Raw genomic sequence first — 115343 nt, forward strand, 5'->3', positions numbered from 1 at the left:
TCGCCATATCCACGAGGTAAGGCCCAGATGGCTCTCCACCGATACCGGCTGCTGCTGGCGGGGCCGCACCACGGTCTGGGTACCGGCGATGGTCACGTCGCCATCGAGGCTGCCGCCATCGACGACCGCATCTCCGGTGACGCGCGTATGGCCAGTTGCCATCCAGCTGCCACCGATATCGGTGGCATAGAGTCGTGCCCAGGTATCGCCGAAGAAGACCTTGAAGCCGCGGTCGCGCGCAATCGCGACATAACCCGTCACCCCACCGGCATACGTTTGCGGCGCATCCACCGTCAGGTTTCCGATTGCCAGCACGCGACCACCGATATTGCTGGCGACGCTGCCGGCGCGGATATCGATATCGCCACCGGCCGACAGCAGGCCACCGCTTACGCCGGTAGTGGACGACGCGGAGGTGCGGCATACGATCATGCAGGTGCGCGAGTAATGCGCGGCGCCCGTGGCCACACCCGTCGTGCTGAACGTATCCTCGGCGCGAATCGTGATGGCGCCATGGTTGGCGTAGATCTCGCCGCCCGTGTTGATCACGTTGCGACCTCGCAGCGTGGTGCCTCGGTCCGACAGCAGGTAGGCCACCTGGTCGGGGCGATCGGCCACACCGTAGTCGATGTCGAAGGTCGCGCTGCGCCTGGAGAACACCAGCCAGCGGCGACCCGATGCCGAGCCCAGCACCGGCAACTCGCCGTTGGCGCCGGGTTGCTTGGTGATTGCATTGACGAGGTCACCGCCAGCGTCGACGTCGAGAAGCGCGTTCGACAACATGCGCGCGTGTCGATTCACGATATCGCCGCGGGCACGCACCGACACATCGTCGTTGGCGCCAAACAGGATGCCCAGGTACTGCAGCGTGGAGTCATTGAGAATCGCGCCACCGGCGTCGAGGGTGACCGCTCCCCGCGCCAATGGCTGGGCGGCGCGCCGTGACTGCCCCTGGATCAGTCCCCCCGTGTTGACGATGTCCCCCGCGCTCCGCAGCAGCACACCTCCCTGGCTGGCAATGACCGACGACTGGCGGGTGCCGGAACGGATACCGATGGCTCCGGCCTGCACCGATGCGTCGGTAGCCGCCAGCACATTGCTGTCCAACTGCGTATAAGAACCGGTGGCGGTCATCGACACGGCAGCCCCGGACGAGCGCACCTCGGCGTCCTGCAAGGCGATATCGGCCGCGGCGATGGTGGTGCCGCCCACACCGTCGATCTGGGTGCCACGCAAGGCCGCGTTTCCGGACTTGATCGACACCACGCCCTGCTGCGATGTCAGCGTGGCTGCCGCTGCCGTGAGCGACGTCGTGTCGACCACGATATTGCCGTCCGCTGACAGCCGCGTACCCGCGAGCGCCAGACCGCCGCCGCCGTCGAATACCCCGATACCACCACGCGACACCAGCGTGCTGTCCGTCAGCCGGATCGGCCCGCCATGCACCTGCCCCGGCGTGCCGATCATCACATCGCCCACGTCGGCAGTACCGGCGGACAGCCGGCTGCCGTTCAGGTCGATACGCGCCGATGCCAGCTGCAGGTGCCGGCCCGCGTCGATGCTGCCAGACCCTTGCGGCCCGCCACTGCCGATCAGCACATCGCCCAGAGCCTTGACGCTCCCTGCGGCCAGTTGGACGTCTCCGGTGCCGCTCAACACGAAGTCGCCAGCCGTAGCAAACGCGGCCCCTGCGTGTCGGACACCGGCCCCCTGGTCGGTCACCATCAGTTCGACGCGTCCCGCGCTCAGGCTTCCGGCCGCCGTAATATCGAGCGCAACGGCGGAGGAGGCGTTGGTCACCGGCGTGGAATAGGCAATCCAGCGCGACAGGTTGTCCGTCGGCGAAATGCTTGCGTCGATTTCGGCGTGGCTGCTGCCAACCACCGCGCGAATGCGCGAACCGGGATCTTCGAACAGATTCTCGACCTTGCCACCCACACGGATTCGGCTGGCGATCAACTCGAGATTGAGCAGCGTGCCGGACAAGCCGCCCGGACCGATATCGATAGTGCCCTGCTGCGTGTTCAGTACGAGATTGCGCTGCAGCTGGCCATTGGCGGTAGTGAAGTCGTTGAACGAGACCTGGCCCGTCGTCAACGCGAGGTTGCCGACGTTCTGCACCACCATGCCGTTGACGTTAATGCCATTGGGATTGGCGATCACCACGTTGGCGCGCGGGCCGAGCACGCCAAGCTGCCCCTCCAGCAAGGACGGATTGGTACCGGTGACCTGGTTAAGAATGACGCGCGCGCGCGCTGCCGTGTTGTCGAGATCGACACCACCGCGCGGCACATTGAATTCGCGATACGTGTTGGTGGAGACGCCACCCAACGCGTTGGCGACACCCACCGTGATGCGACCACTCGCGCCGTTGGCAACGGTGGTGGCGGTGCCGCCATCCGGCACCACGCCAGCGGCGGCACAAGGCACGGCATGGGCGACACAAGCCAGCATGACCGCGAAACCACGCACGACGACCGGGCGCACAGCCTGGCGCGCCCATACCCGGACTTCCCAAAATCGATACAACGACCTGCTCCCTTCTTTCTTCTCGCATGCGGCATCACCGCATGTGATTGGGGCGGGACGATGGCAAACGCGTTTTCCATGGAAAAGCGCACCACCGTCAAACCCCGGTTGCCCGTTGAAGCAACACAACGCGGCTTGGCTGCCGCTCTTTATTTTTTTGGAGAATTTAAATTAAATAGATTTAATACTGACTCACCAAAGCATACTTATCCGAATCCCGCACCGGCAATAGCAGTTCAGCTAGTTCCCCTAAAGGTTGATACGCCGCCCGCCGTTATTAGCGGTTCTGGGGGAATAGAGCCATTTTTCAGAAAGTGGATTGGATCGCGGCCAATGTGGACCGCGACGGGGGCCGCTCCCCGACTGGCGTGGGGTTGCCCCTATGCTGCGCCCGAACGGGCTTCTGTCGGCGCTTGGCTGCGCGACGGTGGCATCTGCCTTTGCGCGCAGGCGCGAGGGCGGCGAGCGCGCTGCCGCCCTTGCGGAATCGCGGTACGAACGCGTCGAGCGATCCCGGGCGAGACTCAGTCCTGCTGCGGTAGCAGCACGACCTTTCCGGCCGCGACGCGCCCGGCAGCCAGGTCGGCGAAAGCGCTCGGGGCGTCCGTCAGGGCGCGTGTTTCCACCCACTCGAGCGAGCCGAAGCTGCCGCTTGCCAGCGCACGGACGGTGGCATGCATATCCGCCATCGTATAGGTGTAGGTACCGAGCAGCGTGATTTCGGCGAGCGTAAGCTTGCGCATGTCTATCTCACTGGACCACGCTTGCAGGCCGATATGCATGATCACGCCGCCCGGCCGCGTGGCTGCCAGCGCAAGATGGCGTGTGGGTGCCGCGCCAACCGCGTCGATAACCACATCGAAGCTCGACTCCGCCGGCGCATTCGCGGTCGGATCCAGGACCTCGCACGCCAGATGGCGCCTGACCGATGCGCGCCGCAAAGCGTTGGTTTCCGCCACGGCCAGGCTCCGGCAGCCATACGCGCCGACCAACGCGCCCGTCAACATCCCGATGGCGCCTCCGCCGATGATCAGCACCCGCGCTTCAGGCAAGGGCCGGCTCATGGCCCGCATGGTCAGGTTGACGGCATGCAGCGCCGTGGCCGCGGGTTCTGTCAATGCGGCGCTCACACTGGGCAGCTCCCCCGGGATGGCAATCGCGCAACGCATGGGGATCGCGAGATATTCCGACAGTGCGCCGGGCCGACTCATGCCCACCATGCCCCTGTTTGCGCAGAGATTGTCGCGACCTTGCAGGCAGTAGTCACAATGCCCGCAGGTGACCAGCGGGTTCGCCGTGACGCGGCGACCCACCGGCAGGCGAGATTCGTCCGACGAAGCGACGACGGTGCCGGCGAACTCGTGACCCAGCACCAGGCCCGGCTTGCGGCGCGGATCGTGGCCATGGTACGCATGCAGATCGGAGCCGCATATGCCGCTGGCGTCGATGCGCAACAGAACCTCACCGGGCACCAGGGCGGGCATCTCGCGTTCCAGTACCGCGACGGCATCGGGCTGTGTATAGACGACGGCTTTCATCGATTTCTTTCCGTTGGTGTGCGTGCGCGATTGGCGCTGGTGGTAGTGGGCAGCCGCATGGAGAGAGGCGCCTTCAGGTCTTCGATGGCGCCAGTCCGACGGCATCCTGGCTGGTGGCGCGGTTCGCGATCCACATCGTGCACCCGGCGCTCATGAGGCCGATCGCCAGTACATAGGCGCACAGATACCAGGGCTGTCCGCCGGCCTTGGCATTCAACCAGGTGGCGATCATGGGCGTCAGGCCGCTGGCGAAGACGCCGGCAAACTGGTACACGAAGGAGATGCCTGTGTACCGCACGCTGGGATCGAATACCTCCGAGAACATCGAGGACATGGTCCCGAACACGGCCGCATGGAAAATCCCGAACGGGATGATGATCGCGGCCCAGACCAGCCAGACATTGCCGCCGGAGTTCTGCATCAGCCAGAAGGCCGGGAATGCGGAGAGCCCGGCCAGCAGTGCGCCGGTGCCATACACCATGGGCCGTCCCAGGCGGTCGGAGACAGCGCCCCAGAGCGGAATGAAGAACGTCATCAGAAAGGCGCCGATCAGTACGCCCAGCAATGCATCGTCACGCGACAGCTTCAGCGTCTGGGTCAGATACGAGAGCGAGAACACGCCGAACACATTGAAGAAGACACCGTCGATGAAACGCGCGCCCATACAGGCAAGGACAACACCCGGGTAGCGACGCAACATGGCCAGGAACGGCAGACCGGAGGGCTTTTCGCGACTATGCTTGACGGTCTCGAACTCCGGGGACTCTTCCACGTGGGTACGCATGTAAGAGCCGATCAGGACCATCGCGGCGCTCAGCAGGAAGGCAATGCGCCATCCCCAGGCCAGGAAATCCGCGTCCGACAGCAGCAGCGACAATACGACGATCACCCCGCTGGCCATGACGAGGCCCAGCGACATACCCGTCTGTGGCAGGCTGGCGAAGAACCCGCGGCGTCCGCTTGGCGCGCTCTCGAAGGTCATCAGGACCGCCCCGCCCCACTCGCCTCCCAGGCCGATGCCTTGCGCGACGCGACACAGCAGCAGCAGGATCGGCGCCCATATGCCGATCTGGCTGTAGGTCGGAATCAGGCCGATGGCCGTGGTGGCCACGCCCATGATCATCAGCGTCAGCACGAGCATCTTCTTGCGTCCGAGCGTATCGCCGAAATGCCCGAAGATGATGCCGCCCAATGGCCGCGCAACGAAGCCGGCCGCAAACGTCGCGTAGGCCAGCAGCGTGCCGACCACGGGATCATCCGACGGAAAGTAGAGCTTGTTGAAGACCAGGCCCGCCACCACGCCATACAGAAAGAAGTCGTACCACTCCACCATCGCGCCGATCGTGCTCGACGTGACGACTTGCCGCAGCTTGCGTCGCGCATTCCTGGCGGACTGCGGCGTCGTTGTCTGGCTGGTCATGTTTGTCTCCTGTGAAGTCTCGCCCGGTGGCGCACTGGCTGCGCTCTATTTCCGGTGTGGGACGGCGGCCACAGTTACGTCGCGCGCCATCATCGGTTTTACTGGATGCGTTTATCGGGCGGTATAGCCTCCGTCCACCATGAAGGTCTGCCCGGTAATGTATGCGGCCATGTCACTGGCAAGGAACGCCGCCAGCCCATGCAGATCCGCCAGCGCGCCGTTGCGCCCCACACAGGTGCGGCTCGCGTGATGCTGTGCCAGCGTCTCGTCCGCAAAGACAGGGCCCGTGAGCGCCGTCGGAAAGAACCCGGGCCCAATCGCGTTGCACGTGATGCCATACGGCGACCACGCCTCGGCAATGGCGCGCGTAAGTTGCACGATGCCGCCCTTGGCGGCGCCGTAGGGCGCGCTGTTGGCAAAGGCGCGATAGGACTGCAGTGAGGCGATGTTCAAGATGCGCCCCCACCCGCGCGCCTTCATGGCAGGCGTCAGCGCCTGCGTCAGAAAGAACGGCGCGCCAAGATGCGTATCGAGCTGCAGCCGCCATGACGCGGGCGTGACCGCGCCGAACGGTTCGCGCAGGTTCATGCCGGCGGCATTGACCAGGATGTCGATGGGCCCGTGCGTGCGCTGCAATGCATCGGCCCATACGGGAATGGCGTCCAGATCCGAAAGATCGCATGGATGCGTTTCGACTGAGATGTCGTGCGCCTGCAGTCCGGCCGCCGCGGCGCGGAGCCGCGACTCTTCCCGGGACGCCAGGATCAGGCGTGCGCCGCACGCTCCCAGCGCCATCGCGATCGCTTCACCGATGCCGGAGCTGCCCCCGGTTACCAGCGCCTGGCGCCCGGACAGATCGGGTACTGGCCGCGCGACGCCGTGTGTGGATCCGCTCATGACTACACCTCGACCGGCGCGCCCATCTCGAGGCGCGCGTCGGGAAAATACTTCGCCATGCGATCGTCCGCGGTACGGGCATGGGCTTCCATTCCTTCCAGCCGCGAAATGCGGGCGGTCACCTGGCCGATCTGGCGCGTGGCTTCGCGCGTCATCTTCTGCCAGGTGAGCGTCTTCATGAACTTGTGCACGGACAGACCGCCCGAGTACCGCGCCGCCCCCTTGGTCGGCAGCACATGATTAGGTCCACTGGTCTTGTCACCGAATGCCACGGTCGTTTCTTCGCCCAGGAACAGCGAGCCATAGCACGTGAGGTTGGCCAGCCACCAGTCAAGATCCTCCGCGTGGACTTCGAGGTGTTCCGAGGCGTAGCGATCGGACAGCTCGACGACCTCCTCACGGCGGTCGCACAGAATCACTTCGCCGTAGTCGCGCCAGGCCGCGCCGGCAGCATCACGCGCAGTGGGCGGCAGCTTGTCGATCAGCACCGGCACGAGTTCCATCACACGCTCTGCCAGCGCACGCGAGGTGGTGAAGAGCCATGCGGGCGACTCATGCCCGTGCTCGGCTTGCCCGACCAGGTCGCTCGCCACGATGGCGGCATCGGCGCTATCGTCGGCAATCACGGCGACTTCCGAGGGGCCCGCAAACACGTCGATGCCGACTTGACCATAAAGCGTGCGCTTGGCCTCTGCCACGAACTTGTTGCCCGGCCCCACCACCACATCGGCGGGCTTGCCGGTGAACAGGCCATAGGCCATCGATGCGATCGCCTGCACGCCGCCCAGGGTCATGATGACATCCGCACCGGCGGCCTGAAACGCGTACAGGACGTGCGGATGAATTCCCTGGCGGCGAAACGGGCTGGAACACGCCACCACCGTCTTGACGCCGGCTGCCTTGGCCGTGGCCACCCCCATGTAAGCGGATGCAATATGGGCATAGCGACCCGCCGGCGCATAGCACCCCACGACGTTCACCGGCAACACGCGCTGGCCGGCGAGCACACCCGGGTGCAGTTCGACGGAGAACTCCTGCAACGAGGCGCGTTGGGCCAGTGCAAAATCCGTGACCTGCCGGATCGCAAAGTCGATATCCGCGCGGACCGAAGCGGGGACGTCCCGCGTTTGCTGGCGGATTTGTTCGGGCGTCAGCACGATCCCGCCCTCCCAGCCATCCAGTTGCCGGGCATAGTCGCGCACGGCATCCTCACCGCGGGCCTGGATCTGGCTGAGCATTTCAGTCACGACTTTCCGGGCTGCGGCCGTTTCCGTCTCGGGCGTCTTCTCCGCTTTCTTCAGGTACGCAATCATCTCGCTTGGTCCTCGTGTTGATCCATATGTAAGCGCTTTCATTTTTATGCAGAGGCTGAAATATTTCGACGAACGGTTGCACTGCAAGCGCTTACATTTAAGGATAGTTGCGGGGCTCGGAATGGCAAGAAAGGGTTTTCCCGCAGGCCGCGTGCCACGCGCCATGGGGATGGGCAGGGGCGGCGCGCCCGTGCAGATATCGGTCACAATTAGACATTCGAGGGCGGAGCCATACAGTGCCGAAATCAAGACTTGAGGACGTAGCCAGACTTGCCGGGGTGTCTACCGCGACGGTATCGCGCGCGCTGTCTGCGCCCTCGCTGGTGCGCGAAGAAACGCTGAGCCGGGTGCGGGATGCCATCGAGACCCTGGGCTACGTGCCCGATGCCTCCGCCCGCACCCTGGCTTCCGGACGCTCGCACACGGTTGCAGCGGTGGTCCCTACCCTCGATAACGCGATCTTCTCCCACGCCATCCAGGAAATGCAGGAAGTGCTGGCGGCCTCCGGCTACCAGCTTCTGCTGGGCTCTCACAACTACGATCCGAAGACAGAGACCGATGTCGTCAAGGCGCTCTCCGAACGCGCGGTCGATGCCATGGTGCTGGTCGGCGCCGACCATGCAACCGAGACCCTGTCGTTACTCAAGCAATCGCGAACGCGCACCATCATCACCTGGGCACTCTCGAACCAGCATCCCTGCATCGGATTCGACAACTTCGAGATCGGGGCGATGGCGGCGAGGTACCTCTACGACCTCGGGCATCGTCGCTTTGGCATGATTTCCGGCATCGCGCGGCATAACGACAGGGCACGCCTGCGCACCGAGGGATTCGTCAGCACCCTGCGCGCACTGCGCGCGGAAGTGCCGTCGCATGCAGCATGCGAGCAGCCTTACTCGTATGCCGGCGGGCGCGCCGGGCTGCGCCAGATCCTGCACCATTCCGGGGCCGTGCCAACCGCCGTATTCTGCGGCAACGACGTGCTCGCGCTTGGCTGCCTGTTCGAGGCGACCACGCTGAACCTCCGCGTACCCGAACAGATTTCCATCGTGGGATGCGACGACCTGCCTATCTCCGCCGAAATCTCGCCCGGCCTCACCACCGTTGCGCTGGAAAGCGGACTACTGGGAAAGAAGACCGCCATCGCGTTGTTGCGCTGGCTTCAGGATGGCACCGATCCCGGCCAGACGAAGATGCCGGTCTCGCTGATCGAGCGTGGCACTACGGCGCCACCCTCGTGAAGTTCCATGAGGTGAAAGGGCTCAGTTGCAGGAATGCCGCGAAGAGCCATTCTTTACCCTACTGAAGTCGGGTTGAGGACATCGCCCGCACAGCCGTTCTGGTGGCGATATACACCAAATGGGAAACGGGGGAAAGATGGCGTTCATCGCTAACATGAGGATTGGCAAGCGACTGGCGCTTGGCTTCTCTTTGATTCTGGTACTTGCGATGGCGATTACCGCTATCGCCATCTACCGGCTCGACAACGTTGCAGCCGCGACGCGCGAGATGATGAAGGTGCCGCTGCTGAAGGAGCGGTTGATCGGCGACTGGTATGCCAATCTGGCATCGGGCATCCGACGCACCAGTGCCATCGCCAAAAGCAGCGATCCCGCGCTGGGTCCCTATTTTGCCGAAGAGGCCGCGGCGTCCTCCAAGAGCTCGGGCGAATTGCAGAAGCAGGTAGAGACCCTGCTTTCCACCGCGGAAGAGAAGGCGCTGTTCAGCAAGCTCGGCGAATCGCGCAAGGCCTACCTGATTTCTCGCGATGACATCAACAAAGCCAAGGCGGCCGGCAATGTCGACGAGGCCATGCGCATTCTGGACAAGGTCTTCACGCCCGCGGCCAATGCCTATCAGGGCGCCATGCGCGAGCTGGTCGAAATGCAGCGCCGGTCCATTGACGATACCGCCAGGAAGATCGACGGCGTCGCCGCCCAGAGCCGCATGCTGCTGTTCGTGCTCGCCTCGCTCGTGCTGACCCTCGGCATCATCTGTGCGTACTTCCTGACGCGCAGCATCAGCCGCCCGCTGGCGGTGGCTGTCGGCGTCTCGCGGCGCGTGGCCGACGGGGACTTGTCCAGCGAGATCGTGGTGACGTCCAGCGACGAAACCGGCGAGTTGTTGCAGGCGCTGAAGGACATGAACGACAAGCTCGGGGGCACGGTCGGCAATATCCGCGCCGCCAGCGTGGCAGTCGCCAGCGCCGCCGGTCAGATTGCCTCCGGCAATCTGGATTTGTCTTCCCGCACCGAGGAGCAGGCTGCCTCGATCGAACAGACCGCGGCCAGCATGGTCCAGCTCACGGAAACGGTGAATCAGAATGCCGACCATGCGCGTCAGGCCACGTCGCTTGCCGGCAGTGCCCGAGAGATGACGGAGTCCGGTCGCTCCGATGTGGCCGCGATGGTGCAGACCGTCAGCGAAGTCAGTGCCGGGTCGACGAAGATTGCCGAGATCACCGGCATGATCGAAGGCATTGCATTCCAGACCAATATCCTCGCGCTCAATGCCGCGGTCGAGGCGGCGCGTGCGGGAGAGCAAGGCCGAGGCTTCGCGGTTGTCGCCGGCGAAGTGCGCTCGCTCGCGCAACGCGCATCCAGCGCAGCCAAGGAAATCAAGGAGCTGATCGAGGCCTCCACCACCAAGGTGCAAGTCGGTGCGCAGCAGGCCCAGGGTGTCAGCGCCGCCATGGAACGGATCAGCACGGCGATCGCCCACGTCTCGAATATCATCCGCGAGATTTCCGCGGCATCCGACGAGCAAAGCAAGAACCTCGAGCAGGTGAGTCTTGCCATTGCCCAGATCGACCAGGTGACTCAGCAGAACGCGGCGCTGGTCGAGGAATCGTCCGCAGCCGCACAGGCGCTGCGCGAGCAGGCCGTCGGCATGAAGGACGATGTGATGTACTTCAAGACTGCGGGCCAGTTCGCACTCGCGCACATCGGCTGATGGAGCGCTCCAGACCCGCCGGCACTACCTGGGCGCCGGCTGGTCCACGGCGGCATCCCAGATCCCCATCGCGTCGGCCACGGCCTTTTCGATCACGGCCTGCCGTACGCGATCCCGGGCGAGTGCGGACAAGCCCTGAAAAAAGCAGTCGAGCGCGATGGACAGCGATGTCGGATCCGTGCTGCTGCGCAGTTCCCCACTTTTGATGCCCCGTACGACGCAGGCGCGGAAGCCGGCGCGCGTGCGACTCCGCACATCGCGGAGCAGCTGGGCACTGGCTTCGCTGCTGGTGGAACTGGCCCCGACGATGCCCATCGCGACCATACAGCCTTTCGGGTGACCACTCTCGGTCTGCATCCTTGCCGACCGGTGCAGCGCCAGAAACACGCCTTCTCGCGGCGGCAGCGACGTGTCATGGAGACTGCGGGTCACCTTGCCATACATCTCCATGTATCGCTCCAGCGCCTCCTTGTACAGCGCTTCCTTCGACTCGAAGGCCGCATAGAAGCTGGGCGCGGAGATGCCTCCGCCGATGGCCGCCTTCAGCTGCGACAAGGACGTGGATTCATAGCCATGCTCCCAGAACAGGTACATCGCCGAAATGATCGCCGCATCGCGGTCGAACGTGCGTGGTCGCCCCCGCTGAACCATGCCCCTCTCCGTCACACAAAGATAAATATACTAGTCGATACATAATTTCTGATCAATTGATCAGGATTTGGTTGACACGGACTTCTCCCTCCACCTATATTTGTACCACTCGATACGTAAATCGTGAGCTGCGCGCGGGGATCGCCACACGAGCCCCGCTCTTTTTTTCTCCATTTATATACCACTCAGTACGTAAATACCTCATGTCCCGAGAACTTGAAGCACGCCTTGACGCCATCGAAAGCCGTTTCGCCATCGATGCGCTGATCGCCAACTACGCCGAAGCGTTCGACACCATGAACATGGAGCTGCTGGCCACGCTCTGGCACCCCGATTCGAAACTGCTGCTTGGTGCGAACGGCAACTCCCACGGCCTGGAGGCCATCCTGGCGCAGGCCCGTATCAACATGAAGCGCATGCCCCACATGCATCATTGGATGGCGAATGCCCTGATCACCGTGGACGGCGACAACGGCCACGGCCTGGTGGCGGCGGACTGTCTGTTTTACGACGTCGATCAGGGCCCGCTCCAGGTGAGCGGCCAGTACCGCGACGTCTATCAGCGACGCGAAGGCCGCTGGGCATTCGTGGAGCGCACCTTCACCATGCACTACGCCATGCCGCTCCAGAACTGGCACCCCATCATGGGAACGGAACGCTTCGACCGTCCGGCCTGACGCGATCCCCAGCCGCCGAGACGCATGCATATGACAACCCCGACAACCTTGACAACCACCTCCACGCGTCGATGGTCGGCGTTCGCGGTGTTGCTGGTGGGAGCATTTCTGCCTCCGCTGGACTTCTTCATCGTGAACGTCGCCCTGCCGTCGATCCAGAGCAACCTCCAGACGAGCGCCGCAGAACTGCAACTCGTCATCTCCGGATACGCCGCGGCGTACGCGGTCTTCCTCATCACCGGAGGGCGTCTGGGCGACCTCTTCGGCCGACGGAAGATCTTCCTGCTCGGCGTCACGGGCTTCGGACTGACATCGGTGATGTGCGGCCTTGCCTCGTCCCCCATCATGCTGATCCTGGGACGTGTGTTGCAGGGCCTGAGCGCCGCGGCCATGGCGCCGCAAGGACTGGCCTCCATTCACGCCCTGTTTCCGGAGAAGGAGCGCGCGCGCGCTTTGGGCCTCTACGGCGCCGCGGTGGGATTGGCCGCCGTCGCGGCGCAGGCGCTCGGAGGGGCGTTGATCTCCGCGGACATCTTTCACCTGGAGTGGCGCATCATCTTTCTGATCAACTTGCCCGTCGTCATTGCCGTCCTGATCTTCGGGCTCCCGTTGCTACCGGACGTCCGCGGTGACAGCCCGGCGCCTGTAGACCGGATCGGGGTGCTGCTCTGCGCCCTGACGCTGGGCTTGCTCATCGTGCCCCTGATCGAGGGGCGAGAGTCGGGTTGGCCGTGGTGGGCCTGCGCCATGCTGATCGCGTGCCCCGTGGCCGGGGTAGCCTTCTGCCGATATGAGGTAGCCTATGCCCGCCGCGGCGGCGTGCCTCTGATCAGCGTGGACCTGATCCGGAGGCCGGGTCTGATGAGCGGGCTTACCGGCGTCCTCTTTTTCTACGTCGTCTCTGCCTTCTTTCTGACGTTCTCCGTCTACCTCCAGGGAGCACTTGGCATGAGCGCGCTGGAAACAGGGCTGGTCTTCCTGCCGTTCGGGGTCGGCGCCTTTATCGGGCCGCTGACCACGCCGCTGGCCATCCGCCTCTTCGGCGACCGCGTCCCTGCCATTGGCATGATGCTCGAGGTCGCCGGCTGCGCCCTCCTCGCCTACCTCGTCGCTGGCGCGCCCGGACAGATGCCGGCGCATCTTCCGTTGATCGTGGCCGTAGGACTTTTGGGATTCGGTCAGGGCTGGGCACTGCCGACGCTGGTGCGCTCGATCATCAACCGTGCGCCGGTGAGCGGTTCCGGGATGATCGCGGGCATCACCAACTCCGCGCTGCAAATCAGCGCGGCACTGGGTGTCGCCATCATCGGCGGCGTGTTCTTCAGTGTCGCAGGGACTTCACCCGATCCGGTAGCCCTGGCCAGGGCACTGGTCGTCGCCATGCTGTGCATCGGCGGCAGTCTGATCGTCGCCGCCGTCCTGTCGATCGTCGCGGCAAGATCGAGCATTCACGCCACGGCAAAGATCGCGCCTGGTTGAGACATCCCGCAGCCACCTTCCCCGGCCCCCGGGAGCGCGCCCTTGCCTGGATGCCATCTACCGCATCAACGCGCCAACGATCCCGACCGTTGGCGCGCGTTCCTGACGGCTTGCCATACCGCGGAAATCAGGAAGTATGCGGCGCCGAACGCCGCGTAAGGCGCTACTGTCGCCACGCTCAGCGGGGCACCCGAACTTGCCTGCTTGAAGAAGAACGCACCGGCCAACGCAGACTGTGCGCCGCTCAGCACCATTAGCCACTGGCCCCCGGCGGTCCTCCAGCGACGGACCGCCGCGGCCAGCTGCAGCACGCCGGCGAAGATTGCCCAGGCGCCAAACACCTTGATCGCCGCAGCCATGCCAGCGGTCAAGGCCACCCCGATAGCGATGGCCACGATCACGCTCACGACGACATTGAATCGCTGCGGAGGATTGGCGCGCAGCCCGCCGCACTTGCTAGCGTCGAGGTAATTCGCGAGCGCATCCCAGGCGGGATACACGACCAGCAAGACCGCACCGAACGCCGGCTGCTGCGTGCCTGCCAGAACGGCAAGCGCGATCCAGACGAGCGAAACGGCCGTCCGAAGAAAATAGTATGTCTGTAGCCATTGATTTGGCGATGGATTGAGCATCATGTTTGAGCCTCGCTGTTGGTCTTACCGAAGGTTACCGTCCGCAGAGCTCGCGTTGAATCGGCTAACTGACCGATGTCTGGAATGTGGCGGGTATCCGCGCCAAACGCATCGCGAGAACAAAAGGAACTGGCATTGTCTGGTTGATCCGTAACCTAGCACAAAATCTTGACTGATCGAACAGTCAGCTACTACACTCGTCTCATCCACCGATCAGCACCTTCAACGTAAAGGAAACTTGCATGGAAAATCAGTCACCGAGGCGCGCACAGGATCCGGTCATCCGGCGTATCGTCACCGGCCATGACGCCAATGGCCGTGCGATCGTTCTCGAAGACCGTACCGCGCCCTCCATTCGGCACAATCCCGCCCATCATGGACATGTCTCCGTGGAGCTGTGGAAAACGGAAGGGGCGCCGGTAGCCGTGACGGCCGCGGAAGCGGATCCCACCACCGGACCCAAGCAGATTCACCCGCCCAGGCACGGCACGGTGTTTCGCATTTCGGAGATTCCTCCCGAAACCGAGGAAATGCGCAACATGGGCCCCGAACAGGTTGCGGAAGTGTTCAAGGCGTTCGGCAACGACAACATTTCCACGTTCGGCAAGGCGCAGCGGCATCCGTTCATGCATCGCACCGAGTCGGTCGATTACGCGGTGGTGCTGGAGGGCGAGGTGTATCTGGTGCTCGATGACAGCGAAGTGCTGGTTTCCGCTGGCGATGTGGTGATCCAGCGCGGTACGAACCATGCATGGAGCAACCGCTCCGGCCAGCCCGCGCGCATGCTCTACGTACTGATCGACGGCAAGTTCGACGACGCGCTCAAGGAGAAGTTCTAACGCGCGGCACGACGCGGCGACACAGCGCTCGATGCGAGAACTGTGTCGCCTGCATGGGGAACGCCCCTACCCGCGCCCTTCGGCACGCCCTTCGGCACGCCCTTCGGTACGTTCTTCGGTACGTTCTTCGGTACGTTCTTCGGTACGTTCTTCAGCGCGCACTTCCGCATTGTCCGGGACCGTTCAAGGTGTAGTCGGCCATGATCGACCAGTCCCGATCGCCATGCCCCGCGTCAACGGCGCCGGCCATCTGGCCATGCACCGCATCCAGCATCGGCAGTTGCCTGCCTGACGGCTCCGCGGCCTCGCGTGCCAGACGCAGGTCCTTCAGCCCCAGTGATGCCTTGAAGCCTGGCTCATAGCGCTCCTGGGCGAGATTGGCCGCGTACACCTGATACGAGCGACTGCCAAACAGCGTATTGAGGATCAGGTCGAAGAACCGCGTCCTTGTCACGCCGTTGGACTCGGTGAGAACCACCGCTTCCGCCATGGCCTCGATCGCCATCGTGATCATCATGTTGCAGGCGATCTTGGCGGCATGCGCCATCGGCGGCGCCTCGCCCATGTCCCAGATACGCTTGCCGATCGCCTCCAGGATCGGCCGTACCGTCTTCAGTGCCGCCGGCGCGCCGGCCGCCAGCACATTGAGCTCGCCCAGCGCTGCCACGTCCGGGCGCCCCAACACCGGCGCGGCGACATACGCGACCCCTGCGTCCCGATGTCGCGCGACCAGTTCGCGCGAGAATGCCACCGAAATCGTCGATGCCACGATGTGCACCGTACCGGCCCGACCCTGCTCCAGCACGCGCGGCTCCACTAGCACGCTGCGGATCGCCGCGTCGTCGGACAGCATGGTCAGCACCACGTCGGCCTCAAACGCCTCCGCCGCGGTGGCGACATGCCGCACGCCCCCGAGATCGGAACCCGAGCGGTTCCATACGTTCACGTCATGGCCCGATGCCACAAGATTGCGCGCCATGGCGCGTCCCATGGCCCCCAGGCCGATTACCCCGACTTTCATGGCTTGACTCCCTCATTGTGCGCGGCACTGTGGATGGCTTCGACGATCGGCTCGTACGCAGTACAGCGGCAGAGATTGCCGCTGATCGCATGACAAATCTCGTCGCGTGTGGGCGATGGATTCCGTGCCAGCAGGTCCGCCGCCACGACGAGCATGCCGCTGGTACAGAACCCGCACTGGAACGCGTTGTGCGAAACGAAAGCCCGCTGCAAGGCGCCGATGTGCTCAAGGCCCTCGATCGTCCGCACATCGTTGCCGTCGATGGACGCCGCGAGCACCAGACACGCTTTTCTGACCTCACCGTCCAGCAGCACGCTGCACGCGCCGCAGTCCCCGGTCAGGCAGCCCACCCGGGCGCCCTTCGCGTCCAGCTGGTCGCGGATCAACTCGATCAGCAGCAGGCGGGGATCCGCCGCCACCGAGCGCGACTCGCCATTCAGCACCAGATTGATTGTCCTTGTAACGATATGGGTCGCGCTCACGCGTTCACCTCTTCGATGACAGCACGCAGATTGCGCCTGACTGCCGCGGGTACCACCGCGCGACGATAGGCAGCGTCTGCAAGTTCGTCGGTCCAGCCCTCGCCCACCAGCGCCACCATCTCCGCGACGATGGCGTCGACCCACTCATCGCCGCCATCGTGGCGCGGCGCCGGGAGGGCACGCGACACCACCACCGGGTGCGGCGTAGCGGCACCCACGGCGACACGGACCTGCGCCTGCTCGCCTAGCTGCGCCGCACACGCCACGGTCACGATGGGCCAGGAACTCGCACACGCCTTGTACTTCTGATAACGCCATACGCCCGAGCCGCGCGAGAGCGGAATCTCGATGTGCGTCAGCAGTTCGTCGGGCCGGCGTGCGGTGTGGAACGCGCCGAGAAAGTAGTCGCCCGCCGCCACGCTTCGCGTGCCGTCCGTGGAATGCAGCACCAACGAGGCTTGCAGGGCCGATACGCAAGCCGGCACATCGGACGCGGGATTGGCGAACGCCGCAGACCCGCCCAACGTGCCCTGGTTCCAGATCGACGGCCCACCCGTGACCTGTTCCGCCATCATGCGCAGCAGCGGCAGGTGTTCGGCCACGATGGGCGATGCCAGCAGCTGCGCGTAAGTCGTCATCGCGCCGATCCGCACATGCGTGCCGGTCAGCGTGATGGCATCCAGATGCAATCGCGACAGGCCGACGACATGCTTCCAGCGCACATGATTCGCCGACATGCTCGGCACCAGCATCGTGCCGCCGCCAAGCACGGTCACGTCCCCGGCGAACTGCCGCAGCAGCGCGGCGGCCTCGGTCAGGGAGGCCGGCTGATGAAACTCGAAGATCTCGCCGATCATGCATGGCTCCCGTTCAGCGCCCTATTCAGCGCCCTATTCAGCGCCGCGATGACGCGCGCGGGGGTCGCCGGAACGCATTCCAGCAACCCCTCGCTACCCAACGCATCCGCCACGGCATTGGACACCGCCGCGAGCGCGCCTCCCACGCCCGACTCGCCCGCGCCCTTCATGCCAAGGGGGTGAAACGGATTGGGCGTGGTGAGATGACCCACACGTATCGGCGGCAGGTCGTTGGCGCGCGGCAGCAGGTAGCTCTTGAAGCGGTCCGTGATCATGCGATGCGCATCGTCATACTTGAGCTCCTCCCACAGCGCCGTACCGATGCCCATGGCCACCGCGCCGCGCAGCTGTCCCTCCACCAGCAAGGGATTGATCATGACGCCGCAGTCATGGACCACCGCATAGTCGAGCAGGCGGGATTGGCCCAGTTCGGTATCGAGCTCGAGCGCCACCGCGTGCACCGAATAGGAAAACGTCGGATAGGTCGCGATGCGCCCCTGCGCGTCGGGCTCCACGCGAACATTGGCCGGCGCAAAGCTGCGCGTCACCTCGAGCGGCAGCACCACGTTGGCAGCCACCGTGAACGGCCGCAGATGTACCCCCAGCGCGATGTCGGCGATCGAGACCTTGTGCGCCGTATCGCCCAACCATGCAAAGCCGTCGCGCAGCCGCACGTCTTCCTTGCTGCCGCCCAGCATGTTGGCGGCACACTGCGCCACCTTGTCGCGCAGATCGCGCGCGGCAAGCAGCGCGGCCGTGCCGCCGTACATCAATGCCCGGCTGCTCGCGTTGCCCGTGCCCACCGGCGTGACATCGGTATCCCCCTGCGTGACCATCACCTGATCCACCCGCAGGCCCAGTTCACCCGCCACCATCTGCGCGATACCGGTGTCGCTGCCGCTGCCGGGCGACGTTACGCCCGTCAACACCTGAATATCGCCCGACGGCGTCAGACGCACCGTCGAGGTCTCGTAACCATTTGGGAAGTTGCCCGGGCGCGCTCCGCCCTCCGGCGTCAATTCAAACGCGACGCCGATCCCGATCCGGATCGGGTCGCCGCGTGTCTCCCGTGCCCGCGCGCGCCAGGCGTCGTAGCCGAACAGCGGCAACAGTTGTTCCAGCGCAGCCGGATAGTCGCCGCTATCGACGTTGAGCCCCGACGGCAGCAACCGTGGCAGCGCATCGCGCGGAACCAGATTGCGCCGGCGCAGCGCGACGGGATCGATCCCCATCTGCCGCGCCATCAGATCGATGGCGCGCTCGATGACGAGGTTGCCGATCTCTTTCCCGTATCCGCGAATGGCCTGCCATGGCGCATGATTGGTGATGGCCAGCGCGCACTCCACATCGCAGTTCCCGATCGTATAGACGGTCGGGAAGACGGCCGGCGTCACCAGCGCCATGGCCCAGCTATGGCCAGCCGCGATGATGCCTACATCCGCCAGAATGGTGTCGCGCCACCCGATCAGTCTGCCGTTCTCGTCCGCCGCGAGTTCGAACGCATGGTGCTGCGAGCGCGCCCCCGCGATCAGCGTTTCCCTCCGCTCTTCGACCCATGCTACCGGCCTGCCGGTCAGTTTGCTGAACAGCGCCACCAGCACTTCCTCGGGATGCCCGGCCATCTTCAGCCCGAACGTGCCGCCGATGGCCGGCGCCACGATGCGTACTTGTGTTTCCTTCACGCGCAGCGCAACCGCCAGCAGCCAACGGCTCGTGTGAGGATTCTGGAAGGTGCCGCTCAGCACGTAGCGCTGCGCGCGGCGATCCCACTCGCCCACATAGCAGAGCGGCTCGATGGGCGCGCTGGTCGATGGCGCGATGGTCATCTCGCCCCTCACGACATGCGCGGCGCGGCCGAAGGCGTCGTCCGCGTTGCCGGCGCGTATCCGGTCGCGCAGAAGCAGATTCGTATCCCAGCCCGGCTGTACGATCGGCGCGCCCTCGCGCAGCGCGTCACGGGCGCTCACCGTCGGCGTGTGCACCGCGTACTCGACGACCACCTTCGCGATGGCCGCCTGCGCCGCGTGCACCGACTCGGCCACAACCGCGGCCACCGGCTGACCGTAATACACCGCCCGGTCCACGGCAAGGCAGCGGCTTTGCAGGGGCCCGCGCGCACCGGCCGCCGGCAGCGCCATTGCCGCCGGCATTGCATCGCTCAGTGCGGCGGCTTCGGCGCCGGTCAGTCCGGCCACCACACCGGGCATGTCGAGCGCCGCCGTCATATCGATCGAGATGATCGAGGCATTGGCATGCGCGCTGCGTACGATGCCGAGGTGTAACGCGCCGGCCGGAATCAGGTCGGCGCTGTAGGCGACGCTTCCCGATACAAAGCGATCGCCATCGAGGCGCGTGACGCTGGCGCCTGGCACTGTCTCACTCATTCGATCCTCACCCGCTTCACGTTCACACATAACATCATGACCGCGCCACAGGCGAGCAACCCGGTCATCAGATAGAGCCCGCTGTTAAGCGTGCCGGTCCACGTCTTGAGCCAGCCCATCACGAATGGACTCACAAATCCCCCCAGCAGTCCGAGGCTGTTGATCAGCGCGATGGCGCCGGCGGCAGAGGGTGATCCCGCAAGGTAGTCCGACGCCATCGACCATAGCAGTGGCAGCGTCACGAAGACCGTAGTCGACGCCACGGCAAGCAGCACGAGCGTGGTCGTCAGATCGTGCGCAAAGGTCGGCAGCAACGCGAGGGCAATGGCGCCGACGACGGCGGACAGCGCGCCGTGGAGGCGTCGTTCCAGCATCCGGTCGGAACTGCGGCAGATCAGGACCATGCCGACCGCGGCGATGCCATAAGGAATCGCGGACAGCCATCCGATGTGCACGACGTCGACCGCGCCGGCTGTTTTCAGAACCGTCGGCAACCAGAAGCTCAGCGCGTAGGTGCCGCAGATAAACGTGAAATACGCAAAGCAGATCCGGTACACCTTGGGGTCGGTCAGCACCTCGCGCCACAGCCCGTGGGCGCCCGAATGGGCAGGCTCTCCGTCAGCCTTCAGTGCGGCGCGCAGCGCATCCTTCTCGGCGGCGGTGAGCCATCTGGCCTGCTCGAAACTGTCGTCGAGCGTGAACCAGACGACGAACCCGAGCAGGATGGCGGGCGCGGCCTCGACGATATACAGCCATTGCCAACCCGCGAGGTTCGCCACGTTCGCCATGCTCGACATCGCCCAGCCCGAGACGGGGCCACCGATCAACCCGGCAATCGGAAATCCGGTCATGAACAGCGCGAGGATCTGGCCGCGCCGGCTGCGCGGAAACCATGTGCTGAGGTAATACACCACGCCCGGAAAGAAGCCCGCCTCGAATACGCCGAGCAGAAAGCGCATGACGTAGAACTGCATCGGCGTGGACACGGTGGCCATGCAACAACCGATGATCCCCCAGCAGATCATGATGCGCGCGATGGTCCGGCGGGCGCCAATGCGCTGCAACAGCAGGTTGCTCGGCACTTCGAAGAGGAAGTAGCCGATGAAGAAGATGCCGGCACCGAGACCGTAGACGGCATCGCTGAAGCCCAGTTCCTCCTGCATCTGCAGCTTTGCAAAGCCGACGTTGATGCGGTCGAGGTACGCAATCACGTAACAGACGATCAACAGCGGAATGAGCCGCAACGCGACTTTTGTGTAGAGCGTCCGCGGGGAATCCCCTACCGACGCGGCGTCGACGCTCAGTTTCATCATGTCCTGTCTCCGTATCTTATGGTGTTGACTGATCGAACAGTCAGTAGCATAGGCAAGCCGATCCGCCATGGTCAAGCTGCCCGAGCGCAGGGGATTACCCTATGAATTTTGCTGTTGACTGATCAATCAGTCAGCTTCTACTATATCCGAACCGGGACGACTTTGCTGGTGCGCTCATCCAGCCTCGCTCTCGCTCTTCCATTCTTTGATCAGGGAACATCTCGTGAGTACTTTCGACGAATACGCAAACAAGTTCGAGACGATCCGCATGACGCGTACGAACGGCATCCTGGAGATGCACTTCCATCACAACGGCGAGCCGCTGGTGTGGAACCTGACCGCGCATCGTGAATTCGAGCAGGCCTTCCTCGACGTGGGACGCGACCGCGAGAACGACGTGGTCATCATGACGGGCACCGGCGATGCGTTCAGCGGCCCCGCCATCGAGCCGGGCAAGCACCAGAACCGCAACTCGATGACGCCCACGATCTACGACCCGATCTACTGGGAAGCGAAGCACCTGCTGATCAATCTGCTGAACATCGAGGCCCCTGTCATCAGCATCATCAACGGGCCGGCCGTGCGACACTGCGAGATTCCGCTGCTCGGCGATATCGTGCTGGCATCGGACACCGCAGTGCTGCAGGACACCGCTCACTTCCAGGGCGGCATGGTGCCGGGCGATGGCATGCACCTGATCATGCCGCTGCTGATGGGACGCGCCCGCGGCCACTACTTCCTGCTGACCGGGCAGTCGATTTCGGCCAACGAGGCCAGGGAGATGGGGCTGGTCAATGAAGTCATGCCGGCCGCCGATCTGCTGCCGCGCGCGCGCGAACTCGCCGAAATGATGCTGAAGCAACCGCGTCTGGTGCGGCGCTACACGCGTACCTGCCTGAACCAGGAGCTCAAGGGCCGCCTGCACGACGTGCTTGGCTACGGGCTCGCGCTCGAAGGCGTCGCGCGCATGAAGGAGCCGGCTTGAAACCGCTCGTCCGACTGGGCCTGATGGCCGCGGCGACGTATCTCGTTGCCGCAGGTAGCGGGGCGGCGGCGGCCGACGACGCGGCGCCCTTCCCTACGCGCCCGGTAAAGATCGTGGTGCCATACACGGCGGGAGGCGCGACCGACGCGGTCGCGCGCAGTCTCGCGAATCGGCTGGGCGCGGTGTGGAAGCAGCCGGTCGTGGTGGAGAATCGCGGCGGCGCATCCGGCATGATCGGCCTCGACTACGTGGCCAAGGCCGCGCCGGATGGTTACACGCTGGTGCTCGCGGATAGCGCGCCCTTCGTCATCCTGCCGGCACTCTACCCGAAGATGTCGTACGCGCCGCAGCGCGACTTCGCGCCGATCACCGTCGTGGCGCGCCAGATCCCGATACTGGCCGTCTCCGCGGCGGTACCGGCGAAGACTGTCGGCGAGTTTCTTGGCTACCTGAAGACGCATCCCGACACCGCTTACGGTTCGCTTGGCGCCGGCTCCTATCCGCATGTGGCGATGGAGCAGTTTCTGCTGCGCAGCAACGCGCGGATGCTGCACGTTCCGTACAAGGGCACGTCGCAGGTGGTCGCCGACATCATCGGCGGCCAGATCAGCGCGTACATCGGCACACTTGGCGCGTTCGAATCCCATGAAAAAGCCGGCAAGGTGCGCATCCTGGCCGTGGCGACGGACAAGCGCGTGGCCTTCCGCCCCGACTTGCCTACCGTGGCCGAATCCGGCGTGCCCGGCTTCGCGGTCAATATCTGGTTCGGGCTGGCCGCGCCGAAGGACACGCCACCCGCCGTGCTCGACAAGATCCATCGGGACGTGGGCACCCTGTTGGCGGACAAGGATTTCATCGATCATGCCCTGACACCGCAGGCACTGCTCCCCGGGGGTGACTCGCGTCGCGAATTTGGAGAACGCATCAAGACCGACACGGCACGCTGGGCCGAAGCGGTGAAACGCGCCAATATCAAGCTTTAACGCTCGCGAGCACGCTTCCATGAAACCCGCGCGTGCCGGCAAGCTTTCGTCTGTGGAAACGCGCGCCTTTGCTGCGGCCGGCATACGTGCCATCATGCGCGCGAATCGCAAAAGGTCGACGCGGCGCCTCGCGAGCGCCGCGTGAACCTGAAGGTCTCGCGCAAGCGGGATACGGTCGAGCAAGGTTAATCACCCGCAGCCATGGAAACTGATCAGACGGCGTGGATCGCCACCCCCATCACGGAAGCCATCGTCCGCGGTGCCGCGGAACTCGAGCAGACCGCGCGCGGCGTCAAGCCGCACCGCCTGCCGGCGCGGGCGCTTGCCCAGTCTGGCGACGCGCAGCTTGGCGCGGTGGAAAGCCAGGGCGCCGGTGTGCGGCTCGTGTTTCGCACACGCGCGACCGAGATCGAGCTTGCGGTGTTTCCTACCCGTCGGCACTACGCAGGCGTGCCGGCCAGACCGCCTGGCCGCTATGATCTACTGGTCGATGGCAAGCTTGCGCGGCAATGCACTGCGGACGGTGGGGACGCCATCACCATCGATATGGCCACCGGTGCGGCCTCCACGCAAGCCGGAGCCACGGCGCTCCTGACCTTCGCCGGGCTCCCGGACCACGACAAGCGTATCGAGATATGGCTGCCATATGGCGAGGTGACCGAACTCGTCTCGCTGCGTGCGTCGGCCCGGATCGACCCGGTCGAAGCGGACAGGCGGCCGGTATGGCTACATCACGGCAGTTCGATCAGTCATGGCTCCAACGCCGACAGCCCGACGTCGACCTGGCCCGCCATCGCCGCGCTGCGGAGCGGCACGGAGCTGATCAATCTGGGCCTCGGCGGCAACGCACTGCTCGATCCCTTCACGGCCCGGACGATGCGTGACACGCGCGCCGACCTGCTCAGCGTCAAGATCGGCATCAACCTCGTCAATCTCGATCTGTTGAGATTGCGGGCATTCACGCCCGCCGTGCATGGCTTTCTCGATACGATCCGCGACGGTCACCCCACTACGCCGCTTCTGGTCATCTCGCCGCTCTACTGCGCCATCCACGAGGATACGCCGGGGCCCGGCGCCTTCGACCTGGAAGCGCTCGCCGCCGGCAAGATCGCGTTCCGCGCCACCGGCGAGCCTGCGGACGTCCGGTACGGCAAGCTGACCCTGACTACCATCCGCCGCGAATTGCAACGCATCGTCCGGCAGCGGGCGGCGACCGATCCGCATCTTCATTATCTCGATGGCCTCGAACTGTACGGCCTCGAAGATCATGCCGAGTTGCCGATGCCGGATGGCCTGCATCCCGATGGCCGCGCGCATCGCCTGATCGGCGAGCGTTTCGCAACCCTCGTGTTCGGTGGCGACGGCGTGTTCGCGGGGACCTGTCTCCAAGCGGCGACGTGCGCTATCCTTCCACCCCGGAACCCATAACTGACTGATCAACCAAATAGCCTAGTGGGACGCATGCATGAAAACTACCCGCACACGAAAGCCCGCCGCTGACGATAGCCATCAGGAAGGCAAAAGCCAGGACGACGGGCGGCCACAGCCCGGGTCGCGTATCGCGGCCATTCTTAACGCCGCGGAACGCGTGTTTGGCACTCACGGCTATGCGGGCGCCAGCATGCGGCAGATCGCGGAGGAAGCGGGCGTCGCGCAGGCGCTGCTGCACTATCACTACGCGTCCAAGGACAGGTTGTACGAAGCCGTCTTCGAACGGCGCTCTTCGGCCATCAATCAGCATCGAGGACAGCTACTGGATGCGCTGTTTGCCGGCGAGACGCCCGCTACCGTCGAAGATGTGCTGACGATCGCCTTTACGCCGCTCTCCGAGATCTTCCGCGGCGAGGATGCCGAGAACCTTGCGCTGTATGTGCAGATGGTCGCGGCCATCAGTCTCGGCAGCGACGAGCGTTCGCGCAGGTTGCGCGAACAGTATTACGATCCGATCGCCGAGCGCTTTATCGATGCGATCCAGACCGTGTTGCCCGCGATCGCGCGCGAGGATGCTGTCTGGGCCTACCTGTTCTCCGTCGGCGCAAGACAGCAGGCACATGCGCTGAATGGCCGCGCCGAACGCCTTGGCGCTTCGGCACGCACACCGAAATCAACGTCCCACTACTCCGCACTGGTGCGATTTGCTGCTGCCGGCATCCGCGAAATGATCGCGGACGAGCCAGGGAAGCGTCCGCAGCGAAGCCGCAAGCGGTGACGCGGGTAATCGGCTCGTCCAGCGTCGCAACCTGCGCCGCCTTGGTCCGCTGACTCACGATCCCGATACCGGATGATCAGCGCCAGATTGCAACATCCCAGGCGCAAAAAACAAAACCCCGGAAGACCGCGATCTTCCGGGGTTCGCCGCCAATACAGATGTAGTGGCGGAGACGGAGGGATTCGAACCCTCGATCCAGGTTTTGGCCCGGATGCTCCCTTAGCAGGGGAGTGCCTTCGACCTCTCGGCCACGTCTCCCAAACTTGCGTTGTGCGAGGGAGCCGCACAACGAAGCGCGTATTCTAGCGAGTGCGCCTCAATCGGTCAATGACGAATCGATGACATCGACACATCTTCGCGACTGACAACAACGACGGACCCGCCAGAGGTCCTGCATCGCAACCGGATTACGCCTGATCCAGTTCGAACACCTTATGCAGCGCGCGGACGGCGAGCTCCATGTACTTCTCGTCGATCAGCACCGAGATCTTGATTTCCGAGGTGGAGATCATCTGGATGTTGATGCCCTCTTCCGACAGCGTGCGGAACATCTTGCTGGCGATGCCGACGTGCGAGCGCATGCCAACGCCCACCACCGACACCTTCGACACCTTCGGGTCGCCCGACACGCTGGCCGCGCCGATATGGGACTTCACGCCATCGTTGAGGATGGTCAGCGCGCGCTGGTAGTCGCCGCGCGGCACGGTGAAGGTGAAATCGGTCTTGCCGTCGACGGACTGGTTCTGGATGATCATGTCGACGTCGATGTTGGCATCGGCGATCGGACCCAGGATCTGGTACGCGATGCCCGGCTTGTCAGGCACGCCCAGAACGGTGATCTTGGCCTCGTCACGGGCAAAGGCGATGCCGGAGATGACGGCTGCTTCCATTTCAGACTCTTCCTCAAAAGTAATCAGCGTGCCCGAATGCATTTCCTGTTCGAGCGGCATCAGGGGGTCGGTCAGCGACGACAGCACGCGCGTCTTCACGCGATATTTGCCGGCAAACTCCACCGAACGGATCTGCAGCACCTTGGAGCCCAGGCTGGCCATTTCCAGCATTTCCTCGAAGGTGATCTTGTCCAGTCGGCGCGCGTCCTCGACCACGCGCGGATCGGTCGTGTACACGCCGTCCACGTCGGTATAGATCAGGCACTCGTCGGCCTCGATGGCGGCGGCGATGGCAACCGCCGAAGTATCCGAGCCACCGCGACCCAGCGTCGTGATGTTGCCCTCGTCGTCGATGCCCTGGAAGCCGGTGATCACGACCACCTTGCCGGCGTCCACGTCGCCAAGGATGCGCTCATCGTCGATCGACTCGATGCGGGCCTTGGTGTAGGCCGAGTCGGTCTTCACGGGGACCTGCCAGCCGGTGTAGCTGACGGCGTCGATGCCCTCGCCATGCAGCGCGATGGCCAGCAGGGCCACGCTGGCCTGCTCGCCGGTCGAGGCCAGCATGTCCAGTTCACGCGGGTTCGGCTGCGCCGAAATTTCCTTGGCAAGGCCCAGCAGGCGATTGGTCTCGCCCGACATGGCCGAAGGCACCACGACTACGCGGTGACCGGCGCGGTGCCACTTGGCCACGCGCTTGGCGACATTCTTGATGCGTTCCGTGGAACCCATCGAAGTGCCGCCGTATTTGTGAACGATGAGAGCCATCTTCTTGTCGACGCCAGCGATTGTGCAAAGCCCTTGAAAATACACGAACCGTGGCACTCCGGCAAGGTTGGGGCGGGGACCGGCCCGGTGGGAAGTGGCGGGCGCGGCCATTTTGACGGGGCCGGCTGGCGCGTGTCGGGCCATTTTTCCGGGCGCAATGGCCAGCGCATGGCCAGCGCATGTCCGGGGCAAGGCTCCGGGGCAAGGTTCCGGGGCGAGGATCTGGGGTCAGGTTAGGGGGTCAGGTTCGGGTCAGATCCATGCCAAGGACCAAGGAGGCAGGGTCGGGCAAGTTCGCGGGCGCGGGCTGTCGCCAGCCATCAAGGCACGACGGCCCCGCCCTCCCCATCCGCCACCCAGCTCACACGCCAGCGCGGGGCATGCGGGGCGTCGGCCGGCCAGCGCCGATGCATGCCGAGCCCGGCCGCCAGCACAAGCTGGTCGCCCGCCCATAACAGGGGCAGCCAGGCGCGCCGCCAGGCGGGGATGCCGGCCTCCTGATAAGCCTGCTTGAGCGCGCGCGCCGGCCCGCCAGGCCGCAGCACGATGCGTTCACCGCCGGTGCGGCCGGCCAGCGTCAACGGCCGGCGCAATACCGACTCCGGTACGCCAAACGTATCGTCCCGCTCGAAATGGAGCGCGCCGCGCCAGGGCGGCACGCGCAGGCCGGCCTCGCCCTGCCAGCGGAAGGTGAACGGCATTGGCGTTGCCTCCGGCACGGCGCGGCACGCCAGCACCCGGTCGCGAAAGCGACGCAGCACCAGGCCGTCATGCGCGATGGCCGGCGCGCCGCCAGCGCGTTCGATCAGTTGCGCGCGCATGGCCGCCAGCCGCGCCGTGGATGGCGGCTGCGCGCCAAGGTCGCGCAACCACGCGCGCAACACACCATCCGCGTGGGCCGGCGGCAAGGCGCGCAGGCCGGCAAGATCGAGCTCGGCCAGCGTATCGGCATCGCGCCCCGGCCCCGCAAGACGGGCGAGGTCGCGCAGCGCCATCTCGTCGAGCATGCCGGCGGCCTGCGCCAGGTGCGCGGCGGCCTGGGCCACGTTGTCGGCCAGCGCGGGAAACGCGGCCTGCAGCGCCGGCAGGTGCGTGCGCAGCGCATTGCGCGCAAACCGCGTATCCGTGTTGGACGGATCCTCGATCCAGCGCAGGCCGTGCTGTTGACAATAGCGGTCGATGTCGGCGCGGCTCACGTCGAGCCAGGGCCGCAGCAGCCGCACGTCGCCAACGGCGTCGAGCGCGCGCGTGGCGGGCATGCCGGAGAGCCCCGCCACCCCGGCGCCGCGGAACAGTCGCAGCAGTACGGTTTCCACCTGGTCGTCGCGATGATGGGCAAACAGCAGCAGGCTGGCCCCGGCGGCGCGGCACATGCGGCCCAGCGCGGCATAGCGCGCGCGCCGCGCGGCCGCCTCGATACCCTCCCCGACCTCGCATTGCACGTGCACGCGCTCGGTGCGAAGCGGCACGCGCCAGTCGGTACACAGGCTCGCGCAAAAACGGTCCCAGTCGTCCGCCTGGTCCTGCAGGCCGTGATGCACGTGCAGCGCGACCACGCGCGCGGGGAGTGCCGCCGCGAGCGTGGCATGCAGCAGCGCCACGGAATCGCGGCCGCCCGATAGCGCCACCGCGACCACGGGCGGCACCGCAGTCGACACCACAGGCGACCCCCGGGCGGAAACAACAAAGGCCGCACCGGCTTCGACAGCCTGTGCGACCTTTTGCGGGAGCTGCGCGGTCATGCGCAAGGCGGAGGCATGCTCGCCGTCCGCCGCGGCAACGCCGTCATTCGGTGGCGCCGGTTTCCTTGAACTTGCCATAGGCAAGCAGGCGCTCGTGCCGACGTGCCTGCAACTCCTTGACGCTCATGCCCTGGAACTGGCGCAGCGATTCCGCCAGCGAACGCTTGAGCATGGTGGCCATGGCCTTGGGATCGCGGTGCGCACCCCCCAGCGGCTCGTTGACGATCTTGTCGATCAGGCCGAGCGCCTTCAGACGATGCGCGGTCAGGCCCAATGCTTCCGCGGCCTCGGGCGCCTTCTCGGCGGTCTTCCACAGGATGGAAGCGCAGCCTTCGGGCGAGATCACGGCGTAGGTGGCAAATTGCAGCATCTGTACCACGTCGCCCACGGCAATCGCGAGCGCGCCGCCCGAACCGCCTTCACCGATGATGGTGGCGATCAGCGGCACCTTGAGACCGGCCATGACATACAGGTTGTGACCAATGGCTTCCGACTGCCCGCGCTCCTCGGCATCGATGCCCGGGAACGCGCCCGGCGTATCGACGAAGGTGAAGATCGGCAGGCCGAACTTGTCGGCCAGTTCCATCAGACGCTTGGCCTTGCGGTAGCCCTCGGGCTTGGACATGCCGAAGTTGCGCAGTGCGCGCTCCTTGGTGTCGCGGCCCTTCTGGTGACCGATGACCATGCACGCCTGACCGTTGAAACGGGCCAGGCCACCCACGATCGACAGATCGTCGGCAAACGCGCGGTCACCGTGCAATTCGTGGAAATCGGTAAAAATTTCCCGCACGTAGTCCAGGGTGTACGGACGCTGCGGGTGGCGGGCGATCTGCGCAACCTGCCACGGGCTGAGGTTCGCGTAGATGTCCTTGGTGAGCTGCTGGCTCTTGCCGGCCAGCCGCGAGATTTCTTCGGAAATATCGACTGCCGAATCGTCCTGCACAAAGCGCAGTTCTTCGATTTTTGCCTCAAGCTCGGCGATCGGCTGTTCAAAATCCAGGAAGGTGGTTTTCATAGAAACACGGACCTGTCTGTGAAGGGGCGCATTCTACCGGAAAAAGCAGGGAATCCGGCCGGCTCCTGAGTTTATCATTCACCACTTTTGGCCAAATACTTGGCCGCCCAGGCTAGTAGGTCACCGGTAACGGGTCGAGGCTGCGCCACATATACCACGTTGCCACCGTGCGCCATGGCTCCCAATTGGCGGCCACTTCGCGTGCCTCGCTCCGGGTCACCGGCTCTCCGCTGAAGTAATTGGCGGAGATTGCATTGATCAGGCCAACGTCGTCGAGCGGCAACACGTTGGGCCGCATCAGGTTGAACATCAGGAACATCTCGGCCGTCCAGCGGCCAATGCCGCGGATCTGCGTCAGCTCGGCAATCACGGCCTCGTCGTCCATCGCCGCCCATTCCTTGACATGGACGCTGCCGGCCTTGAAATGTTCAGCGAGATCGATGATGTATTCGGCCTTGCGGCGCGACAGCCCGCACGTGGCAAGCTGCTCGGGGCCGGCCTTGAGGAACTGGGTCGGGGTCAGGCGCGGACACATCGCGACCAGCCGCTCCCACACCGCCTGGGCCGCCTTGACCGAGATCTGCTGCCCCACCACCGAGCGCGCCAGCGTGACAAACGGATCGCCGCGCGAGATCAGGTGCGCGGGGCCGTAGGTCGGGATCATCTTGCGCAGGATGCGGTCGCGCTTCATCAGGTCCGCGCAGGCTTCGTCCCAATAGGCGGGACGTACGGCGTCGACCACGGTCTCGACCGGCAGCGGCATGCTCGCCGCCTCGGGCAGCGTGCCCTTGACCACACGGCCGCCACCCTTCGCGTCCTTGCTTTCCTTGCCGGCACCGATGGCACTGGAGGCCGCACGGGTTCGCCGCCCGGTCTTGACCGGCGGCTCCGCGGAAGGCTTGCTGGGCTTGCGCGCGGCAGCGTTCAAGCACGCCTCCACTCGGTCGCACCGCCTGGCTTGTCTTCGAGCACGATGCCCGCCGCCAGCAGTTCGGCGCGAATACGATCGGCCTCGGCAAAATTGCGCTCGGCCTTGGCGGCCTTGCGCGCCGCGATGCGGGCCTCGATCGCTTCCGGCGCCAGGCCGGCGGGCGCGCTGCCGCCCTGCAGGAAGGTGTGCGGATCGCGTTCGAGCAGGCCGAGCGTACCGGCCAGTCCCTTGAGCTGGCGTGCGGCCGTGGACGAGCCGGTGCGATTGATCTCACTGGCCAGATCGAACAGCACGGACATGGCGATAGGCGTGTTGAAATCGTCGTTCATCGCGTCCGCAAAGCGCCGCGCATGCGGTTCGTCCCAGTCGACGGCGCAACCGCCCGGCTGCGCTTCCTTCAGCGCCGTGTAGAGACGCGTCAGGGCATGGCGCGCATCGTCGAGATGGGCGTCGCTATAGTTCAGCGGACTGCGATAGTGCGCGCGCAGGATGAAGAAGCGCACCACTTCCGCGTCGTATTGCTTGAGCACTTCACGGATCGTGAAGAAATTGCCAAGCGACTTCGACATCTTCTCGTCGTTGACGCGCACAAAGCCGTTATGCATCCACATGTTCACGAACGGCTTGCCGCTGGCACCCTCCGATTGCGCGATCTCGTTTTCGTGGTGCGGAAACTGCAGGTCGGCGCCGCCTCCGTGGATATCGAAATGCTCGCCCAGCAACGTGCAGCTCATGGCCGAGCACTCGATATGCCAGCCGGGCCGGCCCATGCCCCACCTGGAATTCCATTTGCTCTCGGGCGGCTCCGATTCCTTGGCCGACTTCCACAGCACGAAGTCGAGCGGATCCTGCTTGGCATCGTTGGCCACCACGCGTTCGCCGGCGCGCAGGTCTTCGAGCGACTTGCCGGACAGCTTGCCGTAGCCGGGGAACTTGCGCACCGAGTAATTGACGTCGCCATCGCTGGCCTGATACGCCAGGCCGTTGGCCTCGAGCTTCTCGATCAGGTTCAGCATCTGCGGTACGTAGTCGGTGGCACGCGGCTCGTGGTCGGGCCGGATGATGCCGAGCGCGGCCGCATCCTCATGCATGTACTGGATGAAACGCGTGGTCAGTTCGCCGATCGTTTCGCCGTTCTCGGCCGCGCGGCGGATGATCTTGTCGTCGATATCCGTAATGTTCTGCACGTACGTGACGTCGTATCCCGCCGCGCGCAGCCAGCGATGCACCATGTCGAACACCACCATCACGCGCGCATGCCCGACGTGACAATAGTCGTACACGGTCATGCCGCACACATACATGCGGACTTTTCCCGGTTCGATTGGCACGAAAGGTTGCTTCTCACGCGCGAGCGTGTTGTAGATGTTCAATTGCTGCATGAAAGGAAGTGAGTGGTGGAACGGCGGTCGAGCGCGGCCCCTATCTTACCGGAACGGCCCGCGGCCGGTGGTGGCGCCGCGCCGTCGTGCAGCGCTGGGCGTCTTGCCGCTTTGCTAGAATGCCGCGGAGTATAACGGACCACTCTTACATGAGCCTGCCTCTGCCCACCCCGACGGCCGCGCCGCGCCGCGCGAACCGCCTTGCTCCCCGCCACACGCTTCGCCTTGCCGCGGTGGCCGGTACGTTCGCCGTGCTGATGGGCATGGCCGTGCCACCCGCCGCGGCACAGAACGGCCCGCTGTCCCTCACGCCGCCCGCCGCCCCGCCGAGCGGGCCGATCTCGAAGGACCCGGGCATGGTGCCGGCCCAGAAGGCCGTGCAGGAGAAGCGCTACGGCGACGCGGTGGAAGCGTTCGATCGCGTGCTCGCGGCCAATCCGCGCAACGCGCAGGCCCGCTTCCAGCGCGCGTGGTCGCTGGCCCAGGCCGGCCGCGAGGACGATGCCATCCGCGCCTTTGCCGAAATGGCGCAGGACTTTCCCGAACTGCCGGAGCCGCACAACAATCTCGCGCTGCTCTATGCCAAGCGCGGCGATCTCAAGCGCGCCGAGGCGGAACTGCAGCTCGCCATCGAGGCCAGACCCGATTTCGCGCTGGCCTATACGAATCTGGGCGATGTGTACCGGCGCCTGGCCGAGCAGGCTTACGCGGAATCGCTGCGACGCAATCCCGGGGATGCCCACGCGGCCAGCGCGCTGAGCCAGATTCGCCCGTCCGCCACCTCGTCGCCCACCTCGTCGCCCACCTCGTCCGCCCCGGCGGCCGACGCCCCCGCCTCGGCCCCGGCCGCGGCGCCCCGACCCACCAGGCGCACACCAGAAAAGCGCTAAACCATCTTTGTCCCGCATCAAGCGATCGCGCCGGTGTCCGCCGCAGGCTCACCGGTGACCTATCCTGAAGAACCTCGGAGTTACGTTCATGACCGTTTCCCGCCGTATCGTCCTGGCCACCATGGCCGCTGCCGCCCTCGCCCTGTCCCCGTTGTCCGCGTTCGCGCAGGGGGCGTCCGCGCCTGTCACGGAGAAAACCGAGCGCGTGCAGTTCGTCACGAGCATGGGCAAGTTCACCGTGGAGGTTTACCCCGATGCCGCGCCGAAAACGGTGGCCAACTTCCTGGAGTACGTGCGTAGCGGTTTCTACGCCGGCACCACGTTCCACCGCGTGATCAACGGCTTCATGATCCAGGGCGGTGGCTTCGATCGCGACATGAAGGAAAAGCCGACGCGCGCGCCGATTGCGCTCGAATCGCAGAACGGCCTCAAGAACAAGGTCGGCATGGTCGCCATGGCCCGCACGTCGAACCCGAACTCGGCCACGGCGCAGTTCTTTATCAATGTGGTGGATAATCCGAACCTCGACTACCCGCAGCCGGACGGCAACGGGTACGCCGTATTCGGCAAGGTGGTGGAAGGCATGGACACGGTCGAGAAGATCAAGTCGGTGCCGACCACGGCCTACGGTTCGATGCGCAATGTGCCGGCCGCCCCGGTCATCATCGAATCGGCCACCATCGTCACCAAGTAATGCCGGTGCACCCGGCTACGAACAGAGGAATACCATGAGCAAAGTTCAGCTGCAGACCAACCAGGGCAACATCGTGATCGAACTCGATGCGGAAAAGGCGCCCAAGACCGTGGAAAACTTCCTCGCCTACGTGCGCAAGGGTCACTACGACAACACGATCTTCCACCGCGTGATCAAGAACTTCATGGTCCAGGGTGGCGGCTTCGAACCCGGCATGAAGCAGAAGGAAACCGATGCGCCGATCGACAACGAAGCGGCCAACGGCCTCAAGAACGACCGCTACACCGTGGCCATGGCCCGCACCAACGCGCCCCACTCGGCCACGGCCCAGTTCTTCATCAACGTGGTGGACAACGACTTCCTGAACTTCACCGCGCCCACGCCGCAGGGCTTCGGCTACGCGGTGTTCGGCAAGGTGGTCGAGGGCACCGAAGTGGTCGACGCCATCAAGGCCGTGCGCACCGGCAGCTCGGGCTTCCATCAGGATGTGCCGCTGGAAGACGTGGTGATCCAGAAGGCCGTGGTGCTCGAGTAAGCCAGGCACCCTGTACCTGTACTGACTGCCGACCCATGGGCTGATCGCGGCATGCTGCTTTCCATGACCTATCGTTGCCAGCGCGCATGACCGCCAGCCCCGACACGCCGGTGGCCGCACCGATCGAGGTGCCGGCGCCGGCGTGGTTTATTTCCGACCTCCACCTGACCCAGGACATGCCCCGCACGCGGGCGGCGTTCGAGCGCGTGCTCGACGACGCGGCCTTGCAGGCGCGCGCGCTGTTTATCCTGGGGGATTTCTTCGAATTCTGGGTGGGCGACGAGGAAGTCGACGCCCCGTTTGCGCGCGATATCGCGGCCGCCCTGCGCGGCCTCCACGCGCGCGGCGTGCCGGTGTACCTGATGCACGGCAACCGCGATTTCCTGCTCGGCCAACGCTTTGCCGCCGCCGCGGGCGCCACGCTGTTACCGGATCCGTGCGTGATCGTCTGCGCCGGCCGGCGTGTCGTACTGAGCCACGGCGATGCCCTGTGCACCGACGATGCCAGGTACAACCGCTTTCGTCACTGGACGCGCAAGCCCTGGATTCAGCGGTTATTCCTGTCCCTGCCGCTCACCACCCGCCTGGGCGTGGCGCGCAAGGTGCGCGCCACCAGCGAGGCCGGCCGCCGGCGGCAGATCACCTATGGCGATGCCACGCCCGCCGCGGTGGAGGCATTGCTGGACGCCAGCGCAACGCACACCATGATCCATGGCCATACCCACCGTCCGGCCCGCCATCGGCATGGCGACCGCGAACGCTGGGTGCTGACCGACTGGGATCTCGACGGCGACCATCCGCGCGCGGCCGTCCTGCAACTGGACGACGCGGGCTTTACGGTGTTGCCGCGCGTAGCCTGAGGCTTGGCGCGCGACGCGCGCCGGAAGGACGGCAACCCCAACCGGGGTGCCCCATCACCCGTGGCAATCACGCGCGGCAATCACGCGCGACAATCACCCGCGACAATCCCCCCGCGACCAGCACCCGCAACCACAGCCGCGCCAACACCGGCGCCAGCACCCGCCACCGTCACCTCGACCTCAGCCCGCCATCGCGCCTTTCACCTGATCCAGTGCGGTCGGATCCTCGATCGTGGTCAGGTCCCCTGCATCGCGCCCTTCGGCCACGGCCTGGATCGCCCGGCGCAACAGTTTGCCGGACCGCGTCTTGGGCAGGGCATTGACGAAATAGACGCGTGCCGGCCTGGCCACGGCCCCGAGCTGCTGGTCAACGGTCTTCATCAGCTCGGCCTCCAATGCCGCGCGGTCTTCCGCGGTGGCGGTACGGGACGCATCGCGCGCCACGCAGAAGCCCAGGGCGACCTGCCCCTTGAGCGCGTCCTGGACGCCGACCACCGCGACCTCCGCCACGCCCGCATGCGACGACAGGCTTTCCTCGATCTCGCGCGTGCCGAGCCGGTGACCGGCCACGTTGATGACGTCGTCGGTACGGCCAAGGATGAATACATAGCCGTCTTCATCGCGCACGCCCCAGTCGAACGTCGAGTAGCAGCGCCGGTTTGGCACCGCCGACCAGTACGTCCGCACAAAGCGCTCGTCATCGCCCCATAGCGTGCTCATGCAGCCGGGCGGCAGCGGATAGTCGATCGCGACCACGCCCTTCTGCCCCGGCGCGCACTCCTCGCCGGTGCTCTCGTCGACGATGCGGAGGTCATAGCCATAGGCCGGCACCCCGGGCGAGCCGAGCTTGGCGGGCAGTGGCTCGATACCACGCTGGATCGCGATGATCGGCCAGCCCGACTCGGTCTGCCAGTAGTTGTCCACCACCGGCTTGCCGATGCCTTCCTGAATCCAGCGCGCGGTCGGCTCGTCGAGCGGCTCGCCGGCGAGAAACAGCAGGCGCAGGCTCGACAGGTCGTAGCGGCGCAGAAACGCGGGATCCTGCTTCTTCAGCACGCGAATCGCAGTGGGCGCGCTGAACATCAGGTTGATGCCGTACTCTTCCACCAGCTGCCACAGGATGCCGCCATCGGGACGAATCGGCGTGCCCTCGTACATGACCGTGCACATGCCGGCCAGCAGCGGCGCGTAGACGATATAGCTGTGTCCCACCACCCAGCCGATATCGGAGGCCGTGAACATGGTGTCGCCGGGCTTGCCGCAGAAGATGTACTCCATCGACGTGGCCAGTGCCACCGCATAACCGCCGGTATCGCGCTGCACGCCCTTCGGCTTGCCGGTGGTGCCCGAGGTGTAGAGCACGTACGACGGCTCGCTCGACTCCAGCCATACACAGGGTACCCCGGTGCCGGCCACGCGCTCGCGCCACGCGGCATAGTCCTCGTCGCGTCCGGCCACCAGCGGCATCTCGGCGAGCTTGCGGTCGACCAGCAACACCCTGGACGGCCGATGCGAAGCCAGGCGGATGGCTTCGTCGAGCAACGGCTTGTAGGGCACCACCTTGCCGGCGCGGGAGCCTGCATCGGCGCTGACAATCACGCTGGGGCGGGCATCGTCGATGCGCGCGGCCAGGCTGACCGAGGCGAAGCCGCCGAACACCACCGAGTGGATCGCGCCGATGCGGGTGCAAGCCAGCATCGCGAACAGCGCTTCCGGGATCATCGGCATATAGACCAGCACGCGATCGCCCTTGCCCACCCCGAGCCCCTGCAGGATGGCGGCCATGCGCGTGACCTCCTCATGCAGTTGAGCGTAGGTATAGACGCGGCGCTCGCCGGTCTCGGTCGACACATAGATCAGCGCGCGCTCGTTGGCGCGCGCGGGCAGATGACGGTCGATGGCGTTGTGGCAAAGGTTGGTACGCCCGCCGACGAACCAGCGCGCGAACGGAGCGCGGCTGCGGTCGAGTACCTGCTCGAACGGCGTTTCCCAATCGATGCGCGCCGCCTGCTCCGCCCAGAAGCCCTCCGGGTCGGCCAGCGAGCGCGCGTGCATGGCACGGCTTGCCGTCATGGTGTGTCTCCTCCGCCTGTTTTGTGTGCCGCGCCGCCCCGGTACGAGCGCCGTCGCGGCCGACTGGCTATTTCACCGCGGGACAGCCCTGCGGCGTCTCTTTCAGCTGCGCGCGGATCGCGTTCATCTGTGCTGGAGAATCTACCATGACTGCATCGAGTCCAAGCCGCATCGCGCGACAATAAGCGGCCTTGTCGTTTACCCCGAATGCCACCAGGTTGACGGCATCGCGCGCGCGATAGCAGGCCACCGATTTCGGCGTCCAGAACGACGCGGTGGTCTTGGTCACGCCCTGGCCGAGCGTGAAGTGCTCGATCACGTCCACCGGGCGGCGCAGTTCGATGCCGGCCCAGCGTCCCGTACCAGGCGGATCGCACACTCCCGAGAGCGTGACGTCGAGCAGGCGCTGCCGCGTGGCATCGCGCGATTCGAACACGCGCGCCTTGGGATAGCGGCCGAACGTGGTCTGGTATGCCGCCTCGGTCGAGTAGATCAACACGCGGCCCCATGCATCTTCCGCATCGAGCACGCGTGCCACGGCCTCGGTCTGGGCTTCGGCGGGCATCGCCTTCATGTCGAGCACGACTGGCACGTTGGGAGGAATCTGGCGCAGCGCCTGCTGCAGCGACGGGATGCGCACCGGTTGGGTCCGGTACGGATAGCGCCGGGTACCGGTGGCATCGGTTTCGGCAAAGTGCCAGCCGACGTTGAGCTGCTGCAGCTGCGCGAACGTCCTGCTGGCCACCGACTCGTCGCCGCCGGCCGCGGCAGGCGGCAGTTCGGTCAATGCCGACAGCTTTGCCGGACGGTACAGGACCGGGATGCCGTCCGCGCTCAACTGCACCGACAACCAGATCATGTCCGCCTGGCTGGCCAGTGCCGCATCGATGGCGACCAGCGTGTTTTCCGGGCGATCGGCGGTGCCGCCGCGATGCGCGATCAGCAGCGGATAGGTCGGTTCGGGCTTGCGCACCACCGGCGCCGCCTGCACGCTCGCCGCGGCCGAGGTTGGCGATGTGCCCGGCGGCACGTTGATGGTGGGAGAACACGAGGCGGCCATGGTGACGCTCGTGGAGGACAACAGGGCCAGCGTAATACGCCTGCGCGACATGATTCGCTCCTGAGGACAAAGGTCACCCTGAGAGCGAATCGCATGCAGGACAGTGCCGCGTTACGAGGTGCGCCGAGGCATTTGCTTGATCCCGATCAACTGCGGCACGCAAGCGATCGCCGTTTCCTTATGAAACCACGGCACGACGATCGCAGGAGAACGATCGAGACGGCACTGCCGACCGCCCTACCGCGTCCTGTGCTTGCTCGCACTCGCCTTCGGCGCCGCCTTGCCCTGGCTGCCCTTGCTCGCCTTGTGCGACGACGGCTCCGCCGCGACGCGCCTGACCGGCTCCGCGCGGGCCTTGCCGCGGCCGACCGCCCTGACGGCGCGGGCGCGCGGTGCCGGATCGCGATCGCGCGCGGCCACCGAGGGCCGCACCATCAGCACCAGGCTCTGGCCGGACACCAGCTTGGTGCCCGACAGCTTGTTCCACGCCTGGACCTGCCGCACCGTCACGCCATAGCGGCGTGCCACCGTGGCCACCGTATCGCGGCGGCCAGCCCGCACGACGATGCGCTTGGCATCGGGCACATCGGGTTCCACCGCCAGCATCGCGGTCTCGGCAAGCGAGGCGCTGATGTCCTGGTCGTGGCGACCCGTGCGCGGAATCATCACCGTGGAGCCGGCCTTGAGCCGCATGCCCTTGGGAATGCGGTTGATCTCGCGCAGCGTGTCGGGATCGACGTTGAGCCGGGCCGCCAGCGATTCCACCCGCTCGCGGCTGTCCACGGTCACCGCGGTCCAGCTCGACAACCCGCCCCGGTAGGTGTTGAGGTTGTACTGGAAGCGTTCGGCGTTATCGAACGGCAGCAGGATCTGCGGATTGGCCGCGCCCAGGATGACGGGCTTGTTGAACGACGGGTTCAGCGCCTTGAATTCGTCGAGCGGCATGTTGGCCAGCTTGGCGGCCAGCGACACGTCGATATCGCGCGACGTGGTGACCGTGACGAAATACGGGTGATCGGGAATCTCGGGCAGCTTCACGCCATACGCGGCCGGATTGGCGATGATGTTCTTGACCGCCTGCAGCTTGGGCACGTAGTAGCGTGTCTCGTTCGGCATGGTCAGGCTGGCGTAGTCGGTGGGCAGGCCACGCGCCTGGTTGCGGGCAATCGCACGCGACACCGCGCCCTCACCCCAGTTGTACGCCGCCAGCGCGAGGTGCCAGTCGCCGAACATGTCGTAGAGCCGCGCGAGATAGTCCAGCGCGGCATCGGTCGAAGCCAGCACGTCCCGCCGCTCGTCGCGGAACATGTTCTGCTTGAGGTTGTACGACTTGCCCGTACTGGGGATGAACTGCCACATGCCGGCCGCCTTGGCCGTGGATTCCGCCTGGGGATTGAACGCGCTCTCGACGAACGGCAGCAGGGCCAGCTCGGTTGGCATGTTGCGCCGTTCGAGCTCCTCGACGATGTGATACAGATAACGGCTCGACCGGCCGACCATGCGCTCCATGTACTCGGGGCGCGCCGCATACCATTGCGTGCGGTCGTCGACCAGTGTGCCTTCCAGATCCTGCATGGCAAAGCCGCGGCGGATGCGGTCCCAGATGTCGGTCGACCGGGTCTGCATCCAGTCAACACTGGCTTCGTCCACGTTGATCACACTGCTGCCCGACAGACTGCCGGCCTTACCGGTGCTGTTAAGCGTATTGAGCGGGTCCTTCTTGCTGCTGCTATCCACCAGAGCGGTCGATGCGCCGGCAGCTTCGCCGGTGGGCGGGGTCGGCGTGCTGGCGCAGGCTGCAAGCAGCGCGGCACACGCAAATACCGCCAGAAGTCGACCAAATTTCATTAATTTCTCGGAAAGTGACGCCAAAAATTTTGCCTGATGCTAGGGAAAAGGCGAATTCGCGTCAATGGAATTTTCCCCACCGCGGCGTCTGCCCCGCGCGCCAGAGCACCTTCGCGTGCGCCCGGGACGGCTTCGAGTGAACGCTCCCCTCGCCTGCGGACACCATCGCGCCGGGGTTGCCCCGCGCCGCGCCCGCGCCCCACTGCGGCGCAAAAATCCGCACGAAAAGCGCGGCCCGCGCTCCCAATCCCTACCGGAAGGTGTCTTTCCACCCACGCAACGCGCCGAATGCCGCCGCGTCGCCACTCACATCCCCGCCCTGGGCGGCCACGGCGCGCCGCACCGCGGGGTCGCGCGAGCGCAGGAACGGATTGACCGCCCGCTCGTGCGCCACCGTGGTCGGCACGGTCGGACGGTCGGCCTCGCGCAGTGCCTCCACCTGACCCGCCCAGTCCGACAATGCCGCGTTGGCCGGCTCCACCGCCCGCGCGAAGCGCACGTTGCTCCGGGTATATTCGTGGGCACAGTAGACGCGGGTCTCGCCGGGCAGCGCGGCCAGCTTGTCCAGGGAGTCCAGCATTTGCGCGGGCGTGCCTTCGAACAGGCGACCGCAGCCGCTCGCGAACAAGGTGTCGCCACAGAATACGGCGGGACCCGCCCCGGCGAGGTCGGCCACATAGGCCACGTGGCCGGCCGTATGGCCTGGCACGTCCAGCACGCGGAAGGTGACAGCGGGATGGCGCAAGGTTACGGTATCGCCTTCGCGTACCGCCTGGGTGCGGCCGCCGATGCGCTCGCCCGCCGGGCCGATGACCGGCATGGGAGCGCCCGCGGGGTCGTGCGGATGGGCGGCCAGCAGGTCGGCCACCCCGCCCTGGTGATCGCCATGGTGATGGGTGATTACAATAGCGCCCAGAGCCAGCTTGTGGTGCGCGAGAAAGCGTTCGACCGGCGCGGCCTCGCCGGGGTCCACGATGGCGGCGCTATGTCCATCATGGATCGCCCAGATATAGTTGTCCTGGAAGGCGGGGATTGGCTCCACTTTCAACATGTGTGCTCCTTATGTCCGACCGTCCGATTATAAGTTGGGAAGACTGGCTCGCTTCGCCTCCCGGGCAGTACATGCTCGACTGGGAGGGGCGGCAGTATGACCGGACGGTGGCCGACATCTTCGGTTACCACGCGGTACAACTTGGCTTGCCCGCCATCGATACCCTGCGCGAGAACCGCATGCCGTTCTCGGCGCTGGCGCTCGACGGGCGCTTCGGGCCGCACGGCCCGCGCGAGCAAAGCCCCGACGCGCGCCAGCTGCTGTGCCGCTTTGACGAACTGCCGTTCGACACGCAGAGCATCGACCTCGTCACGCTGCCCCATATCCTGGAGTTTTCCGAAGATCCGCACGAAGTGCTGCGCGAGGTCTCGCGCGTGCTCATGCCGGAGGGCCGGGTGGTAGTGACGTGCTTCAACCCGATGAGCCTGTGGGGCGCGCGGCAGGGCCTTAACCGGCTTGGCGCGTCGCCGTTTCTGCCCAGCGATGCGCAGACCATTGGCTTTGTCCGCATCAAGGACTGGCTCAAGCTGCTCGGATTCGATATCATCCGCGGCCGCTTTGGCTGTTACTGCCCGCCCTATCGCACCGAGCGGTGGCTGCAGCGCGCGGCGTTCCTGGAAAAAGCGGGCGACCGCTGGTGGCCCATTTTCGGCGCGGTCTACATGATTTCGGCGGTCAAGCGCGTGCGCAACATCCGCCTGGTCGGCCCCGCGTGGAAGACGTCCAAACCGGCGCTGGCACCCGTTTCCTCCCCCGTGGCTACGCCTACTGGCACACACGGCAAGACCCCCGGCGAGGACCGCTGACGGTCCCGCCCCATTCTCGAATTCATGCAAGAAGTCACGATCTATTCCGATGGCGCCTGCAAGGGCAACCCCGGCCCCGGCGGCTGGGGCGCCGTGCTGGTGGCCGGCACCAGTGAAAAAGAACTGTTCGGCGGCGAAAACCCGACCACCAACAACCGCATGGAGCTGACCGCGGTCATCGAGGCGCTGCGCGCGCTCAAGCGGCCGTGCGTGGTCAAGGTCTATACAGACTCGCAGTACGTGCAGAAAGGCATCAGCGAATGGATTGCCGGATGGAAGGCACGCGGGTGGAAGACCGCCGAGAAGAAGCCGGTCAAGAATGCCGACCTCTGGCAGTTGCTCGACGAACTCGCCCAGCCGCACCAGATCAGCTGGCACTGGGTGCGCGGCCACAACGGTCATCCGGGCAACGAGCGTGCCGATGCGCTGGCCAATCGCGGCGTTGCTTCGATCAGCGTCTGATTGTGGCCCGGGTGCCCGGCCGCCCGGAGCGTCGTCCCTGAGTGCCCCCTTCCCGCCCGTGTTCATCCGCTAGAATGCCGCCCATGCGACAGATCATTCTCGATACCGAAACCACCGGCCTCAATGCCAACGCCGGCGACCGCCTGATCGAAATCGGCTGCGTCGAAATGGTCAACCGGCGCCTGACCGGGCGCCACCTGCACTACTACGTCAACCCGGAACGCGATATCCACGAGGACGCCATCGCGGTGCACGGCATCACGCTCGAATTCCTGGCCGACAAACCGCGCTTTGCCGACATCGCCCATGAGATCCGCGACTTCGTGCAGGGCGCCGAGCTGATCATCCATAACGCGCCGTTCGATATGGGCTTCCTGGAAATGGAATTCCAGTTGCTGGGCCTGCCCTCGTTCCGCGAACACGTCGGCGGCGTCATCGACACGCTGCGCGAAGCCCGCCAGATGTTTCCCGGCAAACGCAACTCGCTCGATGCCCTGTGCGAACGCCTGGGCGTGAGCAACGCGCACCGGACCCTGCACGGCGCCTTGCTCGATGCGGAACTGCTGGCGGAGGTGTACCTGGCCATGACGCGCGGCCAGAACTCGCTGGTGATCGACATGATCGAAGCCACCGCCGGCCCCGGCGTGACCGCCGTCGCCACCGACCTGTCCGCACTGACCCTGCCCGTGCTGCTTGCCACCGACGACGAAGCAAGCGCCCATGCGGCGGTGCTCAAGGATCTGGACAAGGCCAGCGGCGGCAAGACGGTGTGGAAGGAAACCCAACCCGAGGCACCGGCCCAGGTCACGCTGCAGTAGCCCCACCGCCACCTGCCCTTGCAAAAAAGTTGGGAAAAGGGCTTTACAAGATACTGTCCGATCTGCATAATCTCGTTTCTTCGCAGCACGCACCAAGCGATGCAGCGAAGAAGGAAGTGAAAAGTAAAGTAGGAAGCAGGAAACAAGTAGTACCCATGCAGTACCCCATGTGGTAACCCATGCAGGACCGCAGCAGCGATGTGCCAGGATCACCACCGGCATCGACATCGAGGCGAGGATACCTGAAAGGGGTGGTTAGCTCAGCGGTAGAGCACTGCCTTCACACGGCAGGGGTCACAGGTTCAATCCCTGTACCACCCACCAGAATTAAAAAGCCAGCCTTGCGCTGGCTTTTTGCTTTGTGGTACCAGATTTGTGGTACCGGCTTTGTGGTGCCGGCCCAGCGCCGGCCTTGTAGCCCCTCATCAGCGCCAACCACTCCCCTCTCCTCCCTGCCGGAGAAAACGCACCGGCAAATGAAGCGACGGCATTGCAGTCGCGCGCACGACGACCGGATGCTGACTCGATGCACTGATCTGCGCGGCCGGCTTGCTTGAATTCCACACCGCGACCATCAGGCCGAAGGCACCCAGTACGAACGCGCCAAACATGCCTACCAGTGCCGCGTGACTCCAGCGATTGCTCTCGTTGATAGCCTTCTGAATATCTGCCCGGACCTCGGCGATGTCAGCGCGCGTGACGTTGCTAGCCATCATGTTGTCGATGCTGGTCTTGACCATCGCCATATCGGTCTTGAGCATCGATACATCGATCTTCAGCTCAGCGACATCAGTCTTCAGCTCAGCAACATCCGTCTTCAGAACAGCGACATCAAACTTCAGAACAGCAACGTCAGATTTCAGCACGGCAACGTCAGACTTCAGAACGGCAACATCAGACGTCAACACAGCAACATCAGATTTCAGAACAGCGACGTCGGTCTTTAGCACAGCGACGTCAGTCTTTAGAACGGCGACATCGGTCTTTAGAACGGCGACATCGGTCTTTAGCACAGCAACGTCGGTCTTTAGAACGGCGACATCGGTCTTTAGCACAGCGACATCGGTCTTCAGAAAAGCGACATCGGTCTGCAGGTCGGACACGCCGCCAGAGAGCGTGATGAATTGTCCTTCAAGCGCATCGAGGCGCGGGGTTTGCCCGGGATCGGCGGCGCCTGGCGTACCTGACGGAGCGCCACCGCTTTGCGGATGCTGCAGGGGATAGTGAAAACGGTAATGCATCATGATGATTGACCCTCAACTTGATCCAGGATGTTCCCGTTTAGCGACCCGGTTCTTTCATGCCGTCACCTTGAGACCGGTGCTAGCGCAATATTGGCAATACTGGCGATACTGCTGCGCCACAGCAAATACGCAAGACAGCATGAAAGCTGTCGAAGCGTCGGTTCAAAGACAGGACAGGATGCCGGTTGGTGTCTGAGACCGAATGTATCGCGGTGCGAGGGTACGGACCATCGTAGATCGCCGCAATTGCACTAGACTCAACAACGAAGCTGTCCTTGGCAGATGGAGGCCGTCATGCGGTCCATTCACGTTGTGTGTGCGCTGGTGGGATTCCTGTTCCTCACTGCTACGGACGCCGCTGACGGACCAGCCAATGCGGCCGCAGCAGTTGCGGTGCCGGCTTCTGCGCCGGCTGCTGCACCGCGGCAGCTCAGCCTCAAGGTCAGGCCGTGGCAAGGCGATTTCGACGCCATGCTCGAGCGCCGCGTGATACGGGTGCTGGTGCCGTACAGCCGCACGCTCTACTTCAACGACAAGGGGCATGAGCGCGGGCTTGCCGCGGAGCTGGTGCGCGACTTCGAGCGCTACGTCAACAAGGCCTATGCCGACCGGCTCGGCAAGCGTCCGTTGACCATCATCCTGCTCCCGACCACGCGTGAGCGGCTGCTGCCCGACCTCGCCGCGGGCCTCGGCGATATCGCCGCGGGCAATCTGACCGTGACCGACGAACGACTGAAGATCGTCGACTTTGTCGCGGCGCACGATCGCAAGGCTGTGCATGAAGTCGTGGTGACCGGCCCCAAATCCCCCACCGTGGCGTCGCTCGACGATCTCGCCGGCAAGCGCGTGCATGTGCGCCGCGCATCGAGCTACCACGAGAGCCTGGTCGCGCTCGACACCCGCCTGCGCAAGGCCGGCAAGCCGCCGTTGCAGATCGTTCTGCTACCCGACGCGCTGGAGGACGAGGACATCCTCGAGATGCTGAATGCGGGGTTGCTGCAACTGGCGGTGGTGGACGACTGGAAAGCCGCGATGTGGGCGCAGATCCTGCCGGCGCTGAAGGTGCGCGACGACCTCGTGCTGCGCGACCACGGCGTGATCGGATGGGCCATCCGCAAGAACAGCCCGCAGTTGCGCCAGGCCGCCGTGGACTTCTACGTGAATTACGCCAAGAAACAAGGCGTGATCGACTATCGCCTCAAGCAGGCCATGACGCGCGTCAAGCAGATTCGCAACAACACCGAGGACAGCGAGCTGCAACGCTTCAACCAGACCCTCGCGCTGTTCCGCAAATATGGCGCGCAATACAGCTTCGACCCGCTGATGCTGGCGGCGCAGGGCTATCAGGAGTCGCAGCTCGACCAGCGCCGCAAGAGCCGCGTGGGCGCCATCGGCATCATGCAGATCATGCCGAGCACCGGCAAGGAGCTCGGCGTGGGCAGCATCACCGTGGCCGAATCAAACATCCATGCTGGCGCCAAGTACATGGATCGATTGATGAGCCGGTACTTCGGCGATGCGAGTTTCGACGCCGACAACCGTACACTGTTTGCGTTTGCGAGCTACAACGCGGGCCCGGCCAATATCGCCCGCATGCGCAAAGAGGCCGCGCAGCGCGGACTCGACGCCAACAAGTGGTTCAACAACGTGGAGATCGTGGTAGCCGAGAAGATCGGCATGGAGACCACCACCTACGTGCGCAACATCTACAAGTACTACGCCGCGTACCGCCTGATCACGGAAGCGACGGCCACGCGCGACCGGGCGCTCAAGGACGTCAAGCAGTAACGGGGGTGGCGCCGGGGTCCGGGTCGGGGTCGAGGTTGGGGTCGAGGTTGGGGTCGAGGTTGGGGTTGGGGTCGGCGGGTTGCCACAGCACCTCGTCCAGCCCGCGCCGCTTGCGCCAGCCCACCTGCTCCAGCATGGGCTCCTCATAGAATCCCGGCACCGGCCCGATGCACAGCAGCCCGAGCGGCTGCGATCCTTCCGGCAAACCCAGCACCCGCGCCAGCTCGTGCGGATCGAACATCGAGACCCAGCCGAGACCGAGGTTCTCCGCCCGCGCGGCGAGCCACAGGTTCTGCACCGCGCACGCCGCCGACACCCACGCCATTTCGCGCGGCATGCTGCGGCGGCCGAACACGGTGCCATCGTCGGGCGCCAGCACGATGGCCAGCACCTCCGCGCAGTCGCGAATGCCTTCGACCTTGAGCCGCAGAAACTCGGCCTGGCGCGCACCCAGGGCCTGCGCCGTAGCCTGGCGCTCGGCCTCGATCAGCGGCATCAACCGCGCGCGCCACGCCGGCGTACTGAGCCGCAGAAAGCGCCAGGGCTGCATCAGCCCCACCGACGGCCCCTGGTTGGCCGCTTCCAGCAGTCGCTCCAGCTGCGCCTCGGGCAACGGCGGCCCCGGCGTAAAGTGCCGGCAATCGCGGCGCAACGCCATGATGCGATAGAGCGCCGCCCGCTCCGCCGCATCCACTTCCGCCAACGTCAATCTCAATTCAGACTGCAACGCGCTCTCCGACATACTGCGCTATCTCCACCTCATCGATCTGCTCCGGCGCCATGAACCGCTCCGCGTACTGGCGATAGACGCCCGAACTCAGGAACAGGTCGAACAGGTCCGGATCGATATGTTGATTCGCCTTCAGATTGGACATGATACGCACCGACTCCGATAGCGTTTTCGCCTTCTTGTAGGGCCGATCCCCCGCCGTCAGCGCCTCGAAGATATCGGCGATCGCCATCATCCGCGCCAGCGGGCTCATCTCGTCGCGGCGCAGCCCCCGTGGGTAGCCCGTGCCGTCCATCTTTTCATGATGGCCGCCGGCGATCTCGGGGACCTGGCGCAGATGTTTGGGAAATGGCAGCCGCGACAGCATGATCTGCGTCTGCACGATATGGTCCTCGATCTTGAAGCGCTCCTCCGCCGACAGCGTACCGCGCGCCACCAGCAGATTATGGAGCTCGCCGCGATGATAGAGGTGCCGCGGCGTGTCGCGCCGGAAACCCCACGGATTGTCAGCCGGAATGAGGTCGTGCGGGCCGCGCTCGATGATGTGGTCGGGCCTGTCCGCGAGCAGCGGCTCCAGCACGGGCAGCGGCGCGGCCGGCACGCGCGACTTGCGGTCCAGTTCCTCGAACGAGACGCCGAGGCGATCGTCGAGCGTACGCAGCCACGTCCGCGCGCCGATGCGGTGCAGCCGCTCCTGATGAGCGGGTGCCATGGTCTCGCCGCCGCGATTGCAGGCAGCCACGAACGCGAAATCCTCGTCGAGCTGGCGCAGTTCGCGGTCGCGCCGCTCGCGCGCGGCGTGCGGATCGTCGCCGGCCGCCACGCCACGCAGGTAGACAATCTCCGCATCGCGCTTGAGCACCTCGAAACGCATGCGTACTTCGTGGATGCGGTCGTACAGCGTCTCCAGCTTGGTCGCCTTGTCGATGATGTATTCAGGCGTGGTCACCTTGCCGCAGTCGTGCAGCCACGCGGCCACATGCAGCGCCTCCCATTCCGCGTCGCTCAGCTGGAATGCGCGATACGGCCCCTCGCGCGCATCGCAGGCCGCGCGCGCCAGCATCTTGGTGAGCTCCGGCACACGTGCGCAATGGCTGCCGGTATGCGGACTCTTGGCATCGATGGCGCCCGCCAGCAGCTTGATAAAGGCATCGAACAGATCGTGCTGCGCCTTGGTCAGTTCGTGCAATTCCAGCGCGCCGGCGCACAGGTTGGCCAGCGTGCCGACGAATGCCAGCTGCGCGTCGTCCATCGGCGTATCGCGAAAGACCAGGATCACGCCAAGCAGTTCCTGGTGATGGTTGATCAGTGGAATGGCGGCCGCATGGGATGCGTCCGGCGGGGTCAGGCCACCGAGTCCGGCCCCGGCCAGGGTCTCGCGCGACAGTCGTTGCGCACGCGCGGTGCCGTCGGCCGCGGCCGTGCGGATCAGCGCCAGGGTCGCGTCGAGCGTGGTGGGCGCCATCGCCGTGGCGATCTGCCGCCCGTCGCGGTCCAACGCCGCGCCGGCCGTCATGGCGCGGTCGTCCACGAGATAGAGCACCCCCGAGTGACCGCCGGCGGCGGTGAGCATCTCGCGTAGCAGCTTCGGCAGCAAGTCGCTCAGTCGCGTTTCCGCGGATACGGTGCGCAGCACCGACAGAAACCGCTGGATGGTGCGGCGCATGTCGTCCATGCGGACGCCCAGTTCGTTGACTTCGCGAATGCGCGAGCGGATCGCGACCGGTTGCACGAAGTCGAAGCGGCGCGTGGCGTCGGCGTCGCGGGCCAGCGACTGCAACGGCCGGGCGACGAATCGGGCGGCCATCCAGATCACCGGCAATGCCAGCAGGAAGATCAGCGTGGCCATGCCGATCTCGGTCTGTGCCTGGCGCGTGGCCGCGTGCAGCAGCTCGTCCTGCGGAATCGCCGATAGCAGGTACAGCGGCTTGCCACCACCCGGCGTCAGGCGATCGATCGACGTGTACCACGTCGCGCCGCCCACGCTCATGACCTCCTGCCGGGCGGCGGCTTCGCCAAGACTGCCGATGGTCCCGATCAGGGCCGGCAGCACCGGCACGCCATAATCGTCCGCGTTGCCCGGCAACACCCCCGCCGGCGGCTTGCGGTCGACCGCGATCAGGTGGCCGGTGGCATCCACCAGCGCCAGCATGGCGCCCGGCGTGAACCGTTTGAGCGCGAGCATCTGACCGAGCGCGCTGAGCCGGAAGTCGCCGCCCACCACGACGCCGTTGCCGATCGGCATCGCCAGCGAGGCGCCCGCGCCGCGATCGGAAAAAAACGCGTACGGATCGGTACGGGCGAGCCCGCCGGCCGCCACCGCCGCCACGTACCACGGGCGCGTGCGCGGATCGTAGGTTTGCGCGAATTCGGGAATGGCCACCGTGCGCAGCACGGTCAGGTCGGCGTCGAGGTAGTACAGGTGTCCGCCGCGGACCTCGCCCTCCCGCTCCACGCTGCGCACGATATAGTCCGCCGCGCGCGGCGCCTGATAGTGCGCGCGCTCTTCCTCGTCGCGCAGCGGGCGCACGAAGAAGAAATCGCCGTCGCCGTAGCCAACATACAACGCCTGCAGCACCGGCGAGGTTTCAAGCGCGTCGCGCACCAGCGGCAGCTGTGCCAGCCGTGCCAGCGTGGTGGTGGCCGCGGCCAGCGAGCTATGACTGATCAGCCGCACCGCCAGTTCGGCCGGCGCCAGCAATTGCTCCACGTCGTTCAGCGTCTCGCGCGTCAGGCGGTGACGCGCGTCCGCGGCAGAGGCTTCGAGCGCCGACTTGGTCAGCATGAAATTGATGGCCGCGGTCAGCACGCAGACCACCAGTACCAGGGTTCCGAACAGCGCCCATAGATAGACGTGAAGCGGATAACTACGGTGTTGGTTCATCACCCTCTCCATCTCGTGAACGTCTCGTGAGGTGCCGCCGTTTCGGGGGTGTCCGCCCTGGATCGCGACGTGAGTGTGGGTTGCGTTCCGGGCTTTCGTCAAGCAGGGTCCGGCGGCATCGCGGCCCTTCCGTTTTCATTGAAATATGAGTTGACGGACGCGCGCTCGCGATCGTTATGCCGCGCCATGCACGGCGCGCGGCATTAGCGTTCGTTTCTGGAAATTCCTGCAGCAATCGGCAAGCCGTGCGAGACTTGCGGCTTGTTCTCGCTGATTTCCGATCTCTCGCCATGTCTGCCCCTGACGCACGCTCCGACGCTTCCTCCGCCGTCCACTTCTATTGCCCCGCCGACGGACATCGCCTGCCGCACGACCCGTTCAAGGCCATCGTCGCGCCGCGCATGATCGGCTGGATTTCCAGCCGCAATGAAGCCGGCCAGCTCAATCTGGCGCCGTACAGCTTTTTTGGCGCGTTTGCCAGCAACCCGCCGGTGATCGGCTTCTCCAGCGAAGGGTACAAGGACACCATCCGCAATATCGAAGCCACCGGTGAGTTTGTGTGGAACATGGCGAGCCTGACGCTGGCGGAAAAGATGAACGCCACCGCCGCGACCGTGCCGAGCGAGGTGGACGAGTTCGCGCTCGCCGGCCTGACGCCCGTGGCCGGGCGCAGCGTGGCCGTGCCGCACGTGGCGGAATCTCCTGCCGCGCTGGAATGCAAGGTGATGAAAGTCATCCGCCTGGAGACCGTGGACGGCCAGCCCATGCCGAACTGGCTGGTCCTCGGGCAGGTGGTCGGCGTGCATATCCGCGCGGAATTCCTCAAGGACGGGTTGTTCGATACATTCCTGGCGCAGCCGATCATGCGTGCCGGCTACCGTGCCGACTATGCGCAGACCGGCGACCGCTTCGAGATGATCCGGCCGGCATGATGCACGGTTGCGCCGCAGACATGGACCGCCTGCTCGAGCAAGGCAGGCGGCCGGCATAGGCGCCCTCTGCGCGCGGCCTGTGCCCCGGCACCGCCCTCCCGGCAGTTTTCAGAATCGTCTTATACGCAAGCCTTTGGCAGCGCGATAGCGTGGTGGCTTTCCGTTGCCATGGAGCGATGCGGGATGTTGCCCATCGAAGCGCTCTGCGCACGCGCCCGTGCCTGGACGGGCCGTTACCCCCACTCGGCGGGCAGCTTCGAGATCCGGCCGTGGCGGCTGCCGCGCGATGTGCTGCCGGTCTATGACGAGGAACTCGACTGCATCGTGGGGTACCAGCGTGCGTTCGCGCGCCGCTGTCAGTTGCACGACCTCAACGGCGATGTGATCGAGGTGTGGGCCTGCACCACGTTCCTGCCGGAGCCGGACCTGCGCGACCGGCTGCTGGTGGTGGGCGGACTGTGGACGGCGCGGGTGCGCGGCATGACGCCGCTGGGCGTGGCCGGTTGCGGCGCAGCGGTGACGCCGACGGCGGTCGGTGCGCTGCGCCGGCGCTTTATGGCGCTGGCGCAGTCGCCCCTGTTCTATGCCGAGAGCGCGCATGCCCGCATGCAGGAACGCGCGAGCTTTGTGCCGGTGCATATCCTGCGGCTGGCGCTGCGCCATGGCGACCGCCTGGCCACGCCGCCGGAGCTGGGCGCGGTGTCGCGCTACTCGGCCATCATGTGGTTACGGCGGACGCCGCACGTGCTTGACGTGCTGATGAGCGCCGATGGCTCGACCGTGCTGCGCTTTGACTACTGGCACTACACGGGCCATGCCTTCGTGCCCGGCGATGGTTCATCCGGTTCGCATGGTTGGGATGGTTGGGATGGCTCGGACGGTTCGGCGGGTGCGGACTGATCCAGGCTCCCCGGCGCACCCGCCCGGGCTCAAGCCGCCACGCCTCCCGGCGCCGGCGCCGGCGCACGTTGCCCCGTCACCGCATCCACCGCGGCCATGACGGCTTCCACGCTCGGCGGTGCGCCGCGATCGCCGATCGACAACGACTGGCCCTCGGTATGGATGCCGAAATGCTGGGCGTCGGTGGCCGTGAACAGCATGACCGACGGCTTGCCCAGCGCATCGGCCAGGTGCACGAAACCGGTATCCATGCCGACCACGAGCGCAGCCGCATCGACGCGTTGCGCGCATTCGGTGATGGTCATGCGCGGCAGCACTTCGGCGTCCGGAATGGACGCGGCCAACGCCTCGGACTCGGCGCGCTCCTGCTCGGAGCCCCACGGCAACTGGATGCGGTAGCCGCGCGCGGTGAGCGCCTGGCCCACGCGAATCCAGTTGGCCTGCGGCCACTTCTTGACCTCGGCGGACGTCGCATGGAACAGCATGCAGCGCGGCACGCCGTCGGCATTGAGCGGTGTGGCCGGAGCCGGTACGCGCAAGGCGTTGGTTTCGCGCGGCTCGATCTCGTAGCCGAGCGCATTGGCCACCACCATGCGCATCTTGTGACGGCAGGTGGCATCGCCGTGCGGGCCGAAGATATCGGTATAGGCAAAGACGGCCTGCGGCTCGCCGAGGAATTCCGCGGCATAGCCGTAACGGCGCCGCGTGCGTGCCAGGCGCGCGATGATGGCGCTCTTGTACACGCCGTGGACATCGACCACCGCATCGTATTTTTCGCGCCGCAACTCGCGCAGCGCGCCGATGATGCGGCCGAGCGTACGGAACGTGCGCTGCTTCTTGAACTGGCGCAGCGGGGGCGCGATCACGCGCTCGACGCCCACGGCCCAGCGCGGAATATCGGCGCACGATGCATCCGCGACCCAGTCGATCTTTGCTTCGGGATAGGCCCGCCGCAAATCCGAGATCAGCGGCAAGGTATGGACCATATCGCCAAGCGAGGTGATCTTGATGACGAGAATGCGCTTCATGCGGGATGGGGCGGCTGGTTTTGACGAAGCCGCTAGTATGCCTGACCGGTCAGCCCCTTTCACCTTTGCGCATGCCGCCGGACCACGGCCCGCGCGTCAATGCCAGGCCGAAGTGTCGGCGACCACCGTGGCAAAGCGGTCGTGCAGCGCCGCCATCGTCACGCGATGCAGTTCGGCAGCCGGCAGGGGCTCGCCGCCAAGCGGGTCGGGCAGGTCACGCGTGGCACAGGCCGACGCCACCACCGTGCAGCGATAGCCGTGATCGAGCGCCGAGCGCACGCTCGCGCTAATGCACATATGCGTCTGGAAACCCGCCACGATCAGGTCCTTGCGCCCGAGCGCCCCCAGCCGGGCCGCCAGTTCGGTGCCGGCAAAGCTGTTGGGCAGGTGCTTGACCACGGTGACCTCGGTGTCGCGCGGCCCCAGGCCGTCGATGATGTCGGCAAAGCGGCCAGCCGGATCGAACGCGCCGCCGCTCTTGCCGTGATGCACCACATGGATCACGGGAGTGCCGTGCCGGCGTGCCAGGCCGAGCAGGTCCGCGCAGGCGGACACCGCCGCGGGCATGCCGCTCAGGGGCAGGCGGCCATCGACATATTCCTGCTGATGGTCGATCAACAACAGCACGGCATCGTCCCAGGCAGGCACCTTGCGGCTGGCGCCGGCGGCATCGAGCAGGGTAAAGGGGGCAGACATGGCAGGAAACTCCGGTGTTAAGCACAGCAGATCGGGACCGGCGGCGCACAGGGATGCGGACGGCGCAGCCGACGCACACCACGCAGGCGCCACCTTTGCAGCGATGGTATGACACGCTATGCTGTGCGCCAATTAGCCACAACTTCACACAGACTGTGCAAAAAAGCACACTTTGCTGGGACGACCTGCTGACGCTGTCGACGCTGATCCGGGCCGGCAGCTACTCCGCCTGCGCGCGCGAGCTCGATATCACCCATGCCACCGCGATCCGCCGCATTCGCCGGCTGGAGGCGGCCCTGGGCAAGCCCGTGGCCACCCGGGCCGACGGTGCCTTCGCGCTGACCGCGGCCGGGCGCAATGCGCTGGCGGCGGCGCGGCAGATGGAAGCGTCCGCGGAGCGCCTGCTGCGCGAGCTTGAAGGCGCCTCCGCCGGCGTGTCTGGCGTGGTCCGCGTCGCTACCACTGCCGCGCTCGGCAGTCACTTCCTGACGCCCCACCTGCCGGCCCTCTATGCCGATCATCCGGAACTGGAGGTACGGCTGGAGCTGGACAACCGGGTCAGCAGCCTGGCCCGGCGCCGCGCGCATATCGGCGTGCGGCTGGCGCGGCCGCAGGAAGCCGATGTGGTGGCCCAGCGCGTCGGCACGGTCCGCTTTGGCTTTTACGCGGCGCGCACCGTGGCGGCACCGGACCAGGCCCCGTTGTGCGGACTGCTCGACGAAGGCTTCGTGCTGCCGGAAGTCGGATGGGCGGCAGCGCTTGGGCGCCGCTATGCGTTCCAGTCGAACAGCTTCGTGGCCGTGCATGCGGCCACCCGCGCCGGTCTGGGCGCGGCATTGCTGCCCCACTACCTGGGCCGCGACGATGCTGCCCTCGCCCTGGTGCGCGAGGTGCCGGAGGTCGAGCGCGAGATCTGGCTGGCCTATCCCGCCGAGTTCCGCGGCGCCTCACGTTTTCGGCCGGTCATCGACTGGCTGGCGGCAACGCTGGAACATTGCCCCTGACCGCCGGGCGCATGATCAGGTCCGGACCTTATCGCTTGCAGTCTCCCTCTCGTGTCTCGCCCGATACACCTGGACCGCGTAACAGGCCGGCGAGCGCGCCAGACGGGCACGTCCATTTGGACTAGTCCACGGTTTGCGCGGCGGCTCTTCTGCTACGCTAGAAGCGGTTGCCGAAAGACGGGCAGGGTCGTGGTACAGAAGCCCGGGGCGCCAAATAACGGGTCAGTGCGCGCCCTGAGCGCGCATGAAAAGAAGAGATTCATGCGGCACTCCCTGAAGTACCGGATGGCGATTGCGGCTGCGCTCGCGGTCACGCTCATTCTCGTGGTCCGCGCGGGGTTCGCGCAGTACTACGCCTACGACAGCCTCAAGATCCTGCTGCAGGACCAGCAGGACACGCTCGTCAAGATGGTGGCCGATCAGCTCGATGACAAGATCGAGTCACGCGAACTCGTCCTGCGGCGTCTGGCGCGCCACCTGTCCTCCGACCTGTCCCGTTCCCCCGCCGAATTGCGGCGCATCGCCAGCGAGGCAGTGGACATGCCGGACAGCTTCAATGCGGTGCTGATGGCATGGCCCGACGGCACGCTCGCGTTCAGCACTGCCGTGCCCGAAGACTACAAGGCCTCGGTCAGCGACCGGGATTACTTCAAGGCCATCAAGAACGGCGCGCCGTTTGCGGTCTCCGACCTCCTGCAGGGCAAATTCTCTTCGGCGCCCGGCATCATCCTCGCCATACCGCTGCGCGGACCCGACGGGGAGTTGCGCGCGGTGGTGGGCGGCGTGCTCAACCTGAGCGCGAGGAATTTTCTGCGCCAGCTCGCGCACAGCCGCGTGGGCGTGACCGGCTATTACTGCCTGGTCTCGGCAGGACCGAGCCCGCGCTACGCGCTGCACCCCGAGCCGGAGCGCATCCTCGGTCCGGCTCGCGCGGTGGGCGAATCGTGCGGCGCCGAGCGGCCCAGCTCGTTCTGGGAGTGGTTTCTCCCCGAGCAACCGGTGGTCGCGCGCTATCTGCTCAGTGCCAATGGCTGGCAGGTGGTGGCGGTACTGCCGGCCGGGGAAGCCTTCGCGCCGCTGCTGGAGATCCGCAAACGCGCCTTCACCGTGGGCATGGTATCGCTGGTGCTGGCGGGATTGCTGATGTGGGCCGTGATGCGCCAGTTGCTGGCGCCGCTGGAGCGCCTCCACCGGACGGTGCGCCAGCTCGCCACGCGCCCCGCCGCGATCGACGACCTGCCGGTCGGGCGGGTCGACGAGATCGGCGAACTCGCGGGCGCGTTCACCGACGTCATGCGTCAGCTGCGCGAACGCGAGGACGCGCTCAAGGCGGCCAAGGACCGTGCCGATGCGAGCGAGAAGCGCATGGAGGCGATTGCCAACCATGTGCCCGACTATGTCTCGTTCATCGATGCATCGGAACGCTTTGCCTACGTCAACCAGGCGTATGCGGGCGCCTTCGGTCTGGCGCCCGAGGATATCGTCGGGCTGACCCTGCGCGAGCTCTGGGGCACGCAGGAATACGTGGCCAACGAACCGTACCTGGCCCAGGCACGGGCCGGCGAATCGATTACCGTCACGCGCCAATGTACCAACGGCACCTGGGTCGAAGTCACGTACCAGCCGGCCTGGAACGAAGCGCACGACACCGTGACCGGCCTGCATATGTTCGCGCGTAACGTGACCGACGAACGCGCGCGCCTGCAGCACCTCGAGGCGCAGATGCTGACCGACCACCTGACGGGCCTGCTCAACCGCAAGGGTTTTGACCGCCGCCTGGCCGAGGCCATGGCCTGCGCCGACGAGGACGGCCATCGCGCCGCACTGCTGCTGGTCGACCTCGACGACTTCAAGGCCGTCAACGACACGCATGGCCATGCCGTCGGCGACCGTCTGCTGAAGGCCTTTGCCGAACGCCTCACCGCATGCGTGCGCAAGGGCGACGCGGTGGCCCGCATCGGCGGCGACGAGTTTGCAGTGATCCTCGACAACGTGAGCACCCCGGGGACGGTCGACCGCCTCGCCCGCACCGTGGTGCAGGCCGCGATGCGGCCGCTGGTGGTCGACGGCCAGCCGTTCGTCGCCACCGCCAGCGTCGGCACCGCCCTGCACCACCCGCACAACGGCAGCTCCGTCAGCGAGCTGTTCATGCGCGCGGACATGGCGCTCTACGAGGCCAAGCGCCATGGCAAGGCGCGCCACGCTTCGCCCGCCTCGGCGCCAGTCACCGCCTCCTGAAGCCGGCAGACAAAAGAAAAAAGGGTGAGGTGGCACCACCGCCGCCTCACCCCTTCGTCGCGCCGTCATGCCAGCCAACGGCGTACCTCCGGCTTAGCGCACCTTACCTTCCTTCCACGCCTGCAGCAGCTTGTCATAGGCGATGGTCTCGCCCTTCGGCTTCTCGTTGTCGAGCTTCTTCCACGGTGCGTGCTCCGACGACAACCACTTGGACGGATCGCTCTTGGGGTTGAGCTTGGGCGCGCAATGGCTCATGCCGGCACGCTGCAGGCGGGCCATCACCTGATCCATTTCCTCGGCGAGCGTGTCCATCGCGGCCTGCGGCGTCTTCTCGCCGGTCACCGCGGTCGCCACGTTCTTCCACCACAGCTGCGCGAGCTTGGGGTAGTCGGGCACGTTGTTGCCGGTCGGTGTCCAGGCCACGCGCGCGGGGCTGCGGTAGAACTCGATCAGACCGCCGTATTTGGCCGCGTTCTTGGTCAGGTACTCGTTGTTGATATCGCTGTCGCGGATAAAGGTCAGGCCGGTCAGGGACTTCTTGAGCGACACGGTCTTGGCCGTCACGAACTGCGCATACAGCCAGGCGGCGGCCAGGCGGTTCGGGTCCGTGTTCTTGAAGAAGGTCCAGGAGCCCACGTCCTGGTAGCCGTTCTGCATGCCCTGCTTCCAGTATGGACCGTACGGCGACGGCGCCATGCGCCACTTGGGCGAGCCATCGGCGTTGACCACCGGCAGGCCCTTCTTGGTCATGTCGGCGGTAAAGGCCGTGTACCAGAAGATCTGCTGGGCAACCTGGCCTTGCGCGGGCACCGGACCAGCCTCGGAGAAGGTCATGCCCATCGCCTGCGGCGGCGCGTACTTCTTCATCCAGTCGATGTACTTGGTCAGCGCGTAGACGGCGGCCGGGCTGTTGGTGGCGCCGCCGCGAGACACCGACGCGCCCACCGGCGTGCATTTGTCCTCGGCCACGCGGATGCCCCACTCGTCCACCGGCATGCCGTTCGGCAGGCCCTTGTCGGCGGTACCGGCCATCGACAACCAGGCATCGGTGAAGCGCCAGCCCAGCGACGGATCCTTCTTGCCGTAGTCCATATGGCCATAGACCTTCTTCCCGTCGAGTTCCTTGACGTCGTTGGAGAAGAAGTTGGCGATGTCCTCGTAGGCGGACCAGTTGGTCGGCACGCCCAGGTCATAGCCATACTTGGCCTTGAACTTGTCCTGCAGGTCCTTGCGCGCGAACCAGTCGGCGCGGAACCAGTACAGGTTGGCAAACTGCTGGTCGGGCAGCTGATAGAGCTTGCCATCGGGCGCCGTGGTGAACTTGGTGCCGATGAAGTCCTTGATATCGAGGCCCGGGTTGGTGAATTCCTTGCCGGCGCCGGCCATGTAGTCGGACAGCGGCAGGATCGCGCCATAGCGGTAGTGCGTGCCGATCAGGTCCGAGTCCGAGATCCAGCCGTCGTAGATCGACTTGCCCGACTGCATCGAGGTCTGCAGCTTCTCGACCACGTCGCCTTCCTGGATCAGGTCGTGGTTGACCTTGATACCCGTGATTTCCTCGAACGCCTTGGCGAGCGTCTTCGATTCGTATTCGTGCGTGGTGATGGTTTCCGACACCACGTTGATCTGCGTGACCCCCTTGGCCTTGAGCTTGGCGGCGGCGTCGATAAACCACTTCATCTCGGCCATCTGCTTGTCCTTGGCCAGCGACGACGGCTGGAACTCGCTGTCCACCCACTTTTTGGCTTCCGCCTCGCCAGCCGCTGCATGGCCGCAGGCGATCGCCGCAGCGAAGGCCAGGGCCGACATCCCCAACTTCACGTGCTGTTTCATCTATGTCTCCTCAGTACCCCCTCCCCCGGCATTCTGTGTCTGGGTTGGCGCCCCGGGGAAGGGACAAGCCGCGCAGCCCATGAACAACCGCATACCGCGGCGTCGCGGCGTCAGCCGCGGCGCATGATCACCAGCAACACCACCAGCGAAATGACCGCGCTGATCCAGACCGACGGCTCCTCGGCGAGCGAGAACCACGCCTGCATCTTGTCGCCCAGGCCTACCCAGGCCAGGTTGATCCACGCCGCGCACATCAGCCCGATAAAGAGGCGATCGCCACGCGTGGTCGCAATCGGCAGAAAACCCTTGCGCAGCACCGTGGGCGAGCGTATCTCCCACAGTGTCATGCCGATCAGCATCAGCACCACGCAGGCAAAGAACACGGCCACCGGCGTGGTCCATACCATCCAGCTCAGCATGTGTTCCTCCTCATCAGACGCGGCCCATCGCGAAGCCCTTCGCGATGTAATGCCGCACAAACCAGATCACGATGCCGCCCGGCACGATGGTCAGCACGCCGGCCGCGGCCAGCACGCCCCAGTCCATGCCCGAGGCGGATACCGTGCGCGTCATGGTGGCCACGATCGGCTTGGCGTTGACCGAGGTCAGCGTGCGCGCCAGCAGCAGCTCCACCCAGCTGAACATGAAGCAGAAGAACGCGGCCACCCCTACGCCGGCCTTGATCAGCGGCAGGAAGATGGTCAGGAAGAAGCGCGGAAACGAATAGCCGTCCACATAGGCGGTCTCGTCGATCTCGCGCGGCACACCCGACATGAAGCCCTCCAGGATCCAGACCGCCAGCGGCACGTTGAAGACCAGGTGCGCAAGCGCCACGCCGAGGTGCGTATCCATCAGCCCCATGGTGGTATAGAGCTGGAAGAACGGCAGCAGGAACACGGCCGGCGGCGTCATGCGGTTGGTCAGCAGCCAGAAGAACACATGCTTGTCGCCGATGAACTGGTAGCGCGAGAACGCATACGCGGCCGGCAGCGCCACGCTGATCGAGATGATCGTGTTCAGTGCCACGTAGATCATCGAGTTGATATAGCCCGAGTACCACGACGAATCCGTAAAGATGGTCACGTAGTGTTCGAGCGTGAAGGTCGTGGGCCAGAGCGAGAGCGTCGAGACGATCTCCTCGTTGGTCTTGAACGACATGTTCACCATCCAGTAGATCGGCACGATGGCGAACAGCAGGTAGACCACGAGAAACACGGGGCGCCACGCGCCGGCGCGCTGGCCGCCCGGGGCGAGTTGCTTGTCAGCCATTGGGCATCTCCTCGCTGCCGGCGGTACCGGCGCGCTGCATCCAGTTATAGAGCACGAAGCACGTGAGCAGGATGATCAGGAAATAGATGATCGAGAACGCGGCCGCCGGACCCAGGTCGAACTGGCCCACCGCTTTCTGCGTGAGGTACTGCGACAGGAACGTGGTGGCATTGCCGGGCCCGCCGCCGGTCAGCACGAAGGGCTCGGTGTAGATCATGAAACTGTCCATGAACCGCAGCAGCACCGCAATCATCAGCACGCCGCGCAGCTTGGGTAGCTGGATGAAGCGGAACACCGCAAAGCGCGAGGCCCCATCGATCTGCGCGGCCTGGTAGTAGGCGTCGGGAATCGCGCGCAGGCCGGCATAGCACAGCAGCCCGACCAGCGGCGTCCAGTGCCAGACATCCATCACCAGCACGGTCAGCCACGCGTCGATGGCGCTGCCCGTGTAGTTGTAGTCGAAGCCCATGCCGTCGAGCGCGGCGCCGAGCAGACCGATATCGGTACGGCCGAAGATCTGCCAGATGGTGCCGACCACGTTCCACGGAATCAGCAGCGAAAGCGCCACCACCACGAGCGTGGCCGAGGCGCGCCAGCCTTTGGCCGGCATGGACAGGGCCAGCAGAATGCCGAGCGGAATCTCCACTGCCAGCACCGCCAGCGAGAAGCCGAGCTGGCGCAGCAACGCATCGTGCAGTTCCTCGTCGCGCAGCACGGTGGCAAACCATTCGGTACCGACGAACACGCGCCGCTCGGGCGAGATGATGTCCTGCACCGAATAGTTGACGATGGTCATCAGCGGCAGGATGGCCGAGAACGCCACGCAGATCACCACGGGAAGGACCAGGAGCCAGGCTTTCTGATTGACGGGTTTCATCGGACCAGTTCCTCGTTCACGTAAAAGCAGGTGTGGCGGTGGAATGCGGACAGCCACGCGGTATCGCCGGGCCGCAGCGCGGCGGCTTCCGTGCCGAGCCGGGCGCGCACCGTGGCTACCTCGCCGTCGGCGGACGCCACCGTGGCCGTCACCAGCCAGTAGGTGCCGATATCCTGCGCGCGCACCACCTTGACCGGCATTGCCTGCGGATCGTCGGCACGTGCGATCTCCAGGTACTCGGGCCGCACGCCGATGCGAAAACTGCCGGCCGCCTGCAAGGCCGACGCCACGCTCGCGGGCAGCTCTGGCAGATAGCGCCGCCCCGCCACCTCGATGGCGCCGTCGCGCCAGCTGCCCGGCAGGAAGTTCATGCCGGGCGAGCCGATAAAGTGCCCGACGAAGGTATGCGCCGGCGCTTCGAACAGCTGGTCGGCCGAACCCACCTGCACGGCCTTGCCGCGCGACATCACCACGACCTGGTCGGCAAACGTCAGCGCCTCGGTCTGGTCGTGGGTCACATAGAGCAGCGTGAGCCGGAATTCGTGATGAATCTCCTTGAGCTTGCGCCGCAGCTGCCATTTGAGGTGCGGGTCGATCACCGTCAGCGGCTCGTCGAACAGGATCGCGGAAACGTCCTGCCGCACCAGTCCGCGCCCGAGCGAGATCTTCTGCTTGGCGTCGGCGGCGAGCCCGCTCGCGCGCCGGTCGAGCGAGCCCGACAGGTCGAGCATTTCCGCCACGCGACCCACGCGCTCCCGGACCTGCGCCGCCGGCACGCCGCGGTTGCGCAGCGGGAAGGCCAGGTTCTCGCCCACGGTCATGGTGTCGTAGATGACCGGAAACTGGAACACCTGGGCGATATTGCGCGCCTGCGGCGTGGCCGCGGTCACGTCCTTGCCGTCGAACAGGATCGTGCCCTGCGACGGACGCAGCAGCCCCGACACGCAGTTGAGCAGCGTGGTCTTGCCGCAGCCGGACGGCCCCAGCAGCGCATAGGCGCCACCGTCCTCGAAGGTAAAGCGCAGCGGCAGCAGCGCGTAGTCTTCATCGCGCTGCGGATGCGGAACGTAGGAATGGGCCAGGTCGAGATCGATACGCGCCATCTCAGCCTCCGGATCCGGTCACGATCGCGCCGGGGCGGCGCGGCGCATGAATGCGCGCGCCATCGGCGTCGAACAGATATAGCTGCGAGGGCTCGAGATGCAGCGCCAACGGTGCGCCGAGCGCGAAGTCGTGCACGCCGGAGAACTGCGCCACCAGGTTGCCGGCGGCGGTATCCACGTGCACGAAGGTGTCGGAGCCCGACAGCTCGGCCAGCGCCACGCGGCCCGGCACCATCACCGCGCCGGGCACCGCGGCCAGGCGCAGCGCGGCGGCGCGCACCCCGACCGTCACCGGGCCCTCGCCCGCGGCTTCCGGCACCGCCATCACGATGCCGCCGGCCAGCGTGACGCGCCCCGCGTCCAGCGTGCCGGCCACGAGGTTCATGGGCGGATCGCTGAACGCGCGCGCCACGCGCAGCGAGTTCGGGTAGTGAAACACTTCGGGCGTGGGCCCGTACTGCAGCAGTTCGCCGGCATCGAGCACCGCCGTATGGCCGCCGAGCAGCAGCGCCTCGGCGGGCTCGGTGGTGGCATAGATGACAGTGGCGTCGCCATGCGCGAACAGCTGCGTCAGTTCCTCGCGCAGTTCCTCGCGCAGCTTGTAGTCGAGGTTGACCAGCGGCTCGTCGAGCAGCATCAGCGGGGCATCCTTGGCCAGCGCGCGGGCCAGCGCCACGCGTTGCTGCTGGCCGCCCGAGAGCTCGGCCGGGTACCGTTGCAGCAGGTGCTCGATATGCAGGCGCGCGGCGAGTTCGCGCACGCGCTGCGCGATCTCCTCTGCCCGCATCTTGCGCAGCCGCAGCGGCGAGGCAATGTTGTCGAATACCGTCAGCGACGGATAGTTGATGAACTGCTGGTAAACCATAGAGACGTTGCGCTCGCGCACGGGCATGCCCGTCACGTCGGCGCCGTCCACGCTTACGCGGCCGGCGGTGGGCTTGTCGAGCCCCGCCATGACGCGCATCAGCGACGTCTTGCCAGCCTGGGTGGCTCCCAGCAGGATGGTGACGGCGCCCGGCACGGGGGCCAGCGACATCGGGTAAAGATAGGCTTGCGACCCTACTTGCTGCGCAATGCCTTCCAGGCTCAGCTGCATCCGGTCTCCATTGTTCTTGTGCTTTCCCTGTCACCCCATGCAGGGGTGTGGAAAGCCACTATTTCTCGTGCAATGCTCGTTTTAGCAAAAAAGCGAACACAATACAACTGTGCGCCGCATCATTTGTTTTCGTTTCTGTTTGATCTAGAATGCCCGGCATGACCCTCAATCCCCGCCAGACCGCCCTGCTCGACGAGGTACGCACGCAGGGCTTCGCCTCCATCGAAGAACTCGCGCGCAAGTTCGGCGTGACCTTGCAAACCGTCCGGCGCGACGTCAACCTGCTGGCGGAGAACGGCATGCTGTCGCGCTTCCATGGCGGCGTGCGGGTCGAGAACTCGACCACCGAGAACATTGCGTACCGGCAGCGGCAGCAGCTCAATGCCGAGGGCAAGATCCGCATCGCGCGCGCGGTGGCGGCGGCGGTGCCGGACGGCTGCTCGCTGATCCTGAACATCGGCACCACGGTCGAGGAAATCGCGCGGGCGCTGATCCATCATCGCGGCCTGCGCGTGATCACCAATAACCTGCACGTGGCCAATATCCTGGCCGACAATCCGGACTGCGAGGTGATCGTGGCCGGCGGCGTGCTGCGCTCGCGCGACCGCGGCATCATCGGCGAGGCCACGGTCGAATTCATCCGCCAGTTCAAGGTGGATATCGGGCTGATCGGGATTTCCGGCATCGAGGCCGACGGCACGCTGCGCGATTTCGATTTTCGCGAGGTCAAGGTCGCGCGCACGATCATGGAACATTCGCGCGAGATCTGGCTGGCCGCGGATGCCAGCAAGTTCAATCGTCAGGCCATGGTGGAACTCGCGCCGCTCTCCAGCATCGACCGCCTGTTCACGGACGAGCCGCTGCGCACGCCGTTCGTGCAGATGCTGAACGACAGTGGAGTGAACTGTGTGGTCGCGGACCAGGCGTGATCGCCCGGATCCGCGCCAACGCGTACCGGACGGTACGCGGGAGGGGCTATTTGAAGACCACCGTCTTGTGGCCGTTGAGCAGGATGCGGTGTTCGGCGTGCCACTTGACGGCACGGGCGAGCGCCACGCATTCGACGTCGCGTCCCACGGCGGTGAGCTGCTCGGGGTCCATGCTGTGGTCGACGCGCTCGATTTCCTGCTCGATGATCGGGCCTTCGTCGAGGTCGGCGGTGACGTAGTGCGCGGTGGCACCGATCAGCTTCACGCCGCGATCGTGCGCCTGGTAGTACGGCTTGGCGCCCTTGAAGCTGGGCAGGAACGAGTGGTGGATATTGATGGCACGGCCGGCCAGCTTGCGGCACAGGTCGTCGGACAGCACCTGCATGTAGCGCGCCAGCACGACCAGGTCGATGTTCTGGTCACGCACCACCTCGAACACGCGCGCTTCCTGCGCGGCCTTCTGCTCGGCGGAAGCGTTCATCAGCGGCAGGTGGAAAAACGGTACGTCGTACGACGCGGCAAGCTGGTAGAAATCGCGATGGTTGGACACGATCGCGGCAATCTCCACCGGCAGGCCGCCCGCCTTGGCGCGGAACAGCAGGTCGTTCAGGCAATGCCCGATCTTCGACACCATGATCATCACGCGCGGCTTGGCCGAGGCATCGAACACTTCCCACTGCATGCCGAACTGGTCGCCGACCGGCGCAAAGGCGGCACGCAGGGCAGCGAGGTCAGGTCCGCCGGCGGCGGTACTGAAATGCACGCGCATGAAGAAGCGGCCGGTAAAGGCATCGCCGTACTGGTCGGAGTCGACGATATTGCAGCCGTGCTGGAACAGCAGGCCCGAGACGGCGTGGACGATGCCCGGTTGGTCGGGGCACGAGATGGTGAGAATAAATCCGGTGGTGCTCATCGTAAGCAGTTGGGTTCGAGGCAGGCCGCGCGGTGGACGGCAGGCGTGGCGGGCACGGCGGACGCGGCGCCCGTCGTGGTTCCGACCTTGAAACAGACCGCGATTCGGTCAGATTGTCAGGCAGACAACCCCTTCGAAACTCAGTCGGCGTCGCCGGTCCAGCCACGTCGCCGGAGCGCATCCAGCGTCACCAGCGTGGCATCGACGGTCATCGCGCGGTCCGCCATGATAGCAAGCAATGCCGCCGGCGCGATGCGGCGATGCTCGGCCACCTCGCCGTCGCGGTTGTATGGCACGAAGTCCGCCGGCAGCGCGAGGTCGTATACGAATACGTGTTCCCACTGCACCCCCTCCGGAATTTCACGCAGGACCTCGATCACGCCATGGGCCTCGGCACGCGCCGCGAGCGCGGGCGGAATGCCCGATTCCTCGTCGCATTCGCGGATCAGCGTCTCCAGCGGATGGCTGCCATGGGGCATGCCGCCCGCCACGAGGTTATCCCACATGCCGGGGTCGGTGGCCTTGGTGGGACTGCGCCGCGAAATCCACAGGGCCCGCTCGCCGGCAATCACGCCGTTCATGTGCGAGGCAAACGTCAGCAAGCCGAGAAAGCGCGCCGCGGCGCGTTCGATCACCGCGTATGGCGGCGCGTCTAGCGCGGGGGTAACGGCAAACAGCTCGTCGCGCCAGCCGCGCACATGGCCGGCTTCGGCCAGCGTGCGCGCCAGCGTGGCGAGCGCCGCGGCGCGCTGCGCAAAGTCGGAACAGCCGGGCAATAGCGCGACTGCACCGTGCTGCTCGGGACCCAGCACGGGTCCGGATGCGGGACCGGACGCGTGGGCGATCAGCGCCGCATGCGCGCGCGGCAGCCAGCCGATATGGCGCCCTTCGATGGTCAGCCGCAGGTGGGCGGCGGGATCGAACGGGCTGCGCTCGGCGAGGCCGGCGGCAATGGCGGTGAGAACGGTGTCGGACATGAACTGGGCCGAGGAACATCAACTGGATACATACGGACGGAACGCATGACTTCTCCTTCTTCTTCGCCCCTCCGGCAGCAGTACATCCTCGCGCTGGATCAGGGCACCAGCAGTTCGCGTGCCATCCTGTTCGATCACGCGGGCAATGTGGTACGGATCGCCCAGCGCGAATTCCGGCAATATTATCCGCATCCCGGACACGTCGAGCACGATCCGTACGAGATCTGGCAATCGCAGCTCGCGGTCGCGCACGAGGTGCTCCAGGGCGCCAACGTCGACAGCACGCAGATCCGCGCGATCGGCATTACCAACCAGCGCGAGACCACGGTGCTATGGGACCGCAAGACCGGCGAGCCGGTGGGCCGCGCCCTGGTCTGGCAGGACCGCCGCACCGCGCCGATGTGCGAGGCGCTGCAGGAGGCCGGCCATGGTCCGCTGTTCCAGCAGAAAACCGGTCTGATCATCGACGCCTACTTCTCCGGCACCAAGCTGCGCTGGATGCTCGACCACTACGACGGCGCGCGCGAGCGTGCAGAGCGCGGCGAACTGGCCTTCGGCACGGTCGACAGCTGGCTGATCTGGCAACTGACCGACGGTGCGCGCCACGTTACCGATGTCTCGAATGCCGCGCGCACGTTGATGTTCAATATCCATGACTTCCGCTGGGACGATGCGCTGCTGGACGTGCTCGACATCCCGCGCAGCCTGCTGCCCGAGGTGGCGCCGTCCAGCGGCGAGGTCGCGCGCACGGCGGCGCGCGTGTTCGGCACCGAGATTCCGATCGCGGGCATCGCCGGCGACCAGCAGGCCGCCACGTTCGGTCAGGTGTGCCTGGCGCCGGGCATGGCCAAGAATACCTACGGCACGGGCTGCTTCATCCTGATGAATGCCGGCGACCAGCCGGTGGCGTCGCAGAACCGGCTGCTCACCACCATCGGCTGGCAGATCGGGCAGGACACGCAATACTGCCTGGAAGGCGGCGTGTTCATGGGCGGCGCGACCATCCAGTGGCTGCGCGACGGCCTTGGCATCATCCAGAGCGCGCCGGAGGTGGAGCCGCTCGCGCGCCAGTGCGACGACACCGAGGGCGTGGTGCTGGTGCCGGCCTTCGCCGGCCTCGGCGCGCCGCACTGGGATCCGTTTGCGCGCGGCACGCTGGTCGGCATCACACGCGGCACGGGCCGTCCTCATATCGCGCGCGCGGCGCTCGAATCGATCGCCTTCCAGAGCGTCGACGTGTTGCAGGCAATGACCCGCGATGCGGGACTGCCGCTGGCCGAGCTGCGTGTGGACGGCGGCGCCTCGCGCAGCGATCTGCTGATGCAGATGCAGGCCGACCTGCTCGGCACCGCCGTGGTACGGCCGCGCGTGACGGAAACCACCGCGCTCGGGGCCGCCTACCTGGCCGGCCTGGCCACCGGGTACTGGCGCGACACCGAGGAAATTCGCCAGCAATGGCAAGTGGAACAACGCTTCGAGCCGCGCCTGTCGGCCGACGAGCGCGCGCAACGCCTGCGCCGCTGGCATCGCGCGGTCGCCCGCGCACGCGACTGGGCCCGCGAGGACGACGCGGATGCCGTCGTCCGGCCCTCCTGAATACCGCTCACTCCAACGACATGCTGAAACCGTTCCCCTCCGTCCAGCCGCCTTCGCGCGCCGACCTGCTTGCCACCCTCGCCAGCGAGCCGCGCTGGGATGTCATCGTTATCGGCGGCGGCGCGACCGGCCTCGGCACCGCGGTCGATGCCGCCTCGCGCGGCTATCGCACCCTGCTGCTGGAAGCGGCCGACTTTGCCAAGGGCACTTCGAGCAAGGCCACCAAGCTCGTCCATGGCGGCGTGCGCTATCTCGCGCAGGGCAATATCGGCCTGGTGCGCGAGGCGCTGCACGAGCGCGGCCTGCTGGCGCGCAACGCCCCGCACCTGGTCTGGCCGCTCGGCTTTGTGGTGCCGGCCTACCAGATGTTCGACCAGCCGTTCTACGGTATCGGCCTCAAGGTGTACGACCTGCTCGCCGGCGGGCTCAACCTCGCCGGCAGCCGCTGGCTCAACCATGCCGAAACGCTGGCCGCGGTGCCGACGCTTGCCGAGCACGTGGGCGGCCGGCCGCTGCGGGGCGGCAATCTCTATTTCGACGGCCAGTTCGACGATGCGCGGCTGGCCATCGCGCTGATGCGGACCCTGTTCGACGTGGGCGGCACCGCGCTCAACTACGTGCGCGTGACGGGCCTGCAGCAGCGCAACGGCGTGATCACCGGCGTGACCGCGCAGGATGCGCTGGGCGACGCCACCTTCGAGCTGCGCGCCGACTGCGTGATCAACGCCACCGGCGTATGGGTCGATGCGATCCGCCAGATGGAGGACGGCCAGGCGCGCACCATGGTGGCGCCCAGCCAGGGCGTGCACCTGACGCTGCCGCGCAGTTTCCTGCCCGGCGAGCGCGCCATCCTGATTCCCAAGACCGACGACGGCCGCGTGCTGTTCGTCGTGCCCTGGAACGGCCATACCATCGTGGGCACCACCGACACGCCGCGCCAGGACCTGCCGCTGGAACCGCGTGCGGCCGACGACGATGTCGATTTCATCCTCGAGACCGCGGCGCGCTATCTTGCGCGCGATCCCACGCGTGCCGACGTGACCAGCGTCTGGGCCGGCCTGCGCCCGCTGGTCAAGGCGACCGGCGAGGCTTCCACCGCGTCGCTCTCGCGCGAGCATACGATCCTGGTGTCGAAGGCGGGCCTGATCACCGTTACCGGCGGCAAGTGGACCACCTATCGCAAGATGGCCGAGGACGTGATCGGCACGGCGATCCAGCGCCAGTTGCTCAAGTCGGCGCCCGGCGTGACGGCGGACCTGCCACTGCACGGCGCGCTGGGCCTGCCCGACGATCTGCCCGCACCGGGCACCGCTTCGCCGGACCGTTACTATGGTTCCGACCTGCCGGCGTTGCGCGCGCTGCCGGGCGGCGACGACATGCTGGTGCCGACCGCCGGCCTGAGCGCGGCCCACGTGCGCTTTGCCGCGCGTCACGAGCTTGCGCGCCGCGTCGAGGATGTGCTGGCGCGGCGCAATCGCGCACTGTTCCTCGACGCGCAGGCCGCGCGTGCGGCGGCGCCACGGGTGGCCGAGATCCTTGCCGACGAGCTGGGCCACGATGCGGAGTGGCAGGCGCGCGAAGTCGAGGCCTTTGGTACCCTTGCCAAGGGCTATATGCTCGCCTGACCATCAGGAGCCGCCATGAAAGCCCTGGTCCGCATGCCACCGCGTACGCCACGAGTGGTCATACTGCTTGCCGCGGCGCTGCTGGCCACGGCCGCGCTGGGCCAGCCCCATCTCGGCGCGGTCCGCTTTGCGCAGAACGTTGCCGTGCAATACCGCTGCGACGAAGGCAAGACGCTCGGCGTGCGCTATCTCAACGGCCCGGACAATCACGTGGCACTGATGACGCTCGACGGCAAGCCGACGTTGTTCGTCAATGTCATGAGCGGCTCGGGCGCGCGCTATGTCGCGGGACGCTACGAGTGGTGGACCAAGGGAGACGACGGCAACCTGCGCGACCTGATGGCGGCCGGGGGCGCGCCACCGTTGTTCGCCAACTGCGCGGCCGTACGCAAACGGGATGCGCGCGCGCGGTGAGCGCTTTGGGCGATAATGCCGGCTATCGCATCAGGGAGAACACCATGGACGAGATTGACGATCTGTCCGATCTGCCGATGCCCCGGTTTATCTGGGGCTTCGCCGTCGCCACGGGCAAGGGTGGCGAAGTCGTGCACGACGAATTCGAATATCTGACGCATACCCGCAGCCCGCGTTTTACGTGTCGCGTGGTCGAGCTGGAGGACATGCCCGCCGACAGCGAGGAAAGCGGCATCGACGGCCGCGTGGTCCACTACGACGAGCCCGACCGGCTGTTCTATATCACCGATGCCGGCATGGCACTGGTGAACTTCCAGCTGTTCGACAAGCTGCCGGACAAGAACAAGCTCAAGAAAGTCTGCGACGAGGCCATCGCCAACTGGATGCTGCGTCGCGAGTTCCTCGACGAGGAAGATGAGGACTGAGTGAGGGCTGAGTGAGGGCTGAATGAGGAACGAGTGAGGACCGGGCGATGACCACGCGAGGGCTGAGGATCGCGCGGCTGGCCGACGCACGCTGATCGGGCGCCGGCCCGGCCTGCTACGGCACCAGGCGGAGAGGTCAGCCCAGACCCTTCGCTACCACTTCGGCCATCAGGCCATTGATTCCGCCCGCATGATCCTTGGCCAGTTCCTGCAGGCGCGCCACCAGCTTGCTGTCGAGCTTGCAGGCAAACGGCACCAGGCCGGCCTGCTGGTCGAGCTTGCGCTGCTCGCGCCGGTCGAGCCGGGCGCCCGCGGCACCGGCCGCGCCGCCACCCCGCACGGCCGCCGCGTGCTTCATATCGTTGGCGATCTTGAGGCCTTTGTTCTTTTCGAGGTCCGTCTTCTTCACGGGTGGATTCCCAGCGTATGGTTCTTGAAGAACGCTATTCTACGCATCCTGGCCTACGCACCCTAATTCTACGCACCCTGATTGACGCGCCAGGCATCGCGGCGGCGTATCTGCGGTGCGGCAGCTTCAACCCTGACGCACTTCGATCAGCCCCGCCGCCACACGCTCGATCTCGCAATAGACCGGCATGGCCTCGAGCGGGCCGGTGCAGCCGACTCCGGACGCCTGGCTCGCATCCGCACCCGGGGGCAGGAACACGAACGCCATGCCCGGCTGCCAGCCGGGATGTTTTCTCAGGCTGTCGTTGAGGATGTCGAGATACTGCGCCCGCGAGAAGACCTGTTTTGCCATGTCATGCCTCCATTACCTGACCCCTGCGCTGTGCCGTGCGTTGCGGCATGCCATCGGATGGCTGCGGGAAATCCTAGCATGGCGGCACGACACGAGTCAGCGATGGCCGTGATGCGAGCCGCCGCCATGGCCACCGTGACCGCCATGGCCGCCGTGGCCGCCGTGACCGCCGCGGCCTCCGTGGCCGCCATGCCCGCCATGGCCGCCGCGCCCACCATGACCACCATGCCAGCCGTGCCCGCCGTGGCCCGGACGGCCGCCGCCATGCCAATGCCCCTCGGAGCGATGGGGGCGCCCGCCATGGCGGTTCCAGTACCCGGGTCGCATGACCCAGCCGTTACCGCCATGGACCCAATGCGGCGACTGGTAGGCGTAGCCGGGACGCGCATGCGCCCAGCGGCCCTTGTGCCAGTGGTGGCGATGATAGTGGTCGTCCCATCCCCAGTAGCCGGGCTGCCAGATATAGCCGGGTCGCGGCCCGGGAACGACCTCGTAGATTGGCGCGGGAGGCGGGGTGTTGATGCCGATAGCGACCGACACCTGCGCCACGGCCCGAGGCGCCATGGCCAGGCCGGAGGCCAGCAGCACGGCGGCGACGGCCATCATCATGAGGGGGCGACGAACAGGCATATGAACCCTTCCTTGGTTGTCTTCTTCCGGAGTCATTGCAAGGCAGTCTAGCGCCCACCGCTGTGATCCGGTGTAAGAAAGGGTATCGGTTCGTTACGGGAGAAACCGCGCCGCCCCCACGCTCAGTGGTCGGCGGCCATCGCGCGCAGTTCGGCGTCGCCGGCCACCCGCGCGGCATCGGCGGTAGTGAAGGTATCGTCGGACACGATGGTGCGGCGGATCTGCTGCGCGCCGAAGTCCACCAGGGAAATGATCCAGACATAACGCCCGGCCTGCGGCGCGGTCTGCACGATGGCCTTCAACTGTGGCCTGGATTCGCTGGTCATGGTTCGCCTCCGTCTGCAAGGGTGTCAGAAAACTCTAGCACACGCGTTTAAACCGATGCCGGTATAGGGATTTCGGGCTACAGTTGCGGCCGGTTGATGCCGAAACACTTATCAGGCGCATTGCGCCGAGCCGACATCAAACGTACGCGAAGCCGCCCTTCCCATCCATGGCCGCCCCCTCGAACCGCCTTGCCGACCTGGCACTGGCGTCTGCGCTGGTTACCGTGCTGATGGCGATGCCGTCGCCGGCCGTGCAGGCCCAAACCCAGGTCCCCGCCCAGACCGCGGCGCCCGCCAGCGCGCCCGCGGCGCCGGCTGCGTCCACTGCCCCGCCCGCCACCGCACCGGTGCCGCGCGCGGATGCGGTCGCACGCGTGGTCCTGAGCCTGCTCAGCTATGCGCGCTGGCCCGTCGAGCGCGATACGGTCCGGCTGTGCGTGGACACCGGCACGCGCTACGGTGGCAAGCTGATGGAAGGCGGCACGCTGTCGTCGGGTCGCTTTGTGGAAACCCGGCGGGTCGACCTGATGAACGACGCGGTAACACCGGTCTGCGACGCTCTCTATCTGGGCATGGTGACCGACGCGCGCCGCAACAGGCTGGCCTCGGACCTTTCCGGCAAGCCGGTGCTCGTGATCGCGGAGGAAGACTTCGAGTGCGAGACGGGCAGCATGTTCTGCCTCAATATTCGCGACAACGCCGTATCGTTCCGCGTCAATCTGGACTCGATCGCGCGCAGCGGCATCCATGTCCACCCTGGCGTGCTGCAGCTCGGCCGACGCAAGGCGCCCGCATCGTGAACCCGCCGCGTCCGCCCTCCCAATCTTCCCCATCCTCGCCACCACCGGCGCGCCCGACGCTGTACGGCACGCTGCGCCGCATCCACCTGAGCGTGGCGCTTATCGCCGTGTGCACGGCGGGGATTTCGCTGACCGCGCTCGGTCTGACCGCGCTGCGCGTCTATGCCGATCACAATCTGCGGCTGGTGGCACGTTCCATCGCGTACACGCTGGAAGCCCCCGTGGTGTTCCGCGATGCCGCCGCCGCCGCCGAAACGCTTTCGGTCATCGCCGCGAGCGAGGACGTGGCGGTGGCCACCGTGTTCGATCGCGACCAGCAACCGCTGGCCGCGTGGCAGCGGCCGACCACCGCGCGCTTTCCCGCGCTGCATCGCGTGGCGAGCGAGCTGCTGACGTCGGGGCCGGTCATGCAGCCCATCTATCACGAATCCCAGAAGGTCGGCAGCGTGCAGGTGGCCGGCGACCCGATCGCGCTGCTCCACTTTCTGGCCCAGGGCACGCTCGGGCTGCTCGCCTGCCTGCTGCTCACGGCGGTGGGCGCGCACTATATGTCGAGCCGCATGCTGGTCCATATCATCGACCCCGTGCGCAACCTGATGCGGGTCGCGCATGCGGTGCGTTCCGAACGTGCGTTCGGCCAGCGCATGCCGCCGGCGCGCATTGCCGAACTGAACGCGCTTGGCGAAGATTTCAACGGCCTGCTCGATGAACTCGAGGCCTGGCAGAATCAGCTGCAGCACGAGAACCGTTCGCTGGCCCACCGTGCGACGCACGACGGTCTGACAGGATTGCTGAACCGCGCCGCCTTCGAGGAAGCGCTCGAACACGCCATGCGCACTGCCTCGGCCCGCAATCAGCATATTGCCGTGCTTTATCTGGACAGCGACGATTTCAAGGGCATCAACGACCGGTACGGGCACGCGGCCGGTGACGCCGTGCTGATCGGCATTGCGCAGCGCATCCGCGGCTGCCTGCGCGAGAACGACGCGGTGGCGCGCCTGGGCGGCGACGAGTTCGCGGTACTGGCGAGCGGCCTGCGCGACCCCGACGACGCGGTCCAGATCGCCGAGCACATCCTGCATGCCATGGAAGCGCCGATCCGCCTGCCGGGCGGGACCGACATCACCGCGCCGATGAGTATCGGGCTGGCCATCTATCCGCTGCACGCACGTACCGCCAAGGGGCTGCTACATGCCGCCGATGTGGCGATGTACGGGGCCAAGCGCCACTCTGGCGCGACCTGGCGCAGCGCCGAACCGGCACCACCGGACGCCACCGTCTGAACCAACAAGAAGAAACGCAAGGAGTCATTGCACATGGAGTACCGCCCCACGCGCCGCGCCTGGCTAGTCATGGCTTTGCTGACCGGCACTCTCGCGCTGGCGGGATGCGAGACCCCGCCGCCCGCCCCCGCCGCCAAGCTCTCACCCGCACAGGTCGGCGTGCTCAAGAGCGAAGGCTTTGCTTTGACCGAGAATGGCTGGGAACTGGGCCTGCCCGAGAAGGTGCTGTTCGGGTTCGACGAGGATACGATCGCGCCCGAGCGTCAGGCCCCGGTACAGCGGGTGGGGCGCGCGTTGTCCGACGCCGGCATCGACACCGTTCGCGTGGACGGGCATACCGACGACGTCGGCACCGCCGAATACAACCAGCGCCTGTCGGTGCGGCGCGCCGAAGCGGTGGCGCGCGTGCTCGCCACCTCGGGCCTGGCGCGCGACCACATCGAGGTGCGTGGCTGGGGCAAGACGCGTCCGGTGGCCGACAATGCCACCGCCGCCGGACGCGCGCAGAACCGGCGCGTGGCCATCGTCGTCACGGTGGAGTAGTCGCCGCGCTCAGTCGCCGAACGGGTTCGGCGTGCGCGCTTCCGGCTCGTCGACGAGGTCGAACTCCTCGCGTACGTCGTCGACCACCGCGCGGATACTGCGCTCGAATCCGCGCGCGTTGCCAAAATGGCCCATGTCCCAGTTCCGTCCGCGGGCGTCGCGCGCGTGCGGCACCGGATCCGGCACGCGGATGCGCGCGCCGTCGTCGGCAATTTCGTCGATCTGATGGATACGCCGGCTGACTTCTTCCTTCAGGACACGGCGGCTACGTCCGCGCTTGGCCATGTCTGGCCTCCTTCAGTGGTTCGTCCGCGGGCATCGTAGCACGCGCCCGGCCGGCCAGCTGGCAGGCCTCCGGGCCGGCCCTCATGCCCCCTTGTGCCCCCTTGCGCCCCCTTGTGCCACCGGCGGCGGCGCCTGCGGCGCTCGTTACAACGCCGCCTTGGCGGCCTGGTAGCCCGCGTACAGGCGGGCAAACACCGGACCCGGCTTGCCGTCGCCGACAGTGCGGCCGTCGATGGTGACCACGGGCAACAGTTCCTTGGTGGCGGACGAGATCAGGACTTCGTCGGCACCGAAGACCTCTTCGCGCGACAGCCGGCGCGCTTCCAGGGGGATCTCCATGGCCGCGCACAGTTCCTCCATCAGGCCGTAACGAATGCCCTCCAGGATCAGGTTGTCCTTGGGCGGCGCGGCGACGCGCCCGTTCCTGACCACCCAGACATTGGACGAGGACGCCTCGGTCAGATAGCCGTCGCGGAACTGGATGGCCTCGGTCACGCCGTGTTCGGCCGCGTACTGGGCCGCCAGCACATTGCCCAGCAACGATACCGACTTGATCTGGCAGTTGAGCCAGCGGCGGTCTTCCATGGTCACGCATGCCACGCCCTGCTCGCGCGCCTGCGCGGGCGGCAGTACCAGCGGATTGGTCATGATCAGGACGGTCGGCTGCACGTCCTTGGGAAACGCATGGGCGCGTCTGGCCACGCCACGCGTGACCTGCATGTAGACCATCTGGTCGGCCAGGCCGTTGGCCCGCACCACGCGGTCGATCTGGGCCAGCCATTCCGATTCGGTATAGGGGTTCGGGATGCCGATGGCCGCCAGGCTGCGCGCCAGCCGCGCCAGGTGCTGGGCGCCGCGGAACGGTTTGCCGTTGTAGAGCGGAATCACCTCGTAGATGCCGTCGCCAAAAATGAACCCCCGGTCCAGAACGGGAATGCGGGCTTCGGACAACGGGAGCAGTTCCCCGTTCAGCAGGACGACGGCTTCGGACATGGCGGGAGGTTTCCTCGGAAGAATGGAAGGCGAAGGGTGGAAGGCGATGGCTGGCATTCTTTCACACGGCGGCTCGCCGCTTCATGCAAATTCGGCATGTCTTACACGCCGGAAACAGACCCTGCAGTGGATGCAACTGAAAGTTTTTTGAACCATCACGCGTATGAATTGAATCTTTATTAATTCACCGCGTCCTGCCCGCAAACCCTTGCTGCAGGCCGAAAGTCGCGTGCTATATTCGCCACGCACTGACCTTCCGAAGAGCGCGGTTCGGACCGCGCAACACTCACAGGTGCCCCGATATGACGGAATGCATGTCACGCCTGCTACGTAGCTGCATGCCGATGGCTGTCGCGATGACGATGGCGTGGTGCGCGGGACTGGCTTCGGGCCCGGCCGCGGCCCAATCTCTCCCGGCCCGCGCGCAGATCCCTTCCGCCGCCGCCCCCTCCTCCCCTGCCGCCTCCGCTTCCGACCCTGCGCCCGCTCCTGCCGCCGCCCTCGCGCCGCCGCCTGGGCGCACCCAGTCCCTGACCTTCGCCCAGATGGGCGCCAACGAGACCATCCCCCTGCGTGGCGTGGACCCGGACCGCACCGTCAACGTCGGCGTGCGGCTCGACGAAGTGGTCACGGCGGCCCGGCTCAAACTCGTGTTCACGTATTCGCCGTCGCTGATCTACCCGCTGTCGCACCTGAAGATCCGGCTCAACGACGAGGTGGTGGCCACGCTGCCGCTGGACAAGGAACACGCTGGCCAGCAGGTCTCGCGGGAAATCGAGCTTGACCCGCGCTTCTTCACGGACTTCAACCGCATCAACGTGCAGATGATCGCGCACTACACGCTCGATCATTGCGAGGACCCGTACCACTCCAGCCTCTGGACCGACATCAGCCCCACCAGTACGCTGACGCTGACCAAGGCCAGCGTCACGCTGCCCGACAACCTGGCCCTGCTGCCGGCACCGTTCTTCGACCGCCGCGACAACCGCCGCGTGACCATACCCTTCGTGCTGCCCGCCAACGCCGATCCGGCCACGCTGCGCGCCGCCGGCGTGGTGGCGTCGTGGCTCGGCGCGCTGGCCAGCTACCGCGAGCTGCGCTTCCCGGTCACGCGCACGGCGCCCGCCGACACGCACGCCATCGCGCTGGTCTTGCCGAATGCCGGTCCCGACGGCATCCGCCTGGACAAGATCGACGGCCCGACCGTGAGGGTCATGCCAAATCCGGCCAATCCGGCGCGCAAGCTGCTGGTGCTGGCCGGCCGCACGCCGCAGGAGCTGGAGGTGGCCGCCAACGCGGTGGTGCTCGGCAAGGCCGGCATGGCGGGCGCCAGCACGCTGGTCAGGTCGGTGGACCTGGGCCAGCCGCGCCGGCCCTACGATGCGCCCGCGTGGGCGCCCGTGGATCGCCCGGTCATGTTCAAGGAACTGGTCACCGATCCGCAGCAGTTGCAGGTCTCGGGCGCCAGCCCCGACGCCATCCGCGTGAACCTGAAAGTCCCGGCCGACCTGTTCGGCTGGAACGACCGCGCGGTGCCGATGAACCTCAAGTACCGCTACACGGCACCGTCGACATACAACGACTCGGTGCTCAGCATCGACGTGAACGACCAGCTCGTGCGCTCGTACCGGCTCAAGCCGCTGACGCTGCCGAACGACGAGAACCTGGTCAGCGTACCGCTGCTGTCGGGCGGCAGCGCCAGCGTCAGCAACGACATCCTGATCCCGGCCTTCCGCGTGGGCAGCAACAACCAGATGCAGTTCCGCTTCCACATCGATTCGCAGAAGACCGCGCTGTGCGCGTCGACCGCCGCCAACGTGGCACGCGCCGCCGTCGACCCGGACTCGTCGATCGACTTCAGCGGATTCCTGCACTACGCGGCGCTGCCGAACCTGGCCTTCTTTGCCAACAGCGGCTACCCGTTCACCCGGATGGCGGACCTCGCCGACACGGCGATCGTGATGCCCGACGCGCCGACCACGATCGACCAGGAGGCGCTGCTTACCGTGCTGGGCCACATGGGCAAGTGGACCGGGCTGCCGTCGCTGCGCGTGACCGTGGTACCGTCCCGCGCCATCGAGTCGGTCAGGCACCGCGACCTCGTCATGATCGGCACCGGCAGCGCCGCGCAGGTGCTGCAGGGGTGGGGCAAGTCGCTGCCGCTGCTGGTGGAGCGCGGCAAGACCGAGATCGCGCTGCGCGACCAGCGCGCGCATGCGTGGTCGAGCTGGCTCGGCGGCGCCGACCACGAGAACATCTCGCCGGCCGGCCGGGCGATCCTGTCGGCCGACGGGCCGCTGGCCGCACTGATCGGCTTCGAGTCGCCGTTGGCCGAGCGGCGCAGCGTGGTGGCGCTGACCGCGTCCAGCGACGAGCACGTGCGCGATGTGCTCGACGTACTGGAAGACCCGGGCAAGGTGGCGCAGATCCGTGGCGACCTGACCGTGATCCGCCAGCGCGACCTCGAGGGCCTGCGGCTGGGAGAAACCTACTACGTCGGCAACCTGCCCTGGTATGCGCGGCTCTGGATGATGATGTCGGCGCATCCGGCGCTGCTGGCGCTGGCCGGGATCGTGGCAGGGCTGCTGGTGGCGCTGACGCTGTTCTGGGCGCTGGGCCGGCTGGCGGCGCGCCGCAACGGAGGGTGACATGCGGCGGGCACGGGCCTGGCTCAAGCGCGTGTCGACCGGCTGTGCCGTGGCGTGCACGCTCGCCGGCGCCACGCTGCCCGTGCTGCCCGCTCCGGCCCTCGCCGCCAGCGCGGCCGGCCCTGCCGATCCCGCCGCCTCCGCCGCGACCTGCCCGTGGCCCGACTGGGACGCCTTCCGCCGCGGCACGATCAGCCAGGATGGCCGCGTGATCGACAACAGCAGCGATCAGCACGTGACCGTCTCCGAAGGCCAGTCGTACGCGCTGTTCTTCGCGCTCGCGGCCAACGACCGCGCCACCTTCGAGCGGCTGCTGGCCTGGACCGAGAACAACCTGGCCCAGGGCGATCTGACCGCCCGCCTGCCGGCCTGGATCTGGGGCAAGCGCAGCGAGGGCGAGCAGGCCGGCACGTGGGGCGTCATCGACAGCAACCCGGCCGCCGATGCCGACCTGTGGATCGCCTATGCGCTGCTCGAAGCGGGCCGACTCTGGCAGGTGCGGCGCTACACGGCGCTCGGCACGGTGCTGGCACGCCGCGCGCTGCGCGAGGAGTCGGCCGTGCTGCCCGGGCTGGGCCGCACGCTGCTGCCGGGGCCGGCCGGCTTCCATCCCACCCCGGACACGTGGCGCCTGAATCCGAGCTACGTGCCGCTGCCCGTGATGCGGCGTCTGGCCGCCGTGCTGGGCGGCGAGGATGCCGGCTGGAAGGGATTGGTCGATACCTCGGCGCGGCTCATCGTCGATACCGCGCCGAAGGGCTTCTCGCCCGACTGGGTGGTGTACCAGACCGGGCGCGGCTTCCAGCCCGACACGCAGACGCAGGCCACGGGCGCGTACAACGCCATCCGCGTCTACCTGTGGGCCGGCCTGACCGCCCCGCGCGACCCGCTGCGCACCGCCGTACTGCAGCGCTTCCGTCCGATGGCGGACTTTGTGGTGGCGCATGGCCATCCGCCCGAGCGCGTCGACACGCAGGCCGGCACGTTCGGCGCGAACGCCGGCAACGCCGGCTTCTCGGCGGCCGTCGCACCGTATCTGGCGGCCCTGGGACTGGACGACGCGGCACGCGCGCAAGCGCAACGCACCCGCACGATGGCCGCGCAGGCGCCGCTCGGCTACTACAGCCAGGTGCTGGCGCTGTTCGGCCTCGGCCACCTGGACGGACATTTCCGCTTCGAGGCGGACGGCACGCTGGTGCCGGCCTGGACATCCACATGCCCCGCAGCGCGCTAGCCTCCACGCTGGCCGTGTTGCTGGCCACTTCCGCCATGCCCGCCCTTGCCGCAGATCCTGCCCCCGCCGCGCGCGCCGCGCCGTCGCCCCAGATGGCGCAGCTGCTGGCCGCCGCGCGGATGTGGGAGGCCCGCAACCGCGCCGACATGGCGCGCGGCATCCTCGACAAGGCGCTGCTGATCAATCCCAACGAGCCCGAGGCACTGAAGCTGCTCGGGCTGATCGAGATCCGCTCGAACCGCCCCGCCGAGGCCGACCGGCTGCTCAAGACGCTGCAGGCGGTGGCGCCGGGCAGCGCCGCCGCGCAGGAGCTCGATGACGCCTACCGCATCGCCACGCGCGACAAGCGCGAGATGGCCAATATCCGGCTGCTGTCGCGCAGCGGCCAGGACGACGAGGCAGTGCGGCGGCTGCAGAAGCTGTTCCCGCGCGGGGCACCGGGCGGCAGTCTCACGCGCGACTACTATCGCATCCTCGCGGGCACGCCCGAGGGCCGCACGCTTGCCGTCGCCGCACTGCGCCAGCGCATGCGCGCGAACCCCTCCGACATGCAGGTGACGCTGGCGCTCGCCGACCTGCTGACCGACCGCGCCGAGACCAGGCAGGAGGGTTTCGCGCTGCTCTACGCCGTCACGCAGCAACCGGAAGGCGACCGCGCCACCGCCCTCGACATCTGGCGGCGCACGCTGTACCGCGTCAACGACGACCCGGCCTACTACGTGTGGTTCGAGCGCTACGTGAAAGCCGTGCCCGACGACCAGGGCGCGCGGGACGCGCTGGCCGAACTGGGCAAGCGCGTGACGGCGCAGAAGCAGCGCGAGGCCGATCCGGCCTGGCAGGCGCGGCAGCGCGGGCTGGCACAACTGGAGCGCGGCCAGCTCAAGGACGCCGACATCGCGTTGCAGCGGGCGTACCGCAAGCGGCGCGACGATGCCGAGGTCGTCGGTGGGCTTGGACTGGTGCGGCTGCGCGAGGGCCGCCACGATGAAGCCCGCGAGCTGTTCACGCGCGCCAATCAGCTCGACCCCAGCGGCAAGTGGCGCGGCCTGATCGGCACGGCCACGTTCTGGGGCACAGTGGCCAAGGCACGCGAGGCCGGTCGCCAGGGCAAGCCCGCCGAGGCCGAGCGCCTGGCGCGCCAGGCGCTGGCCCTGCAGCCGGACAACGCCGATGCGCAGGGCATCCTGGCCGACGCGCTGGTCGCGCAGGACAAGAACCGCGAAGCCGAAGCGCTGCTGCGCCAGATGCTGGCCGGCCCCCGACCCGACGTCGGCGCAGTGCGCACGCTGGCCGGCATCCTGCAGAAGGAAGGCCGCGATGCCGAGGTGGAGCCGCTGATCGCCAGTCAGACGTCGCGCCTGCAGGGATCCGCCACCGAGCTGCGGGCGATGCGGGCCGACCTGCTGGCGGTGCGCGCCGAGCAGGCGCTGGCCCGGCAGCAGCGCAGCCCCGCGATCCGCGATCTGGAAGACGCGATCCGCCTGCGGCCCGACAATCCGTGGACGCGCTTCACGCTGGCCCGCATCTATCGCGACCTGGGCCTGCCCGCGGCGGGCCGCAGCGTGATGGACGATGGCATGCGCGCGGCGCCGGGCAACGACATGCGCTACGCCAGCGCGTTGTACCTCAACAGCATCGACGACCTCGACGGCGCCGCCGCGATGCTGGCCGGCGTACCACCGGCCGAGCGCTCGGACAGCATGCGCGGACTGGCGCACAACGTCGCCGCGCGGCAACTGCTGCGCGAGGCGCGCCAGCGCGTGGCCGAGGGCCGCGACGAGGACGCCCGTCGCCGGCTCGACCAGGCGGCCGTGGAGGCCGCCGACGATCCGCACATGCTGGCCTCGCTCGGCCGCGAATGGATCGCGCTGGGCGAGACCGACAAGGGCCTGCGGCTGGTCGACGACTGGCTTGCCGCGCACGCCGACGCGCCGCACGTCGACATCCGGCTGCGCTATGGCGAACTGCTGGCCGCCGCCGACCGCGACGAGGCGCTGCGCCAGTGGCTTGCCGCAACCGACGCCCTGCCCGGCGCCACCGCGAAGGAACGCGCCGACCTCGCGGACCAGTCGTTGCGGCTGGCGCTGCGCGAGACCGACCGCCAGATCGCCGCCGGCGACCTGCGACGCGCGCGGCGGGTGCTCGACGCGGTGCCGGCCGCACAGCAGACCGACCGGCGCTGGCTGCTGGAACTGGCCGACCTGCGCGAGGCTGGCGGCGACTACCGGGGCGCGGCCGACGCGGCTCGCCAGGTCCTGGCCGCCCAGCCCCAAGACGCTGGCGCGCAGTTGACGCTCGCGCGCCAGTACGAGCGGATGGGCCAGACCGGGCAGGCGCTGGACATGGTCCGCACGGTACTGGCCGAGACGCCCGAGAACGATATCGACACGCGCCTGTCGGTGGCGCGCCGCCTCACCGCGCTGGGGCGCGAGGACGAGGCCGCCGAGGTGGTCGACACGCTGGACGCGCGCTTTCCGCACCGCGCCGACATCACCGTCCAGCGCGGCCGCATCGCGCAGTCGCGCGGCGACTTCGACGCGGCCGCCGGTCTCTACCGCGCCGCACTGCCGCTGGAGCAAAGCGAGAGCGTGCTGCCCGGCGCCGACGGCACGCCGGCCCGGCGCGCGCTGGCCGGGCTCGACGCGCGGCGCCAGGGCGAGGTGGTCACGGCGGTCATGCAGTCGAACAAGTCCGGCGACGATGGCATTTCGCGGTTGCACGCCACGGAAATCCCGCTGTATGTGCGCGTGCCGCACGGCTACACGGGCCACATGTTCTTCCACGCCGATACGGTGCTGCTCGATGCCGGCACGCTGCGCGGCACCGCCCCGCTGCGCAACCTCGAATTCGGCAAGATTCCGGCGCTCGGCAATGCGGGGCTCGGCAACATCGGCCAGACCGACAAGGGCGTGGCGCTGGCAGCCGGCTACGCGTACGACGGTGCCCACAACAGCTGGCGCGCCGATATCGGCACCACGCCGCTGGGCTTCCTGCAAACCACGGTGGTGGGGGGGCTGCGCTACCGCGCCGATCTTGGCGTGCAGTCGGTCAGCGTCGACGTGTCGCGCCGCGCGCAGACCAGCTCGCTGATCTCGTACGCAGGCGCGCGCGACCCGGTGACCGGCGAGCACTGGGGTGGCATCGTCCGCAACGGCGCGCACCTGCGCTACGCACGCGACGTGGGCCGGCTGGGGCTGTTCGCCGACCTCGGCGCCGGGGTCTACACGGGCGACAACGTCAAGACCAACCGCGAGGTGACGCTGCGGACCGGCTTCGACGTGCCCGTCTACGCCAGACGCGACCATCGCGTGACCAGCGGCCTCGTGTTCAACTGGTGGCATTACTCGGAAAACCAGCGCTTCTACACCTTCGGGCACGGCGGCTACTACAGCCCGCAGCGCTATCTGTCGGTCGCCATTCCACTGGACTGGAGCGGTCGCCATGCCCGCTGGTCGTGGCGGCTGCTTGGCTCGGCCGGGTGGTCGTGGACCTACGAGGACGCGGCGCCATTCTTCCCGACGCGGCCGGACCTGCAGGCGGCCAGCGGCAACGCCACCTATGGCGGCGGGTCGGGCGGCGGCTTCAGCTATACGGTGGGCGCGACGGTCGAATACACGCTCGCACCGCGCTGGGTGGTGGGCGCCGGGTTCTCGATCGACCGTTCGCGCGACTACGCGCCCAACCGCGCCATGGCCTGGCTGCGCTATCTGTTCGACAAGCGCGAGTTGCCGGTGCCGTTCCCGCCCACGCCCGTACGGCCCTACTCGGCCTATTGAGCGGCCCCTGAAAGGAACCCCCGTACGCCTCCAACAGGACCACCATAGACCGATATAGCCCCTCCGATGAACGACGCCGCCCACGCCTCCGCTCCCCGCACCGCCCCGTTGCTGGCGCCACTGCTGGCCCCGCTGCTGGCGCCACTGCAGGCCCGCGCCACGCTGGCAATCGAGGGCCTGGCCGCGGCACTGGCCACGCTGGCGCCGGACCGCGCGCACGTGGTCTACGCGCAGCCGTCGCCGGCTCGTGACGCGCTGTTCTGGCAAACCGCCGCCAGCGCGCTGCGCGGTCCGGCCTGCGTGCTGTCGACGCGCGAGGCCGACGACATCGCCGCCGCGCTGCGCGAGCACGGCCTCGACATCGAGGTCAACCGCGCGCTCCATGCACGCGCCAACCTGTGCGCGCTGCGGCCGCAGCCGGGGCGCAGCGGCATCGACACGCTGATGGAAGCGCTCGGGGCCCTGGTCGACCAGTGCGGCGCGCGCGGCACCACGTTCCTGCTCGAAGGCGCGGAGGCGTTCTTCAGCTGGCACGACGCCGCCGCGCTGGCCGCCGAGGGCTTGCGGCTCAGCGAGTGGTGCGCGCGCGAGCGCTGCGCGCTGCTGCTGGCGATGGCGCCGCCCGCGCCGGCCGGCGGCCAGGCGGGACCCGACCTGCACGGCTTCCACGGCCGCTTCGCGGGCGCCGTGCAGCTCTCGCAGCAGCACGGCCAGTACACGTGGGAGGTGGCGTTCTGGCGCGACAACCAGGCCGTGGTGGCAGGCGAGATCGTGCCGCTGCGTTTCGCGCCCGGCGAGCACCGGCTGATGGTGGCGGTCGACACGTACGACGACACGATCGAAGCAGCCGGCATGCTGGCGCCGGACGAGCAGCGCGTGATCGCCAGCCGCGACGCGGTGCTGCGCGAGCGCTTCATCCCCGAATCCTGGCGCGTGGCGGACAGCAACGAGGCGGCCGTCGCCTCGGCCAGCAAGGCAGTGGCGGCAACCGTGATCCTGCACTATGCCGGCACGCGCGACCTCGAGACGTTGGCCGCGCAGGTGCACCGGCTGCGGCGCGGCGCCGGCCGTGCGCTGAAGATCGTGATCCGCGAGGATCGCGAGGCCATGCGCCAGCACTATGAACTGCTGATGCTGAACCTGGGCGCCAACGCCGTGATCGCGCAGCGCACGCCCTTCGCACGGATGCAGGCGATGATCGACGGGCTGCAGGGACAGGTGTTCTCGCGGCCGATCCTGGCCGACTACCGCAGCGCGTTGTCGGCGGTGCTGACCACCACGGCAAGCGGCTACGTGGCAGCGCCCACGTTCGTGGCGCTGGTACGCGACGCCGTGGAGCGCAGCCGCATGATCCGCCTGCCCCACGTGCTGCTGCAATTGCCGATGCTGCCCGAGGTCGCCCACGTCGACGCGCTGCGCGCGTGCCGCATGAGCCGGGCCGGCGATCTCTGCACGGCCGGCAGCGACAGCCTCTATGCGTTCTTCTTCGCCTGCCGGCTCGACGACGTCGATGCCGTCTGCCAGCGTGTGTTCCAGCGGCCGATGCCCGACCTCTTCCAGGGCGACCTGCGCAGCGGCGACATCGAATCGATCACGGCCGAACTGGACCGTCTGGAAGCGGAGATCGCTGCGTATCCGCCGCCCGACTACGGCAACTGGCTGCCTGTGCAACCGGCTGCCTCCGCCGCCGCCGCCGACGGCGCCGCTTCCGGCGGCCCGGCGCCCGCAGCGCAAGCCGAATTCGCGCCGGAACCCGAGGCCGAACCCGCGCCGGCGCCGGCATCGCTGCCCCTGGTGCCGCCACGCCGCCCCGGCGCCGCGCCGCGTGCGATACCCGCGCCGCATCCGGTGCCCCTCAAACCTCAGGACTGACCATGGCGATCTTTCTCGGCTATTTCATCTGGGGGGCTGATCCTGGCCGTGCCGCTGGCCTGGCTGGCGTGGCGCTTCGACCTGCTGCGCTGGCTGCCGCGCTGGAGCGCGCCGCGCCCGCGCCGCGCCGTACGGCTGCCGCCGCAACTCGACGCGCTGGTAATACGCGGCAAGCGCCAGGGCGGCACGGGGAGCCGGCGATGAGCGCGGCCACGGCAGCGGCGACCATCGCCGTGGTCTCGACCACCGGCGGCGCGGGGCGCAGCACGCTGACCGCCGAGCTCGCGTCGCTGCTGGCCTGGCGCAAGCACGACGTGCTGGCCGTGGAATGCGACCCGCGCAACGTGCTCGGCTTTCACTTTGGACTGCGCGACATCCCGTCCGACGGTCTCGGCAGCTCGCTGCACGACGGCGCGGCCAAGGCATGGGCCGGCACCGGCTTGCGCAGTGACGACGGCGTGCTGTTCGTGCCGTGGGGCGACCGCGCCGAGTCCGGCGCCATCGAACGGCTGCCGGCGAACTGGCTGGCGCGGCGGCTCGACCAGGTGGACCTGCGGGATGGCGGCGCGGTGCTGCTCGACACGGCGCCATGGCCATCGGGCTACGCCAGCCAGGCCATCGACGCCGCCGACCTGGTACTGGTGCTGGTGCCGGCGCAACCCGAGACCTGCCTGACGCTGAAGCGGCTGGTGGACGACCTTGCCGCGCGCGGCAAGACGGTGCGCTACGTGGCCACGCGCCTGCACCCGGCCAGACCGCTGCACGTCGACATCGTGGCGATGCTGCAGGCGATGCTGGGCACGGCCATGCTGCCGTATCACGTGCACGAGGACAGCAGCGTGCCCGAAGCGCTGGCGCGCAGCGAATCGTTCAGCCGCAGCACGCCGCACTCGCAGACCGCGCATGACCTGAATGGGCTCGCGTCGTGGCTATCGGCATGGATCGAGACGCGCGCCGGGGGCGGAGGCACACCATGACGACCGGCACGGGACGCCTGCGGCGGTGGCTGGCTTCGGCGCGCGAACGCCTGGCGCGCGAATTGGGCGTAGGGGTGGGCCCCGGGGTGGGCACGCGCGGCGGCGCCGTGCCCCGTGCCGGGCACTGGCTGCTGCGCCTCTTCTTCCGACCACCGCGCCCCGGCCAGCCCGACATCCCGGCCGAATGGGCCGCGCTGATCTACCGTCGCGCGGTGGCACGGCTCGGCCTCGGCAAGCGGCGAACGCCAGCCGCCTGGCTGTGGCGGCTGTTCATCCGCCCGCCCCGGCCGCGCGTGCGGCTGGCCGCCGATCCGCGCAAACAGCGCGGGGGCGCCGAGCCCGAGCGCAAGCGCTGGCTGCGCCGCTGGCTCGATCGCGGGCTGGAGCCGGTCTGGCACGCATCGTCGCGGCTGCGACACAAGCTCCTGCAACGGCTACCTCGTCCCGACTGGAACCGCGTGGCCGACGCCACCGAGGCTATGTCCGCGCGCGTGGGTCGCATCCCGTTCGTGCTGCCGGCGTCGCTGGTGCTGGCCGCCGTTGCCGCGCTGGCGGTCAGCACCACGCCGCTGCCGCTGACAGGCCAGCTGCTGCTGTTCGCGGTGGTGTGGATCGTGCTGAGCGTGGTGCGCCGCGTCCCGGGCCGACTGGCGACGATCACGATGATCGCTATCTCGACGCTGATGGCGGGCCGCTATATCTGGTGGCGGTCCACGCAGACGCTGCAGTTCGCCACCGCGATCGAGGCTGCCGTCGGCTACGTGCTCTACGCGGCCGAGGTCTACACCTGGCTGGTGCTGGCGCTGGGCTACGTGCAGACCGCGTGGCCGCTGCACCGGCGGCCCAAGCCGCTGCCGGCGGACCCCGCGCACTGGCCGACCGTCGACGTCTTCATCCCGACGTACAACGAATCGCTGATCGTGATCCAGCCAACCGTATTCGCCGCGCGCAGCATGGACTGGCCGGCCGACAAGCTGCGCGTCTACATTCTCGACGACGGCCGGCGCGCGCACATCCAGGCGTTCGCCGAGTCGGCCGGCGTGGGCTACCTGACCCGCACCGACAACCGCCACGCCAAGGCCGGCAACATCAACGCCGCGCTGCCGAAGACCGACGGCGAATACATCGCCATCTTCGATTGCGACCACATCCCCACGCGCTCTTTCCTGCAGATGACGATGGGCGAGTTCCTGGCCGACTCCAACTGCGCGCTGGTACAGACCCCGCACCACTTCTTCTCGCCCGATCCGTTCGAGCGCAACTTCGACACGTTCCGCCGCGTGCCCAACGAGGGCAGCCTGTTCTACGGGCTGATCCAGGACGGCAACGACTTCTGGAACGCCACGTTCTTCTGCGGATCGTGCGCGGTCATCAAGCGCGGCCCGCTGCTCGAAATCGGTGGCATCGCCGTGGAGACCGTCACGGAAGACGCCCACACCGCGCTGAAGCTGCACCGCCGGGGCTACAACAGCGCCTACCTGCGCACGGTACAGGCGGCCGGGCTGGCGACCGAAAGCCTGTCCGGCCATATCGGCCAGCGCATCCGCTGGGCGCGCGGCATGGCGCAGATTTTCCGGCTCGACAATCCGATGCTGGGGCGGGGCCTCAAGCTGTTCCAGCGCCTGTGCTACAGCAATGCGATGCTGCACTTCTTCTACGGCATCCCGCGCCTGATCTTCCTGACCATGCCGATCGCCTACCTGTACTTCGGGTTGCACGTGATCAATACGTCGGCGCTGCTGATCACGGCGTACGTGGTGCCGTACCTGCTGATCGCCAACATCACCAACTCGCGGCTGCAGGGCCGGTTCCGCCATTCGTTCTGGGCCGAGGTCTACGAATCGGTGCTGGCGTGGTACATCGTGCTGCCGACCACGGTCGCGTTCATCAACCCGCGCGCGGGCAAGTTCAACGTGACGGCCAAGGGCGGGCAGATCGCCGAGGATTACCTGGACTGGACCATTTCCAAGCCGTACCTGGTGCTGCTGGGGCTGAACGTGATCGGACTCGGGGCCGGCATCGCCCGGCTGCTGTTCTGGGGGGCCGAGGAGCCGGCCACCGTGCTGATGAACATGGCCTGGGCACTGTTCAACCTGATCATGCTGGGCGCGGCCGTGGGCGTGGCGCGCGAGGCGCGGCAGGTGCGCGTGTCGCACCGCATCCCGATGCGCGTGCCGGCCACGCTGCTGCTGCCCGACGGACGCACGCTGGCCTGCAAGACCGAGAACTACTCGATGGGCGGCCTCGGCGTGGTGCTGCCGATCGACGTGCCGCTGCAGGAAGGCGCGCGGGTGGGCGTGTGCCTGTCGCGCGGGGCGCGCACCTGTCACTTCCCGGCGGTGGTCACGCGCAACGTGAACCGGCACCTCGGCGTACGCATGGAGGACCTGACGATGGAACGCGAGACGCAACTGATCCAGTGCACGTTCGGACGCGCCGACGCCTGGATCGACTGGCTCGACGACGAGCGCGTGGACGCGCCGCTGCGCAGCCTCAAGGAAGTCATGGAGATGGGCTACCAGGGCCTGCTGCGGCTCTACGATGCCCTGGTCGACGCGGTGGACCTGGTGCTCGCGCGGCGCCGGTCGCGTGCGCCCTGACCGCCAGCCGGACGAGACGACATGGGACTCTGGAACCTCTACTTCCTCACCAAGCTGTACCTCTTCCACACCGGGCAGATGAAGCCGCTCTGGCTGCTGAACCTGCTGTTCGCGCTGCTGCTGGTGGCGCCCATGGAGTCGCGCCCGCTGCGCCTGATCCGCCAGGTGCTGGCGCTCGGCGTGGGGGCGGCGCTGGCCTGGCGCGAATCCACCCTGCCACCGTTCGAGCGCGTGATCGCGCAGTTCGCGAATATCCGCGCGTTCACGCCCGCCTACCTGCTGGAGCTGCTGCAGCGGCTGGTATCGATGCAGCTCGTGGTGGCGGCGCTGCTGGTGCTGGTAGTGTTCCTGCTCGTCAACCGCTGGGTGCGGATCACCACCTTCGTGCTGATCGCGCTGATTGCGATGCCGTTCTGGCACGGCCTGGGCGTGGCGCTGCCGGACCGGGTCACGGCCGTGGCGCGCGCCGCCGACAGTCCGCGTGCCGATATCAACGCGACCGGCAACTACGACGCCATCCTGACCGCGTTCCGCCAGCAGGAGGCGCAGCGCACGGCGACCGTGGCGCCGCTGACCGCCAGCCCCGACGCCCGGTTCGACGTGATCTTCCTGCACATCTGCTCGCTGTCGTGGGACGACCTGGACGCAGCCAGAAGCTTGAATCATCCGCTGCTGTCGCGCTTCGACTACCTGTTCAAGAACTTCAGCTCGGCGGCCAGCTACAGCGGACCGGCCGCGATCCGCGTATTGCGCGGCGCGTGCGGACAGGAGCCTCACAAGAACCTGTACGACCCGGCCCCGGCCGAATGCCACGTGTTCGCAGACCTGGCCCAGGCCGGCTTCACCCCGCAGGTGCTGATGAACCACGACGGCCGCTTCGACAATTTCCGCGGCTTCGTCGACAAGGAAATCGGCATGCCCGGCATCCAGCCGGCCGCCACCGACGGCGTACCGGTGGCGATGCGAGCGTTCGACGACTCGCCGGTGCTGGGCGACTTCGCCACCTTCGACAACTGGTACCGCAAGCGGCTCGCGCAGGACGCCGGCCCGGTGGCGCTCTACTACAACACGGTGACGCTGCACGATGGCAACCGGCTGCCGGGCAAGCGGCTGACGAGCCTGGAGTCGTACCCGCTGCGGCTCAAGACGCTGCTCGACGACGTGGACCGCATCCTCGACACCATCGCCAGTTCCGGCCGCAAGGCCGTGGTGGTGTTCGTGCCCGAGCACGGTGCGGCCTTGCGCGGCGACAAGAACCAGATCTCGGGCCTGCGCGAGATTCCCACGCCCAACATCATCCACGTGCCGGTAGGGGTCAAGCTGGTGGGCCTGCCTGCCGCCGAGACACCCCAGCCCGTGGTCATCGACGCGCCCATGAGCTTTCTGGGCCTGTCGCAACTGGTGTTCAACCTGATCGCCGACAGCCCGTTCCGCCAGGGCGCGCCGGCGCTGGCGCACTACGCGGAAGACCTGCCACAGACGCAGATGGTGGGCGAGAACGAAGGAACGATCACGATGAAGCGCACTGACGGCTACGTGGTGCAGACGCCCGACGGCGTCTGGGTCGAACAGAAATAGGCGACTGGCCATGAGCAAACCGGTCACGTCGCGCAAGGCAGCCATCGCCTGCAACGACATCGACGCGCTGAGCGAGAAGGTGGATGGCTTCGACGGTCGTCGCTACTTCGACCAGCAGAGCCAGGTGGAAACCGCCCGGGCCGCGCGGCGCTGGCCGCTGCTGGCTCGCGCGATGGGCCTCGACACTAATGCCGCCACCCCACGCGAGTGGGGCCTAAAGCCTTGATTTGCAAGGACTTTGGTCACGGAGTAGACATATAGACGGCCTAAACTCGGGGCCATTTCCCAATTCGCGTGCCTCGGTTCGCGCTCCTTTTGTCATGTCCGGCTTTCTGGTGGATTCTCCCGCTGCCCGTCCGCGCTTCCGGCAGCCCTGCGCAGAGGATCTGGCCGTGGCCACGCCCTCGGTCACGACCGACCAGACCAACCAGGACGTACTCGAAGTGTTCGCGCTGCACCGGGACCTGGCCTGCCTGCCCGTGACCGAGCAGGGGCGGCCGATCGGCCTGATCAACCGGTCGATCTTCCTGTCGCAGATGAGCAAGCCGTACCATCGCGAGCTGTACAACCGCAAGAGCTGCATCGCGTTCATGGACAAGGAACCGCTGGTGGTCGACGCCGAGATGGGCATCGACGCACTGATGTTCCGGACCGTGGAGTACGGCGAGAAAGCACTGGCCGACGGCTTTATCGTCGCGCGCGGCGGCCAGTATCTCGGCCTGGGCCAAGGGCTGCAGCTGATGCGCGTGGTGGCCGATATCCAGGCCGAGCGCAATCGCCAGATCATGCACAGCATCGACTACGCCAGCATCATCCAGCGCGCGATGCTGCGCGCCTCGCGCGAGGCGCTCGCACGCACGCTGCCCGACGCGGCGCTGGTGTGGGAGCCGCGCGATGTGGTCGGTGGCGACTTCTACCACTTTGCCGCCTACGACGACGGCTGGTTTGCCGCGCTCGCCGACTGTACCGGCCACGGCGTGCCAGGCGCGTTCATGACGCTGATCGCCTCGTCGCTGCTGACGCAGGCCATCGAGCAGCAGGGCCCGCGCGATCCGGGCGCGCTGCTGATGACGGTCAACCGCGGCATCAAGCAGATGCTCGGCCAGATCGAAGGCGGCGATGTCCTCGGCACCGAGTCCAACGACGGCATGGACGCCGCTTTCTTCTGGTTCGACAACGCCACGCGCCGGCTCACCTTCGCGGGCGCCAAGTGCGCGCTGTTCGTGTTCCATCCCGACGAAGCCGACGATCATGTCATCGACGGCGAGCGCAAGGGCGTCGGCTATATCGACACCGGCATGAACTTCGTCTGGCACAACCGACACGTCGAGACGCGGCCGGGCAGCGTGGTGTTCGTGACCACCGACGGCCTGATCGACCAGATTGGCGGCCCCAGGGAAATCGCATTCGGCAAGCGCCGCATCCGCGAGGCCATCCGCGCCCATCGCGCGCTCCCCGCCACGTCGCTGAGCCAGGCGGTGCTGGACGCCCACCGTGCATGGCAAGGCGACAACCGCCGGCGGGACGACCTCACCTACTTCTGCTTCCGCGTCCAATAGTCCGCCATGACCGCTACTTCCACTACCTCCTCCATCGACAACGAATATGGGGCATTCTTTGCCATGGCCCGGGAACGCAACGTGATCTTCTACTACGTCGGCTATTTTTCGCAGAACATCATCGCCGCCATGTCCGATGCGGTGCGTCTCCAGCTGGCCGTGAGCGGGGTGGACGGCGCCACGCGGCGCAAGCTGTTCTCGTCGTTTGTCGAAATGGCGCAGAATATCGTGCACTATTCGTCGGACGCGCTTACGCCGCCGACGCAGGACGACAGCCAGTCGCGCGGCCAGTCGCGCGGCCAGTTGCGTCATGGCTCGGTGTGCATCAGCATGGTGGACGAGCACTATCGCCTGATGTGTTCCAACCCGGTGGCCACCGCGCGCGTGGAGCAGCTGCGCGCGACGCTGGAACCGCTGCGCACCATGACGCTGGAGCAGATCAAGGCGGCCTACAAGGAGACCCTGCGCGCGGAGGCGCCGGAAGGCAGCAAGGGTGCCGGCCTCGGGTTCCTGACCATGGCGCGGGACGCCAGCGCCCCACTCGAATACAACTTTCAGCCGATCGACGCGGACCCGGTTTCGACGATGTTTCAGCTCGTCGCCACGATCTGAACGAATCGGAAAGAGACAGTCATGGAAAACCTGTTCATTGCCGCCACGCCAGACTCGCCGGAAGTCAGCTTCGACTTCCACCAGCATACGCTGTCGCTGAAGGGCGAGTCCTATCCCGAGAATGCCGCCGTCTTCTACGGCGACGCGCTGGTACGCCTGCGCAAGTACCTGGCCGGCCGCGACCAGGCGCAGGTCACCGTCAACGTGGCGCTGACCTACTTCAACAGCTCCAGCACCAAGATCCTGTTCAGCATGTTCGACGCGCTCAACGAAGCCGCCGAACGCGGCAACCGCGTCGTGCTGAACTGGTTCCACGACGAGGACGACGATACCATCCTTGAATTCGGCCAGGAGCTGCACGCCGACTTTCCCGCCATCGAATTCATCGACCAGGTCACCACCAGCAGTTGAACCCGCCGCTCCACGTCTCCATGGCCGAACCCGATCTGTTCGATACGGAAAACAGCGCCCTCGCCCACGCACGCGGAATCTTTCTCGATGGCGAAGCGAGCGCGGCCACGTATCGCGCCACGCTCGGCGAGCTGATCGGCCACTACGAACGCCTGATGCGCGAGACCCGGCGGCTGATCCGCCGCAGCGATCGGGAAGAGCTGGAAATGAACCGGCTCAACCACCGTTTGCAGGAACTCGCGCAGGAACTGGAATACCGCGCCACGCACGACACCCTCTCGGGCGTGCTCAACCGCGGCGCCGTGATCGAGCGGGCCACCGCCGCGCTCGGCAAAAGCAGCCTGGCGCTGATCGTGCTCGACATCGACCATTTCAAGCGGCTCAACGATACGTTCGGCCACCCGGTCGGGGACACGGTGATCTGCGAAGTAACCCGACGGCTGAAGCATGCCGTGCCGGCGGGTGGGCTTATCGGCCGTGTGGGCGGTGAGGAGTTCGCGGCGCTGCTGCCGGGCGTCGGGTGCGACGAAGCGATGGCGCTGGCCGAACACATGCGCCGGCGCATTGGCCAGCAGCCGTTCCCGGCGCCGATCGACCGGCCAGTGACGGCCAGCTTCGGCGTCAGCTGCAATCCGCAAGGGACGAGCTTCGCGCATGCCTATGCGCGCGCCGACGAGGCGCTCTACGAAGCCAAGCGCGCCGGGCGCGACCAGGTGGTCTGCGCCGGTGCGCACTGACAGGGCACGAGGGATGCACGGAAGGCCCGGGAGCGTGCGCAGCGGGTGCCGCCATGGCCGTGCACCATGTGGCGCACCGTCGCGCGCCCCGGCGGGAGCGCCCTCACTCGGTACGCTTGCGCATCTGCGAATCGAAGCGCCGGCGTGACTCCTCGATGGTCGGCAGGTTCTCCCAGGTCCACGCTTCCACGGGCTGCAGCACGTCGCGCAGCGACCGGCCGCGCTCCGACAGTTCGTACTCCACACGTGGCGGCACCGTCGGGTACACCGTGCGCGCCACAAACCCATCGCGCTCCAGATGCCGCAGCGTGACGACCAGCATCCGCTGCGAGATACCGTCAATGGCGCGATGCAGGTCATTGAACCGCATGCATCGCTCGCGCAACGCGGCCAGGATCACGAAGGTCCATTTGTCCCCCACGCGGGAGAGGATTTCGCGGACGTGCTGGTAGTCGTCCGCGTGCAGAAGGTTTGCGCGAGCCGCGCTGACATTGAACTGAACTGACATGACTGTTTTCACTGCGCCTGCCCAGGGAAGTGGTCTTCCCTGCGGCGCGGCTCGCGCTGTTGCATGATCGGGACGCCGTGCGGGGGACATACGCACACGCTATCGAGGCCCGCGAAGTATCTTCTGGTCTCGGGAACCTCACAAGAAGGCACAAATCGGGCAGTAACTTACCGGGTCATAACCTTGGTCATGGCGCGTCGGCTTCTGCACGATGCATGCAAATATAGGCAGATGCGCGTACGCGCTCAATGCTCACGCGTCTCGAATCCATGCTGATTCGTCTCAGGCCCAGGCGCGCCGCCGGTCAGATCGCGGACGCGGCCGCGATCGATGCTCACACCTGCCGCGCGCGTGCGCCGTCGCTGATGGCCCGCAGCAGGGCCAGCAAGGTGCGATTGACCGGTGTGGGAATGCCGTGCGCCTCGCCGGCCTCGACGATGGCGCCGGTCAGCGCATCGACTTCGAGCACGCCGTCGCGCAGCGTATCGGCGTACATCGAGGTGCCGAGGTTGGGTGACAGCGCCAGCAGCGCGGCAAGCACGGTCGCGCCTTCGTCGTTGGCAAACGCGGCGCCGCACGCGCGCCCTACGGCGACGGCCTCGTCGAGGATGTCCATGCACAGCGCGCGGATGTCCGCGTGCGCAAACACCGCGAGCCGTTGCCGCGTGAGCGCGGTGACCGGATTCGCCACCGCATTGATCAGCAGCTTGCGCCATTGCAGCGTGACGAAGTCCGCGCTGACGAAGGTTCGCAGGCAGGTGCCCGCCAGCAGGCGCGCCAGCGCGGCACCGCCGGCATCGTCGGGCACAGCCAGGTCGCGCTCGCCCACATGGCGGAAGCGCACGTGGTGCGGCCCCACGCGTTCGCCATTGAAGTACACCACCACCGGCACCGCCGTGGCCGGGCCGATAAACGGCGCCACCCGCCCGGCATGGCCGATGCCGTTCTGGCATACCGCGACGTGGGTGCCGCGATGGCACAGCGCCGCCAGCCACGCCGCGGCCGAAGGCGTGTCCTGCGCCTTGGTGCACAGCATGACCCAATCCACCGGGCTGGCGGCGGCGGGGTCGACGCAGGTGCGCACCGGCAAGCGCACCATGGCGTCGGCGGGTTCGAAGACGATCTCGTCGAGCGACCGCCGCGCGCACACCACCACGTCGTGCCAACCTTCGAGCGCGAGCGCGGCGGCGATGCTGCCACCCACGCCACCGGCACCGATCACGGCGATGGACTGACGACGACGACTGGACGATTCCATAGGCGAACGGGGCCGCGGACGACCCTCCTCGATAACGACTTGCCGGCGATTTTCCCGGACGAACGCGCCCGCATGCAAGGCGCCATGGCCGCCGCGGAGCACCCCGCCGTGCCTTCCGCCAGAACCTCCGGCATTTGTTCAATTCCCGCCTGGCACGGAGCATGCTCTACACTGTGACTCCCTCCGCTTGCCTGCCGCTGCCCGATCATGCGCGATGTCCTGCTCAAGACCACCAACGTATTGCTCGACCCCAACCGCCGCTATAGCCAGGCCCGGCTGTTTCACGCCGTGCGCGTGGCGCTGGCGCTGCTGGTGTCCATCGCACTGACCACCGGCATCCGCATCCCTCACGGCGAATGGGCCAGCATTACGGTGCTGGTCGTGATCGGCGGCTTGCAGCATCACGGCAATATCCGCCGGCGCGCCGCCGAGCGCGGCGTGGGCACCGCCATCGGGGCGCTGATCGGGCTATTGCTGATCGTCCAGCAGTCCTACCTGCTCCACTGGCCGCTGCTGACCTATCTGCTGATGGCGCTGGTCTGCGGCTACTGCGCCTATCATGCGATCGGCAAGGGGGGCTATATCGCGCTGCTGTCGGCCATCACGGTCGTGATTACCGCCGGCCATGGCGAGCAGAATGTGTTCGACGCCATCTGGCGCACTGTGGATGTGTTTATCGGCACCGTCATCGCGCTGGTGTTCTCGTTCGCGTTGCCGGCGTATGCCTCGTTTTCCTGGCGCACCAAGCTGGCCGCGCTGCTGCGCGCGTGTGCGGCGGTGCATGCCAAGGTGCAACGCGGCCAGTCCGATTCCGCCACCATGCAGAAGGACATGCTCCAGCTCGGCATGCAGCTGGTGCAGTTGCGCAGCCTGATTCCGTCGGTGGCAAAGGAGACCGACGTACCGACCGCGCAGCTCGAGGAGATCCAGCATGCCGCGCGGGTCTGCATCAGCGCGCTGGAATTGATGGCGGCCATCGACCCCAACCCCGATCATCCGCGTGAAGACGAGCGCGGCATTCGCGCGCTGATGCTGGCCCTGGCCGATGGGCTGGAGTCCGGCACCGCGCCGCCTGCGCAGGCGCCACTGCCCGAACCTGCCGTGACCACCGGCTCGTTTGCGTTCTTGTCGCGACGCCTGTCGGCGGAACTGATGCGCATGCGCGACGTGCTGGCCAGCATGAGCGACCAGAACGAGTTTCCATATGCAAAGGGATAGGACGTACGCCAGCCGGACGGAACGCCTGCAGGGCCGCGCAGGGTCGGCCCGCGCAGCAGGTCGATGCAGGGTCGGCGCACCCGGTTGATGCGGCCGCTCAATTCCGCCGGTTGATGCGGCTGGTTGATGCGGCCGGTTGATGCGGCCGGTTGATGCGGCCGATCAGTGTACCGAGGCGCCGGAAATCGGAAAGTTGGCGAGCAGCGTGGCGTGATAGGGCTCGAGCGGCAGACGCACGCCAAGCTCGGCAAACAGGTGCAGGGCGCGCTCGAGCGAGACGAGCACGCCGGGCATCCACAGACGCTGCAGTCGGATCGGCGCCTCTCCCACCTGCTCCGCAAACTGATACAGCCCGTATTCCTGGATCGCCTTGAACAGGACCAGGCCGACGAGATGCAGATCGCCAGTATCGAGCGCGATGGCCGCTTGCGCGGCCCAGCGTTCTTCACGGTTTGTGATGAGATCGGCCTCCGCGAAACGCTCACCGATATGATCCATCTCGAGGGAGGCAGGAAAGTTGGACAGGAGGCTCACTACATTTCTCCAAAGCCAGATAGTCCAATTACGGCAGTCTTGGCAAAAGCTGAAGGGTAGCATGCAGGTCCCGCGATCCGATGCCCCCAATTCTGAGACTTGCCTCAAATCGTCTCGTAAACACCGCAGTCTCCGCAGCATGATGCCGTCTGTCGCAACGGCAGGTGAATGCATCAACACATGACGCATGGCCAGGCGCTGCGACTCACCGCACGGCAAGCGCCTCCGCACCGGGCCAGCGTCCGTTGCGCGCGAGCTCCCGTGCCACTTCCACCAGCACCACGCGCGCGCCCAGGCCCGCCGGCGACAGTTCGTCGTCGGGCAGGCTCGCCAGCAGGCTGGTGCGACGCATTGCCGGATCGGTGATGCGAACGGCGCGCAGGCCATCGGCGTTGTCGTCGTGGCCTGGCACCAGACCCACGCGCGATAGCAGCGAGCCCGGCTGGATGGTGGCGCCGATGCCGGCACCGACGACATCCATCAGCGTATTCACGCCATCGACTTCGAGCGCGACGTTCGGCACCGTGCCAACCTCGCGGAACGCGTCGAGCACGAGGTTGCGCAGCGTATGCGTGCCGCTTGGCAGGATCAGCGGCATATCGCCGAGCGCTGCCACCGATATCTCGCGCGTATCGTGGGTATCGCGGGGCCCGTCGGGCATGCCGGGCAGATCCCGGTGGCCGATCAGGAAGAGGCGCTCATCGAGCAACGGCACCACGGTCCAGCGGCACGCCGAGGTAGCGGTAAACACGACGGCGAGATCGAGCTGGCGCGAATTGAGCAGCGCTTCGAGATTGCCGGCGAGTCCCTCGACAATTTTCAGCCGCACCGCGGGATACCGCGCGCGCATGGCCACCACAAACGGCAGCGCCAGCATCGAGGCCGTGGTCGCGGCCATGCCGATGCTGACCTGCCCCGACAGCCGGCCCTGGTGAGCCACGCTGACCGCGGTCTCGACCTGGCGCAGGATCAGCTGCGCCTGGCGGAAGAAATCGAGTCCGGCGTCGGTGGGAAACACGCCGGTGGAGCGCCGCTGCAGCAAGCGCGTGGCGAGCTCGCCTTCGAGCTGGCTGATCTGCTGGCTCAACGTGGAGGTGGCAAGCCCAAGTTCGACGGCCGCGCGCCCCATGCTGTTCAACTCGACGACGCGGACGAAATAGCGAAGCTGGCGGAGTTCCATCGGCGGGAGAAGGACGAGAGCGGCGTTCAAGTATACCGAACGCCCCTTCGCCGCAGGCTTATGCCGCGTGCGGCATGGCCCTCTAGACTGCCGCCATGTCGCACTCATCCCGCCCTGTCGCCATGATCCACGGAGTCCCCGCATGACCTCGCATGCGCAACCGCGTCCGGACCTCGCCGCGCCCGCGCCACCCGCGGCCGATACCCACCGTCGCCGCGTCGATGCCCGCTATCGTCACCTCCTCTCGCTGCAAGACTTCGAGGCCGCCGCGCGGCGCCGGCTGCCACGTCCGATCTTTGGTTACGTCAGTGGCGGCGTGGAAGACAGCCTCTCGCTCGACGACAACCGGCGTGTGTTCAGCGAGTACGGCTTCGTGCCGCGCTTTCTCGTCGGCGTGGCCGAGCGCTCGGCACAGACCACACTGTTCGGCCGCACCTATGCGGCACCGTTCGGCATCGCGCCGATGGGCATCGTGGCGCTGTCCGGGTATCGCGGCGATATCGCGCTGGCCCGTGCCGCGGCCGGCGCCAATATCCCGATGATCATCAGCGGCTCGTCGCTGATTCCGCTCGAGGACATCGCCGCGGCGGGCGACCGGCCGTGGTTCCAGATCTACCTGCCGCCCGACCTCGCGCGCACCGATGCGCTGATCGAGCGCGTCGCGCGTGCCGGCATCGACACGCTGGTCGTGACGGTCGACGTGGCGGTGCCCGGCAATCGCGAGAACAACTTGCGTACGGGCTTTTCCACCCCGCTGCGTCCGAGCTTGCGTCTTGCCTGGGATGGCCTGATGCGGCCGCGCTGGCTGCTCGGCACCTTCGCGCGCACGCTGCTGCATCACGGCATGCCGCACTTCGAAAATTCGTTTGCCACGCGCGGCGCGCCGATCGTATCGCGCAACGTGGAGCGCGAATTCAGCGGCCGCGCGCATCTCGACTGGAGCGTGATTCGCCATATCCGCCAACGCTGGCACGGTCCGCTCATCGTCAAGGGCCTGCTCGATCCCGCCGACGTCAAGCTTGCCGTTGCCGCCGGCGCCGACGGCATCATCGCCTCCAACCATGGCGGCCGCCAGCTCGACACGGCGATCTCGCCGCTGCGCACGCTGCCGGCGATGGTGACGGCGGCCGGCGACCGACCCGTGATGCTCGATGGCGGCATCCGGCGCGGCACCGACGTCATGAAGGCACTGGCCCTGGGTGCGCGTCATGTCTTTGTCGGGCGGCCCTTCAACTACGCCACCGTCCATGGGGAGGACGGCGTGGCCTATGCCATCCGCATCCTGCGCGATGAAATCGTGCGCACGATGGGCGCCCTGGGCATCAACACGCTCGCGCAGATGACGGCCGACCGGCTGGTGCCGCTGCCGCCACGGTAACGGCAGCCGGCGTCGAATCTCATCACAACGCCACAACACCCCAACACCCCAACACCCCAACACCCCAACACCTAAACATTCCAGAACACGGAGGAGACCACCATGAAGCGACGCCAATTTCTTGCCGCGGCAGGCAGCCTGCCGCTGTCCTTACCGCTGTCCGTGCCACTGTTGCGCGCCGGCGCGGCCCATGCGGCCACCGACTACCCTCGCCGCGCCATCACGTACGTGGCGCCTTATCCGGCCGGCACCACCACCGACTTCGTCGCGCGCGCGGTTGCGCAGGCGCTCTCGACCGAAGTCGGCCAGCCGGTCGTGGTCGACAACCGCGCGGGCGCGGGCGGCACCATCGGCAGCGGCCTGGTCGCACATGCCAGGCCCGATGGATACACCCTGTTGCAAGGCTCCACCAGCACACATGGCATCAATCCCACGCTGTACGCCAAGCTGCCTTACGACGCCGACAGGAGCTTCGCGCCGGTCGGCCTGATCGCCTCGTCACCGCTGATCCTCGTGCTCAATCCTTCGGTGCCGGCACGCTCGGTGCAGGAACTCATCGCGTTGGCGCGCGCCAGGCCCGGCAGCCTGCGTTACGGCTCCGCCGGCAACGGTTCGTCCCAGCATCTGGCAGGGCAACTGTTCGAATCCCGTGCGGGAGTCGACTTCATGCACGTGCCCTACAAGGGCGGCTCGGCCGCCATGACGGACCTGCTCGGTGGCCAGATCGACATGATGTTCGAAATCTTTCCGACCGCCCTGCCGCATATGCAAAGCGGACGCCTGCGCGCGCTCGGCGTGACCTCGCCGCAGCGCATGCCCAACCTGCCCGACCTCGTCACGCTGTCGGAAGCCGGCGTGCCCGGCTACGAGATGTCGACCTGGCACGGCGTGCTCGCGCCGGTGGGCACGCCGCGCGATATCGTGCAGGCGTTGAACCGCGCGCTCGCGCGGGCGCTCGCGCAACCCGCGCTGCAGACGCGCTTTGCCGCCGCCGGATTGCAAGCCGCGCCGGGCTCGCCGGAAGATTTCGGCAAATTCATCCGCGCCGAAGTGCAACGATGGGCCGGGCTGGTCAAGGCCTCGGGCGCCCGGATCGAATAGCGCGGCGCCTTGCAACCGCCGTGCGCCATGCCAGCCGATTCCCATTATTTCGCCGGCGCTTCCATTTGCTTGTTGCGCCGCATTATTTTTTAACCCTTTTCTGACAATTTTGTAATGTTAATGCGCCGCCGTCACATGTCAAAAATGTAATGAAAAAACCGCGCGCAGAAATTCGCGATTCACTTATAACGTAGAAACGTGCTGAGGACTGGTGTCACTCAGCATGACTCAGCCTACAGGCCGGCCTGTGGGCATTTTTTTTGCCAAATTATTCCGTTTCGATGTGAACAGATAATAAAAATTAAAATCCGGAATAACTGCCTGATTTGGTGAAAACCCTGCCATTCCTTTACCTTGACTTACTTGGTATATCACATACTGTGTAGCCGTTCCCCTCGCATTTTCTAATTCGATGGACACAACCAGGTAAAAAGCTGCCACTGACGCAGCAAGGGAATTCTTTTGCCTGCCGGAACAGCAACAGAAATATCAGTCAATAAAGCATGCGCTTTTAAAGCGATTCGACATAAAGGCATCGCCAGCGATGGTTCGCGCTATTCATTCCATTTTGTCAGCGCCCGTCGTAATCAATATACAGGAGACATCAAAAATGCCTGCGGCCACCAACACCACCCCAAGGAGCTCCCATGAATAACGCCTCGGCAACGCTCCGCCCGTCCCAGCCGAACGCCGAATCCAAGCGCTGGTTCCAGCTCATCGCAGGCGTCGTCTGCATGGTGGCCACGGCAAATATCCAGTACGCATGGACGCTGTTCGTACCGGAAATCCAGGAAACCCACGGCTGGCCCCGTGCGCAGATCCAGGTGGCCTTCACCCTGTTCGTGCTGGTCCAGACCTGGCTCGCGCCTGTGGAGGGTTACTTCATCGACAAGTTCGGGCCACGCCTGATGGTGGCGTTCGGTGCCGTGCTGATCGGCGCCGCATGGGTCATCAACGCCCAGGCCACCACCTTGATGGGCTTCTATGTCGGCGCGGCCGTGGGCGGTGTCGGGGTAGGCTCGATCTACGCGACCTGCATCAACAACGCGCTCAAATGGTTCCCGGACCGGCGCGGACTGGCCGTGGGCCTGACCGCCGGCGGCTACGGCGCAGGCTCCGCCGCCACCATCCTGCCGATCGCGGCGATGATCGAGTCGTCGGGCTACCAGGACACGTTCTTCTTCTTCGGCATCCTGCAGGGTTCCATTGCGTTTATCGCCGCATGGTTCCTGCGTGCGCCCAAGTCGCTCGAGGTGCGCGGCTCCACCAAGCTGGCCCAGGCCACGCGCGACTACACGCTCAAGGAGGCGATGAGCACGAAGCTGTTCTGGCTGATGCTGGTGATGTTCGTGCTGGTGGTGACCGGCGGCATGATGGCCGTGGCGCAGCTCGGCGTCATCGCCAAGGATCTTGGCGTCAAGGACTTCCAGGTCGACCTGCATTTCTTCGTCATGGCCGCCCTGCCCCTTGCGCTGATGCTCGACCGCGTCATGAACGGCATCTCGCGTCCGCTGTTCGGCTGGATCTCGGACAACATCGGGCGAGAGAAGACCATGGTGATCGCCTTTTCGCTGGAAGGCATCGGCATCATCGCGCTCGGCTACTTCGGCAGCGATCCCTACGCGTTCCTGCTGCTGTCCGGTCTGGTGTTCCTGGCCTGGGGCGAGGTGTATTCGCTGTTCTCCGCGCTGGCTGGCGATGCGTTCGGCACCAAGCACATCGGCAAGATCTACGGCGTGCTCTATACCGCCAAGGGCATTGGCGCGCTGTTCGTGCCGATCGGCAACCTGATGATGGAAGCGACCGGTACGTGGTCGACCGTGCTGTACACGGTTGCGGCCATGGACCTGACCGCGGCTTTCCTCGCCTTCATGGTGCTGCGACCGGTACTGGCGAGCCACGTGGCCCAGTCGAAGAGCCTGTTCGCCAAGGAGACCGCCGCGACCGCCGCGCATGCCAGTGCCTGAGCGGGCCGCGACGTCACCGCCGTGCCCTGATGGCATCGGTTGGTGACATCGGTCGGCCCGCCTGGCCGACCGACCATGCCATGACGCCAAAAGCGGGCTTCTGCGGAAGCCCGCTTTGGCGCATTCCACGTTGGGCACTACAGTGGAAGTCTTCACGTCACTGCCCAGCGAGGAGCGAGCATGCCCACCACCAACGCAGCCGATCTGATCACGTCCGTTCTCCACAGCGCCGGCGTCCGCCGTATCTATGGGGTGGTGGGCGACAGCCTCAATGGCATTACCGAATCGCTGCGCAAGCGCGACGACATCGCGTGGATCCATACCCGCCATGAAGAATCGGCCGCTTTCGCGGCCGGCGCGGAGGCACATCTGACGGGCGAGCTGGCGGTATGCGCGGGCAGTTGCGGGCCGGGCAACCTGCACCTGATCAATGGCCTGTTCGACTGCCACCGCTCGCGCGTGCCCGTACTGGCGATCGCCGCACATATTCCGAGCGCGGAGATCGGCCGCAACTACTTTCAGGAAACCCACCCGGACCAGCTGTTCCGCGAATGCAGCCACTATTGCGAACTGATCACCAGTGTCGAGCAGTTGCCCGGTGTGCTGGAGACCGCCATCCGCACCGCCGTCGGCAAGCGTGGCGTGGCCGTGATCGTGATTCCGGGCGACGTGGCACTGCGCCAGGTCGGCGCCGAGATGTCGGCCTCCGCCGCGCTCACGCTACCACCGCCGGTCGTGGTGCCGGACCGCGCCTCGCTGTCCACCCTCGCCGACATGCTGCGCGCCAGCCGCAAGACCACGCTGCTGTGCGGGCGCGGCTGCGCGGGCAGCCATGACCAGGTGGTACGGCTGGCGCAGACGCTGAAGGCGCCCATCGTGCATGCGCTCGGCGGCAAGGAATATATCGAGTACGACAATCCCTACGATGTCGGCATGACCGGCCTGATCGGCTTCAGTTCAGGCTACCAGGCCATGGAAAACTGCGAGACCCTGCTGATGCTGGGGACCGATTTTCCGTACCGGCAGTTCTATCCTTCGCATGCCCGCATCATCCAGATCGACGTGCGTCCGGAGAACCTTGGCCGCCGCACGCGGCTGGACCTGGGGCTGGTCGGCGATGTCGGCGCCACGCTCGACGCCCTGCAGCCACTGCTGACGCCGGCCACCGACAGCGCGCACCTGGACGCGTGCGTGCGCCACTATCGCAATGCCCGCCAGGAGCTCGACGACCTCGCCAGCGGCGACAGCGGCCGCCAGCCGATCCACCCGCAGTACGTGGCACGCCTGCTGAGCGAACAGGCCAGCGACGACGCGGTGTTCACCTTCGACGTCGGTACCACCACCATCTGGGCCGCGCGCTATCTGCGGATGAACGGACGGCGCCGCATGATCGGCTCGCTGGCGCATGGCTCGATGGCCAACGCCCTGCCCCAGGCCATCGGTGCACAGGCCGCGTTTCCGCAACGCCAGGTGATCAGCATGTCCGGCGACGGCGGCTTTGCCATGATGATGGGCGACTTTCTCACGCTGACGCAGCAACGCCTGCCCGTGAAGGTGGTGGTGTTCAACAACAGCGTGCTCGGCTTTGTCGCGCTCGAAATGAAGGCGGCCGGGCTGCTGGAAGCCGGCACATCGCTGCAGAACCCCGACTTCGCCGCGATGGCGCGCGCGGTCGGCATCCATGGCCAGCGCGTGGAAGACCCGCGCGCCCTGCCCGAGGCGGTGGCGGCCATGCTCGCGCATGACGGTCCCGCGCTGCTCGACGTGGTGACGAACACGCAGGAACTGGCCATGCCGCCGGCCCTCAAGGCCGAACAGGTCAAGGGCTTCAGCCTGTGGGCACTGAAGGCGGTGATGAACGGGCGCGCGGACGAACTGGTGGAACTGGCCAGGACCAATCTGCTGCGCTAGCACGGCCGTCGCACCGGCCCACGCTGGTGCGATCGACAGGACGCCCTGGCCGGGACACCCTCGCCGGGACACAATTACCTACGCGGCCTCCGCGCGCATGACCGCATAGTCGGTCAGCCCGGCTGCCCCGCCGCCGAACAGCGTATCCCGATCGTGCGGCGTGAGCGCGGCACCCGCGCGCAGGCGGGCCGGCAGGTCCGGATTGGCCACAAAGGGCCGGCCGAACGCGATCAGGTCGGCCCAGCCTTCGCGCAAGGCGGCGTTGGCGCGTTCCAGCGTGTACTTGCCGGCATAGATCAGCGTGCCCGCATAAGCCTCGCGCAGGCGGCGCTTGAACGCGGTGGACATATGCGGGGCGTCGTCCCAGTCCGCCTCGGCGATATGGATGTAGGCGACACCGATGTCACCGAGCAGCCCGGCCGCCGCGGTATAGGTGGTCTCGGGATCGGCATCGACGCAACCGTTGAGCGTGGTCAGCGGCGCCAGGCGGATGCCCACGCGATCCTTGCTGCCGGTGCCCTCGACCAGCGCCTGTGCCACCTCGCCGAGAAAGCGCAGGCGATTGTCGAGCGAGCCGCCATAGGCATCCGTGCGCGTGTTGGCGCCGGAGTCGATGAACTGGTTCACCAGGTAGCCATTGGCCGCGTGCAGCTCCACGCCATCGAAGCCGGCCGCCATGGCATTGCGCGCGGCCTGGCGGAACTCGTCGACCACCGCACCAATCTCGTCCACCGACAGCGCGCGGGGCGCCGACGCCTGCACAAAGCCCGGCCGGCCATCGCGCTCGGCCACGAATACATTGACCCCCTGCGCCTGGAGCGCCGACGAGGATACCGGTGCCTGCCCGTCGAGCAGGCTGACATGACTGAGCCGGCCCACGTGCCACAGTTGGGCGAAGATGCGCCCGCCGGCGGCATGCACGGCGTCGGTCACCAGGCGCCAGCCGGCCACCTGTCGTGGCGTGTGAATGCCGGGCGTCCACGCATACCCCTTGCCGAGCGGCGACACCCACGTGCCTTCGCTGACGATCAGGCCGGCGCTCGCGCGTTGCGCGTAATACTCGGCCATCAGCGCATTGGGAATGTCGCCGGGCTGGCTGGCACGCGAGCGCGTCATCGGCGGCATGACGATACGGTTGGGCAGCGTGAGACTGCCAAGCACGTACGGGGTGAACAACGGCGCAGCGGCGGCGGGGTCAGGCCCGCCCATAGGGAAACGATTGACTTCAGACATGGTTCGCTCCCCGCTCAGTCCCACACCGGGGCCAGGCCCTCGGGGCTGACCTCGCGCCCGTTGCGCTCCAGCCGCGCGATCGCCGCCATATCGTCGGCATCGAGCTTCAGATCGCGGGCCAGCAGATTACTGGCGAGGTTCTCGCGCCGCGTCGACGACGGAATCACCGCGTAGCCGAGTTGCAGTGCCCACCCGAGTGCCACCTGCGCCACGGTGGCCCCATGCTTGCGCGCAATCTCGCCGAGCACCGGGTCCTGCAGCACCTTGCCGTAGGCCAGCGTCATGTACGACGTCACGGTAATGCCCTGCGCCTCCAGGAACGCGGTCAGCTTGCGGTTTTGCAGATAGGGACTCAGTTCGATCTGGTTGGTGGCGATCTCGCCCTTGCCAACCACATCGATCGCCTGCTGCGTCAGCGCGATATTGAAGTTGGAGACGCCGATCTGCCGCGTCAGGCCCAGCGCCTTGGCTTGCGCGAGCGCCGTCATGGTCTCCGCCAGCGGCACGCCGTTGCCGGGCGCCGGCCAGTGGATCAGCGTGAGATCGACATAGTCGGTGCGCAGCCTGGCCAGGCTCTCGCGCAGGCTCGGCACGAGCTTGTCGGCGGCATAGTTGGCGGTCCAGATCTTGGTGGTGACAAACAACTGGTCCCGCGCGATGCCGCTGGCCGCGATGGCCGTGCCGACATCGGCTTCGTTCTTGTAGATCTGCGCCGTGTCGATCGCGCGGTAGCCAAGCTCCAGCGCATTGCGCACCGAGTCCACGGCGACCTGGCCGGTCAGGCGGAAGGTACCGACGCCGAATGAGGGAATGCTCACGGAAAACTCCTGTGGGTTGGGCCGCCGGCAACTCGCCACCAGCGGGAATACCACGGAGTCTGCCCGATCCAATCTTGCGGATAAACGTGCAAATTTACGAAAGATATTTGAGCACAGATCAACAGTCTCCGGTCGCATCCCGTCGTCGCCGGGCGCGGGCAACTCCTTGTCGTCCCGCCACTGCGGGGGCGCGCCGGGCTTACGCGACGATGGGCGCGCGTGTCAGCGCGCCATTCACCAACCGGTCGATGCCGAGCGGATTGGCGTTCTGCAACGCGGGCGGCAGCAACGCATCGGCAAAGTTCTGGAAGCACACCGGGCGCAGGAAACGGTCGATCGCCAGCGTTCCCACCGAGGTACCGCGCGCATCGGAGGTGGCGGGGTACGGGCCGCCGTGCACCATGGCGTCGCACACTTCGACGCCGGTGGGATAGCCGTTGACCAGCAGCCGGCCGGCCTTGTGCTCGAGCGCGGCGACCAGCGATGCGGCGCCGGCCAGGTCGTCGGGCTCCGCGATCAGTGTCGCCGTGAGCTGGCCTTGCAGGGCATCGACGGCACGAGCGAGCGCGGCGGCATCGTCGAGCTCGACCAGCACCGTGCAGGGGCCGAATACCTCTTGCTGCAAATGGCCGTCCGCCTGCCATAGCAAGGCCGGGTCGGCGCGCCACAGTGCGGCCGACGCGCGGCCCGCTTGCGCCGGCGCCGCGGCCAGCGGGGTCATGCCGGGCGTATCGGCAAACCGGCGCACGCCGTCCTCATAGTGCTGCAAGCCGGCGGCATTGAGCATGGTCTGGGTGGGCGCTGCCGCGATGCCGGACTTGAAATGTTCGACAAAGCCATCGAGCGCGGCCGAACGGATGCCGAGGATCAGACCCGGATTGGTGCAGAACTGCCCGGCGCCCAACGTGACGGAGGCGGCCAGCTCGCGCGCGATCTCCGCGCCGCGACGCGCGAGCGCCTGCGGCATCAGGATCATCGGGTTGACGCTGCTCATCTCCGCAAACACGGGAATCGGCTGCGGCCGCGCGGCGGCCATATCGCACAATGCGCGCCCACCGCGCAGCGAGCCCGTAAAGCCGACCGCGCGAATGGCCTCGTGCTTGACCAGATGCGCGCCGACGCGGTCGCCGAATACCATATTGAAGACGCCCCGCGGCATGTCGGTGGCTTCCGCTGCCTGCACCACCACATCGGCAATCACCGCCGCGGTGGCCATATGGCCCGGATGGGCCTTGAACACCACCGGACAGCCCGCCGCCAGCGCCGATGCCGTATCGCCGCCGGCCGTCGAGAATGCCAGCGGGAAATTGCTGGCGCCGAACACGGCGACCGGCCCCACGCCGATGCGGTACTGGCGCAAGTCGGCACGCGGCAATGGCGTTCGTTGCGGCAAGGCCAGATCGATGCGCGCGCCGAGATAATCGCCGCGCCGCAGCACCGTGGCAAACAGCCGCAACTGCTGGCTGGTGCGGGTGCGTTCGCCCGCGATACGCGCGGTGGGCAGCGCGGTTTCACGGCTGACCAGTGCGATAAAGTCCTCGCCCAGCGCGTCGATGCCATCGGCTACCGCGTCGAGAAAGCGCGCGCGTTGCGCGGGCGCCAGCGTGCGGAAGGCGGGATAGGCGGACGCCGCGGCGCGGGCGGCCGCGTCGACCTCGTCCACCGTGGCTTCGTGGAATACGTACGGCAGCCGCTCGTCGGTCTGCGCATCGACGCTGTACAGCAGGGTGGCACCGGCCGCACGACGCGCACCGCCTATATATTGCTGGCCGGAAGGTTGCATCGGCATGGAAGTCTCCTGAGAACGCCGCGGCGTGGCCGCGAATGTCGGAGGACTCTATGTGCGGGCACCCGTGCGCGCCAATGAAAATCGGTGATGGGCCGATAAGCGGCGGTTATCCGTGTACCCTGCCGGGATGCATCGAAGGCGCTATAGTGTCGGCTTTTGCCGCCGCGCCATGCCCCTCACGGCCCTTCCCTCGCTCGCCACCATTGCATCAAGACTGCGCCTGAAGCAACTGCGCCTGCTGATCGCGCTGGACAATCACGGCTCGCTGCACAAGGCCGCGGACGACATCGCCATCTCGCAACCGGGCGCCACCAAGGCGCTGCGCGAGATCGAGGATATCCTGGGCATGTCGTTGTTCGAGCGCCAGCCCAAGGGGCTCGTTGCCAATGAACTGGGCAAGTGCGTGACCCGCTATGCGCGGCTGATCTACAGCGACCTCGAACACCTTCACGCCGAAATCACCGCAATCGCACAGGGTCATGGCGGCCATCTGGCGGTGGGGGTGATCATGGGCGCGATTCCGCTGCTGACGCGCGCGCTCGGCACCTTGCGCGAGCGGCAACCGCACCTGTCGGTGGAAATCATCGAGAACACCAGCGCGGCGCTGCTGCCGCTACTCGACGAAGGCCGCATCGACGTGGCGCTGTGCCGGTGCGGGGTGAGCCGCCGGCCCGGCGCATACGAGTGCATGGCGCTGGAGATGGAGCCGCTGGCCGTGGTGGCCGCGCCCACACATCCGCATGCCAATGCCGCCGCGCTGACGCTGGCCGACCTCGCCGCCATGCCGTGGATGGCGTATCCGGTCAACACACCGATGCGCCACGCGCTGGAGCGCGAGTTCAACGACGCCGGCATCGACTTGCCGCGCTACCCGCTGGAGACCGCCTCGGCGTTCGCCACGCTGACCATGCTGCAGGAAACGCCCGATCTGGTGGCGGTGGTACCGCGTGCGGTGGCGGAGTTCGGCGAGCGCTTTGGCATGCTGGTGCGGCTGCCAGTGCCGATGCGGGCCCTCGACGATCCCTATGGCGTGATCACGCGTGCCGGCGCGGACCTCTCGCCCGCCGCGCAGTTGCTGATCGCCGCACTGCAGGCGCATTGCGAAACGCCGCCGCACGCTGTCCGCGCCGACGGTGCGTACGCAGACCACCCGCGCACAGACGACCCGCACACGGACGGCAACCCCTCGCGCCGCTCGTAGGGTACTTCACGGCACGCGACGCGATCGCGGAGGCCGACCGCCTGTGTCGCCCGGTGCCGCCTCCATTTCTTCCGTTGCAGCCAGTGTCGCGCAGTGCCCGTGCCCGCACATCGACTGCTGCCCCCACGCGGGAAGGCACCTATGGGCGCGCCGGTCCGGCGATGCTATGTTGAGCGGTCCAGCCGGACGCCATGACTTGTGACCATGCGCCGGCTGCTTGCCGGCGCCGGTGTGCCGGCCTTCGAGACGAACGCGAGACCATGTCCAGATCGATCCCTCCCCTCAATCCGCTGCGAGCGTTCGAGGTGGCCGCGCGGCACCTCAGCTTTACCCGGGCCGCCGAGGAGCTGTTCGTCACGCCATCGGCGGTCAGCCACCAGGTCAAGACGCTCGAGGAAAATCTTGGCGTGCAGCTGTTTATTCGCGACGCCAAGTCACTGGTGCTGACGCCCGCCGGCACCTCGTACCTGCCAGCGGTGCAACTGGCTTTCAAGCAGCTCGCGGATGCCACGCACCGGCTGCACAGCAAGCACCGTCCCGCCCTGAAGGCCAACATGCCGCCCACCTTCGCGGTCAAATGGCTGATCCCGCGCATGGATCGCTTCATGCAGGCGCATCCCGAGATCGATCTCAAGGTCTCCACCTCGAACCATCGCATCGACTTTGCGCGCGACGATTTCGACCTCGCCATTCGCTATGGCCGTGGCGACTATCCTGGTCTCTATTCGCGCCTGTGCCTGCCGGTCGAGGTGATTCCGGTCTGCAGCCCCGCATTGCTGCAAGGTGCCGCGCCGCTGAACCAGCCTTCCGACCTCAGGCACCACACGCTGCTCCACGACGACAGCACCTATACGGACGTCAGCAACCCCGACTGGGCGATGTGGCTCGAACACGCGGGCGTGACCGACGTCGATGCCACCCGCGGCCCGTCGTTCTGGCCCAGCCACCTTGTCATCAATGCCGCCATCAGCGGACTCGGCGTGGCGCTGGTCAAGAAGAACTGGATCGAGCAGGACCTTGCCGAGGGTCGCCTGGTACGGCTGTTCGAGTCGATCCGGTTGCCGGTCGAGTTCTCTTACTTCATCGTCTTTCCGCAGGAGCGGCTCGACGACCCGCGCATCCGCAGCTTCGCCGACTGGATCTGCGGCGAAACCGCGTCATTGCGCGAAACCGCCGCGCCGGTCAGCCCGGCACCGGAGACGCCGGCGTAGCACTGGCGTTGGCCGGCGAGGCCGCCACCTTCTTGCGCACGCGCGACTTGAGCCGGTCGATATCGACCACGAAGCGGCGATGCACACCAGTGCAAACGGTTTCCACCGCATCGCGCGCGCTTACGCGAAAGGTCACACTGCGGCCATCGACTTCCGTCACTTCGGCCTCGATCGTCACGGTACCGCCGAGCGGCGTGGCGCCGGCATGCTCGATCGACACCGAGGTGCCCACCGAACTCTGCCCCGAAGGCAGACGCTCCTGCAGAAAATCGAGGCAGACCTGCTCGATGTCGCGCACCAGTTCGGGCGTGGCATAGATGCGCAGGTCCTCGCCCAGAAAGTCGATCGTGCGTGCACGGTCGACCACCAGCGTGCGGGCGCACGTGGCACCCGTCCCGATATCGTCTGGCATATCCATTCCTGTATCAGTCTTGCAGTCGGTAGATGCGCGCGGCGTTGTCGTGCAACAGCGCGCGCTGCTGGGCTTCGGGGAATATCGCAATGGCCGCGACAAAGCCTGCCAGGATCGTCGCGTAGGGTGCCACCAGGCTGTCCACCGGATAGTTGCTGGCAAACATGCAGCGTTCCGCGCCAAAGATCGCGATGGTGTCGCGGATCACAGGCACGTTGTCGGCCCGCGTCCATGGTCGTCCCGGCAGGCCGAGCCCGGAGATCTTCACCGCGACGTTGGGCGCGCGCGCGAGCGTTGCCATCGCGCGCCGCCAGCCATCGAGCCCTGCCGCGCTGCGGTCCGCGGGCAGGCCGGTATGGTTGAGCACCAGTTGCGTCTGCGGAAAATCGCGCGCGAGTTCGGCAGCCTGGTCCAGATGCCACCACGGCGCCTGCAGATCGAAGGACATCCCATGGCGCGCCAGCAACGCGTAGCCGCGCCGCCAGCGCGGGTCGTCCATCGAACCGGGCTGCCCGCGGCGCGCATCCTCGCGCCGCACCGCCGTGGCCGGCTTGTTCCGGATGCCGCGCATGCGGCCATATGCGGCATGGCCGGCCAGCACCGCTGCCACGTCGTCGCGATCCAGCTGCGCGTGCCCGACGATCGCGGTGGGACGGCCGTGCGTGCCGGCGAGCGTGTCGAGCCACGCGGTCTCGTCGACAGGATGCGCGCGCTCCCATTCCGCCTCGACATGCACGGTCTTCACCGGCGCGCATCCCGCCGTGTCGCGCGCATAGTCGGCCGGCAGATAGTTGCGCCGCAGCGCACTGTAGTCACCGTAGCGAAAATTCGGCACCGGCGCTTCCTGCAGCCATGGATAGCGGTGGCGGTCAAGATCCCAGAAGTGCTGGTGCGCGTCGATAAACGGCGTAGCAAGGGCAAAGGGTGCGCCGCCGGGGTTGGCGAACGATGCGGATGCGGTCATCGTGCGTTCTGCTGCGCGGCAATCCGTTGCGCCAGCGGCCGGAACTGGACCGACTCGCGTGCCATCTGCGCCTGCAGCGTGGCGTCGTCGGCGTAGGTGTCGGTGCTGAAGTGCAGCTTCTCCAGCGTCTGTCGCATGATCGGCTCCTGCACCGCCTTGGCGATGGCCGTCCTGAGCACCGCGAGCACCTCCGGCGGCGTGCCCTTGGGCGCCGAAATGCCGCGCCAGATCCCCATCGACAGATCGATATTGCGCTCCTTGAGCGTCGGCACGTTCTCGAAGCCGGCCACGCGCCGGTCCGCCATTACCGCCAGCAGCTTGAGCTTGCCAGCTTCCACATGAGTCGCCACTTCGGCCGTGCTCACCGTGACCGCATCGATATGGCCGCCCAGCAGCGCCAGCGTGGCCGGCGCGCCGCCGGCAAACGGAATATCGTTGAAGCGTGCCCCGGTCTTCTCCGCCAGCGCCGCCGTCGCCATATGCCACGCCGAGCCCTGGCCGGCCGTGCCCACCCTGATATTGGCATCGGGCTTGCGGGCATCGGCGAGGAACTGCTCGAGCGTGGCCCACGGGGCATCGGCACGCACCACCACGGCGGCCGGGTCGGCATTGAGGCGCGCGATCGGCACCAGGTCCTGATACGTGAACCTGGCCAGGCCCAGATAGTTGAGGAAGGTCACCTCGCTCGACGACAACACCAGCTTGTAGCCGTCGGGCCGCGCATGCACGACTTCGCCCAGTCCCACCGCGCCGGTGGCGCCGGGCTTGTTGATCACGACGATGGGTTGCGGCAGATGCCTGGCCGCGGCCACCGCCAGCGCGCGCGCCACCACATCGGCACCGCCACCGGCCTGCCACGGCACGATCAGTTCGATGCGGCGCGCCGGGTAGGTTTCCGCCCACACCGGCGGGGCCACGCTCAAGGCGGCGAGCGCGCAAGCGCCAAGCACGAGGTGCCGGCGTGAAGCCTGTACAGCGGTCATTCCTGTCTCCTGATTGTCATGATGGTCGTCGCGGGTCTGTCGCCCGCTCGACAGTCAAGCGGTCTTCCGTACCTTGTCCGACGCCGGGGTCACTGCATGGCCAGCGCCAAACGCGCCCTGCGCCCGCAGTCGCACCACGGTGTCGGCATCGAAGCCGAATTCCGCCAGCACTTCGTCGGTGTGCTGGCCAAGCAATGGCGCCGGATAGCGGACCTGTTGCGGCGTGCCCCACAGCTTGACTGGAAATCCGAGCGCCCTGGTCGCGCCCTCCACCGGGTGCTCGATCTCGAGCACCATGTTACGCGCCACGGCCTGCTCGCTCGCCAGCGCTTCATCGTAGGTGGCAATCGGCGCGGCCGGCACGCCTGCCGCGAGCAGCGCGTCCACCCACTCGTTGGCCGGACGGCGCGCGAATTCCGCCTCGATCTCGCCGATCAGCGCATCGCGATGCCGGATCCTCGCAGCGTTGTCGACAAAGCGCGGATCGTCCACCAGCTCGGGGCGCCCGATCACATCGCATAGCGCCTTCCACAACTTGGGATTCGCCGCGCCGATCACGAAATGCCGATCGGCGGCGCGCACCGCCTGGTACGGCGCGCTCATCCGGTTGGCGCTGCCGATCGGCACCGGCACCTGACCCGTGCCCCAGTATTCGGCCGACTCCCATACCGACAAGCCAAGCGCCGTCTCGAACAGGGACGCATCGACGTACTGGCCCTTGCCGGTCTGCTGCCGGCCCATCAGCGCGCTCAGAATGCCATAGGCGGTGAACAGGCCCGCGCCCAGATCGGCAATCGGCACGCTCGCCTTGACCGGGGGCGCATCCGGATGCCCCATCACGCTCATCACCCCCGACATCGCCTGCGCGATCAGGTCGAGGCCGGGGCGCGCCGACCATGGCCCCGTCTGGCCAAAGCCCGAGATGCTGGCGTAGACCAGGCGCGGATTGATCGCATCGAGGGTGGCATGATCGATCTTGAGCCGGGCCGCCACACCCGGCCGGTTGTTTTCGACCAGCACATCGGCACCACGCACGAGTTCATAGAACGCCTCCAGTCCGGCGGGATTCTTCAGATCGATCTCCACACTGCGCTTGTTGCGGTTGAGCGCCAGAAAGCCTCCGCTGTCATCGCCCTTGAGCCGGAAGCCCATGGCCTTGCGGGTCTGATCGCCCACGCCCGGGGTCTCTACCTTGATGACGTCCGCGCCCATGTCGCCAAGCAGCATGCAGCAGAACGGGCCAGCCATGATCTGGCTGACATCGAGGACCTTGATGTTAGACAACGGCAAATTCATGAGATGTACCTTGCGGAGAGACAGGTGCCGCGCACGGCCGCGCGCGACGGGAATGGTTCAGCGGCCGACAAACTGCGGACGCGACCTCGACACGAAGGCATCGAAGCCGCGCTGGAAATCCTCGGTATCGAAGCAGGCGTAGGCTTCGTCCTCCTCGGCGGCCTGCAGCGGCGCCGGGTCCAGCAGGCGCCGCACAAACCGCTTGTGCCAGCGCGCCACCAGCGGCGCGCCCTGCGCGATACGCCGCGCGGTCGCATACGTTTCCTCGGGCACATCGGCGTCGGCCACCACACGATTCACCAGGCGCATCTCGCGCGCCTCGGCGGCGCCGAACACACGTCCTTCCAGCACGATCTCCAGCGCCGCCGCCGGGCCCGCCAGCGCCATCAGCCCGCCGAGCTCGCCATACGACATGACCAGGCCGAGCCGGTTGACGGGCACGCCAAAGCGGCTCGACTGCCCGCAGATCCGCATATCGCACATCGATGCAATCTCCAGCCCGCCACCGACGCATGCGCCCTGGATCAGCGCCAGCGTCGGATGCCGGCACTCGGCAATTGCGCGCATGGTGGCATGGGTGATGTGGCCATACTCTCGCGCCTGCGCCGCGGAGAAGCGCCGCGTGCGGAACTCCTCGATATCGGCGCCGGCCGCGAATGCCTTGTCGCCGGCGCCACGCAGCACCACGCAGCGCAAGCTGTCGTCGGCCGAGAGCGCGACCATGGCATCGGTTAGCCCCTGCCACATCGGCAGGTCGAGCGCATTGAGCTTCTCGGGATTGTTCAGCGTGACGGTGGCGATCTGGCCATCGCGTTCGATCAGGATCGGCTGTCTCATGTGGTCTCGTTATGTAAGGAAGTCGGGCAAACCATGGCCTGGCGTGCTGGCTTGCAGTCTAGGGGCGCTGCCGCGCACGGCAAAACGAGAAAAACTCGACCGCCTTTCAAGAAAATCTAAGCCGCCGCCCTTGTGAGTTTTTCTTGCAGACGCTTCAAGTAAATCCACGTTGTCGCGCCGCCGCCTTGTTCCTAGACTTCGACACCATTCCAGTCCCACTCGACCACAGGCTTGCCGCGCCGCACCAATGGCGCCGGCATCCAACAGGAGACGTCATGCCGCTGATCCAGTACATCACCCAGATCCAGATCGACTTCGGCGCCATCGCGCTGCTGCCGCAGGAATGCGAGCGCATCGGCATCACCCGGCCGCTGGTGGTGACGGACGCCGGCGTCAAGGCGGCCGGCATCGCCCAGCGTGTGCTGGAACAGCT

Annotated in this window: 102 protein-coding genes and 2 tRNA genes (3 of these 104 only partly in view); 50 read left to right on the top strand and 54 right to left on the bottom strand. The window is 66.7% G+C overall.

The features are described from left to right. Position 1 carries a 1-nt sliver of a ShlB/FhaC/HecB family hemolysin secretion/activation protein gene (locus DFLDMN_RS06225; protein WP_423197601.1) on the bottom strand. Its footprint begins 1733 nt before the window's first position, so a 1-nt sliver of its 1734-nt coding sequence is all that appears in the window; only part of the start codon is in view: it crosses the left edge, with 1 base visible at position 1; its stop codon lies off the left edge, out of view. After that, positions 1–2454, bottom strand: the 5' portion of a protein-coding gene (locus DFLDMN_RS06230; RefSeq protein ID WP_423197602.1) for a filamentous hemagglutinin N-terminal domain-containing protein. The gene continues 3 nt to the left of window position 1, outside the view; 2454 of the gene's 2457 nt are visible here — the first part of the coding sequence; it begins with the start codon at positions 2452–2454; its stop codon lies beyond the left edge, outside the window. The genes DFLDMN_RS06225 and DFLDMN_RS06230 overlap by 4 nt, the downstream gene beginning before the upstream one ends. Before the next feature lie 599 nt (positions 2455–3053). Continuing rightward, on the bottom strand, positions 3054–4067 hold the full coding sequence (locus tag DFLDMN_RS06235; RefSeq protein WP_423197603.1) for an alcohol dehydrogenase catalytic domain-containing protein: 1014 nt from the start codon (positions 4065–4067) through the stop codon (positions 3054–3056). 73 nt (positions 4068–4140) lie between these two features. Then, the gene (locus tag DFLDMN_RS06240) at positions 4141–5487 is read right to left on the bottom strand and encodes an MFS transporter (protein ID WP_423197604.1); all 1347 of its coding nucleotides are present in this window, start codon (positions 5485–5487) and stop codon (positions 4141–4143) included. Positions 5488–5598: 111 nt separating this feature from the next. Beyond that, positions 5599–6384 carry a (S)-sulfopropanediol 2-dehydrogenase HpsO gene (gene hpsO, locus DFLDMN_RS06245; protein WP_423197605.1) on the bottom strand — a complete coding sequence of 262 codons (786 nt, stop codon included), beginning with the start codon at positions 6382–6384 and terminating at the stop codon, positions 5599–5601. 2 nt (positions 6385–6386) lie between these two features. After that, positions 6387–7697, bottom strand: a complete 1311-nt coding sequence (gene hisD, locus DFLDMN_RS06250; protein WP_423198337.1) for a histidinol dehydrogenase — start codon at positions 7695–7697, stop codon at positions 6387–6389. Between the two features lie 236 nt (positions 7698–7933). Between hisD and DFLDMN_RS06255 the strand changes: the two genes are divergently transcribed. Together DFLDMN_RS06255 and DFLDMN_RS06260 are read left to right on the top strand one after the other, a co-directional pair. Next, positions 7934–8938: a LacI family DNA-binding transcriptional regulator gene (locus tag DFLDMN_RS06255; protein WP_423197606.1), complete on the top strand. Its 1005-nt coding sequence runs from the start codon at positions 7934–7936 to the stop codon at positions 8936–8938. Between the two features lie 154 nt (positions 8939–9092). Further along, the gene (locus tag DFLDMN_RS06260) at positions 9093–10649 is read left to right on the top strand and encodes a methyl-accepting chemotaxis protein (RefSeq protein ID WP_423198338.1); all 1557 of its coding nucleotides are present in this window, start codon (positions 9093–9095) and stop codon (positions 10647–10649) included. 24 nt (positions 10650–10673) lie between these two features. Here DFLDMN_RS06260 and DFLDMN_RS06265 read toward each other — a convergent pair whose 3' ends face one another. After that, positions 10674–11243 (bottom strand): TetR/AcrR family transcriptional regulator, encoded by a 570-nt coding sequence (locus DFLDMN_RS06265; RefSeq protein ID WP_423197607.1) that lies wholly within the window; start codon positions 11241–11243, stop codon positions 10674–10676. Positions 11244–11503: 260 nt separating this feature from the next. Here DFLDMN_RS06265 and DFLDMN_RS06270 point away from each other — a divergent pair, with 260 nt between their 5' ends. Beyond that, positions 11504–11977: a nuclear transport factor 2 family protein gene (locus tag DFLDMN_RS06270; protein WP_423197608.1), complete on the top strand. Its 474-nt coding sequence runs from the start codon at positions 11504–11506 to the stop codon at positions 11975–11977. 30 nt (positions 11978–12007) lie between these two features. After that, complete coding sequence (locus tag DFLDMN_RS06275; RefSeq protein ID WP_423197609.1) at positions 12008–13456, top strand: MFS transporter; 1449 nt, start codon at positions 12008–12010, stop codon at positions 13454–13456. 65 nt (positions 13457–13521) lie between these two features. On the opposite strand, the gene DFLDMN_RS06280 is transcribed toward DFLDMN_RS06275, so the two are convergent. Next, a complete protein-coding gene (locus DFLDMN_RS06280) occupies positions 13522–14091 on the bottom strand; it encodes a DUF308 domain-containing protein (protein WP_423197610.1) in 570 nt (189 codons plus the stop codon). A 239-nt stretch (positions 14092–14330) separates the two neighbouring features. Here DFLDMN_RS06280 and DFLDMN_RS06285 point away from each other — a divergent pair, with 239 nt between their 5' ends. Beyond that, positions 14331–14927, top strand: coding sequence for a cupin domain-containing protein (locus DFLDMN_RS06285; protein ID WP_423197611.1), 597 nt, complete (start codon positions 14331–14333; stop codon positions 14925–14927). A 151-nt stretch (positions 14928–15078) separates the two neighbouring features. Here DFLDMN_RS06285 and DFLDMN_RS06290 read toward each other — a convergent pair whose 3' ends face one another. The 5 genes from DFLDMN_RS06290 to DFLDMN_RS06310 are packed head-to-tail and all read right to left on the bottom strand — an operon-like array spanning position 15079 to position 20984. Then, positions 15079–15948 carry an NAD(P)-dependent oxidoreductase gene (locus DFLDMN_RS06290; RefSeq protein WP_423197612.1) on the bottom strand — a complete coding sequence of 290 codons (870 nt, stop codon included), beginning with the start codon at positions 15946–15948 and terminating at the stop codon, positions 15079–15081. Beyond that, positions 15945–16430 carry a (2Fe-2S)-binding protein gene (locus DFLDMN_RS06295; protein WP_423197613.1) on the bottom strand — a complete coding sequence of 162 codons (486 nt, stop codon included), beginning with the start codon at positions 16428–16430 and terminating at the stop codon, positions 15945–15947. The genes DFLDMN_RS06290 and DFLDMN_RS06295 overlap by 4 nt, the downstream gene beginning before the upstream one ends. After that, positions 16427–17287: an FAD binding domain-containing protein gene (locus DFLDMN_RS06300; RefSeq protein WP_423197614.1), complete on the bottom strand. Its 861-nt coding sequence runs from the start codon at positions 17285–17287 to the stop codon at positions 16427–16429. Before DFLDMN_RS06300 ends, DFLDMN_RS06295 begins: the two co-directional genes overlap by 4 nt. Continuing rightward, complete coding sequence (locus tag DFLDMN_RS06305; RefSeq protein WP_423197615.1) at positions 17284–19671, bottom strand: xanthine dehydrogenase family protein molybdopterin-binding subunit; 2388 nt, start codon at positions 19669–19671, stop codon at positions 17284–17286. The genes DFLDMN_RS06300 and DFLDMN_RS06305 overlap by 4 nt, the downstream gene beginning before the upstream one ends. Further along, positions 19668–20984, bottom strand: a complete 1317-nt coding sequence (locus DFLDMN_RS06310) for an MFS transporter (protein ID WP_423198339.1) — start codon at positions 20982–20984, stop codon at positions 19668–19670. The genes DFLDMN_RS06305 and DFLDMN_RS06310 overlap by 4 nt, the downstream gene beginning before the upstream one ends. Positions 20985–21207: 223 nt before the next feature. Between DFLDMN_RS06310 and DFLDMN_RS06315 the strand changes: the two genes are divergently transcribed. The 4 genes from DFLDMN_RS06315 to DFLDMN_RS06330 all read left to right on the top strand — a co-directional run bounded on the left by DFLDMN_RS06315 (position 21208) and on the right by DFLDMN_RS06330 (position 25161). Continuing rightward, a complete protein-coding gene (locus tag DFLDMN_RS06315; RefSeq protein ID WP_423197616.1) occupies positions 21208–21969 on the top strand; it encodes an enoyl-CoA hydratase/isomerase family protein in 762 nt (253 codons plus the stop codon). After that, on the top strand, positions 21966–22952 hold the full coding sequence (locus DFLDMN_RS06320; protein ID WP_423197617.1) for a Bug family tripartite tricarboxylate transporter substrate binding protein: 987 nt from the start codon (positions 21966–21968) through the stop codon (positions 22950–22952). The genes DFLDMN_RS06315 and DFLDMN_RS06320 overlap by 4 nt, the downstream gene beginning before the upstream one ends. Positions 22953–23153: 201 nt before the next feature. Further along, entirely contained in the window at positions 23154–24380 is a 1227-nt protein-coding gene (locus DFLDMN_RS06325) for an SGNH/GDSL hydrolase family protein (protein WP_423197618.1), read from the top strand. 37 nt (positions 24381–24417) lie between these two features. Next, entirely contained in the window at positions 24418–25161 is a 744-nt protein-coding gene (locus DFLDMN_RS06330; RefSeq protein ID WP_423197619.1) for a TetR/AcrR family transcriptional regulator, read from the top strand. 164 nt (positions 25162–25325) lie between these two features. Here DFLDMN_RS06330 and DFLDMN_RS06335 read toward each other — a convergent pair. The 6 genes from DFLDMN_RS06335 to cysS form a co-directional block, all read right to left on the bottom strand. Continuing rightward, a tRNA-Ser gene (locus DFLDMN_RS06335) sits at positions 25326–25419 on the bottom strand. Between the two features lie 149 nt (positions 25420–25568). Then, on the bottom strand, positions 25569–26819 hold the full coding sequence (locus DFLDMN_RS06340) for an aspartate kinase (RefSeq protein WP_423197620.1): 1251 nt from the start codon (positions 26817–26819) through the stop codon (positions 25569–25571). A 320-nt stretch (positions 26820–27139) separates the two neighbouring features. Further along, the gene (gene tilS / locus DFLDMN_RS06345; RefSeq protein ID WP_423197621.1) at positions 27140–28561 is read right to left on the bottom strand and encodes a tRNA lysidine(34) synthetase TilS; all 1422 of its coding nucleotides are present in this window, start codon (positions 28559–28561) and stop codon (positions 27140–27142) included. 43 nt (positions 28562–28604) lie between these two features. Beyond that, positions 28605–29576: an acetyl-CoA carboxylase carboxyltransferase subunit alpha gene (locus tag DFLDMN_RS06350; protein WP_423197622.1), complete on the bottom strand. Its 972-nt coding sequence runs from the start codon at positions 29574–29576 to the stop codon at positions 28605–28607. A 112-nt stretch (positions 29577–29688) separates the two neighbouring features. Beyond that, positions 29689–30516: a DNA-3-methyladenine glycosylase family protein gene (locus DFLDMN_RS06355; protein ID WP_423197623.1), complete on the bottom strand. Its 828-nt coding sequence runs from the start codon at positions 30514–30516 to the stop codon at positions 29689–29691. Beyond that, positions 30501–31889: a cysteine--tRNA ligase gene (cysS, locus tag DFLDMN_RS06360; RefSeq protein ID WP_423197624.1), complete on the bottom strand. Its 1389-nt coding sequence runs from the start codon at positions 31887–31889 to the stop codon at positions 30501–30503. Before cysS ends, DFLDMN_RS06355 begins: the two co-directional genes overlap by 16 nt. Before the next feature lie 149 nt (positions 31890–32038). Between cysS and DFLDMN_RS06365 the strand changes: the two genes are divergently transcribed. The 4 genes from DFLDMN_RS06365 (at position 32039) to DFLDMN_RS06380 (ending at position 34868) form a co-directional block, all read left to right on the top strand. Beyond that, positions 32039–32779: a tetratricopeptide repeat protein gene (locus tag DFLDMN_RS06365; protein WP_423197625.1), complete on the top strand. Its 741-nt coding sequence runs from the start codon at positions 32039–32041 to the stop codon at positions 32777–32779. Between the two features lie 88 nt (positions 32780–32867). Beyond that, the gene (locus DFLDMN_RS06370) at positions 32868–33473 is read left to right on the top strand and encodes a peptidylprolyl isomerase (protein ID WP_423197626.1); all 606 of its coding nucleotides are present in this window, start codon (positions 32868–32870) and stop codon (positions 33471–33473) included. Between the two features lie 34 nt (positions 33474–33507). Then, complete coding sequence (locus DFLDMN_RS06375) at positions 33508–34008, top strand: peptidylprolyl isomerase (protein ID WP_423197627.1); 501 nt, start codon at positions 33508–33510, stop codon at positions 34006–34008. Positions 34009–34094: 86 nt separating this feature from the next. Then, positions 34095–34868 carry a UDP-2,3-diacylglucosamine diphosphatase gene (locus DFLDMN_RS06380; protein WP_423197628.1) on the top strand — a complete coding sequence of 258 codons (774 nt, stop codon included), beginning with the start codon at positions 34095–34097 and terminating at the stop codon, positions 34866–34868. A gap of 180 nt (positions 34869–35048) precedes the next feature. On the opposite strand, the gene DFLDMN_RS06385 is transcribed toward DFLDMN_RS06380, so the two are convergent. The 4 genes from DFLDMN_RS06385 to gloB form a co-directional block, all read right to left on the bottom strand. Continuing rightward, positions 35049–36941, bottom strand: coding sequence for a propionate--CoA ligase (locus tag DFLDMN_RS06385; RefSeq protein WP_423197629.1), 1893 nt, complete (start codon positions 36939–36941; stop codon positions 35049–35051). Positions 36942–37008: 67 nt separating this feature from the next. Further along, on the bottom strand, positions 37009–38052 hold the full coding sequence (locus DFLDMN_RS06390) for a glycerophosphodiester phosphodiesterase family protein (RefSeq protein WP_423197630.1): 1044 nt from the start codon (positions 38050–38052) through the stop codon (positions 37009–37011). A gap of 186 nt (positions 38053–38238) precedes the next feature. Beyond that, positions 38239–39849, bottom strand: coding sequence for a transglycosylase SLT domain-containing protein (locus DFLDMN_RS06395; protein WP_423197631.1), 1611 nt, complete (start codon positions 39847–39849; stop codon positions 38239–38241). Between the two features lie 250 nt (positions 39850–40099). Further along, positions 40100–40900, bottom strand: coding sequence for a hydroxyacylglutathione hydrolase (gloB, locus tag DFLDMN_RS06400; protein ID WP_423197632.1), 801 nt, complete (start codon positions 40898–40900; stop codon positions 40100–40102). Between the two features lie 11 nt (positions 40901–40911). On the opposite strand from gloB, the gene DFLDMN_RS06405 reads away from it, so the two are divergent. The 4 genes from DFLDMN_RS06405 to DFLDMN_RS06420 all read left to right on the top strand — a co-directional run bounded on the left by DFLDMN_RS06405 (position 40912) and on the right by DFLDMN_RS06420 (position 43310). After that, positions 40912–41706 (top strand): class I SAM-dependent methyltransferase, encoded by a 795-nt coding sequence (locus DFLDMN_RS06405; protein WP_423197633.1) that lies wholly within the window; start codon positions 40912–40914, stop codon positions 41704–41706. Between the two features lie 24 nt (positions 41707–41730). After that, positions 41731–42168 carry a ribonuclease HI gene (gene rnhA, locus DFLDMN_RS06410; RefSeq protein WP_423197634.1) on the top strand — a complete coding sequence of 146 codons (438 nt, stop codon included), beginning with the start codon at positions 41731–41733 and terminating at the stop codon, positions 42166–42168. An 83-nt stretch (positions 42169–42251) separates the two neighbouring features. Continuing rightward, positions 42252–42986, top strand: coding sequence for a DNA polymerase III subunit epsilon (gene dnaQ, locus DFLDMN_RS06415; protein WP_423197635.1), 735 nt, complete (start codon positions 42252–42254; stop codon positions 42984–42986). A 249-nt stretch (positions 42987–43235) separates the two neighbouring features. Next, positions 43236–43310 (top strand) — tRNA-Val (locus DFLDMN_RS06420). A gap of 101 nt (positions 43311–43411) precedes the next feature. Here the strand turns inward: DFLDMN_RS06420 and DFLDMN_RS06425 are convergent. After that, positions 43412–44230, bottom strand: a complete 819-nt coding sequence (locus tag DFLDMN_RS06425) for a hypothetical protein (RefSeq protein WP_423197636.1) — start codon at positions 44228–44230, stop codon at positions 43412–43414. 294 nt (positions 44231–44524) lie between these two features. Here DFLDMN_RS06425 and DFLDMN_RS06430 point away from each other — a divergent pair, with 294 nt between their 5' ends. Further along, on the top strand, positions 44525–46018 hold the full coding sequence (locus tag DFLDMN_RS06430) for a transglycosylase SLT domain-containing protein (protein ID WP_423197637.1): 1494 nt from the start codon (positions 44525–44527) through the stop codon (positions 46016–46018). On the opposite strand, the gene bluB is transcribed toward DFLDMN_RS06430, so the two are convergent. Beyond that, a complete protein-coding gene (bluB, locus tag DFLDMN_RS06435) occupies positions 46008–46727 on the bottom strand; it encodes a 5,6-dimethylbenzimidazole synthase (protein ID WP_423198340.1) in 720 nt (239 codons plus the stop codon). The genes DFLDMN_RS06430 and bluB overlap by 11 nt on opposite strands. 7 nt (positions 46728–46734) lie before the next feature. Next, positions 46735–49632, bottom strand: coding sequence for an HD domain-containing phosphohydrolase (locus DFLDMN_RS06440; protein ID WP_423197638.1), 2898 nt, complete (start codon positions 49630–49632; stop codon positions 46735–46737). A gap of 290 nt (positions 49633–49922) precedes the next feature. Here DFLDMN_RS06440 and DFLDMN_RS06445 point away from each other — a divergent pair, with 290 nt between their 5' ends. Next, entirely contained in the window at positions 49923–50564 is a 642-nt protein-coding gene (locus tag DFLDMN_RS06445; protein WP_423197639.1) for a flavin reductase family protein, read from the top strand. 183 nt (positions 50565–50747) lie between these two features. Then, entirely contained in the window at positions 50748–51464 is a 717-nt protein-coding gene (locus DFLDMN_RS06450) for a hypothetical protein (protein WP_423197640.1), read from the top strand. Positions 51465–51493: 29 nt separating this feature from the next. Here the strand turns inward: DFLDMN_RS06450 and waaC are convergent, their stop codons facing one another. Further along, positions 51494–52492 carry a lipopolysaccharide heptosyltransferase I gene (gene waaC / locus DFLDMN_RS06455; RefSeq protein WP_423197641.1) on the bottom strand — a complete coding sequence of 333 codons (999 nt, stop codon included), beginning with the start codon at positions 52490–52492 and terminating at the stop codon, positions 51494–51496. A gap of 96 nt (positions 52493–52588) precedes the next feature. Further along, a complete protein-coding gene (locus DFLDMN_RS06460) occupies positions 52589–53188 on the bottom strand; it encodes a cysteine hydrolase family protein (protein WP_423197642.1) in 600 nt (199 codons plus the stop codon). A gap of 155 nt (positions 53189–53343) precedes the next feature. Here DFLDMN_RS06460 and DFLDMN_RS06465 point away from each other — a divergent pair, with 155 nt between their 5' ends. Together DFLDMN_RS06465 and DFLDMN_RS06470 are read left to right on the top strand one after the other, a co-directional pair. Beyond that, the gene (locus tag DFLDMN_RS06465; protein WP_423197643.1) at positions 53344–54192 is read left to right on the top strand and encodes a LysR family transcriptional regulator; all 849 of its coding nucleotides are present in this window, start codon (positions 53344–53346) and stop codon (positions 54190–54192) included. A gap of 261 nt (positions 54193–54453) precedes the next feature. Next, positions 54454–56430, top strand: coding sequence for a diguanylate cyclase domain-containing protein (locus DFLDMN_RS06470; protein ID WP_423197644.1), 1977 nt, complete (start codon positions 54454–54456; stop codon positions 56428–56430). Between the two features lie 93 nt (positions 56431–56523). Here the strand turns inward: DFLDMN_RS06470 and DFLDMN_RS06475 are convergent, their stop codons facing one another. The 6 genes from DFLDMN_RS06475 to DFLDMN_RS06500 all read right to left on the bottom strand — a co-directional run bounded on the left by DFLDMN_RS06475 (position 56524) and on the right by DFLDMN_RS06500 (position 62608). Continuing rightward, the gene (locus tag DFLDMN_RS06475) at positions 56524–58251 is read right to left on the bottom strand and encodes an ABC transporter substrate-binding protein (protein ID WP_423198341.1); all 1728 of its coding nucleotides are present in this window, start codon (positions 58249–58251) and stop codon (positions 56524–56526) included. A 122-nt stretch (positions 58252–58373) separates the two neighbouring features. Beyond that, a complete protein-coding gene (locus DFLDMN_RS06480) occupies positions 58374–58682 on the bottom strand; it encodes a DUF2160 domain-containing protein (protein WP_423197645.1) in 309 nt (102 codons plus the stop codon). 13 nt (positions 58683–58695) lie between these two features. Next, positions 58696–59532 carry a carbohydrate ABC transporter permease gene (locus tag DFLDMN_RS06485; protein ID WP_423197646.1) on the bottom strand — a complete coding sequence of 279 codons (837 nt, stop codon included), beginning with the start codon at positions 59530–59532 and terminating at the stop codon, positions 58696–58698. Next, positions 59525–60409 (bottom strand): carbohydrate ABC transporter permease, encoded by an 885-nt coding sequence (locus DFLDMN_RS06490; RefSeq protein WP_423197647.1) that lies wholly within the window; start codon positions 60407–60409, stop codon positions 59525–59527. The genes DFLDMN_RS06485 and DFLDMN_RS06490 overlap by 8 nt, the downstream gene beginning before the upstream one ends. Then, positions 60406–61512: an ABC transporter ATP-binding protein gene (locus tag DFLDMN_RS06495; protein ID WP_423197648.1), complete on the bottom strand. Its 1107-nt coding sequence runs from the start codon at positions 61510–61512 to the stop codon at positions 60406–60408. Before DFLDMN_RS06495 ends, DFLDMN_RS06490 begins: the two co-directional genes overlap by 4 nt. A 1-nt stretch (position 61513) precedes the next feature. Further along, positions 61514–62608, bottom strand: coding sequence for an ABC transporter ATP-binding protein (locus DFLDMN_RS06500; protein ID WP_423197649.1), 1095 nt, complete (start codon positions 62606–62608; stop codon positions 61514–61516). A 158-nt stretch (positions 62609–62766) separates the two neighbouring features. On the opposite strand from DFLDMN_RS06500, the gene DFLDMN_RS06505 reads away from it, so the two are divergent. Next, entirely contained in the window at positions 62767–63537 is a 771-nt protein-coding gene (locus DFLDMN_RS06505) for a DeoR/GlpR family DNA-binding transcription regulator (protein WP_423197650.1), read from the top strand. Positions 63538–63583: 46 nt separating this feature from the next. Here the strand turns inward: DFLDMN_RS06505 and purU are convergent, their stop codons facing one another. Together purU and DFLDMN_RS06515 are read right to left on the bottom strand one after the other, a co-directional pair. Beyond that, positions 63584–64450, bottom strand: coding sequence for a formyltetrahydrofolate deformylase (gene purU / locus DFLDMN_RS06510; RefSeq protein WP_423197651.1), 867 nt, complete (start codon positions 64448–64450; stop codon positions 63584–63586). Between the two features lie 140 nt (positions 64451–64590). Next, on the bottom strand, positions 64591–65427 hold the full coding sequence (locus DFLDMN_RS06515; protein ID WP_423197652.1) for a DUF4743 domain-containing protein: 837 nt from the start codon (positions 65425–65427) through the stop codon (positions 64591–64593). A 45-nt stretch (positions 65428–65472) separates the two neighbouring features. Here DFLDMN_RS06515 and glpK point away from each other — a divergent pair, with 45 nt between their 5' ends. Genes glpK through DFLDMN_RS06535 form a run of 4 tightly spaced genes read left to right on the top strand, consistent with a single transcriptional unit; the run spans position 65473 to position 69487 of the window. After that, on the top strand, positions 65473–67023 hold the full coding sequence (gene glpK / locus DFLDMN_RS06520) for a glycerol kinase GlpK (protein ID WP_423197653.1): 1551 nt from the start codon (positions 65473–65475) through the stop codon (positions 67021–67023). 20 nt (positions 67024–67043) lie between these two features. Beyond that, positions 67044–68648, top strand: a complete 1605-nt coding sequence (locus tag DFLDMN_RS06525) for a glycerol-3-phosphate dehydrogenase/oxidase (protein WP_423197654.1) — start codon at positions 67044–67046, stop codon at positions 68646–68648. A 15-nt stretch (positions 68649–68663) separates the two neighbouring features. Then, on the top strand, positions 68664–69062 hold the full coding sequence (locus tag DFLDMN_RS06530; protein WP_423197655.1) for an MliC family protein: 399 nt from the start codon (positions 68664–68666) through the stop codon (positions 69060–69062). A gap of 44 nt (positions 69063–69106) precedes the next feature. Then, complete coding sequence (locus tag DFLDMN_RS06535) at positions 69107–69487, top strand: hypothetical protein (RefSeq protein WP_423197656.1); 381 nt, start codon at positions 69107–69109, stop codon at positions 69485–69487. Positions 69488–69623: 136 nt separating this feature from the next. Here DFLDMN_RS06535 and DFLDMN_RS06540 read toward each other — a convergent pair whose 3' ends face one another. The 4 genes from DFLDMN_RS06540 to DFLDMN_RS06555 all read right to left on the bottom strand — a co-directional run bounded on the left by DFLDMN_RS06540 (position 69624) and on the right by DFLDMN_RS06555 (position 71203). Beyond that, positions 69624–69896 carry a hypothetical protein gene (locus DFLDMN_RS06540; protein WP_423197657.1) on the bottom strand — a complete coding sequence of 91 codons (273 nt, stop codon included), beginning with the start codon at positions 69894–69896 and terminating at the stop codon, positions 69624–69626. A 126-nt stretch (positions 69897–70022) separates the two neighbouring features. Then, on the bottom strand, positions 70023–70247 hold the full coding sequence (locus DFLDMN_RS06545; protein WP_423197658.1) for a hypothetical protein: 225 nt from the start codon (positions 70245–70247) through the stop codon (positions 70023–70025). A 96-nt stretch (positions 70248–70343) separates the two neighbouring features. Next, positions 70344–70877, bottom strand: a complete 534-nt coding sequence (locus DFLDMN_RS06550; protein ID WP_423197659.1) for a hypothetical protein — start codon at positions 70875–70877, stop codon at positions 70344–70346. A 122-nt stretch (positions 70878–70999) separates the two neighbouring features. Then, the gene (locus DFLDMN_RS06555; protein ID WP_423197660.1) at positions 71000–71203 is read right to left on the bottom strand and encodes a hypothetical protein; all 204 of its coding nucleotides are present in this window, start codon (positions 71201–71203) and stop codon (positions 71000–71002) included. Between the two features lie 167 nt (positions 71204–71370). Between DFLDMN_RS06555 and DFLDMN_RS06560 the strand changes: the two genes are divergently transcribed. Genes DFLDMN_RS06560 through DFLDMN_RS06570 form a run of 3 tightly spaced genes read left to right on the top strand, consistent with a single transcriptional unit; the run spans position 71371 to position 73829 of the window. After that, entirely contained in the window at positions 71371–72003 is a 633-nt protein-coding gene (locus DFLDMN_RS06560) for a YfiR family protein (RefSeq protein ID WP_423197661.1), read from the top strand. After that, the gene (locus DFLDMN_RS06565; RefSeq protein WP_423197662.1) at positions 72000–73286 is read left to right on the top strand and encodes a diguanylate cyclase domain-containing protein; all 1287 of its coding nucleotides are present in this window, start codon (positions 72000–72002) and stop codon (positions 73284–73286) included. Before DFLDMN_RS06560 ends, DFLDMN_RS06565 begins: the two co-directional genes overlap by 4 nt. Before the next feature lie 33 nt (positions 73287–73319). Further along, positions 73320–73829: an OmpA family protein gene (locus DFLDMN_RS06570; protein WP_423197663.1), complete on the top strand. Its 510-nt coding sequence runs from the start codon at positions 73320–73322 to the stop codon at positions 73827–73829. 9 nt (positions 73830–73838) lie between these two features. On the opposite strand, the gene DFLDMN_RS06575 is transcribed toward DFLDMN_RS06570, so the two are convergent. Beyond that, complete coding sequence (locus DFLDMN_RS06575) at positions 73839–74114, bottom strand: hypothetical protein (protein WP_423197664.1); 276 nt, start codon at positions 74112–74114, stop codon at positions 73839–73841. 144 nt (positions 74115–74258) lie between these two features. Next, on the bottom strand, positions 74259–75107 hold the full coding sequence (locus DFLDMN_RS06580; RefSeq protein ID WP_423197666.1) for a D-amino acid aminotransferase: 849 nt from the start codon (positions 75105–75107) through the stop codon (positions 74259–74261). Positions 75108–75421: 314 nt separating this feature from the next. On the opposite strand from DFLDMN_RS06580, the gene bcsB reads away from it, so the two are divergent. From bcsB to DFLDMN_RS06640, 12 genes are all read left to right on the top strand, one after another. Beyond that, the gene (gene bcsB / locus DFLDMN_RS06585) at positions 75422–77755 is read left to right on the top strand and encodes a cellulose biosynthesis cyclic di-GMP-binding regulatory protein BcsB (protein WP_423197667.1); all 2334 of its coding nucleotides are present in this window, start codon (positions 75422–75424) and stop codon (positions 77753–77755) included. Position 77756: 1 nt separating this feature from the next. Then, entirely contained in the window at positions 77757–78989 is a 1233-nt protein-coding gene (bcsZ, locus tag DFLDMN_RS06590) for a cellulose synthase complex periplasmic endoglucanase BcsZ (RefSeq protein WP_423197668.1), read from the top strand. Beyond that, positions 78971–82765, top strand: coding sequence for a cellulose synthase subunit BcsC-related outer membrane protein (locus DFLDMN_RS06595; RefSeq protein ID WP_423197669.1), 3795 nt, complete (start codon positions 78971–78973; stop codon positions 82763–82765). Before bcsZ ends, DFLDMN_RS06595 begins: the two co-directional genes overlap by 19 nt. Before the next feature lie 66 nt (positions 82766–82831). Next, positions 82832–84637 (top strand): cellulose biosynthesis protein BcsE, encoded by a 1806-nt coding sequence (gene bcsE / locus DFLDMN_RS06600; RefSeq protein ID WP_423197670.1) that lies wholly within the window; start codon positions 82832–82834, stop codon positions 84635–84637. 2 nt (positions 84638–84639) lie between these two features. Beyond that, entirely contained in the window at positions 84640–85614 is a 975-nt protein-coding gene (gene bcsQ / locus DFLDMN_RS06605; RefSeq protein ID WP_423197671.1) for a cellulose biosynthesis protein BcsQ, read from the top strand. Beyond that, positions 85611–88214, top strand: coding sequence for a UDP-forming cellulose synthase catalytic subunit (gene bcsA, locus DFLDMN_RS06610; protein ID WP_423197672.1), 2604 nt, complete (start codon positions 85611–85613; stop codon positions 88212–88214). Before bcsQ ends, bcsA begins: the two co-directional genes overlap by 4 nt. 21 nt (positions 88215–88235) lie before the next feature. Next, positions 88236–89792, top strand: a complete 1557-nt coding sequence (gene bcsG, locus DFLDMN_RS06615) for a cellulose biosynthesis protein BcsG (protein ID WP_423197674.1) — start codon at positions 88236–88238, stop codon at positions 89790–89792. Between the two features lie 10 nt (positions 89793–89802). Further along, positions 89803–90018, top strand: coding sequence for a BcsR/BcsP family cellulose biosynthesis protein (gene bcsR / locus DFLDMN_RS06620; protein WP_423197675.1), 216 nt, complete (start codon positions 89803–89805; stop codon positions 90016–90018). A gap of 94 nt (positions 90019–90112) precedes the next feature. Beyond that, a complete protein-coding gene (locus tag DFLDMN_RS06625) occupies positions 90113–91351 on the top strand; it encodes a SpoIIE family protein phosphatase (protein ID WP_423197676.1) in 1239 nt (412 codons plus the stop codon). 6 nt (positions 91352–91357) lie between these two features. Further along, positions 91358–91963 carry a SiaB family protein kinase gene (locus tag DFLDMN_RS06630; RefSeq protein ID WP_423197677.1) on the top strand — a complete coding sequence of 202 codons (606 nt, stop codon included), beginning with the start codon at positions 91358–91360 and terminating at the stop codon, positions 91961–91963. Between the two features lie 21 nt (positions 91964–91984). Next, positions 91985–92374, top strand: coding sequence for a DUF1987 domain-containing protein (locus DFLDMN_RS06635; protein ID WP_423197678.1), 390 nt, complete (start codon positions 91985–91987; stop codon positions 92372–92374). Between the two features lie 20 nt (positions 92375–92394). Continuing rightward, positions 92395–93111: a GGDEF domain-containing protein gene (locus DFLDMN_RS06640; protein WP_423197679.1), complete on the top strand. Its 717-nt coding sequence runs from the start codon at positions 92395–92397 to the stop codon at positions 93109–93111. Between the two features lie 103 nt (positions 93112–93214). Here the strand turns inward: DFLDMN_RS06640 and DFLDMN_RS06645 are convergent, their stop codons facing one another. Together DFLDMN_RS06645 and DFLDMN_RS06650 are read right to left on the bottom strand one after the other, a co-directional pair. Beyond that, entirely contained in the window at positions 93215–93619 is a 405-nt protein-coding gene (locus DFLDMN_RS06645) for a winged helix-turn-helix transcriptional regulator (protein ID WP_423197680.1), read from the bottom strand. A gap of 334 nt (positions 93620–93953) precedes the next feature. Continuing rightward, positions 93954–94877 carry a 2-dehydropantoate 2-reductase gene (locus DFLDMN_RS06650; RefSeq protein ID WP_423197681.1) on the bottom strand — a complete coding sequence of 308 codons (924 nt, stop codon included), beginning with the start codon at positions 94875–94877 and terminating at the stop codon, positions 93954–93956. A 207-nt stretch (positions 94878–95084) separates the two neighbouring features. Here DFLDMN_RS06650 and DFLDMN_RS06655 point away from each other — a divergent pair, with 207 nt between their 5' ends. Next, positions 95085–96095: an FUSC family protein gene (locus DFLDMN_RS06655; RefSeq protein ID WP_423197682.1), complete on the top strand. Its 1011-nt coding sequence runs from the start codon at positions 95085–95087 to the stop codon at positions 96093–96095. 162 nt (positions 96096–96257) lie between these two features. On the opposite strand, the gene DFLDMN_RS06660 is transcribed toward DFLDMN_RS06655, so the two are convergent. Together DFLDMN_RS06660 and DFLDMN_RS06665 are read right to left on the bottom strand one after the other, a co-directional pair. After that, complete coding sequence (locus DFLDMN_RS06660; protein WP_423197683.1) at positions 96258–96629, bottom strand: hypothetical protein; 372 nt, start codon at positions 96627–96629, stop codon at positions 96258–96260. Positions 96630–96834: 205 nt separating this feature from the next. Beyond that, positions 96835–97809 (bottom strand): LysR substrate-binding domain-containing protein, encoded by a 975-nt coding sequence (locus DFLDMN_RS06665; protein ID WP_423197684.1) that lies wholly within the window; start codon positions 97807–97809, stop codon positions 96835–96837. A gap of 142 nt (positions 97810–97951) precedes the next feature. On the opposite strand from DFLDMN_RS06665, the gene DFLDMN_RS06670 reads away from it, so the two are divergent. From DFLDMN_RS06670 to poxB, 4 genes are all read left to right on the top strand, one after another. Beyond that, complete coding sequence (locus tag DFLDMN_RS06670) at positions 97952–99187, top strand: alpha-hydroxy acid oxidase (protein ID WP_423197685.1); 1236 nt, start codon at positions 97952–97954, stop codon at positions 99185–99187. Positions 99188–99289: 102 nt separating this feature from the next. Then, positions 99290–100288, top strand: coding sequence for a Bug family tripartite tricarboxylate transporter substrate binding protein (locus tag DFLDMN_RS06675; RefSeq protein ID WP_423197686.1), 999 nt, complete (start codon positions 99290–99292; stop codon positions 100286–100288). A 647-nt stretch (positions 100289–100935) separates the two neighbouring features. Continuing rightward, positions 100936–102255, top strand: coding sequence for an oxalate/formate MFS antiporter (gene oxlT / locus DFLDMN_RS06680; protein WP_423197687.1), 1320 nt, complete (start codon positions 100936–100938; stop codon positions 102253–102255). 180 nt (positions 102256–102435) lie between these two features. Beyond that, the gene (gene poxB, locus DFLDMN_RS06685; RefSeq protein WP_423197688.1) at positions 102436–104166 is read left to right on the top strand and encodes a ubiquinone-dependent pyruvate dehydrogenase; all 1731 of its coding nucleotides are present in this window, start codon (positions 102436–102438) and stop codon (positions 104164–104166) included. A gap of 78 nt (positions 104167–104244) precedes the next feature. Here poxB and DFLDMN_RS06690 read toward each other — a convergent pair whose 3' ends face one another. From DFLDMN_RS06690 to DFLDMN_RS06700, 3 genes are all read right to left on the bottom strand, one after another. Further along, positions 104245–105399 carry an alkene reductase gene (locus tag DFLDMN_RS06690; RefSeq protein WP_423197689.1) on the bottom strand — a complete coding sequence of 385 codons (1155 nt, stop codon included), beginning with the start codon at positions 105397–105399 and terminating at the stop codon, positions 104245–104247. Between the two features lie 14 nt (positions 105400–105413). Continuing rightward, positions 105414–106217 carry a 2,5-didehydrogluconate reductase DkgB gene (gene dkgB, locus DFLDMN_RS06695; protein ID WP_423197690.1) on the bottom strand — a complete coding sequence of 268 codons (804 nt, stop codon included), beginning with the start codon at positions 106215–106217 and terminating at the stop codon, positions 105414–105416. Positions 106218–106416: 199 nt separating this feature from the next. Beyond that, a complete protein-coding gene (locus DFLDMN_RS06700; RefSeq protein ID WP_423197691.1) occupies positions 106417–108006 on the bottom strand; it encodes an aldehyde dehydrogenase (NADP(+)) in 1590 nt (529 codons plus the stop codon). 169 nt (positions 108007–108175) lie between these two features. Between DFLDMN_RS06700 and DFLDMN_RS06705 the strand changes: the two genes are divergently transcribed. Beyond that, positions 108176–109207, top strand: coding sequence for a LysR substrate-binding domain-containing protein (locus tag DFLDMN_RS06705; RefSeq protein ID WP_423197692.1), 1032 nt, complete (start codon positions 108176–108178; stop codon positions 109205–109207). A gap of 260 nt (positions 109208–109467) precedes the next feature. Continuing rightward, entirely contained in the window at positions 109468–110418 is a 951-nt protein-coding gene (locus DFLDMN_RS06710; protein ID WP_423197694.1) for a transcriptional regulator GcvA, read from the top strand. Here the strand turns inward: DFLDMN_RS06710 and DFLDMN_RS06715 are convergent. Genes DFLDMN_RS06715 through DFLDMN_RS06735 form a run of 5 tightly spaced genes read right to left on the bottom strand, consistent with a single transcriptional unit; the run spans position 110390 to position 114910 of the window. Further along, positions 110390–110830 (bottom strand): thioesterase family protein, encoded by a 441-nt coding sequence (locus tag DFLDMN_RS06715; protein ID WP_423197695.1) that lies wholly within the window; start codon positions 110828–110830, stop codon positions 110390–110392. The two genes, DFLDMN_RS06710 and DFLDMN_RS06715, sit on opposite strands and share 29 nt — an antisense overlap. Positions 110831–110843: 13 nt before the next feature. Further along, a complete protein-coding gene (locus tag DFLDMN_RS06720; protein WP_423197696.1) occupies positions 110844–111794 on the bottom strand; it encodes an amidohydrolase family protein in 951 nt (316 codons plus the stop codon). Continuing rightward, positions 111791–112777 (bottom strand): Bug family tripartite tricarboxylate transporter substrate binding protein, encoded by a 987-nt coding sequence (locus tag DFLDMN_RS06725; protein ID WP_423197697.1) that lies wholly within the window; start codon positions 112775–112777, stop codon positions 111791–111793. Before DFLDMN_RS06725 ends, DFLDMN_RS06720 begins: the two co-directional genes overlap by 4 nt. A 54-nt stretch (positions 112778–112831) precedes the next feature. Next, a complete protein-coding gene (locus DFLDMN_RS06730) occupies positions 112832–114073 on the bottom strand; it encodes a CaiB/BaiF CoA transferase family protein (protein WP_423197698.1) in 1242 nt (413 codons plus the stop codon). A gap of 57 nt (positions 114074–114130) precedes the next feature. After that, positions 114131–114910, bottom strand: a complete 780-nt coding sequence (locus DFLDMN_RS06735) for an enoyl-CoA hydratase-related protein (RefSeq protein WP_423197699.1) — start codon at positions 114908–114910, stop codon at positions 114131–114133. A gap of 275 nt (positions 114911–115185) precedes the next feature. On the opposite strand from DFLDMN_RS06735, the gene DFLDMN_RS06740 reads away from it, so the two are divergent. Further along, positions 115186–115343: the beginning of an iron-containing alcohol dehydrogenase gene (locus DFLDMN_RS06740; RefSeq protein WP_423197700.1), read on the top strand. 988 nt of this gene lie beyond the right edge of the window; only the first 158 of its 1146 coding nucleotides appear in the window; its start codon is at positions 115186–115188; the stop codon falls past the right edge of the window.

This window comes from Cupriavidus sp. H19C3, from assembly GCF_049393815.1.
In the GTDB taxonomy this organism is placed as follows: Bacteria; Pseudomonadota; Gammaproteobacteria; order Burkholderiales; family Burkholderiaceae; genus Cupriavidus.

Coding starts and splice junctions, on each gene's coding strand:
- DFLDMN_RS06235 (WP_423197603.1), bottom strand. CDS start 4,067: ATGAAAGCCGTCGTCTATACACAGCCCGATGCCGTCGCGGTACTGGAA.
- DFLDMN_RS06240 (WP_423197604.1), bottom strand. CDS start 5,487: ATGACCAGCCAGACAACGACGCCGCAGTCCGCCAGGAATGCGCGACGC.
- hpsO (WP_423197605.1), bottom strand. CDS start 6,384: ATGAGCGGATCCACACACGGCGTCGCGCGGCCAGTACCCGATCTGTCC.
- hisD (WP_423198337.1), bottom strand. CDS start 7,697: ATGATTGCGTACCTGAAGAAAGCGGAGAAGACGCCCGAGACGGAAACG.
- DFLDMN_RS06260 (WP_423198338.1), top strand. CDS start 9,093: ATGAGGATTGGCAAGCGACTGGCGCTTGGCTTCTCTTTGATTCTGGTA.
- DFLDMN_RS06265 (WP_423197607.1), bottom strand. CDS start 11,243: ATGTACCTGTTCTGGGAGCATGGCTATGAATCCACGTCCTTGTCGCAG.
- DFLDMN_RS06270 (WP_423197608.1), top strand. CDS start 11,504: ATGTCCCGAGAACTTGAAGCACGCCTTGACGCCATCGAAAGCCGTTTC.
- DFLDMN_RS06275 (WP_423197609.1), top strand. CDS start 12,008: ATGACAACCCCGACAACCTTGACAACCACCTCCACGCGTCGATGGTCG.
- DFLDMN_RS06280 (WP_423197610.1), bottom strand. CDS start 14,091: ATGATGCTCAATCCATCGCCAAATCAATGGCTACAGACATACTATTTT.
- DFLDMN_RS06285 (WP_423197611.1), top strand. CDS start 14,331: ATGGAAAATCAGTCACCGAGGCGCGCACAGGATCCGGTCATCCGGCGT.
- DFLDMN_RS06290 (WP_423197612.1), bottom strand. CDS start 15,948: ATGAAAGTCGGGGTAATCGGCCTGGGGGCCATGGGACGCGCCATGGCG.
- DFLDMN_RS06300 (WP_423197614.1), bottom strand. CDS start 17,287: ATGATCGGCGAGATCTTCGAGTTTCATCAGCCGGCCTCCCTGACCGAG.
- DFLDMN_RS06305 (WP_423197615.1), bottom strand. CDS start 19,671: ATGAGTGAGACAGTGCCAGGCGCCAGCGTCACGCGCCTCGATGGCGAT.
- DFLDMN_RS06310 (WP_423198339.1), bottom strand. CDS start 20,984: ATGATGAAACTGAGCGTCGACGCCGCGTCGGTAGGGGATTCCCCGCGG.
- DFLDMN_RS06325 (WP_423197618.1), top strand. CDS start 23,154: ATGGAAACTGATCAGACGGCGTGGATCGCCACCCCCATCACGGAAGCC.
- DFLDMN_RS06330 (WP_423197619.1), top strand. CDS start 24,418: ATGAAAACTACCCGCACACGAAAGCCCGCCGCTGACGATAGCCATCAG.
- DFLDMN_RS06340 (WP_423197620.1), bottom strand. CDS start 26,819: ATGGCTCTCATCGTTCACAAATACGGCGGCACTTCGATGGGTTCCACG.
- tilS (WP_423197621.1), bottom strand. CDS start 28,561: ATGACCGCGCAGCTCCCGCAAAAGGTCGCACAGGCTGTCGAAGCCGGT.
- DFLDMN_RS06350 (WP_423197622.1), bottom strand. CDS start 29,576: ATGAAAACCACCTTCCTGGATTTTGAACAGCCGATCGCCGAGCTTGAG.
- cysS (WP_423197624.1), bottom strand. CDS start 31,889: ATGCAGCAATTGAACATCTACAACACGCTCGCGCGTGAGAAGCAACCT.
- DFLDMN_RS06365 (WP_423197625.1), top strand. CDS start 32,039: ATGAGCCTGCCTCTGCCCACCCCGACGGCCGCGCCGCGCCGCGCGAAC.
- DFLDMN_RS06370 (WP_423197626.1), top strand. CDS start 32,868: ATGACCGTTTCCCGCCGTATCGTCCTGGCCACCATGGCCGCTGCCGCC.
- DFLDMN_RS06375 (WP_423197627.1), top strand. CDS start 33,508: ATGAGCAAAGTTCAGCTGCAGACCAACCAGGGCAACATCGTGATCGAA.
- DFLDMN_RS06380 (WP_423197628.1), top strand. CDS start 34,095: ATGACCGCCAGCCCCGACACGCCGGTGGCCGCACCGATCGAGGTGCCG.
- DFLDMN_RS06385 (WP_423197629.1), bottom strand. CDS start 36,941: ATGACGGCAAGCCGTGCCATGCACGCGCGCTCGCTGGCCGACCCGGAG.
- DFLDMN_RS06390 (WP_423197630.1), bottom strand. CDS start 38,052: ATGTCGCGCAGGCGTATTACGCTGGCCCTGTTGTCCTCCACGAGCGTC.
- DFLDMN_RS06395 (WP_423197631.1), bottom strand. CDS start 39,849: ATGAAATTTGGTCGACTTCTGGCGGTATTTGCGTGTGCCGCGCTGCTT.
- gloB (WP_423197632.1), bottom strand. CDS start 40,900: ATGTTGAAAGTGGAGCCAATCCCCGCCTTCCAGGACAACTATATCTGG.
- DFLDMN_RS06405 (WP_423197633.1), top strand. CDS start 40,912: ATGTCCGACCGTCCGATTATAAGTTGGGAAGACTGGCTCGCTTCGCCT.
- rnhA (WP_423197634.1), top strand. CDS start 41,731: ATGCAAGAAGTCACGATCTATTCCGATGGCGCCTGCAAGGGCAACCCC.
- dnaQ (WP_423197635.1), top strand. CDS start 42,252: ATGCGACAGATCATTCTCGATACCGAAACCACCGGCCTCAATGCCAAC.
- DFLDMN_RS06425 (WP_423197636.1), bottom strand. CDS start 44,230: ATGATGCATTACCGTTTTCACTATCCCCTGCAGCATCCGCAAAGCGGT.
- DFLDMN_RS06430 (WP_423197637.1), top strand. CDS start 44,525: ATGCGGTCCATTCACGTTGTGTGTGCGCTGGTGGGATTCCTGTTCCTC.
- DFLDMN_RS06440 (WP_423197638.1), bottom strand. CDS start 49,632: ATGAACCAACACCGTAGTTATCCGCTTCACGTCTATCTATGGGCGCTG.
- DFLDMN_RS06445 (WP_423197639.1), top strand. CDS start 49,923: ATGTCTGCCCCTGACGCACGCTCCGACGCTTCCTCCGCCGTCCACTTC.
- DFLDMN_RS06450 (WP_423197640.1), top strand. CDS start 50,748: ATGTTGCCCATCGAAGCGCTCTGCGCACGCGCCCGTGCCTGGACGGGC.
- waaC (WP_423197641.1), bottom strand. CDS start 52,492: ATGAAGCGCATTCTCGTCATCAAGATCACCTCGCTTGGCGATATGGTC.
- DFLDMN_RS06460 (WP_423197642.1), bottom strand. CDS start 53,188: ATGTCTGCCCCCTTTACCCTGCTCGATGCCGCCGGCGCCAGCCGCAAG.
- DFLDMN_RS06470 (WP_423197644.1), top strand. CDS start 54,454: ATGCGGCACTCCCTGAAGTACCGGATGGCGATTGCGGCTGCGCTCGCG.
- DFLDMN_RS06480 (WP_423197645.1), bottom strand. CDS start 58,682: ATGCTGAGCTGGATGGTATGGACCACGCCGGTGGCCGTGTTCTTTGCC.
- DFLDMN_RS06485 (WP_423197646.1), bottom strand. CDS start 59,532: ATGGCTGACAAGCAACTCGCCCCGGGCGGCCAGCGCGCCGGCGCGTGG.
- DFLDMN_RS06490 (WP_423197647.1), bottom strand. CDS start 60,409: ATGAAACCCGTCAATCAGAAAGCCTGGCTCCTGGTCCTTCCCGTGGTG.
- DFLDMN_RS06495 (WP_423197648.1), bottom strand. CDS start 61,512: ATGGCGCGTATCGATCTCGACCTGGCCCATTCCTACGTTCCGCATCCG.
- DFLDMN_RS06500 (WP_423197649.1), bottom strand. CDS start 62,608: ATGCAGCTGAGCCTGGAAGGCATTGCGCAGCAAGTAGGGTCGCAAGCC.
- DFLDMN_RS06505 (WP_423197650.1), top strand. CDS start 62,767: ATGACCCTCAATCCCCGCCAGACCGCCCTGCTCGACGAGGTACGCACG.
- purU (WP_423197651.1), bottom strand. CDS start 64,450: ATGAGCACCACCGGATTTATTCTCACCATCTCGTGCCCCGACCAACCG.
- DFLDMN_RS06515 (WP_423197652.1), bottom strand. CDS start 65,427: ATGTCCGACACCGTTCTCACCGCCATTGCCGCCGGCCTCGCCGAGCGC.
- glpK (WP_423197653.1), top strand. CDS start 65,473: ATGACTTCTCCTTCTTCTTCGCCCCTCCGGCAGCAGTACATCCTCGCG.
- DFLDMN_RS06525 (WP_423197654.1), top strand. CDS start 67,044: ATGCTGAAACCGTTCCCCTCCGTCCAGCCGCCTTCGCGCGCCGACCTG.
- DFLDMN_RS06530 (WP_423197655.1), top strand. CDS start 68,664: ATGAAAGCCCTGGTCCGCATGCCACCGCGTACGCCACGAGTGGTCATA.
- DFLDMN_RS06535 (WP_423197656.1), top strand. CDS start 69,107: ATGGACGAGATTGACGATCTGTCCGATCTGCCGATGCCCCGGTTTATC.
- DFLDMN_RS06545 (WP_423197658.1), bottom strand. CDS start 70,247: ATGGCAAAACAGGTCTTCTCGCGGGCGCAGTATCTCGACATCCTCAAC.
- DFLDMN_RS06550 (WP_423197659.1), bottom strand. CDS start 70,877: ATGCCTGTTCGTCGCCCCCTCATGATGATGGCCGTCGCCGCCGTGCTG.
- DFLDMN_RS06555 (WP_423197660.1), bottom strand. CDS start 71,203: ATGACCAGCGAATCCAGGCCACAGTTGAAGGCCATCGTGCAGACCGCG.
- DFLDMN_RS06560 (WP_423197661.1), top strand. CDS start 71,371: ATGGCCGCCCCCTCGAACCGCCTTGCCGACCTGGCACTGGCGTCTGCG.
- DFLDMN_RS06570 (WP_423197663.1), top strand. CDS start 73,320: ATGGAGTACCGCCCCACGCGCCGCGCCTGGCTAGTCATGGCTTTGCTG.
- DFLDMN_RS06575 (WP_423197664.1), bottom strand. CDS start 74,114: ATGGCCAAGCGCGGACGTAGCCGCCGTGTCCTGAAGGAAGAAGTCAGC.
- DFLDMN_RS06580 (WP_423197666.1), bottom strand. CDS start 75,107: ATGTCCGAAGCCGTCGTCCTGCTGAACGGGGAACTGCTCCCGTTGTCC.
- bcsB (WP_423197667.1), top strand. CDS start 75,422: ATGTCACGCCTGCTACGTAGCTGCATGCCGATGGCTGTCGCGATGACG.
- bcsZ (WP_423197668.1), top strand. CDS start 77,757: ATGCGGCGGGCACGGGCCTGGCTCAAGCGCGTGTCGACCGGCTGTGCC.
- DFLDMN_RS06595 (WP_423197669.1), top strand. CDS start 78,971: ATGCCCCGCAGCGCGCTAGCCTCCACGCTGGCCGTGTTGCTGGCCACT.
- bcsE (WP_423197670.1), top strand. CDS start 82,832: ATGAACGACGCCGCCCACGCCTCCGCTCCCCGCACCGCCCCGTTGCTG.
- bcsQ (WP_423197671.1), top strand. CDS start 84,640: ATGGCGATCTTTCTCGGCTATTTCATCTGGGGGGCTGATCCTGGCCGT.
- bcsA (WP_423197672.1), top strand. CDS start 85,611: ATGACGACCGGCACGGGACGCCTGCGGCGGTGGCTGGCTTCGGCGCGC.
- bcsG (WP_423197674.1), top strand. CDS start 88,236: ATGGGACTCTGGAACCTCTACTTCCTCACCAAGCTGTACCTCTTCCAC.
- bcsR (WP_423197675.1), top strand. CDS start 89,803: ATGAGCAAACCGGTCACGTCGCGCAAGGCAGCCATCGCCTGCAACGAC.
- DFLDMN_RS06625 (WP_423197676.1), top strand. CDS start 90,113: ATGTCCGGCTTTCTGGTGGATTCTCCCGCTGCCCGTCCGCGCTTCCGG.
- DFLDMN_RS06630 (WP_423197677.1), top strand. CDS start 91,358: ATGACCGCTACTTCCACTACCTCCTCCATCGACAACGAATATGGGGCA.
- DFLDMN_RS06635 (WP_423197678.1), top strand. CDS start 91,985: ATGGAAAACCTGTTCATTGCCGCCACGCCAGACTCGCCGGAAGTCAGC.
- DFLDMN_RS06640 (WP_423197679.1), top strand. CDS start 92,395: ATGGCCGAACCCGATCTGTTCGATACGGAAAACAGCGCCCTCGCCCAC.
- DFLDMN_RS06645 (WP_423197680.1), bottom strand. CDS start 93,619: ATGTCAGTTCAGTTCAATGTCAGCGCGGCTCGCGCAAACCTTCTGCAC.
- DFLDMN_RS06650 (WP_423197681.1), bottom strand. CDS start 94,877: ATGGAATCGTCCAGTCGTCGTCGTCAGTCCATCGCCGTGATCGGTGCC.
- DFLDMN_RS06655 (WP_423197682.1), top strand. CDS start 95,085: ATGCGCGATGTCCTGCTCAAGACCACCAACGTATTGCTCGACCCCAAC.
- DFLDMN_RS06665 (WP_423197684.1), bottom strand. CDS start 97,809: ATGGAACTCCGCCAGCTTCGCTATTTCGTCCGCGTCGTCGAGTTGAAC.
- DFLDMN_RS06670 (WP_423197685.1), top strand. CDS start 97,952: ATGACCTCGCATGCGCAACCGCGTCCGGACCTCGCCGCGCCCGCGCCA.
- DFLDMN_RS06675 (WP_423197686.1), top strand. CDS start 99,290: ATGAAGCGACGCCAATTTCTTGCCGCGGCAGGCAGCCTGCCGCTGTCC.
- oxlT (WP_423197687.1), top strand. CDS start 100,936: ATGAATAACGCCTCGGCAACGCTCCGCCCGTCCCAGCCGAACGCCGAA.
- poxB (WP_423197688.1), top strand. CDS start 102,436: ATGCCCACCACCAACGCAGCCGATCTGATCACGTCCGTTCTCCACAGC.
- DFLDMN_RS06690 (WP_423197689.1), bottom strand. CDS start 105,399: ATGTCTGAAGTCAATCGTTTCCCTATGGGCGGGCCTGACCCCGCCGCC.
- DFLDMN_RS06700 (WP_423197691.1), bottom strand. CDS start 108,006: ATGCCGATGCAACCTTCCGGCCAGCAATATATAGGCGGTGCGCGTCGT.
- DFLDMN_RS06705 (WP_423197692.1), top strand. CDS start 108,176: ATGCCCCTCACGGCCCTTCCCTCGCTCGCCACCATTGCATCAAGACTG.
- DFLDMN_RS06710 (WP_423197694.1), top strand. CDS start 109,468: ATGTCCAGATCGATCCCTCCCCTCAATCCGCTGCGAGCGTTCGAGGTG.
- DFLDMN_RS06715 (WP_423197695.1), bottom strand. CDS start 110,830: ATGCCAGACGATATCGGGACGGGTGCCACGTGCGCCCGCACGCTGGTG.
- DFLDMN_RS06720 (WP_423197696.1), bottom strand. CDS start 111,794: ATGACCGCATCCGCATCGTTCGCCAACCCCGGCGGCGCACCCTTTGCC.
- DFLDMN_RS06725 (WP_423197697.1), bottom strand. CDS start 112,777: ATGACCGCTGTACAGGCTTCACGCCGGCACCTCGTGCTTGGCGCTTGC.
- DFLDMN_RS06730 (WP_423197698.1), bottom strand. CDS start 114,073: ATGAATTTGCCGTTGTCTAACATCAAGGTCCTCGATGTCAGCCAGATC.
- DFLDMN_RS06735 (WP_423197699.1), bottom strand. CDS start 114,910: ATGAGACAGCCGATCCTGATCGAACGCGATGGCCAGATCGCCACCGTC.